The organism is Streptomyces cinerochromogenes, from assembly GCF_014648635.1.
GTDB lineage: Bacteria > Actinomycetota > Actinomycetes > Streptomycetales > Streptomycetaceae > Streptomyces > Streptomyces cinerochromogenes.
In genome coordinates, this window is sequence record NZ_BMRM01000006.1 from 1 (window position 1) to 110931 (window position 110931).

The window sequence follows — 110931 nt, forward strand, 5'->3', positions numbered from 1 at the left end:
CTTGTCCTCAGACGCTCGCGTTCACTGTGTTGGTTCTGAAACCACGACCATGTCGCCCGGTGGGGCGTTCCGGTTGTTTGTTTCATAGTGTTTCGGTGGTCATAGCGTGAGGGAAACGCCCGGTTACATTCCGAACCCGGAAGCTAAGCCTCACAGCGCCGATGGTACTGCAGGGGGGACCCTGTGGGAGAGTAGGACGCCGCCGAACAATTTTTGGGAAAACCCCCGCATCGGGTCGATGCGGGGGTTTTCTGCGTTCAGGAGCCGTACAGGTCGATTAGGGTCTTCGGCATGCGCTACGACCTCGTCATCTTCGACAACGACGGTGTCCTCGTGGACAGCGAGCCCATATCCAACCGGCTGCTGGCCGCGTATCTCACCGAGTTGGGCCACCCCACCACGTACGAGGAATCCATCCGCGACTACATGGGGTCGGCGATGCACCGCATCCATGAGCTGATCCTGGAGCGGACGGGACAGCGGCTGCCGGCGGACTTCGACGAGGTCTTCCACCGGCGGGTGTTCGCCGCGTTCGAGCGGGAGTTGCAGCCCGTCGCCGGGGTGACCGGCGTCCTGGAGAAGCTGGCCGTGGACGGGGTGCCGTACTGCGTGGCCTCCTCCGGGAGCCACGCGCGGATACGGGTGGGGCACCGGACGACCGGGCTCGACCGGTGGTTCACCGAGGACCGCGTTTTCAGCTCCGAGGACGTGGGACGGGGCAAGCCGGCACCGGACCTGTTCCTGTACGCCGCCGAGCGGATGGGGGTGGCCCCCGAGCGGTGTGCGGTCGTGGAGGACTCCCCGCTGGGCGTACAGGCCGCCGTGGCGGCCGGGATGGACGTGTACGGGTTCACCGCCATGACCCCGGCGGCGCGGCTCGCCGGTGCCGGGCACCTCTTCGCGGACATGGGCGCCCTGGCCGACCTGCTGGTATGACCCCGCTCCCGGTCCCGCGCTGACATTTGTCATGCGGAGCTGCGGACGATCGTTTCTACTGCCCGACCCCCTCCGGCGGCGAAGCTGGGGGCATGACGAAGAAGACGGGGAACCAGGGCCGTAAGCCGAGCGTGCTGGACAACTTCAAGCCGCTGCTCATCGATGTGGCGGTGCCGCTCGGCTCGTACTACCTCCTCAAGGAGGCCTTCGGGATGAGCACCTTCGCGGCGCTCGCCTGGAGCAGCGTCGTACCCGCGGTGCGGACCGTGTGGAGCCTGGTCAAGGAGCGGAGGACCAACGGGCTGGCGGGTCTCATCCTCGTCGTGAACGTCGTCTCGCTGCTGCTGGGCTTCCTCTCCGGCGACCCGCGGCTGATGCTCGCCAAGGACAGCGGGGTCAGCAGCACGGTCGCCATCGGGATCCTGGTCTCCGTCTGGCTCGGCAAGCCGATGATGACCGCGGGCATGAAGCCCTTCCTCGTGAAGGGCGACGCCGACAAGGAGGCCGCCTGGCAGCGGCTGGCGTCCGGGGCGGCCGCCGGGTCCGCGGCCTTCCGGTCCAAGGAGCGGGCGTTCTCCGTGGTGTGGGGACTGGCTCTGCTGGCCGAGTGCGTCGCGCGCGTCGTCGGCGCCTACACCGTGCCCGTGGACACCATGGTGTGGCTGGGCACCGTCTTCCTGATCGCCGCGATGGCCATCGCGTTCGTGGTCAGCGGTGGCCTCGCCGTCGAGCCGATGGAGCGGATGCTCGCCGCCGAGACGGAGGCCGGCCGGACGCAGCGGCCCACGCCGGCCGTCGCCGCCTGACCACCGTGCGGAAACGGCTGAAGCTGAGGGAAATTCATCTTTGGCCGGATCTACCCACAGGTAGCCAGGGGCCCTACGCTCGCCGCCATGACTGATGTGCTGCGGCGCGGCAGGGCCTCTCTGGCGTTCGGATTCTTCGCCCAGGGCGTCGCCTTCGCCCTGCTGGTGACGCGCATCCCGGCCGTCCAGGACCGGTACGGCGTCTCCGACGCGCTGCTCCCGGCCTTCCTGGCCGCCGTGCCGGTCCTCGCCGGCATCGGCAGCGTGACGACCGAGCAGCTGGTGAAGCGGGTCCGGCCCAGCCGGCTGCTGCGCTGGTCCCAGCCGGTGGTGCTGCTGGCCCTGCTCGGCGTCGGGGCGGGCGGGCAGGGCCAGGTGGCCGGCCTGGCGGTGGCGCTCGGCGTCTTCGGCCTGGCGGTGGGGGCGCTGGACGCGTCCATGAACATGCTCGGCGTCAGCCTCCAGCGGTCGTACGGGCGCAGCATCATGCTCAGCTTCCACGCCGCCTACAGCCTGGGAGGGATCCTCGGGGCCTCGCTCGCCTGGGCCGGGGCGCACTGGCACCTCGCACTGTGGGTGTCGTACCTGCCGGTGGTGGCCGTGCTGCTGCCGGCGGCGCTGGTGGGGAGCCGGTGGTACGTCGACGGGGATCCGGCGCCGGGGCGGGATGCCCACACCGACGGCGGAGCCGGCGTCGGCGGGGGTGTCGCCGGGGGTGTCGTCTTCAGGCTGCTGCTGCCGCTGTGCCTGGTGATGACCTTCGCGTACATCGGGGACTCGACCGTCTCCAACTGGAGCGCGAAGTACCTGAAGGACGTGCTGGGCGGCTCCGAGCAGCTGGCGACCGTGCCGTACAACGTGTACATGGTGACCACGCTGGCGGGCCGGGCGCTCGGGGACTTCGGGGTACGGCGGTTCGGAGCGGTGGCGGTCGTGCGGCTCGGATCGCTGGTCGCGGCCGGCGGGTTCGCGGTGGTGGCCGTGGCGCCCGGCGCCTGGGTCGGGATGCTCGGGTTCACCCTGCTGGGGCTGGGGCTGTGTGTGGTGGTGCCGCAGACCTTCGCGGCGGCGGGCAGGTTGTTCCCCGGGGCTTCGGACGCCGCGGTCGCGCGGCTGAACATCTTCAACTACGTGGGGTTCCTGATCGGTTCGCCGTTGGTGGGGGCGCTCGGGGACGCCTGGAGCTACCGGGGGGCCATGCTGGTGCCGATGGTGTTGGTGCTGGTGACCATGGGCTACGCCAGGTCGTTCGCCCCTCAACCGGACCGATACGGTGGCGGGCATGAGCGGCCGCGCACAGCTGATGTGGGACGAGGCAGTAACGGGCTATGACTTCGGTCCGAGCCATCCGATGGACCCGGTCCGGCTGGACCTGACCCGCCGGCTGGTCGGTGCCTTCGGGCTCGACCGGGAGGTGCAGGTCGTCGCGGCCAAACCGGCCGGCGAGTCGACGCTCCGGCTGGTCCACCGGGAGGACTACATCGACGCCGTGAAGGCCGCGTCGGCGGATCCGGCGGGCGCGGACGGGTCGTACGGGCTCGGTACGCTCGACGATCCCGCGTTCGCCGGGATGCACGAGGTGTCCGCGCTGATCGCCGGGCAGTCGGTGGGCGCGGCCGAGGCGGTGTGGCGGGGGGACGCCGAACACGCCGTGAACTTCGCGGGCGGGCTGCACCACGCCATGCCGGGCGGGGCGTCGGGGTTCTGCATCTACAACGACGCCTCCCTGGCGATCGCACGGCTGCTGGAGCTGGGCGCCGAACGGGTCGCCTACGTCGACGTCGACGTCCACCACGGGGACGGGGTGCAGGCCGCGTTCTGGGAGGACCCGCGGGTGCTGACCATCTCGCTGCACGAGCATCCCCGGACGTTGTTCCCGCAGACCGGGTGGCCGCAGGAGACCGGGGCGGGCGCGGGGGAGGGGGCCGCGGTCAACCTGGCGCTGCCGGCCGGTACCGGGGACGCGGGCTGGGTACGGGCCTTCCACGCGGTGGTCCCGGAGCTGCTCGCCGAGTTCCGGCCGCAGGTCCTGGTGACCCAGCACGGGGCCGACACGCACTTCGAGGACCCGCTCGCCCATCTGGCCGTCTCGCTGGACGCGCAGCGGGCGGTGCAGGTGGCCTGCCACGAGCTGGCGCACGCGTACGCGGGGGGCCGGTGGGTCGCGCTGGGCGGGGGCGGATACGCGGTGGTGGACGTCGTACCGCGGTCGTGGACGCATCTGGTGGGGATCGCGGCGGGGAAGCCGGTGGCTCCGGAGACGGTGATCCCCGAGAGCTGGCGCCGGGAAGTGTTCGCGCGCACCCGCCAGTTGGGGCCGCAGCGGATGACGGACGGGCGGTGGCCGGTGGCGTACGAGGAGTGGGAGGCGGGGTACGACCCCGCTGACCGCGTGGACCAGGCCGTGCTGGCGACGCGACGGGCCGTGTTCCCGCTGCGGGGGCTGCTGCCGTAGCGCCACCCCGGCCGCGCCGCCGCAGCGCCGCCGCAGCGGGCCCGCCGCCGCTGTGGGTGCCGCGCCGCCGCCGTGGGTGCGCGGGGGGCGTGGTCGGCACGGTCGGCATTAGGCCAACCGTGCGGCGTTCCCGCCGTTCCCGCCCCGCCCGCGCCCCCGCTGGGTCACCATCGCATCCGTGTGGTCCCCCGCCCGTCTCCGTGCGCATCTGGTGGCCGCTCGGCTGGCCGGGGTGGTGGCGACCTCGCGGGAGGAGAGCCTGCGGAGCTATCGGCTGTTCGCGGCGCGGGACCCGCGCGTGCTGATCGGGATCGATCCCGAAGGCCCCTGGGCGTTCCGGGACCTGATCGGGCTGATGGCGCGGAAGTGCGGGGTGTCGGACGACCCCCGGTACACGACCGGACCGGACGTGATCGATCCGGAGCGGACGCTCGCCGCGCTGGACGCCTTCGCCGGGCGGATCCGGGAGGTGGCCCGGCGCGGTGGGCCGGTGCTGCTGGGCACCGGGCACCCGCACCGGCTGCTGGGGTTCTACGCCGGTCTCGCGGACGCCTTGTCGGCGGCGGGATGTGAGGTCCTCACCCCAGCGCAGGGTCGCTGTGTCGACATATTGACCCGGTTCGGTCTACGTCCCCACCGCCTCGACTACGTACGAGGGGTTGGGCTGGTGCGGGAACCGGCGAGCGAGCGCCCCGGTTGTGAGCCCGGTGCCCACACCCACTCGCCCCTCCCGGTTCGGGTCGCGCTCGACGCCGCGGCGGCGGCCGGCGGGCCCCTGCCCGAGCTGGTCGTCGGCGACCACGGATGGGTCTGCGGTGCTGGTCAGCTGGGGTTCGAGGCCATCGGGCTGGCCGACACCGACGATCCCGCGCTGTTCGTGGGGGAGGCCGAGGGACGGGTGTCCGTCGTCGTTCCGGTTGATGACGCAGTGCGGTCTGCTCACTACCGGCCGCTGGCCCGCTACGTACTCAATCGAGCGTGTCTGTCACAGTAGGCCGCCGATGGGTGCACCTCTTCCCCACTCGCATCACCCGCCCCTAGTCTGGGGAGTGAGCACGCAACGACGAAGAGTCACCGGAAGGGGAAGCCGGTGGCCGTCGAGTGCGGAAGGTTCAGGTGTGTCATGGCTGCAGCTGGCGAGAGGCCTCTGAACGAGGTTCAGTTCCTTACCGTGGCGGAGGTCGCCTCGGTGATGCGAGTGTCGAAGATGACCGTGTACCGCCTGGTGCACAGCGGTCATCTGCCCGCGATCCGGGTGGGACGTTCGTTCCGCGTCCCGGAGCAAGCGGTACACGAGTACCTCCGCGACAGCTATGTGGGGGTGGAGACGGCCTGACGACGGCCCCCGGGTGACCCGGGGGTGCCCCCTCGATTACGACCTCGGCGCTCGGTTGGGTAGGCTAGCCCCTCGTAGGTCGTGTGGGCCCATGGCGCCCAAACAACCGAGACATGAGAAGTGAGCGAGGGTAGTCGTGGGCTCTGTTATCAAGAAGCGGCGTAAGCGGATGGCCAAGAAGAAGCACCGCAAGCTGCTCAAGCGCACGCGCGTTCAGCGTCGTAACAAGAAGTAACTCCGTCCCCGCGTCAGCGGGGGTGCACCGGAGTAGACGACGCGCCGCAGGCGTACAGCTGTGGCCCCCCACCAGCACTGGTGGGGGGCCACAGGCGCGTTCCGGCGCGGGCCGGCAGCCCCGGCATATACCGATGGGGGAAATTCCGTCACCGCCCGCACCGCGGGTCATCACAGGGCAACATCGACCGGCTAGGTTGGCCGCACACGGGGAACGCGGGATACCGGCTACGCGGAAGGAAGGCGCTGATCTTGGGAAGGGTCGTGCTCGTCACCGGAGTGGCCCGGCAGCTGGGCGGCCGGTTCGTACGGCGGATCCAGCGGGACCCGGAGGTCGACCGTGTCATCGCGGTGGACGCCGTACCGCCGGCGCACCATCTGGGCGGGGCCGACTTCATCCAGGCCGACATCCGGCAGCCGACCATCGCCCGCGTACTCGCCGAGACCGGCGCCGACACGGTCGTGCACATGGACGTGACCGGTACGGCCCTGGGCGGGGGCAGCCGGGCCACGGTCAAGGAGACCAACGTCATCGGCACCATGCAACTGCTCGGCGCCTGCCAGAAGTCGCCGGCCGTGCGGCGGCTGGTGGTGAAGTCCAGTACGAACGTCTACGGCTCCGCCCCGCGCGATCCGGCCGTGTTCACCGAGACCACCCCGCCGAAGTCGCTGCCCAGCGGCGGCTTCGCGAAGGACGCCGTCGAGGTGGAGGGGTACGTGCGCGGGTTCGCCCGGCGGCGGCCGGACGTCGCCGTGTGCGTGCTGCGGTTCGCCAACATCCTCGGCCCCACCGCGGACACCCCGCTCGCCTCGTACTTCGCGCTGCCCGTCCTGCCGACCGTGTTCGGCTACGACCCCAGGCTGCAGTTCGTGCACGAGGACGACGTGATCGAGGTGCTGCGCATCGCCTCCCACGAACCGCGCCGGGGCACCCTCAACAGCGGCACCTTCAACATCGCCGGCGACGGTGTGCTGCCGCTCTCGCAGTGCTCGCGGAGGCTCGGGCGGCCCACCGTGCCGCTGCTGCTGCCCGCGGTCACCTGGGCCGGCTCCCTGGTGCGTACGCTCGGTATGACGGACTTCTCGCCGGAGCAGATCCGGCTGCTCACCCACGGGCGGGTGGTGGACACCGTCCAGATGCGCGAGACGCTGGGCTTCACGCCCCGCTACACGACGGCCGAGACCTTCGCGGACTTCGCGCGCGGCCAGGGTCCCGGGCTGCTGCCGCCGGAGACCCTGGCGGCGGCCGTGGACCGGCTCGCCGCGCTGACCGCGAGGGCGGGCGGCCACCCCCAGAAGCACAGCGCCAACTGAGGAGAGCGGCAACGATGGCGGACGCCAAGGTCATTCCGTTCGACGACGACCGGTCCCGCGGGAGCGCCGCACAGCGCCCGGCGCGGCGCCGGATGGGGAGCAGGCGCGGCGAGGGCAATACCGTCCAGCCCCTGCCGGACCGGGCGCGGGCACGGGAGGACGGTCCTGTGAGCCGCGAGGAGCAGCCGCCGGAGCCTGCGGAGGGCGGCGGCGGGGACGGCGGCCTGGAGCGGCGGGTGGCGGCTGGGCTGGCCTTCCTGCGGCGCCGGCTCACCGGGGACTACGAGGTCGACGACTTCGGTTACGACGAGGAGCTGACCGACCAGGTCCTGATGTCGCTGCTGCGGCCGGTGTACGAGAAGTACTTCCGGGTCGACGTGAAGGGCATCGAGAACATCCCGGCCGAGGGCGGGGCGCTGATCGTCGCCAACCACTCCGGCACGCTGCCGCTGGACGGCCTGATGATGCAGGTGGCGGTGCACGACCGGCACCCGGCCGGCCGGCACCTGCGGCTGCTCGCCGCCGACCTCGTCTTCGTGCTGCCGGTGGTGAACGAGCTGGCCCGCAAGCTGGGGCACACGCTCGCCTGCGCGGAGGACGCGGAACGGCTGCTGGGCCAGGGTGAGCTGGTCGGGGTGATGCCGGAGGGGTTCAAGGGCATCGGGAAACCTTTCGGCGAGCGGTACAAGCTCCAGCGGTTCGGCCGGGGCGGTTTCGTCTCCACGGCCCTGCGGCAGGGGGCGCCGATCATTCCGTGCTCGATCGTCGGGGCGGAGGAGATCTACCCGATGATCGGCAACGCCAAGACGCTGGCGCGGCTGCTGGGCTTCCCGTACTTCCCGCTGACGCCGACGTTTCCGTGGCTGGGGCCGCTGGGTGCGATCCCGCTGCCCACCAAGTGGACGATCCAGTTCGGCGAGCCGATCCCGACGGACGGGTATCCGCCGGAGGCCGCGGAGGATCCGATGCTGATGTTCAACCTGACCGACCAGGTGCGGGAGCAGATCCAGCACACGCTGTACAAGCTGCTGGTGCAGCGGCGGTCGGTGTTCTTCTGAGGCCCCGTCCCCGTCTCTGTCCTCGTCTCTGTCCTCGTCCTCCCGGGCGTGTCCGTGTACGGCATCGGGGGCGCCCCTGCTCGGATAGGGGCGCCCCCGATGCCGTGACCGCGGTCCGCTAGTCCGCGTCCTCGCTGTCGATGCCCAGGCCCGGGAGCAGGTCGGGGATGAGCGGCGGGATGGTGACGTCCGGCTGGCCCGTGGGGGACTTGCCGGCGGACGGGAGGCTGCCCTCGGGCCCGGTCTTCGGCGGGTCGAGCAGGCCGCCCGTGTCGCCGCCGATGAGGCCCGCGCCGCTGCTGCCGGTGGCCGAGCCGCTCGGGGAGCCGGTGCCGGTGTGCTTGCCGGCGGGCGGGGTGCTGCCGGCGGAGGCGGGCGGGTGCGAGCGGTTGCTGCCGGAGGTGCCGGTGGACGCGGGGCCGGAGCCGCCCTGACGGCTGCCTCCGCCGGTCTGGGCCGGGGACGACGGGAGCAGGGACTGCAGCGGGGCGACCTCTTCGTCTATGGCGTCGAAGACCGAGGACACCTGCTGTTTCACATCGCCCAGTTGCACGGGCAGCCTGTCGCTGAGCGTGCTCCACGCCTCGCGGTGGGAGCGGGAGAACGCGGACAGCGCCTGGATGGGACCGAGGGAGTCCGGGTCGGCCTCGTAGGCCGCGTGGAGCAGGCGGTGGCCCTCGGTGACATCGTGCCGCATCCCGGACAGGGTGCGGCGGATCTCGCCGATGGACTCGTGGTCCAGGTGGCCGCCCCGGCCGCGCTCCAGCAGCCGGCGGGCCTCGCTGAGCCGGGTGGAGGCCTGGTCGAGGTAGGTCTGGCCGCGCTGGTCGTCGCCGTCGGTCAGGTAGTTGAGCTTGAAGTCCTCGATGCCGCGCTTCAGGCCGTACAGCGAGTCTCCGGGAAGGGCGTCGGAGCTGGCGGCGGCGACCCCGCCGAAGGCCCCGGCGGCCACGCCCACGCTGAGTCCGCCGGCCGCGAGGCCCTTGGTCAGTCTTGTGCGCGGGCGGAGTTTGCCCAGCGGGCTCGCCCGGTGCGCGCCCTTGGCCCGGTGCGAGCGCTGTTCCGGTACCGACGCGTCCCCCGCCCCCGTGCCTTCCTGGAGCATGGCCTCCATCGCGGCCACCAGCTGGGCCCGTTGGACGACCTTGACCTCCGGGTCGAGCTGCGGCTTGGGCAGTGCGCCGAGACCCGCCGCGAGGGCCAGCAGCTCGCCCTGCTCGGAGCGTTCCTCGGGGGTCGGCGGCGATCCCGCCGGGCTGTCGGACTGCTCGGCCGCCGTGTCCTGGTCGGACTGCTCCTCCAGGGCCTGGGCGAAGGCGTTCGCCCGCCGGTGCGCCGATACGTTCGCGATCACTGGCGGCACCTCCTCTCGTCATGACGGTCGACTCCCCAGGGGGTCCTGAGGGTTGCACGTCCATGACCGCTTCCCCACGAACGAGCGATCGGGGCCGGCCAGGACGTGACCACAGGGAGCCTGTATCCCGCACAACGACTGGCGCGGCACTTGGGTTACGGACGGCGGACGACCGGATCGGAAAGGCAACCGACTTTCACCGTAAGTGAGTTGGCGGTCGCCTTCGGTCACCCGGTTCAGCGGGCGTCGTCCGGCAGCAGCCGGGCGAGCGTGCGTACGGCGCGGTACTGGAGGGTCTTGATGGCGCCCTCGTTCTTGCCCATGACCCGGGCGGTCTCGGCGACCGAGAGGCCCTGGAGGAAGCGGAGCGTCACGCACTCCTGCTGCTGCGGGTTGAGCCGCCGTACGGCGTCGAGCAGGGCGGCGTTCGACAGGGACTCCAGGACGGAGTCCTCCGGGGAGCGCTCGACCTCGTTGGCGTCGAGCATCTCGCCGGTGGTGACCTCCAGCCGGAAGCGGCTGGACTTGAAGTGGTCGGCGACCAGGTTCCGGGCGATGGTGACCAGCCAGGCGCCGAAGTCGCGGCCCTGCCAGGTGAAGGTGCCGATCCTTCTGAGGGCGCGCAGAAAGGTCTCGCTGGTGAGGTCCTCGGCGGTCGCGCGGCCGCCGACGCGGTAGTAGATGTACCGGTAGACGGTGTCGCTGTACTGGTCGTAGAGGCGCCCGAAGGCCTCGGCCTCGCCGGCCTGGGCGCGTTCGACGAGGTCCATCATCCGGGCGCTGTCGCTGTCGGCGGCCGGCCGCCGGGCGGTGGCCGCGCCGGTGGCACGCCCTCGTCTGCCGACGGCGGCGCTGCCGTCGGCCAGTGCGTAGCACGGGCCCGCGGGCGCGGCGGCGGCGAAGGCGGGGACGGCGTACGCGGTGGGGACGAAGCCGCGCAGCGTCTCTTTGACCGTTGCGACCGTTGCGCGCAGCGTAGCCAGGCCCGAGGCGTCAACCCCGACGTGTGGGTACACGGGACTCCCAGAGGCAGAGCTTCCATCACGTGCAGTGCGGGACCGTTCACCCGTCGTGGCGACGGAGGGGTACCGGTTTGCGTCTGAGGAGAATAACGCTTCGTGCAGGCACTGCTACACCGAGTTGCTCAAATCACCGGATGCGTCGCTTCTATGGTCGTTTGATGGCAGGTCAAGTTCCGTAACGTGATCGCTTGTTGACCGGAAAACGGCGTGTTTCGGTGAAGTGCGGGGCGTGTTGAACGTGGTGATGTACACGAGCGCGTTCAAAGCGCGCGAGCGTGGCGGGGCGAGCGCCCCGGAGGAGTGGGCGAGCGCCCGCGGGGATGAGCAGGGCCCGCGGGCATGAGAGAGGGTCCCGCAGGTATGAGAGGGGCCCGCAGGGGCGGGCGGGGGCCGCGGTGATGGGCGGAGCCCCGCGGTAAGGGAGCGGATCCCGAAGGCGGGGGAGCGGGTCACGAAGGGATGGGCCGGGGTCCCCGAAAGGGTTCCGGGAGGGTCAGCGCCGGCGGCGGCTGAGGGCGATCGCCGCCGCCGTGCCGCCGGCCACCGCGCCGACGCCCGCCGCCGCGGGGATGCCGACCTTCGCCGCCTTGCGGCCGGTGCGGTAGTCCCGCAGGCGCCAGTCCTTCTCGCGGGCGTGCCTGCGGAGCTTGGCGTCGGGGTTGATGGCGTAGGGGTGGCCGACCAGGGACAGCATGGGGATGTCGTTGTGGCTGTCGCTGTAGGCGGCGCAGCGGGAGAGGTCCAGGCCCTCCGCCGCGGCGAGGGCGCGGACCGCCTCCGCCTTCGCCGGGCCGTGCAGCGGCTCGCCCACCAGTTTGCCGGTGTACACGCCGTCGACGGACTCGGCGACCGTGCCGAGCGCGCCGGTCAGGCCGAGGCGGCGGGCGATCACCTGGGCGATCTCGACCGGGGCCGCGGTGACCAGCCACACCTTCTGGCCGGCGTCCAGGTGGGCCTGCGCGAGGGCGCGGGTGCCGGGCCAGATCCGGTCGGCCATGTACTCGTCGTAGATCTCCTCGCCGATGGACTCCAGCTCGGCGACCCGGTGGCCCTTGACGATCGACAGGGCCGAGTCGCGGGCGTCCTGCATGTGTTCCGGGTCCTCGACCCCGGCCAGCCGGAACCACGCCTGCTGCCAGGCGAATCGGGCCAGGTCACGGGTCTCGAAGAACTTCCGCTTGTACAGTCCCCGGCCGAAGTGGAACAGCGCGGCGCCCTGCATGACGGTGTTGTCCAGGTCGAAGAAGGCGGCCGCCTTGTCGTCGCCGAGCACGGGGAACTCCGGTTCCTCCTGCTTCGCCGGCGGAGCCTCCTGCGAGGACTTGCGGGCAGCCTCCGCCGAGGCCTCGCCTGCCAACACGCTCCGCGCCGTGGCGGAGCGCCTACGGGGAGTGAGCCATCCGAGAGCGGCCATGACGTGAGCATAGCCAGTCTGTTCGGTGGTTCCGGCGTCGCGAGGTTGGCGCGGTGTGAACTCTGTGCGTCCCGGTCGTGAAAGAAGCGATCCGGAATCCGATCCGGAACGGGCGCGGAGGGGGCGAGAATGGCCGGTATGAGTCCCCTCTTCCGACGCAGGGCCGAGCCGCGCGCGCGGCTGGTCACGCTCATCCGCAAGCCCGGCTGCCATCTCTGCGACGACGCGCAGGTGGTGATCGAGAAGGTGTGCGGCGACCTCGGCGTGCCGTGGGAGCCGAAGGACATCACCGAGGACCGGGAACTCCACGACCGCTACTGGGAGCAGATCCCCGTCGTCCTCGTCGACGGTGAACAGCACACCTTCTGGCGCGTGAACGAGGAGCGGCTGCGTCGTGCACTGACCGACTAGTCCAAACCGGCCGGAAAGTCGCTTAGGATCAACGGCGGTTTGGTCTCGGGGGCGGGATTCGTGAGGAGTGTGTGCGGTTTTGCCCCCAGTAATGAAGGAACGCCTGTGCGTATGCGCCGGTTCCCGTCGAGGGCGTGAAACCCGCGTGACCCCGGTCACTTCTGCCGGGCAAATCGGACACCATCTTTGTGCACGCGTTCACAAAGACATAGCCTGCTGTCGACGGGGCGGTCTGGGGACGTATGACCGCCTGCAGCCCCGCTCTACCCGCAGGAGCACCGTGGCAACTGGCCGAACACACCGACCGGCGACCCGTAGCCGAGGGATTCCCGAGGCCACCGTCGCCCGGCTTCCGCTGTACCTCCGAGCCCTGACCGCGCTGTCGGAACGCTCGGTACCCACGGTCTCCTCCGAGGAGCTGGCCGCGGCGGCGGGGGTCAACTCCGCGAAGCTGCGCAAGGACTTCTCGTACCTGGGCTCCTACGGAACGCGCGGTGTCGGCTACGACGTGGAGTATCTCGTCTACCAGATCTCCCGCGAACTCGGCCTGACCCAGGACTGGCCGGTTGTGATCGTCGGTATCGGCAACCTCGGCGCCGCGCTCGCCAACTACGGCGGCTTCGCCTCCCGTGGCTTCCGGGTCGCCGCGCTCATCGACGCCGACCCGGCGATGGCCGGCAAGCCGGTCGCGGGCATCCCGGTGCAGCACACCGACGACCTCGAGAAGATCATCAAGGACAACGGGGTCTCCATCGGCGTCATCGCCACCCCCGCCGGCGCGGCCCAGCAGGTCTGCGACCGGCTCGTGGCCGCCGGCGTGACCTCCATCCTGAACTTCGCGCCGACCGTGCTGTCCGTCCCGGACGGCGTCGACGTGCGCAAGGTCGACCTCTCGATCGAACTCCAGATCCTCGCCTTCCACGAGCAGCGGAAGGCCGGCGAGGAGACCGCCGCGGGCGACGGCGCGCTGCCCGCCGCCGCTCCCCGGGGTGCGGCCGCCGCCGACTCCTCCGCCGACCAGGGACCCGACGGGGACGTCCCCGCCGTGATGCCGGCATGAGCCTCCTCGTCGTAGGCCTCAGTCACCGCAGCGCCCCGGTCAGCGTGCTGGAGCGGGCCGCGCTGAGCGCGGACGCCCAGACCAAGCTGCTCCAGGACACGGTCGCCGCCGAGCCCGCCGCCGAGGCCGCGGTGCTCGCCACCTGCAACCGCATCGAGCTGTACGCCGACGTCGACAAGTTCCACGCCGGTGTCGCCGAGCTGTCCACGCTCCTCGCCCAGCACAGCGGCGTCGGCCTCGAGGAACTGACCCCGTACCTCTACGTCCACTACGAGGACCGGGCCGTCCACCACCTGTTCTCGGTGGCCTGCGGCCTGGACTCGATGGTCGTCGGCGAGGGGCAGATCCTCGGCCAGATCAAGGACTCCCTGGCCCGCACCCAGGAGCTGCACACCGCCGGCAAGCTGCTGAACGACCTGTTCCAGCAGGCCCTCAGGGTCGGCAAGCGCGCCCACTCCGAGACCGGCATCGACCGCGCCGGGCAGTCCCTGGTCACCTTCGGCCTGGAGCAGCTGGCCGCGGGCGGCGACGTGCGCGAGTGGGCTCTGGGCCGCACGGCGCTGGTCATCGGCGCCGGGTCGATGTCGTCCCTGGCCGCCGCGACGCTCGCGCGCGCCGGGGTCGCCGAGGTCGTCGTCGCCAACCGGACCTTCGAGCGCGCCGAGCGGCTCGCGCAGATCCTCACCGAGTCCGACGAGAACACGGTGACCGCCCGCGCGGTGCCCATGGACGCGGTGGCCGCCGAGCTGACACGTGCCGACGTCGTCGTCTCCTGTACCGGGGCGACGGGGCTGGTGCTCACGGCGGAGGCGGTCGCGCAGGCGGTCGAGGGCCGCACCGGCGCCCCCGCCGCCGAGATCGCCGGCACCGCTCGTACGTCCGCCCAGGCCAAGGCGCCGCTGACGCCCGCCGCCGACGACAACTGCCCGCTGGACCTCGCCGCCGCACAGCCCGGCTTCTCCCTCATGGGCGAGGCCGCCGTGGCCGGCATGGACGCGGCCACCCTGGAGCAGCACGCGGCCTGGGTGGCGGGAGGCACGGTCGACCGCCGGGACCGCCGTACCCCCGAGGCGGACGCCGAGCTGATCACCGCGCTCGCCGCGACCGCCGCCACCGTCGGCCGGATCCCCGAGCGGCGCAGGCCGGAGCCGGTCGCCGAGCGTCCGGCCCCCTCCGTCTTCCTCCTCGACCTGGCCATGCCCCGCGACATCGACGCGGCCGTGCACCGGCTGGCCGGGGTCCGCCTGGTCGACATCGAGTCGCTGGCGGAGGCCTCCGCCGACGCTCCGATGGCGGCCGACGTGGACCAGGTCCGGCGTATCGTCTCCGACGAGGTCGCGGCCTTCGGCGCGGCACAGCGGGCGGCGCACATCACGCCCACCGTGGTCGCGCTGCGCTCCATGGCCGCCGACGTCGTCGCCGGCGAGATCGCCCGCCTCGACGGACGCCTGCCCGACCTGGACGAACGCCAGCGCGGCGAGATCCGCCAGGCCGTGCACCGGGTCGTCGACAAGCTGCTGCACGCGCCGACCGTACGGGTCAAGCAGCTCGCGGCCGAGCCCGGCGGCGCCGGGTACGCGGACGCGCTGCGCACCTTGTTCGACCTCGACTCCGAGACGGTGGCCGCCGTCTCCCGGGCCGGGGACAGCACAGACAAGAAGGACCGACCGGCATGAGTGAGAAGGCTTTGAGACTGGGGACCAGGCGCAGCAAGCTCGCCATGGCCCAGTCCGGGCAGGTGGCCGAGGCCGTCCGCCAAGTGACCGGGCGCCCCGTCGAGCTGGTCGAGATCACCACCTACGGCGACGTCTCCCGGGAGGCGCTCGCGCAGATCGGCGGCACCGGCGTGTTCGTCACGGCGCTGCGCGACGCGCTGCTGAAGGGCGAGGTCGACTTCGCGGTTCATTCGCTCAAGGACCTCCCGACCGCGCAGCCGGAGGAACTGGTCCTGGCCGCCGTACCGGTGCGCGAGGACCCGCGGGACGTGATCGTCGCGCGCGACGCGCTGAAGCTCACCGACCTGCCGCGCGGCGCGCGCATCGGCACGGGCTCCCCGCGCCGCATGGCGCAGCTGAACGCGTACGCCCGCGCCCACGGCCTGGACATCGAGACGGTCCCGATCCGCGGCAACGTCGACACCCGCATCCGGTACGTCCACGACGGCGAACTGGACGCGGTCGTGCTGGCCGCCGCCGGCCTCAACCGGATCGGCCGGATCGACGAGGTGACCGACTTCCTGTCGGTCGACACGGTTCTGCCCGCCCCCGGCCAGGGGGCACTGGCGATCGAGTGCGCCGCGGACAACGCGGACCTCGTCGCCGCGCTCGGCGAGCTGGACGACCCGTTCACGCGGGCCGCCGTCACCGCCGAGCGGTCACTGCTCGCCGCCCTGGAGGCCGGTTGCAGCGCACCTGTGGGCGCGCTGGCCGACCTTCTGGCCGACGGGCAGACTGTCAAGGAAATGCGCCTGCGCGGCGTCGTCGGCACGACCGACGGCACCCGCATGGTGCAGCTGTCCACCACCGGTCCCGTGCCCCAGACGCACGACCGGGCGACGGCACTCGGCCGCGAACTCGCCACCGAGATGCTTGCCCAGGGCGCGGCCGGTCTGATGGGGGAGCGAGCACATTGAGCCCCACCGCCCTTCCTGCCGCCGGTCCTGAACACGGGCACGTCACCTTCCTCGGTGCCGGACCCGGAGATCCGGGACTGCTGACTCTCCGCGCCGTGGAGGCGCTGTCGAACGCGGACGTCCTGGTCGCCGAGCACGAGGTGCTCGACGTGATCCGGACGCACGCGCGGCAGGGCGTCTCCGTGGTGCATACGGACGCGGACTCCTCTGCGGTGTCCCCGCCGGGCACGGGCACGCCCCAGCTGACGGTCGTTGACGGCACGTCAACACCCGCCGCTGTCCCCGCTGCTGCCCGGGATGCCGCTCATCTTGTCATGGAGGCTGCGCGGGGCGGCAGGCGGGTCGTCCGTGCCGTGTCCGGGGACCCGGGACTTGATACGTGCGCGGCCGAGGAAATGCTCGCCTGCGCCGCCGCCGGGGTGCCCTTCGAGGTCGTCCCCGGTGTCGCGGCCGCGGTCGGCGTGCCCGCGTACGCCGGTGTGCCGCTGCGCGGCGCCGAGGGCGCGGACGTCCGGTTCGTGGACGCCCGCACCGCCTCGGACCGCTGCTGGACGGAGGTCGGTGCCTCGGACGGCACGGTCGTCGTCTCCACCACCCTGGACTCGGTGGCGGCCGCGGCCGGTGAGCTGGTCTCGGCGGGCCGCAAGCCCGACACCCCCCTCACGGTGACGATCGCCGGGACGACGACGCGCCAGCGCACCTGGACGGCGACCCTCGGCACGATCGCGCAGACCCTCAAGCAGGCGAAGGTCCTGCCGTCCCCCGACGGCGGCCGGCCGGTGATAGCCGTGGTCGGCGAGCGCAGCGCCGCCGACCGGCGCGACCAGCTGTCGTGGTTCGAGTCCAAGCCGCTGTTCGGCTGGAAGGTCCTCGTGCCGCGCACGAAGGAGCAGGCGGCCTCGCTCTCCGACCAGCTGCGTTCCTACGGCGCCGTCCCGCACGAGGTCCCGACGATCGCGGTGGAGCCCCCGCGCACCCCGCAGCAGATGGAACGCGCGGTCAAGGGCCTGGTGACGGGCCGCTACGAGTGGATCGCGTTCACCTCGGTCAACGCGGTGAAGGCCGTCCGCGAGAAGTTCGAGGAGTACGGCCTGGACGCCCGTGCCTTCGCGGGCATCAAGGTCGCCGCGGTGGGCGAGCAGACGGCCAAGGCGCTGATCGCCTTCGGCGTGAAGCCGGACCTGGTGCCGAGCGGCGAGCAGTCGGCGGCCGGCCTCCTGGAGGACTGGCCCCCCTACGACCCGGTCTTCGACCCGATCGACCGTGTCTTCCTGCCCCGCGCCGACATCGCCACGGAGACCCTGGTGGCGGGCCTGATCGAGCTGGGCTGGGAGGTGGACGACGTCACGGCCTACCGCACCGTACGCGCCTCGCCGCCCCCGGCGGAGACCCGCGAGGCGATCAAGGGCGGCGGCTTCGACGCGGTCCTCTTCACGTCCTCGTCCACGGTCCGCAACCTGGTCGGCATCGCGGGCAAGCCGCACAACGTGACGGTCATCGCGTGCATCGGCCCGGCGACGGCGAAGACGGCCGAGGAACACGGCCTGCGCGTCGACGTCATGGCTCCGGAGCCGTCCGTGCACAAGCTGGCCGAGGCCCTCGCCGACTTCGGCATGAAGCGCCGCGCCGCCGCCCTGGAGGCGGGCGACCCGGTGACGCGGCCGAGCGAGCGGCGGCCGGGGGCCCGGCGGCGGCGGACCACGACGTGAGGGTGCGGCCGTAAGGCCCACGAGAGACGGGGCGCTCCTTGGGGGCGCCCCGTCTCTCCGCGTCGACACGGCGTCGGCAAAGGCGCGGTCCGGGCGGGCGTAGCGTAGAGGGCATGTCGAAGTACGGATCCTTTCCCGGTACGCGTCCTCGACGGCTGCGCACCACCCCCGTCATGCGCCGCATGGTCGCCGAGACCCGGCTGCACCCCGCCGACTTCATCCTTCCGGCGTTCGTCCGGGAGGGCGTCAGTGAGCCGGTGCCGATCGGGGCGATGCCCGGGGTCGTGCAGCACACCCGGGACAGCCTGAAGAAGGCCGCGCTGGAGGCCGTGGAGGCCGGGGTCTCCGGGATCATGCTGTTCGGCGTCCCGGAGGACGGGAAGAAGGACGCCCAGGGCACGGCCGGCACCGACCCGGACGGGATCCTCCAGGTCGCCCTGCGGGACGTCCGCGCCGAGGTCGGCGACGACCTGCTCGTCATGTCCGACCTGTGCCTGGACGAGTTCACCGACCACGGGCACTGCGGTGTGCTGGACGCCGAGGGCCGCGTCGACAACGACGCCACCCTGGAGCGGTACGCCGAGATGGCGCAGGTGCAGGCCGACGCCGGCGCCCACGTCGTCGGCCCGAGCGGCATGATGGACGGCCAGATCGGCGTCATCCGCGACGCGCTCGACCAGATCGGCCGCGAGGACGTCGCGATCCTCGCCTACACCGTCAAGTACTCCTCCGCCTTCTTCGGCCCCTTCCGCGAGGCCGTCGCCTCCTCCCTCAAGGGCGACCGCAAGACGTACCAGCAGGATCCCGCCAACTGGCGCGAGTCCCTGCGGGAGCTGGAGCTGGACCTCGCCGAGGGTGCCGACATGGTCATGGTCAAGCCGGCCGGCCCCTACCTCGACATCCTCGCCCGGGTCGCGGACGCGGTGGACGTGCCCGTGGCCGCCTACCAGATCTCCGGCGAGTACGCGATGGTCGAGGCCGCCGCCGAGAAGGGCTGGATCGACCGGGACCAGGCGATCCTCGAGACCCTCACCGGCATCAAGCGGGCCGGGGCGCGGAACATCCTCACCTACTGGGCCACCGAGGCGGCCCGGAAGCTCCGCTAGCCGGTTCACCAGTTGCTGATGGCGTCCAGGTCCTGCTGCCAGTACGTCACCTTCAGCGCGCTGTCGTAGTAGACGCCCTTGGCGGGCAGGGCCGGCGTCGCGGACGGGCCGCCGCTGCTGTTCGGGGTGTAGCCCTGGAAGGCCAGCGTCAGCTTGTGGGCGGTCATCCCGCCGGTACCGCTGCCGTCGGCGGCCGACAGCAGCACGCCCGCGTACCCCGACTCGCCGGGCGCCAGGCTGACCACGGCCTGCGGCTGGGTCTCCTCGTCCGCCTGCGGCGCCCACTGCATCTGGTCGAAGCGGAGCACCGGGTAGTACGGCAGGTCGCACGTCTTGCCGCCCGTGTTCTTCACCGTGATCAGCATGTGGTTCAGGGGACGGTTGAGCGGCTGGGCGGTGACGGTGGTGTTGGTGCCGTTGCACAGCACGACCGAGTTCCCGGTCCGGGTGCTCCCGCCGCCGGGGGCGGGGGCGGTGCTCGGGCGGGCACCGGACGTGTGGGTGCGGGCCACGGGCGTGCCGTTCGCGGTACGACCGCCGGTGCCCTCGGTGCTGCCCCCGGCGCTGTCCTTCGGCGTCTTCGACGCGGGCGTGTCCGCCGTCGCCGTCGGCCGGGAGGCACCCTCGTCCTCGGTCCCCGTCCCGCCGCCGCACGCGGTGAGCGCGAGGGCGGCGACGGCGGTGCCGGTGGCGGCGAACAGACGGATATGGCGCATACGCATGGCAAGTCCTCTTTCGGGCTGGGCCGGTGGTCGTGCTTGGATGACCACAGCCTGTGGGCCCGTCCGTCCCGGCCGCCAGCACCCGTCGGCCATCCGGGACGCTGGAACGCGCACACCGGCTCTGACCTGCGGGGATGATCCCTGCCTGGAACGCCGGGCTGGGACGAGGGGATGACCAGGGGATGGGGGAAACGGTGTCGGACGGTATGTCTGGGAGCGCTTTCGCCGAGCTGCTGCGGGAGCTGAAGAACCGCTCCGGGCACAGCTACGGCACGCTCGCCAAGCGGCTCCACATGAGCACGTCGACGCTCCACCGGTACTGCAACGGAGACGCCGTACCGGCGGACTACGCGCCCGTGGAACGGCTCGCCCGACTGTGCCGGGCCACCCCGGAGGAGCTTGTCGAACTGCACCGGCGGTGGGTGCTGGCGGATGCGGGGCGGGGGCGCAAGGAGCCACGGGCGGTACCGCAGGCGCAGACACAGACACCGGCGCAGACACCGGCGCAGGCGCAGGAGCCGTCGGCAGCCGTAGAGGCAGAGGCAGCGGCAGAGGCGGCGGCAGAGCAGGGGGCCGCCGGGGTGGAGGAGGCGGTGCGGGAGCCGGTGGCCGAGCCCGATCCGGCTCCGGTGGCGGTGCCCGTCCGTCCACGGCGCCGGCGCCGGCTCGTCCTCCTCTCCGCCCTCACCGTCACCGCGCTGCTCGCCGGCGTCGCGGTCGCCCTCAACCTGCCCGCGGACGACGGGAAACAGGACGGCAAGGGCGCCACGGCCGCCGTGAAGTCCGCCGCCCGGGCCGGTGCCCCGCCCACGCCGACGACCGGGAGCCCCACGCCGCGCCGGTCCGCCACCCGCTCGGCGTCCCCCTCTCCCTCCCCTTCCTCCTCCGGCCAGGGTCCCGCCACCCGCACCGGCACACCGGAGAGCAGGCCGGACACGGCCGCGACCGGGGGTGGCGCCACGGCGGCGGCACCGCCCCTCACGGTCACCACCCACCCCTTCAGCTGGCAGAGCCCCTGCTCCCAGCACTACCTGATCGACCGGCCGCCCGCCGCCGTCTACCCGCCCCCGCTGGAGCAGGACGCGCCCGCCTGGGTCGATGTGCACCAGGCGGTGTCGGCCGGCGAGCAGTACGTCACCTTCACCGTGCAGGGCACCGGCAGCCGGACCGTCGTGCTGGAGAAGCTGTCCGTGCGGATGGCGGGCAGGCGGACCCCGCTCGCCTGGAACGACTACGCCATGGGCTACCCCGGCGTCGGCTGCGGTGGCGGCGTGCCGACCCGGTCCTTCACGGTCGCCCTGGACGCGATGCGCCCCGCGCCCGTACCGGAGGCGGGAAGCCGCAACTTCCCGTTCAAGGTGAGCCAGTCGGACCCGGAGGTCTTCCACGTCACGGCCGACGCGTCCGCGTACGACGTCAGCTGGTACCTGGAACTCTCCTGGTCCAGCGGGGACCGGCACGGCACGCTGGTGGTCGACGACGGCGGCCGCCCGTTCCGCACCAGCGGCAGCAACGGACGGCCCGCGTACGCCTTCCCGCTCGGCGGCCAGAAGTGGCAACCGGCGTCGGAGGCGGAGTGACGCCTCCGGGTCAGTCCCACCAGAAGGACCAGCTCGGGGCTCCGACCAGTTCCCCGGCGTACTCCCGCAACGTCGTGGTGCCGTCCGTCGGGCAGAACGCGAAGTGCTCCGCCGCCACCGCCTCGGCCTGTGCCGTGCTGGTCGGCGGAGCCGCGACCGACACGACGAGCGTGTCGTAGCCGAGCGCCGTGACCCGTATGCCGAAGCGGTCCTCCCAGGAGCGCAGGACCGCGCAGAGCCGGGCCACGTCGCTGTCGTAGTTCAGCGGCCCCGGCCACCCGATCACCGCCGGTATGTCGGCGGACCTGCGGGCCGGAACCAGCGCGAGACGCGGCTCCTTCGGCCAGGGCCGCGTGCCGTCCGTCAGCACGTCCGCCACCCGGGCGGCCCGGCTGTCCGGATCGGCGGCGAGCGAGCAGGCGCCGGCGAGCCCCGGCCAGACGCTCCCGAACGGCTCCAAGCCCTCCTCTTCCTCCCCGGTCTCCTCCTCCCAGTACTCCGCGAGGACCTCCTCGGCGTCGTGATCCCCCGGGTACGACATGAGCCCCGGGCACAGCTCCCACTCCTCCGGCCCGGCCATGGCCCCGCCCGCGTCCACGAGCACCGGCAGCAACCCGGCACGTCTGGCCGGAGCGCCGAGCGCCTTCCACGTGCCGGGCGCGGCGGGCTTGTCCGCCCGCCACAGCAGGGGTTCGTGCCAACGCCCCTCGTCCGTCTCGTCTACCAGCCTGCCGGGCGGCAGTTGCAGCCCCAGGGAACGCCCACTGGGGTCGGTGGCCAGCCTGGGCAGCGGGTTGGGAAGAGTCGCCATACCCGTGACTGTAGGGCCGGCCACTGACAACGCCCTTGACCTGCCGGTTCGTTGCCGGCGACGGGCCTCGGCCGCCCGCTCGCGGCTCAGACCAGCGTCGTGATGCAGAACGGGTGCCCCGCCGGGTCCAGCAGCACCCGCCACCGGTCCGGCTGCGGCTGGGTGTCCGGCCTGGTCGCGCCCAGGGTGAGCAGATGGGCCTCGGCCTCGTCCAGGTCGTCCACACCCACCTCGATGTGGGCCTGCTTCTCCCGGGCGGGATCCGGCCAGGTGGGGCGGCGGTAGTCGGCGAGGCGGTTGAAGCCCAGGCCCGCCGTGCCGTCCTTGCCGGCGAGGAAGACGAAGTCGTCGGAGGAGTAGGCGACGGACAGGCCGAACATCTCGCCGTAGAACGTGGACAGTTCGGCCGGGTCGGCGCAGTCGAAGGTGACGGCGGCGTAGCGGAACGCGGGTGTGGCGGACGTGGTCTGCGAAGTGGTCTGCGTGGTCATGGAAGGACCGTAGAGGCCGATGCGGACACCTTCCGTCCTGGTTGTGCCGCCCGTGTGGAAAACTCTCCCCGTGCTCAGCGCCTCCGCCCGTCTGCTGCGCCTGCTCTCGCTGCTCGCCGCCCGCCCCTCCTGGACCTGCGCCGAACTCGCCGACCGGATGGCCGTCACCGACCGCACCGTGCGACGGGACATCGCCAGGCTGCGGGAACTCGGCTACACCGTCGACTCCGAGGCCGGCCCCTGGGGCGGTTACCGCCTCCGGCCCGGCGCACGCGTGCCCCCGCTGATCCTGGACGACGAGGAGGCCCTCGCCGTGGCCGTCGGCCTGCGCGGCGCCGCGCTCGACGGAGCCCTCGGCGGGGACCAGGCCGCGCTGTCGGCCCTGCTCAAGCTGCGCCAGGTGCTGCCACCCCGGATCGCCGAGCGGCTCGGCGAGTGGGACGACGCCCTGGTACGGCTGCCCTGGCCCGACGAGCCGCGGCTGCGGCCCGGCATGCTGCTGGAACTGGCCGCCGCCTGCCGGCGCGCCGAGCGCGCCCGGCTGTCGTACCGCGACGGGCAGGACCGGCACACGGTCCGGGACGTCGATCCCTACCGGCTCGTCCACACCGGACGGCGCTGGTACTTCGTCGCCCGGGATCCGGCACGCGGGTGGCGGACCTTCCGCGCCGACCGCGTCGAGCGGCTCCGGCCCACCGGGCACCCGGTGGAGATCACCGACCCGCCCGACCCCGCCGAGCTCGTCTCCCGCAACACCGCGGCCGGGCCCTACCCGCTGTCCGCCACCGTCCGGCTCCCGCTGCCCCTGGCGGACGCGCTGCGCGTCGTACCCGCCACCGTCGGCACCCACCGCCCCGACGGCCCGGACGCGACGATCGTGGACATCGGCGGACCCGACCCCGAGGGGCTCGCCCGGTACCTGCTGGGCCTCGCCACCCCGCTGCGCGTCCTCGCCCCGGACTCCGTACGGCAGGCCCTGGTCCGCCGTACCCGCGCACTCCTCGCCGCCCACACCGACGACGACGGCCCGCCCCCGGGATGAGGGCGGGCCGTCGGTGCCGTGCTGTGGCGCCCGGTCAGAGCTTCTCGGGCGTCCGGATGCCCAGCAGGGCCATGCCCTGGTGCAGGGTGCGGGCCGTGATGTCGCACAGGAAGAGCCGGTTCTCGACCTGAGCCGGGGTCTCGGCCTTCAGGACCGGGCACTTGTCGTAGAACGACGTGTACAGCGACGCCAGCTGGTACAGGTACGCCGCCAGCTTGTGCGGGGCGTACTCCGTGGCCGCCTCCCGGACCGTCTCCGCGAAGGAGTCCAGGTGGAGGCCGAGGGCGCGCTCGGCGTCGGCCAGGTCCAGCTCCGGGTGGGCCGCCGGACGGACCTCGCCCGCCTTGCGGAGGATCGACTGGATACGGGCGTAGGCGTACTGGAGGTAGACGGACGTGTCGCCGTTCAGCGAGACCATCTGGTCCAGGTCGAACTTGTAGTCCCGGTTCGCCGACGTCGACAGGTCCGCGTATTTCACCGCGCCGATGCCCACCTGGGCACCCCGCTCGGCGATCTCCTCCTCGGACAGGTCCTGCGCCTTCTCCCGGACCACGGCCGAGGCACGGTCGATCGCCTCGTCCAGCAGGTCGACCAGGCGGACCGTCTCGCCCTCACGCGTCTTGAACGGCTTGCCGTCCTTGCCGAGGACCGTGCCGAAGGCCAGCTGCACCGCCGTCACGTCGTCGTTCAGCCAGCCGGCCCGGCGGGCGGTCTCGAAGACCATCCGGAAGTGCAGGGCCTGCCGGGCGTCCACCACGTACAGCAGGGTGTTCGCCTTCAGGTTGAAGACGCGGTCGCGGATCGCGGACAGGTCGGTGGCCGCGTAGCCGTAGCCGCCGTCCGACTTCTGCACGATCAGCGGGACCGGGTTGCCGTCCGGTCCCTTGATGTCCTCGAAGAAGACGCACAGGGCGCCTTCGGAGCGGACCGCGACGCCCGACTCCTCCAGGAGGCGGCAGGTCTCCGCCAGCATGTCGTTGTAACCGGACTCGCCGACGATGTCCGCGTCCCGGATCTCCATGTCCAGCTTCTCGAAGACGGAGAAGAAGTAGATCTTCGACTCGTCCACGAACTTCTGCCACATCGCGAGCGTGTGCTCGTCCCCCGCCTGGAGGTCGACCACCCGGCGGCGCGCCCGCGTCTTGAACTCCTCGTCGGCGTCGAAGAGCTTCCGCGCGGCCTTGTAGAGGCGGTCGAGGTTCGACATCGCCTCCTCGCCGCTCACCTCGGACTCCTTGTGGTCCAGCTCGTGCGGGTGCTCGTCCAGGTACTGGATCAGCATGCCGAACTGGGTGCCCCAGTCGCCGATGTGGTGACGCCGGACCACGTTCTCGCCGGTGAACTCCAGCAGCTGGACGACGGAGTCACCGATCACCGCGGACCGCAGGTGCCCGACGTGCATCTCCTTCGCCACGTTCGGCTGGGCGTAGTCGATCACCGTCGTGCCCGGCTGCTCGGCGTACGGCACGCCGAGGCGGCCCGCCTCGTCCGCGTACCGCGCGGCCAGGTTCCCGGTGATCGCCCGGTCCGCGATCGTGATGTTGAGGAAGCCGGGGCCGGAGACCTCGACGTCCTTGATCACGTCACCCGTCACCACCCGGGAGACGACCTGCGTCGCCAGCTCCCGGGGGTTCGCCTTCGCCTTCTTGGCCAGGGCCAGGATGCCGTTGGCCTGGAAGTCGGCCCGGTCGCTTCGTCGCAGCAGCGGGTCCGCGCCGGCGGCCTCCGGCAGGGTGGCCGAGAGAGCGGACGCGAGGTGCTGCTGGACGCTGTCGCTGAGGGACGTGACCGAGGCCATAGGAATGGGTGCCGTTCTCCTCGTGGGGATGGATAGACCCACCCAGTATCCCATGGGGGGTAAAGCCGTTTTCCCGGGCGCGATCCGGTCTGTGAGAATGGGGTGTCACCCCGTTCAGAAAGAAGGACGTGCCGATCGTGGCTCAGAGCACCGAGACCACCGACTGGGTCTCCCGTTTCGCGGATGAGGTCATCGAGGAGTCGGAGCGCCGGGCCCCGGGCAAACCGGTCGTCGTCGCGTCCGGACTCTCACCCTCCGGCCCGATCCACCTCGGGAACCTCCGCGAGGTCATGACCCCGCACCTCGTCGCCGACGAGATCCGCCGCCGCGGCCACCAGGTCCGGCACCTGATCTCCTGGGACGACTACGACCGCTACCGCAAGGTCCCGGCCGGCGTCGCCGGCATCGACGAGTCGTGGGCCGAGCACATCGGCAAGCCGCTGACCTCCGTCCCGGCGCCGCGTGGCTCCTCGCACCCGAACTGGGCCGAGCACTTCAAGGCCGCGATGATCGAGTCGCTCGCCCAGCTGGGCGTCGAGTTCGACGGGATCAGCCAGACCGAGCAGTACACCTCCGGCGTCTACCGCGAGCAGATCCTGCACGCCATGAAGCACCGGAACGACATCGACGCGATCCTCGCCCAGTACCGCACCAAGAAGGCCCCGAAGAAGCAGCAGCAGAAGCCCCTGGACGAGGCCGAGCTGGAGGCCGAGGAGGGCTCCGGCGCCGCGTCCGAGGACGACGGCAGCTCCGGCGCCGCCGGGTACTTCCCGTACAAGCCGTACTGCGGCAACTGCGGCAAGGACCTGACCACGGTCACCTCCTACGACGACGACACCACCGAGCTGGCGTACACCTGCAACGAGTGCGCCTTCGCGGAGACCGTCCGGCTCAGCGAGTTCAACCGCGGCAAGCTGGTCTGGAAGGTCGACTGGCCGATGCGCTGGGCCTACGAGGGCGTGATCTTCGAGCCGAGCGGCGTCGACCACTCCTCGCCCGGCTCCTCCTTCCAGGTCGGCGGCCAGATCGTCGGCATCTTCGGCGGCAAGCAGCCCATCGGGCCCATGTACGCGTTCGTCGGCATCTCCGGCATGGCCAAGATGTCCTCCTCCCGCGGTGGCGTCCCGACCCCGGCCGACGCGCTGAAGATCATGGAGCCCCAGCTGCTGCGCTGGCTCTACGCCCGCCGCAAGCCCAACCAGTCCTTCAAGATCGCCTTCGACCAGGAGATCCAGCGGCTCTACGACGAGTGGGACAAGCTCGCCGCCAAGGTCGCCGACGGCTCCGCGCTGCCCGGTGACGTGGCCGCCTACACCCGCGCCGTCGGCACCGCCGCCGGGGAGCTGCCGAAGACGCCGCGCCCGCTGCCCTACCGCACCCTCGCCTCCGTCGCCGACATCACCGCCGGACACGAGGACCAGGCCCTGCGGATCCTCTCCGAGCTGGACCCCGAGCAGCCGCTCGGCTCCCTCGACGAGGCACGGCCGCGCTACGACCGCGCCGAGGCCTGGATCAACACCCACGTCCCCGCCGACCAGCGGACCATCGTGCGCGACGAACCCGACGTCGAGCTGCTGAAGTCCCTCGACGAGGCGTCCCAGCAGTCCGTGCGGCTGCTGCTCGACGGGCTCGCCGACCACTGGTCCCTCGACGGCCTCACCCACCTCGTGTACGGCGTGCCCAAGGTGCAGGCCGGGTTCCCCGCCGACGCCACGCCCAAGGAACTGCCGGCCGAGATCAAGACGGCCCAGCGCACGTTCTTCGCCCTGCTCTACCACCTGCTGGTCGGGCGGGACACCGGGCCCCGGCTGCCCACGCTGCTGCTCGCCGTCGGGCAGGAGCGGGTGCGGAAGCTGCTCGGCGAGTAGACGGCAACGGAAAAAGGGGCCCTCCGCCGCGGCGGAGGGCCCCTTCTTCATCCCGTCACGTCCTTCACGCCGTCACGCGATGTGGTCTTCCTGCAGTTCCGCCGTGTGACGGTTGGTGAAGCGGTTGACCATCCGTTCCGCTTCCCCCTTCGGGAGCCCCACCCCGAAGGTCGCCTCCACGTCGTCCCTGAACTGCCCGGCGGTCGGGTAGCTGCCGTCGATCGACTTCCGGAAGACCAGGTAGAAGTCCTCCTCCGTCGGCTCCACCACCGGACCGCCGCCGCCCTCGCCCAGTTCACGGGTGCGGTTCGGGCCCACCGGGATGGGGAAGCTGCCGGTCTCCTCCGGGGAGGGCTGCTGGAACTGCTCCGGGGGCTGCTCCTCGTACCACTCCTCGTACTGCTCCTCCGGGGCGTACTGGGGTTCCTGGAGCATCGGGTCGTACGTCGGGTCGTAACCGCCGTGGTACTCGATCTCCCGCTGAGCCTGGAACCAGGGGCTCTGCTCGTCCACCGGGGGGACTTCGGCGTCCTGCCCGGCGGGAGGTGCCGCCTTCTGCGGGACGGGTGCCGCCCCGGCGGCACGACCGCCCGCGACCGAGGCGGGTGCCGCCGCCGCTGCCAGCTGCGGCTGCCGCGGGGCCGGGGGCAGGAGGGTCGGCTCTATGCCCGCCGCCGCGAGCCCCGCCGAGGCCGTTTCCGCCAGCGGGACGCCGTACCTCGCCAGCCTCAGCGGCATCAGGGACTCCACCGGAGCCTTCCTGCGCCACGCCCGCCCGAAGCGGGAGCGCAACCGCGCCTGGTAGACGAGACGTTCCTGCTCCAGCTTGATCACCTGGTCGTAGGAACGCAGCTCCCACAGCTTCATCCGGCGCCACAGCAGGAACGTGGGCACGGGGGAGAGGAGCCAACGGGTGAGGCGGACCCCCTCCATGTGCTTGTCGGCCGTGATGTCGGCGATGCGGCCGATCGCGTGGCGGGCCGCCTCGACCGCCACGACGAAGAGCACCGGGATCACCGCGTGCATCCCCACACCCAGCGGGTCCGGCCAGGCGGCCGCACCGTTGAAGGCGATCGTCGCCGCCGTCAGCAGCCACGCCGTCTGGCGGAGCAGCGGAAAGGGGATACGGATCCAGGTCAGCAGCAGATCCAGGGCGAGCAACACACAGATGCCCGCGTCGATGCCCACCGGGAACACATAGGAGAAGTTCCCGAAGCCCTTCTTGATGGCCAGTTCACGGACGGCCGCGTACGAACCGGCGAAGCCGATGCCGGCGATGATCAGCGCGCCGGTCACGACCACGCCGATGAGCACGCGGTGCATCCGAGTCAGCTGCAGTGGCGCGGCCACTCGCACTCCCCTCCCTTGCGTGATGTTGCGCGCAACAGAGTGGCACACGTGTGCGGCGAACGTGGTGCCGGTCGGCCGCTACGGCCGCCCGGTCAGCTCTCCTTCGCGGCCGACCTGGACGGAGACGCACCGGCGGAGGCCGACTTCGACGGCGACGACGAGGGCGACCCGGAGGCCGACTTCGACGGCTTCGACGGCTTCGAGGACGGCGAAGTCGCCTGACCCCCCGCGCCGTTGGCCGACGACACCGCCGCCACCGCCTCCTTGAGCGCCTTCTCCGCCGCCTTCGTCAGATCGTCGGCGTCGGGGGTCTTCTCGCCCGCGAGACCGGCACCGTTGTAGTCGAGCGTCACGACGACGTTCTCCACCCGGGCGACGACCGTCTGCTGCTTGAAGAGGCCTTCCTTCTTCTTCAGGTCGTACCGCACCGCCGACGCCTCCGCGCCCGTGCCGGACAGCGGCACCACCTTGCTGTTCTTCGCGCCGTCCACCGACTGCGCGTCCTTCACCTGCTGCCCGTAGTACGCGTGCGCCTGGTCGTCGGCGGAGCCGCGCGTGGCGTCCGAGTCGAAGCGCAGCAGGGAGACGTTCAGCCAGCGGAACTGAGAGCCCTTCACACCGTTGTTGTCCAGGCTGTTCCAGGCGCAGGAGGCACGCGCCGACGGATCGTCCGAGCTGCCCTTCCTACCCGACCCGGCACCCTTCGGGACCAGGTCGGACAGGGTGCCCTTCGACAGCACCGCGCACGCGTCGGGAAGCTTCTGGTACGCCGCGGCCCGCACGGTCGGGGACGCGCTGGCCGACGGCTGCGTGCTGCCGCCGCTGCCCGCCGACGGGCTGCTCTCCGCACCGGACTTGGCCTTGGAGTCGCCGGAGTCCGAGGAGCAGGCGGCGGTGATCAGGACCGCGGGGACGGCCGCCGCGCAGACAAGAGCGCGGCGAAGGCGCTTGGCTCCCCCGGCTCCCATGGCTCGCCGGGCACGGTCGTCTCGCTGGGCTGCTCGCTGCATGGTTCCTTCACTCATGACGCTCGGTGTTCGTGCGGGTTCCTGCGGGGGCCACGGTACGCGGTGAAGCAGCTGTGCGGTTTCCGTTCGCGCGCTTCGCGGGCCGGGGCGGGCGGGGCCGGCGAGGACGTCACCCGCCCAGCGCGTCGTCCAGCCGGGACGCCAGATCACGGGCCCTGTCCTGCATTTCCTTGCTGTCGGGCACAGCTCCCGTGGCCATCGGCTGCTCCTCGTACTGGATGGTGACGACGACGTTGGACGTGCGGAACACCACAGTCACCGTCCGCTGTTCGGCCGTCGAACCCGACGAGTTCAGCTGGTCGTCCAGATACGCCTCGTCACCGAGGTCGGTCAGCGCGCGGGGCTGGAGATCGGCGGGCGGGACACCGGGGGAGGCGGCGGACGAGCCCGCGGACCCCGTGGCCGCCGACGGGTCCGAGGACGGCTTCGTCGTGGCGGACGGGGAGCCGGAACCCTCCTTGCCGGCGGAGGCGGCGGAGTCCTCCGAGGACGCGGACGAGCTGGGCGTGGCCGACGGCGGCGCCGAGGAACTGCTGGGCGCGGGGAGGTCCGCGGCCGTCTCCTTCTCCTGGAACAGCTGCTGCGCCTCGTCGTCGTCGCTGACCGCGTTGTCGTACGACACCACGCGCTCGAAGTCGACGGACAGCCGGTCCGTGGCGTCGGTCGACTCGACCTTCCAGCGGCAGCCGACCTTGCGGTCGGTGTCGTAGGTGAGGGCGGCCTCGCCCTGGTAGGCCCTGTCCCGCTGGACCGGGTCGGTGATCTGCTGGATGCCCGGCAGCAGCCCGTCCAGGGTGTCGTGGCCGACCGCGCCGCAGGGCTCCGGGAGCGTGCTGTACTTCCCCGGCTGGGCGGCGACCGTCGCCGTCCCGGCGTCGCCCGGGTTGGCGTTGTCCGTCGGACCGTCGTCCCCGGAACCGCTCGTGCAGCCGGCCAGCAGCGCCGCGAGGAGGGCGGCGGTGCCGGTTACGTACGCCTTCCGCTGCACGGTCGGGCTCCTCTCGACGATCTGCTCGCTGGTGTGCTCACTGGTGTGTGCTCGCTCGGTGCTCCAGTGTCCCCGCTGGTTAATCGCTTGCCGCAGCGGGGCGCCCCCTGGAGACAATGTGTATCGCACGCACTGCCGTGGACGCCGGTCCTCTGTCCCTTTCATCGACCTTGGCGCCGCTTTTGCGTTATGCCGCTTCCAATCCTTTTGTTGCCGCTTCCGGGGGAATGAGGAACATATGTCGTACGTGGAGATGCCGGGCGCCAAGGTCCCGATCCGGATGTGGACGGACCCGGCGACGGTCGAGGACGTGGCCCTGCGCCAGCTCCAGAACGTGGCGACCCTCCCGTGGATCAAGGGCCTGGCCGTGATGCCGGACGTGCACTACGGCAAGGGCGCCACGGTCGGCTCGGTCATCGCCATGCAGGGCGCGGTGTGCCCGGCCGCGGTGGGCGTGGACATCGGCTGCGGGATGTCGGCGGTGAAGACGTCCCTGACGGCGAACGATCTTCCCGGGGACCTGTCGCGGCTGCGGTCGAAGATCGAGCAGGCGATTCCGGTGGGGCGGGGCATGCACGAGGAGCCCGTGGAGCCGGGTGGCTTCCACGGGCTGGCGACGGCCGGGTGGGAGGACTTCTGGGGGCGGTTCGACGGGGTTGCGGAGGTGGTGAAGTTCCGGCGCGACCGGGCCGTTTCGCAAATGGGAACCCTTGGCCAGGGGAATCATTTTGTGGAGCTTTGCATAGATACGTCCGGCTCGGTGTGGCTCATGCTCCACTCCGGCTCGCGGAACATCGGCAAGGAACTCGCCGAGCACCACATAGGCGTGGCCCAGAAGCTCCCGCACAACCAGGGCCTGGTCGACCGTGACCTCGCGGTCTTCGTCTCGGACACCCCGCAGATGGCCGCCTACCGTAACGACCTGTTCTGGGCGCAGGAGTACGCCAAGTACAACCGCACGCTGATGATGGCGCTCTTCAAAGACGTGATCCGCAAGGAGTTCAAGAAGGCGAGGCCGACCTTCGAGCCGGAGATCTCCTGCCACCACAACTACGTGGCGGAGGAGCGGTACGCGGGCATGGACCTGCTCGTCACCCGCAAGGGCGCGATCCGGGCCGGCTCCGGCGAGTACGGCATCATCCCGGGCTCGATGGGCACCGGCTCGTACATCGTGAAGGGCCTCGGCAACGAGCTGGCCTTCAACTCGGCCTCGCACGGCGCGGGTCGGCGGATGAGCCGCAACGCGGCCAAGCGGCGCTTCTCCACCAAGGACCTGGAGGACCAGACCCGGGGTGTGGAGTGCCGCAAGGACTCCGGCGTCGTGGACGAGATCCCGGGCGCCTACAAGTCGATCGACCAGGTCATCGACCAGCAGCGGGACCTGGTGGAGGTCGTGGCGAAGCTGAAGCAGGTCGTGTGCGTCAAGGGCTGACGTAAGAGGCCCCGGCTGGAGCCGGGGGCCTCTTTTCGTCCGGGTCACTCGTCCTTCGGCCCGAGCGAGTCCAGCCACCGCAGCAGCCGGTAGCCCTCGCGGTTCATGATGTCCGGGTCGCGGAGGGCGTTGGTCAGGAGGGACATGCCCTGGTAGGCGGAGACCAGGGTGAGGGCCAGGTCGTCGGGGGCGGGCAGGCCCAGTTCGCGGAACTGGGCGGCCGTCCAGTCCAGCAGGCGGCGGATGACCGCGCCGGCCTCCGCGTCGAGGGTGCCGTCCGCGCGCTTGTCGAGTTCGACGGCCAGGGTGCCGGTGGGGCAGCCGTGGCGGGCGGCCGTCTCGCGCTGGGACACCCAGGCCTCGACGAGGGCCTTGAGGCGGTCGCGCGGGTCCGGCAGCCGGTCCAGGGCGCGGGTGAGTTCGTCGAGGTGGGCCTGGTGTTCCGCGAGGGCGGCCTGGACGAGTTCGTCCTTCGTCTTGAAGTAGTAGTAGACGTTTCCGACCGGGACGTCGGCCTCGCGGGCGATGTCGGCGAGCGTGGTGCGTTCGACGCCCTGCTCGTGCAGGACCCGGGCCGCAGCCGCCGTGAGCCGTCGGCGCTTCTGTGACGCCCGTGCCCGCCGATCCACTGAGTTTGTCACCTGACTGACTATAGACAGGCGGGGGCGAGCGCGTGTTAGCGTCCTCCAAGTTAGTTAGACAGCTAACTCGCTAACGGGTCACTCAGGGGGCTTTGATGATCGTCGTGACGGGTGCCACCGGGAACATCGGACGGGTGCTGGTGGAGCTGCTCGCCGGGGCCGGTGAGGAGGTCGTCGCCGTGTCGCGGGGGAACGGGGCGGCGGGCGGGGGCCCGGCCGGGGTGCGGTGGGTCCGGGGCGGGGCCGGGGACGCCGGGAGCCTGCGGCCCGCACTCGACGGTGCCCATGCGCTGTTCCTCGTGCTGGGGGGCGAGCTGAACTTCCGGGGCGAGGCGCCCGACCGGCTGGTGAAGGCGGTCGGGGACGCCGGGGTCGAGCGGATCGTGCTCGTGTCCTCGCAGGTCGCCGGCACCCGGCCCGACGCGTCCTCGCACGACCGGCTGCGGGAGTTCGAGAGCGCCGTGCGGGCGTCCGGGCGGGAGTTCACCGTTCTGCGGCCGGCGGGGTTCGCGTCCAACGCGTTCGCCTGGGCCGGGTCCGTCCGTGCCCGGCGTACCGTCCACGCGCCCTTCGGCGAGGTCGCGCTGCCCGTGGTCGACCCCGCGGACATCGCCGCCGTGGCCGCCGCCGCGCTGCGCGAGGACGGGCACGCGGGCCGGGTGTACGAGCTGACCGGGCCCGAGTTGATCAGTCCGCGGCGGCAGACCGAGGTCATCTCGGCGGCCCTCGGTGAGGAGGTGGAGTTCGTGGAGCTGTCCCGCGCGGAGGCGCACGCGGGGATGGCGCGGTTCATGCCGGAGCGGGTGGTCACCGGCACGCTGGACGTGCTCGGCGCCCCGCTGCCCGCCGAGCAGCGGATCGGCCCCGATGTGGAGGCGGTGCTGCACCGGCCGGCGGCGCCGTTCTCGGCGTGGGTCGAGCGGCATCTGCCGGCGTTCGCCTAGCCGCTACTTCGCGTGCCGTACCGCGTAGATCATGACGAAGGCGATGAAGTGGATGCCGAAGAGGAAGTAGGCCAGGAAGTACCAGACCTGGCGTTCGTTCTTCGTCTCCTGGGCCAGGCGCCGCTTCTCGAACGTGTCCGCGGTCGAGGGGTCCTCGGCCGCGGGGCCCTCTGTCAGGGGGTTCTCGTCCGTCACAGTTCCCGGTGGACCTTCGTGTTGGACGCCTGGGCGCGCGGGCGCAGGACGAGGAGGTCGACGTTGACGTGGCTGGGGCGGGTCACCGCCCAGGTGATGGTCTCGGCGACGTCGTCCGCGGTGAGGGGCTCGGCGACGCCCTGGTAGACCTTCTCCGCCTTCTCCTGGTCGCCGCCGAAGCGGGTGAGGGCGAACTCCTCCGTCTTGACCATGCCGGGCGCGATCTCGATCACGCGGACGGGCCGGCCGACGATCTCCAGGCGGAGGGTCTCGGCGAGGACGTGGGCGCCGTGCTTGGCGGCGACGTATCCACCGCCGCCCTCGTAGGTGCCGTGGCCGGCGGTGGAGGAGACGACCACGACGACGCCGTCCCCGCTCGCGACCAGCTTCGGCAGCAGGGCCTGGGTCAGGTTCAGGGTGCCGATGACGTTGGTCTCGTACATCGTGCGCCAGTCGGCGGGGTCGCCGGTGGCGACCGGGTCGGCGCCGAGGGCGCCGCCCGCGTTGTTGACGAGGACGCCGATCGTCTGGAAGGCGGTGGCGAACTCGTCGACGGCGGCGCGGTCGGTGACGTCCAGCTGGTAGGCGACGGCCGAGTGGCCGGCCTGGGTGATCTCCTCGGCGAGGGCCTCGATGCGGTCCTTGCGGCGGGCGGTGAGGACGACGCGGTAGCCGGCCGCGGCGAGCTGCCGGGCCGTGGCGGCACCGATGCCGCTGCTCGCGCCGGTGACGACGGCGATGCGGGAGGCGGCGGACGGGGCGGCGGTGGCCATGGCTGCTCCTGGGGCTGCGTCGGGGTGGTGTGCGACCGGATCGCCGTCCAGCGTAAGTGACCCTCAGCCGCCGTTTCGCGGCGCCCACATGATGACGGCCATCCCGGCGAGGCAGACCAGCGCGCCGGTGATGTCCCAGCGGTCGGGGCGGTAGCCGTCGGCGATCACGCCCCACAGCAGGGAGCCGGCCACGAAGATCCCGCCGTAGGCGGCGAGGATGCGGCCGAAGTGGGCGTCCGGCTGGAAGGTGGCGACGAAGCCGTACGCGCCGAGGGCGAGGACGCCGCCGGTGATCCACAGCCAGCCCCGGTGCTCCCGGACGCCCTGCCAGACCAGCCAGGCGCCGCCGATCTCGAAGAGGGCGGCGACGACGAACAGGGCGGCGGAGCGGAGGACCGGCATGGGCCCAGCTTGGCAGGCGGGCGCGGTGTCACCTGTTGGAGGGCGCCTGGGGGGCGGCTCGCGTGGCATACATCGCTACGGCAGTCGTACCCGCGGCGGTGCGGCGCGTGAGCGAGGAGTGGTGAGGGGCGTGCGGATGCGGGCGTGGGTGTTGTCCGGGGTGTGTGCCGGTGCCGTGCTGGTGCCGGGGGTCGCGGCGGCCGCTCCGGCGCCGGTGGCCGATCTCGCCTTCCACGGGAGCGTGGTGCTGGAGGGGGACCGGGCGGAGGTGCTGCTGACCCCGCGCAACAACGGGCCGGACGTGGTCGCGGACGCGACGGTCCGGCTGCGCTGGTCGGTGGCGCTGGCCGACGAGCAGGAGCTGCCCGCCCGGTGCGCGCGGGAGGACGAGCGGACGGTGGTGTGCGGGACGGGCGCGCTGGCCGTGGACGCGGCGGGGGAGCGGTTGCGGGTGCCGGTACGGCTGCGGGAGCGGCCCGCCGAGCTGACGCTGGAGATCGACACGGCGTGGAGCGCGGGGGCGACGGACGGGGACCGGACGAACGACCGGATGGCGGTGCTGGTGCTGGCGACCGGGGACGCGTACGCCTTCTGACTCCCCTTGATCCCTTCGGGCTGCCCCGGCCCGCGCTAGGCGGGGTTCTCCGCGTCGTAGCGCTCGCGGGCGGTGCGGACCTCGTCGAAGTGGGTCTCGGCCCAGTCCTTCACAGCGGTGAGCAGGGCGGCGAGGCTGGCGCCGAGCGGGGTGAGGGCGTAGTCGACGCGGACCGGGACGGACGGGGTGACCGTGCGGCTGATGATGCCGTCCCGCTCCAGGGCGCGCAGGGTCTGGGTGAGCATCTTGGGGCTGACGCCGGCGATCTTGCGGCCGAGGTCGCTGTAGCGCAGGGGTCCGGGGGCCAGGGCGGAGACGACGAGGCTGACCCACTTGTCGCTGAGCCGTCCGAGGAGCTGGTTGGTGGGGCAGCCGCGAATGAAGGCGTCGTACTCGGCGCGGGCCTGTTCGCGGCGCTGGGCGGCGGTCAAGGTGGCCATGGCTCTCCTCCGGGTCGGCTACGCACTCTCGGGTAACTACTTACCGATAGATAGTAGCTCTCCTACGGTTGGTGGTGCGGCAGGAAAGGCGCCGCGGGACATCAAGTGGCTTGATTTCGAGGAGAGTTGTCATGCGTGCTGCGGTGGTGAGGGCGTTCGGCGGTCCGGACGCGGTGGAGATCGCGGAGGTGCCGGTGCCGGAGCCGGGAGCGCGGCAGGTGCGGATCAAGGTGGCCGCGGGGGCGCTGAACCCCGTGGACGCGGGGGTGCGTGCCGGTTTCTTCGGCGGGGCCGGCAAGACGCTCGGGCTCGGCTGGGACGTCGCCGGGACGGTGGACGCGGTCGGGGTGGCCGCGGCCTGGCAGGTCGGCGACCCGGTGGTGGCGCTGGTGCCGGGGGTGGCCGACCCGCTGGGGGCGCACGCCGAGTACGTCGTCGTGGCCACGGACGCGGTGGCGAAGGCGCCGGCCGCGGTGGACGCCGTGCACGCGGGCACCCTGCCGCTGAACGGGCTGACCGCGCTCCAGGCGCTGGACCTGCTGGATCTCGCGCCGGGTGCGTCCCTGCTGGTGACGGGGGCGGCGGGCGCGGTCGGCGGCTTCGCCGTGCAGCTGGCCGCGCACCGGGGGCTGGAGGTGACCGGGCACGCCCGTGCGGGCGACGAGGAGCTGGTGCGCTCGCTGGGTGCCGCGCGCTTCACGGCGGACGGCCTCGCGCCGGGGAGCGTGGACGCGGTGCTGGACGCGGCGGTGCTGGGCGAGGCCGCCCTGGAGTGGGTGCGGGACGGGGGCGCGTACGTCGGTGTGCGGCCGGGGGCGCAGCCCGGGCCGGTGCGCGGGGTGCGGACGGGGGCCGTGGAGGTGGCCGCGGACGGGGCGGGGCTGGCGGAGCTGGTCCGGCTGGTGGACGAGGGGGTGCTGACCCTGCGGGTGGCCGAGGCCTACGCCCTGGAGAAGGCGGCCGAGGCGCATGCCCGGCTGGCGGAGGGCGGGGTGCGGGGGCGGCTGGTGCTGGTGCCCTGACTCCCGGCGGGGGGCCGGAATAACCGGGGAGGGCGGACCGTTCCGGGGGTATAGTTGAACGGTCAACAACCTGGAGGGTGAGCGACCATGCAGTTCGGGATCTTCACGGTCGGCGACGTCACGCCGGACCCCACCACGGGACGGACCCCGACCGAACGCGAGCGGATCAAGGCCATGGTCGCCATCGCGTCGAAGGCGGAGGAGGTCGGCCTGGACGTCTTCGCGACCGGTGAGCACCACAACCCGCCGTTCGTGCCGTCCTCGCCGACCACGATGCTCGGCTACATAGCCGCGCGGACGGAGAACCTGATCCTCTCCACGTCCACCACCCTGATCACCACCAACGACCCGGTGAAGATCGCGGAGGACTACGCGATGCTCCAGCACCTGGCCGACGGGCGCGTGGACCTGATGATGGGCCGTGGCAACACCGGGCCGGTGTACCCGTGGTTCGGCCAGGACATCCGGGAGGGCATCAACCTCGCCATCGAGAACTACGCCCTGCTGCGCCGCCTGTGGCGCGAGGACGTCGTCGACTGGGAGGGCAAGTTCCGCACGCCGCTGCAGGGCTTCACCTCCACCCCGCGCCCGCTGGACGGCGTACCGCCGTTCGTCTGGCACGGCTCCATCCGCTCGCCCGAGATCGCCGAGCAGGCCGCGTACTACGGCGACGGCTTCTTCCACAACAACATCTTCTGGCCCGCCGACCACACCAAGCGGATGGTGGAGTTCTACCGGAAGCGGTACGCCCACTACGGGCACGGCACCCCGGAGCAGGCGATCGTCGGCCTGGGCGGCCAGGTGTTCATGCGGAGGAACTCCCAGGACGCGGTGCGGGAGTTCCGGCCGTACTTCGACAACGCGCCGGTGTACGGCCACGGGCCCTCGCTGGAGGACTTCACCGAGCAGACCCCGCTGACCGTCGGCTCCCCGCAGCAGGTCATCGAGAAGACCCTGTCCTTCCGCGAGTACGCCGGCGACTACCAGCGCCAGCTGTTCCTGATGGACCACGCGGGGCTGCCGCTGAAGACCGTGCTGGAGCAGCTCGACATGCTCGGCGAGGAGGTCGTGCCGGTGCTGCGCGAGGAGTTCGCCAAGGGGCGTCCGGCGGACGTGCCGGAGGCGCCGACCCACCAGTCCCTGCTCGCCGGCGCCGAGAAGGAGGTCGTCGCATGAAGCTCGTCGTCGTGTCCGCGGGGCTGAGCGTCCCGTCCTCCACCCGGCTGCTCGCCGACCGGCTGGCCGCCGCCGTCGGCCGGCACACGCCGGTGGACCTCGAGGTGGTCGAGCTGCGGGAACTCGCGGTGGAGATCGCGCACAACTTCACCAACGGGTTCGCGGGCAGGGGTCTCGCCGCCGCGCAGGACGCGGTGGCGGGGGCCGACGGGCTGATCGTCGTCACACCGGTGTTCAGCGCGTCGTACAGCGGGTTGTTCAAGTCCTTCTTCGACGTGCTGGACAAGGACGCGCTGGCCGGGAAACCGGTGCTGATCGGGGCGACCGGGGGCACGGGACGGCACTCGCTCGTGCTGGAGCACGCGCTGCGGCCGCTGTTCGCCTACCTCCGGGCCGTGGTCGTGCCGACGGCGGTGTACGCCGCGTCCGAGGACTGGGGCGCGGAAGGGCTGGCCGAGCGGATCGAGCGGGCGGCGGCGGAGCTGGCCGCGCTGATGCCGCTGGCTCCGCGGGGGGCGGAGGAGACCGTGGTGCCCTTCGCGGAACAGCTGGCCAGGCTCGGCGGCCCGGCGCGGTGACCGGGCGGTGACCGGGCGCCGGTGAGAAGGCGGCAGGGCGGTGGGCCGGGTTGTCCCCGTGACGGTGAGAGGCCGGTAAAAAGGGTGATCGTAGGCCCGGCGAGCCCGGCCCGGCCGCCGCCGGCCTTGGCACACTGACCTACGTGCCCCAGACTGTGCTGCTCGCCGAAGACGACCGTGCCATCCGTCATGCCCTGGAGCGTGCCCTGACGCTGGAGGGGTACCAGGTGACGGCGGTCGCCGACGGCGTGGAAGCGCTGGCGCAGGCCCACAAGAACCCGCCGGACGTCCTCGTGCTCGACGTGATGATGCCGGGCATCGACGGCCTCCAGGTCTGCCGGGTGCTGCGCGCCGAGGGCGACCGGACCCCGATCCTGATGCTCACCGCCCTCGTGGAGACCGCCGACCGCATCGCGGGCCTGGACGCCGGCGCCGACGACTACGTGGTCAAGCCGTTCGACGTCGAGGAGGTCTTCGCCCGGCTCCGCGCCCTGCTGCGCCGCACCAGCCCGGCGCCCGCCGCAGGTGCCGTACCGGAGAGCACCGGGCGGGAGGCGCAGGTGACCGACCGGCAGGTGGAGGCCGCCGGCATCCGCATGGACCTGCAGGCCCGCCGGGCCTGGCGCGGCCGGCGCGAGCTGGAACTGACCCGCACCGAGTTCGAGCTGCTGGAACTGCTGGCGCGCAACGCGGGCATCGTCCTCGACCACTCCACGATCTACGACCGGATCTGGGGGTACGACTTCGGGCCCGGCTCCAAGAACCTCGCCGTCTACGTCGGCTACCTGCGCCGCAAGCTGGACGAGCCCGGCGCCCCGCAGCTGATCCACACCGTGCGGGGCGTGGGTTACGTGCTGCGGGAGGACTAGGTGGGCCGCCGCTGGCGGCTGCCGGCCGGGCCCCGGCCGAAGCTGGTCTCCCTGCGCACCACCTTCGCGGTCTCCTTCGCGGCCGTCACCGCCGCCGTGACGATCCTCGTCGGCATCCTGTCGTACAACTCCGCCGCCCGGCTCGTCCGGGTCGACCAGCAGTCGGTGTTCACGCAGGTCGTGCAGGACGTGCGGGACGAGGTACGGCAGCACGCGATGAGCCCCGACGACTTCTCCTCCTCCCGCCCCGGGCACGACGTGGTCCGCCCCGCCCGCACCGACGTGCAGGTGCTCGGCGCGCAGGGGCAGATCATGGACCACGGCAGCCCGGTGCTGCCGGTCACCGCCGGGGACCGGGACATGGCCGTCGCCCGGACGGCGGGGCTGGTGGTCCAGCACAAGGACGTACGGGTGGAGGCGGACCTGTTCCGCATCGCCACCGTCTCGCTCGGCGACGGGCGCGGAGCCGTGCAGGTCGCGCAGGAGTTCAGCGACACCGAGGACCTGCTGCGGGCGCTCCAGCGGCGGACGCTGATCCTGATGGCGGCGGTCGTGGTGGCGGCCGGGCTGTTCGGGTGGTGGCTGGCCCGGCGGATCACCCGGCGCCTGGTGGTCCTCACCTCCGCCGCCGAGGACGTCGCCCGCACCCGGCAGCTGGGCATCCAGGTGCCGGTGGCCGGTCTGGACGAGGTGGGGCGCCTCGGCCGTGCCTTCGACCGGATGCTGGGGCGGCTCGCGCAGTCGGAGGAGGACCAGCGCAGGCTGGTGCAGGACGCCGGGCACGAACTGCGCACCCCGCTCACCTCCCTGCGGACGAACATCTCGCTGCTCCGGCGCATCGACGAACTCCCGCCCGACAGCCGGGAGGAGCTGGTCGCCGACCTCTCCCAGGAGGCGAGGGAGCTGACCGACCTGGTCAACGAGCTGGTCGATCTCGCCGCCGGGCAGTCCGACGCCGAGCCGCCCCAGCGGGTGGACCTCGCCGACCTCGCCGAGGACGTCGTCGGGCTGGCCAGGCGCCGTACCGGCCGGGACGTCGTGCTGAGCGCGAGCGGTGACACGACGACCGACGGACGGCCCGGGATGCTCCAGCGGGCCATCTCCAACCTGGTCGAGAACGCGGCCAAGTTCGACCGGGGCGGCAAGACGCCGATCGAGGTCGCCGTCACCGGACCGGCCCGGCCGGGCACGGTGCGGGTGGAGGTGCGGGACCGGGGGCCCGGGATCGCCGAGGGCGACCTCGTCCGCATCTTCGACCGCTTCTACCGTGCCGCCGACGCCCGCTCCCTGCCCGGCTCGGGCCTCGGCCTCTCCATCGTCCGCGAGGTCGCCATGGCCCACGGCGGGGCCCCGTTCGCCTACCGGCGGGAGGGCGGCGGCGCGGTCATCGGGTTCACGGTCGGGGGCGGGATCGTGCCGGGCGCCGGCCGGGGTGAGTAGGCGTACCTACCGGTGACCGGTAGGTACGCCCATCCGCGTGCCCCTCTGGCGGCCGTAGCGTCGCCGTATGCCCGAGGAGAGCGCACCCACCCCGACCACGCCCGAGACCACGCCCGAGACCGCGCCCGAGACGGCGACCGAGACGGCGACCGAGACGGCGACCGCCACCGCGACCGCCGCCGGGCCGGCCCTCTCCGGGGCCCGTGCCCTCGGCCTCGGCTGTCTCGGCTGCGGCGGGCTCGTGCTCGTCGCCGTGGTGGCCCTGATCGTCCAGCTCACCTGGAACTCCTCGACGGACTTCCCCCGGGTCGCGCCCCAGGAGATGGCGAACCGTGTCCTCGGGCACTCACAGGAGGCGTACGACGTCATGGGGTTCACGCGGACCGTGCGGCCCGGGGTCGAGAAGATCGGCGTCAGCACGGAGAACACCCTGGACGCCGGCTACTGCTACGACGGGGGGCTGCTCGGGCTGGAGGACAAGACCGTCGACGGCGCCTACCGGATGTCCCACGACTGGGCGCTGGACCACGTGCCCGCGAGCCAGGCCGTGCCCGGACTGCGCCGGCTGCACCGGCGGCTGCGGGACGAGGGCTGGGAGGTCTCGTCGTACCGCGAGGGCGGCAAGGGCAAGGACTGGTCGCTGTACGTCCAGCGGGACGGCGGGGACGAGCGGATGTCCTTCACCTGGTTCCCGGACCGGGAGTACTTCCTGGGCGTCTCCGCCGGGCCCTGCGCCTACGACCCCGGGTGGACGGACGGCGAGGACCCCTACTACCCCGACTCCGCCGCCGACTCCGTCACGCCGCCCGCTCTCGGGCCGGGGAGGCGGTGAGCGCTCCGGCCGCGCTCAGTCGGCCCGTCCGCGCCGGGCCGCCGTCAGGTGCCAGGCCAGGTTGCCCACCGCCGCACCGGCGGCCACGGCGGCCACGATCACCCCGCCGGTCGCGAGGCCGTCGCTGAACAGGTGCGGGCGCCGGTCCAGGCTGTGCAGCCCGAAGCCGCACAGCTCGTACACGCCGACGGCGGCGATGACCAGGCTGACGACCAGCACGGTCAGCGTCGGCGCGAGATCGCGCACGCAGACCTCCGTACCGGGCTCCGCTTCCGTGATGTCCTGCATGGGTCCCCCGTTGAACAGACGTGTGAACGGCCCGGTGGGCGTTGGCGATTGGGAACCTACAATACGTAGGGTCGGATAGGGTCGACGCCGTGCGGATCTACATCAGTGCGGACATGGAAGGCATCACCGGGCTCGTCGACGCCGACGACGTCCAGCCGGGCGGCCGGGACTACGAGCGGGGCCGCACCATGATGGCCGAGGACGTGAACGCCGCCGTGCGGGGCGCCTTGGCGGCCGGGGCGACCGACGTCCTCGTCAACGACGCCCACGGGCCGATGCGCAACCTGCTCCCCGAGGCGCTGCACCCGGCGGCCCGCCTGGTCCGGGGCAAGCCCAAGCAGCTCGGCATGCTGGAGGGCCTGACCGGGGAGTACGACGCCGCGCTGTGCGTCGGCTACCACTCCCGGGCCGGGGCGCCGGGCGTGCTCAGCCACAGCTTCATGGGGCACGAGATCGAGGACATGTGGCTGGACGGCCGCCCGGTCGGCGAGATCGGCCTCGCCCACGCCACGGCGGCGGCCCTCGGGGTGCCCGTGGCGGTCCTCACGGGCGACGACGCGGCGTGCGAAGAGACGGCGGAGTGGGACGCCTCGGTCGTGACCGTCCCGGTGAAGTACGCCCGTGACCGGTTCGCTGCCGAGCTGCGGCCGGCCGCGGAGGCGCGCGAGGCCATCGAGGAGGCGGTCGCCCGGGCGCTGACCCCGGCCCCGGCCCGCCCGGCGCCGTCGGCCGCGGAGGCGACCCTCACGGTGCGCTGGCAGTCCGCCTCGGTCGCCGTCACCCTGCTGGGCATCCCCGGTGTGACCGCCGAGGACGCGCGGACGGTCCGGGCGAGCGGACCGCTGCCCGCGCTGTTCCGGCAGTTCGGGGTGTGGATGCGGGTGGCGGCCTCGCTCACCCACCAGGCACCGTACTGCTGACCTCGTCGGGTCGGTCCGGGGCGGTGCGGCGGGCGTAGGCGCGGGCCGCGCGGGCGCGGTCTCCGCGGCGGGTGGGGCACCCGTGGCGGCGGCCGCAACGAGGACCGGCCGGTGCCGAGCCCGGGGTGGGCGGGCCGCCGTGGACAGGGGCTGGGCGGGCCGCCGGGGACAGGGATTGGGCGGGTCGCCGGGGAATAGGGGCTGGGTCGGCCGCCGTGGACAGGGCCTGGGCGCGCCACCGTGGACAGGGGCTGGGCCGGCCGCCGTGGACAGGGCCCGGGCCGGGCCGCCCGTCGGCCGCGCTCGACCGGCCGCCCCGAGGGTGGTCATCGCGTGATCACCCTCGGGCATCCCGTTCGCGGCGTCCGGCGGGCAGGATGGACGACGACCGCCACCCACCCGGAGGCGCACGCCCCCCTGACCCCGGAGGCGACTGCCCCACACCCCGGAGGCCCGCATGGACGCGTCCACCGAGCTGGGGGACTTCCTGAAGTCCCGCCGTGCCGCGCTACGGCCGGAGGACGTCGGCATCGCGACCGAGCCGGCCCGCCGCCGGGTCGCCGGGCTGCGCCGTGAGGAACTGGCCCTGCTCGCCGGCGTCAGCGTCACCCACTACACCCGTCTCGAACAAGGCCGCGCGGCCGGCGTCTCCGACTCCGTGCTGGACGCGATCGCCCGCGCCCTGTGTCTCACCGAGGACGAGACCGCCCGCCTCAAGGACCTCGCCCGGCCCGCCGCCCGGCGCCGCCCGGCCGCACCCCGCGCCGAACACGCGACCCCCTCGGCCCGCCGGCTGCTCGCCGCCATGACCGACGTACCGGCGCTCCTCCTGGACCGGCGCGGAGACGTCCTCGCCTGGAACCGGCTCGGCCACGCCCTGCTCGCCCCGCACCTGCCGTGGCCGGCGCCGGGCACCCCCGCCGACCGCCCCAACCTCGTCCGCATGCTGTTCCTGGACGAGCGCCACCGCGCCCTGCACGCCGACTGGAAGCAGGAAGCCCACCTCGCGGTCGCCTCCCTGCGCCTGGCCGCCGACCGGCACCCCGACGACCGAGCCCTGGCCGAGCTGATCGGACGGCTGTCCATCCAGAGCGAGGAGTTCACCGCCCTGTGGGCCCGGCGTCCGGCCCGCACCCGCACCACGGGCGGCAAGTCCCTGCGCCACCCGGCCGTGGGCACCCTGGAGCTGGGCTTCGAGAACCTGTCCGCGGGCGCCACCGGCCAGCGCCTGATCGCCTACACCGCCGAGCCCGGCTCCCCGTCCGACGCGGCCCTGCGCCTGCTGGCGGCCACGACGGCGGCCACGACGGCCTCCACCGGGCCGGGGCTGCCCGCCCTGGACGCGCAGTGAGCGGTCGCGCTCAGGTGTGCGCGCCGGCCCCGAGGACGTCGAGCATGGCCCGGGTGGCCGGGCTGGGGTTGAAGCGGCTCCACGCCAGACACTCCACGCGGTGCGGCCCGTCGGCCACCGGGACCAGCGCCAGCGCGGGGTCCCGGGCGGCCAGCGGCCGGATGAACGCCGAGGGCAGCAGCGCGACACCGAGACCGCGCGCCACCAGCCGGGTGATCAGCTCCACCACACCGGCCTCGTACGCCACGTCGCGGACCAGGCCCGCCGCCGCGAACGCCTGATCCGACTGGGCCCGGGCGGGCGTCCCGGCCACGAAGTCCACGAACGTCTCGTCGGCGATCTCGGGCAGCGTCACCCCGGCCGCCCCCGCCAGCCGGTGCCCGGCCGCCACGACCAGGACGTGTGCGTCGTGGGCGAGGACCAGGCTCTCCACCCCGGAGGGCCGCTGGTCCTCCGGCAGCCCCAGGAAGGCGATGTCCAGGTCCCCCGCCCGGATCGCCGCCACCAGCTCGTCACTGCGCCCGGACCGGAGCACCACCCGGACCTGCGGGTGCTGGGCCCGGTACCGCTGGAGCACCTCCGCCACGTCCACGGCGGCCGTGGTCACGATCACGCCGACGGCCAGCCGCCCCCGGACCACGCCGGCCGCGGCGGACGCGTCGGCCATCGCCCGGTCCGCGGCGGCCAGCGCCTCCCGCGCCCGCGCCACGAACGCCTCCCCGGCACTGGTCAGTTCGACCCGCCGGCTGGACCGCGCGAACAGCCGCACCCCCAACTCCCGCTCCAGCGCGCCGATCCGGTGACTGAGGGAGGACTGCACCACGTAACAGCGCTCGGCGGCCCGGGTGAAGTTGCGGGTCTCGGCGACGGCGACGACGTACCGCATCTGCTGGAGGTCCACGCCATCCATCGTTGTCGTTCATGGCTGCGATGACAACCATGTCTTGGACGCATGGCGGGCCGCCCACCGAGACTTCCTGGCATGCCCCCGTACACCCACCGGCCGGCCACCGTCCTGCTGACCGCCCTCGCCCCCGCCGCCTGGGGCACGACCTACGTCGTCACCAGTGAACTCCTCCCGCCCGGGCACCCGTTGTTCGCCGGCCTCATGCGCGCCCTGCCCGCCGGACTGCTCGGCCTGGCGCTCACCCGCGTCCTGCCGCGCGGGGACTGGTGGGGGAAGGCCGTCGTCCTCGGCGTGCTCAACATCGGCGGGATGCCCCTGCTGTTCGTGGCCGCCCAGCGGCTCCCCGGCGGTGTGGCCGCCACCCTCGGCGCCACCCAGCCGCTGCTGGTGGCCGCCCTGGCCGTCGCGGTGCTCCACGACCGGCCGACCGCCTGGCGCTGGGCCTGGGGCGTCCTCGGCGTGGCCGGCGTCGGACTCGTCGTCCTCGGGCCGCACGCCCGGCTGGACGCCGTAGGGGTGCTCGCCGGTCTCGGGCATACGGCGACCATGGCCGGCGGGGTCGTCCTCACCCGGCGCTGGGGCCGGCCGGCGGGGGTCGGACCGCTGACCATGGCCGGCTGGCAACTCACCGTCGGGGGACTGCTCCTGCTCCCGCCGACCCTGCTGTTCGAGGGGCTGCCCGAGCGGATCGACGCGGGTGCCGTCGGCGGCTACCTGTGGCTCGGCAGCATGGGCGGCCTGATCGCGTACACCCTCTGGTTCCGCGGCCTGGCCACCCTCCCGGTCGGCGCCTCGGCGCCCCTGGTGCTGCTCTCCCCGCTGGTCGCCACCGTCATCGGCACGGCCCGGGGCGAGTCCCTGACCCTGCCCCAGGGCTGCGGCTTCGCCCTGGCCCTGGCGGCACTGCTGGCCGCGCAACTCAACCCGCCGCGGACAACCCGGCTGCGGACAGGAGCCCCTCCCCGGACAGGAAACCCCGACCCGCCGCGGACAGGAGAACCCAACCCGCAGCGGACAGGGAGCCTCGACCCGCCCCGGACAGCCACCCCCAACCCGTCGCAGGCGAGAAGTCGCCGGCGAGAAGGAGAACGAACCCCATGAGCGCAGGCATGACGATCGCGGTCCTCGGCGCCGGCGGAACGGTCGGCAGCCGGGTCGTCGCCGAGGCCGTCGCACGCGGCCACCGGGTGCTGGCCCTGTCCCGGAAGCCGACGAGCGAGCACCCGGACGTGACACCCGTCCCGGTCGACGCGCGCGACCCGGACGCCGTGCGCGCGGCCCTCGCGGACTTCGGCGCGGACACCGTCGTGGTGAGCGTACGCACCGACCCGGTGGACGAGGACTTCCTGCTCGGCACCACCCGGACCGTCCTGGACGCGGCTGCGCGGCTGGGGGCGCGCGTCCTGGTGATAGGCGGGGCCGGTGCCCTGCGCAGCCCCGGTGCGCCCGGCCTGCTGGTCGCCGACGACCCGGCCCGCGTCCCGCCGCAGTGGCGGCCGGTCGCCGCCGCCGGGGTGGCCCAGCTCCGGACCTGCCGGGCCCACGCCCACACCGACTGGGTCTACCTCAGCCCCCCGGCCCTTCTCGAACCCGGCGTCCGCACCGCCCGCTACCGGCGCGGCACCGACACCCTGCTCACCACGGCCGACGGCCGGTCCTGGATCAGCACGGAGGACCTGGCCGTGGCCGCCCTGGACGAGTTGGAGAACCCGGGCGACGAGCGGCACATCACGGTCGTCCACGCGGGGGAGGAGTGAGGTCTTCGCCGTCTCTCCCGGGACGGCCGCCGCGATGCCGGCGGTGGCCGGGCGGAGGGCGGTGGCGCCGTCGGCGGCGGGAACGGGTGTGAGGTCCTCGTCGGCGAGGCCGCGGCGCAGCACGTCACGCAGGGCGTGATCGTCCTCGACGACCAGGGTCTTCCGGTTCACGGTCCTCCGTGGGCCTGGTCGCCGAGGCGGTCGCGTCGGTGAGCAGGGATGCGGGAAGCCAGTGGGCGGCCGCGCACAGGCACACGCCCAGCCACCCGGCGGCGAACAGCCAGCCGCCGACGACGTCCGTGAACCAGTGGACGCCCAGGTAGACCCGGGTGAGCCCGACCAGCAGGCCCCAGCCGCACACCACGATGCGCAGGGCTGTGCCGCCGCGCGGGGCGCGCAGGGTGAGGGCGACGATCAGCAGGCCGGCGGTCAGAGCGGCCGTGGTGGCGTGGCCCGAGGGGAAGGCCCAGCCGCTCGCGTGGGTGGCCCAGTCGCTTCGGAGCGGACGCGGCCGGTGAACCAGTTCCATCACCCCGTACCGCAGGAGCTGGCCCAGGCCGAGGCAGGCGAGGCCGACGGCGGCGGCGAGCAGCCGGGTCCGTGGCGTGCGCCCGGTGAGGGCGCCGGCCACCACGGTGAGCAGGTAGGGAACCAGGCCGGTGCCGGTGGCGGTGATCCCCCGGGCCAGCGCCACGGCCTCCGCCGGGCGATGGGTGACCGACCGGGTGAGGAACCTGTCGTCCAGCCAGAGCGGTGTGCCGGCCCGGCCGGAGACGACCAGTGCCAGGACGGTGAACGCCGCCCACGCGCCCAGGCCCACGCTGCCCGCCAGATCAGCGGCGTCCCTGCGGTTCATGAGGCCGACAGCAGCACGCGCAGGGGAGGGGCCGTCGCAAGGCGCCCGGCCAGTGTCGCGGACCGGGCGTGCAGCAACGACATCGATCCGAGCGCCACGACCGCACCCACGACCACTCCGGCCAGTACGTCGTGCGGGTAGTGCACGCCGACCCAGACCCGGGAGGCGGCCATCGCGACCGCGGCCAGGCAGGCGAGCGCGCCCAGCCGGCGGGAGACGAACAGCAGTGCCACGGCGGCCGCGGCGGCGATCGCCGCGTGGTTGCTGGGAAACGACCAGTCGCCGTGGGCCGGGCATGCTTCCAGGGTGCGCACCCGCAGGGTCTGGCAGGGCCGGTCCTCGCGGACGAGCGTCTTCAGTACGTCGTTCACCAGGTACGCCACGACCACGACCACCGGAACGGCCAGCGCGGTCAGCGCCTCCGGGGCCCCCGTGCGCCGGGCACGCCACCAGGCCAGGACCATGAGAAGGGCGAACAGCGCCAGGCCGTAGGCGGACCATGCCTCGATCGTCGTGTCGAGCGGGCCGGGCGAGTGCCGGGCCAGGTCCACGACGTACCGGTACGCGGAGCCGTCGATCGACGCACCGCCGGACGCGGGATTCATCCGCGTACCTCCTCGGTCCGGGCGCGCCGGCGGCCGCGGTACACCTCGGCGGCGAGCGGGATCAGCGACACGAGCACGATCAGGGCGACCAGCGGCAGCAGGTAGCGGTCCACGTTCGGGACCGAGGAGCCCAGCGCGTAGCCCGCCAGGGTCAGGCCGAGGCTCCACACCAGGCCGCCGGCGATCTGCCAGACGGTGAACACCCGGGCGGGCACGCCCAGCGCCCCCGCGAGCGGGTTGAGCACGGTGCGCACCACGGGGACGAACCTCGCCAGGACGATCGCCTTCGCGTGCCCGTAGCGCGCGAGCAGTTCCTCGGCCTTGCCGGCCCCCTCCCGCAGGCGTGCCGAGCGGCTGCGCGCGAGCAGCGTGCCGCCCGCGCGGCGCCCGATCAGGTAGCCGCACTGCGCACCGGCCAGCGCACCCAGCGCCGCCGCGGCCAGCAGAGGCCCGAGCGAGAGGCGCACGCCGTGCTGCCCGGTGCCGGTGCACAGCAGACCCGCCGTGAAGAGCAGGGAGTCGCCCGGCAGGAAGAAGCCGATCAGCAGCCCCGTCTCGGCGAACATCACCACGCCGACGCCGAGCACGCCGAACGCGGCCAGCAGCGACTGGGCGTCGAGAGGATTCACCGCGAGCTGCGACGATAGAACCACGGCTGTGGTCATCGCATGAGTCCTTTCCGTGCGGGCCACTGGACGGCGCGCCCGACCGTCTACAATTCCGTAGACGGTCTACGACACTGTAGACGATCGCGGGGTGAGGATCGTTCCCATGAGCGCGGAGAAGGACGAACGCCGGTCTGCGGGCGAGCTGGAGGCCGCGGTGATGGCGGCACTGTGGGCGGCGGGCACACCACTGACCCCGGCCCAGGTCCAGACGGAACTCGCCTCCGGTCTGGCCCGCACGACCGTGACGACGATCCTTTCGAGACTGCACGAGAAGGGCACACTGGAACGGCAGCGGCAGGGCCGCGGCTACGCCTACCGCCCCGTGCAGGACCCGCACGGCCTCACCGCCCTGCGCATGCACAGCGAACTCGACCGCGGCAGCGACCGGGAGACGGTGCTGGCCCGCTTCGTCGCCCAGCTCAACCCGGACGACGAGGGGGTCCTGCGCCGGCTGCTGAGGGAGAACCCATGAGGGTCGCCCTGCTGCTGATCCCGCTGCTCCTGCCCTGGGCGGCACCCGCGCCGGCCCGCAGGGTCCTCGACCGCTGCCCGCCCGGGGCCGCACTGTGGACCCTCACCGTCTCGGCGCTGCTGCTCGCGGCAGGCACCGTCGCGGCGCTCGGCACGCTCGCGCTGACCGGACTGCTCAGGATCCCGGCTCTCGCCGCGCTGGGCGAACTGGTGCACCCGCTGTCGACATCCTCCGCGCGCCTGGCGCTGCCGTTGGCCGCTCTGGCCGCCGGCCTGCTGGCTCTCGCCGCGTTCACCCTGATCCGCACAGTGCTGCGGCAGGCCGCCGGGCTGCGCAGCGCGCGCTCCGAGGCCGGGCGCCGCCCCCCGGCGGGCGACCTGTGCGTGGTCGACTCGCCGCGCCCCGACGCGTACGCCCTGCCCGGCCGTCCGCACCGCATCGTCGTCACCACCGCCATGCTGCGCAGCCTGGACGCGCGTGAACGGGAGGCGCTCTTCGCGCACGAGCGCGCCCACAACGCGGGTGGGCACCACTACTTCCTGGCGGCGGCCGAAGTGGCCGCGCACTGCCACCCGGCCCTGCGGCCGGTCCGCGACGCCGTCCGGATGGCCGCCGAACGCGCCGCCGACGAGGCCGCCGCGAGCGCTGTCGGCGACCGCCGCCTCACCGCGCGTGCCATCGCCCGCGCCGCCCTCGCCGCGCATGCGGCGGACGCCCCCCGCCCCGCGGTGACCCCGGCGGCCACGTCCGGCCCGGTACCGCGCCGCGTGGCCGCACTCCTGTCGCCCGCCGCGCGGCGGGCACGCGGCGCCTCGTGGGCCGTCGCGCTGCTGACCACCTGCGCGCTGCTGTCCTGCGCCACCGCCGCGACCGGTGCGATCGCCGTCCACCAGGACATCGAGATCGCCCAGGGCGACACGGCCGGCACCTGAGCGAACGCCGTCGGACGGCACGCTCCGGCCCGGCCATGCTCCGAACCGCCTGCCGCGCGGACCGGCGCCAGAAGCCCCCTCCCGGCACATGGCGAGGGCGGGGTACGAAAACCCCGCCCGCTACCCGAGAAACACCGGCTCAGGGCCAGACCAAGCAGTACGGCTGATGCCCCGCCTCATGCAGCCGATGGCTGAAGTCCTGCCATTCGTGCAGCGATTGGGAGCGGCGGGTCGCTGACCTGGGGGTTCGCACGGAAAATGGTGCTGACCTGGGATAACTCCTCTCCGTAGTTCTCACAGGTCAACACCGTTTCCCGGGCTCATGTGCCCTGGATGTGCCCTGGTGGCTTTTCACCAGAGGGCACCCTGCTCGGCTGAAGGACCGGCAGAGGGACTCGTTGCAGCCGCGCTTACTCGGGTCTTGGTGTTGATGGCGCGCGGTTCCGTCGTCACGGCGCCCGACTCACGCAGCTGCCGGACGGCCGTAATCACTTGGGCGGGCCGGTAGACGGTCTCCAAGAGCGTGTAGCGCTGGAGTTCCGGGACAGTTCGCCCCTTGGGCGCTTCGGATATGAAGTCATGCAGGATCCGTCGTAGCGGAGCCGTATCCGGTTCGAACACGAGATCCAGCATCTGCTGTTCGGTGTCCCTGGGGTCGCGGTAGCGGATGCCGTAGGAGGGGTCCACCTTCCACATGGCGTCCTTCATCTTCTCCAGTCCTCGTTCGTGCTGGGTGCCGAAGATCAGGTAGAGCTTCCTGCCGCCCTCGTCGACCATCTCGAAGTACAGCGTGTGTGTGAAACCGGCCTGGCGCAGTGTGGCTCGGTATTGCTCGCGCAGGAAGGTGAACTTGTGCGAGGAGGGCTGCCGGAATACGTCTTGCCACTCCTGGCTGCCGAAGGCTTCGTCGCCGAGTTGTCGGTGGCCGTCGTGTCTCTCGGCGAACCGGGTGAGGAAGGCAGGTTCGAAGGTGACCATGACTTCGGTGCTTCGGTAGCGACCGAGTTCATGCAGGAGCGAGTACGGGATGTCGGGCCCACCGAAGCTGTCCAGGAGAACGAAGAGGGGCTTGCCCAGCCTGCCGGTGCGCTGCAGCTTCCTCAGAAGGGCCGGGTGGAAGTCTCCCTGCTCGATGTCGACCGACAGACGTGCAGTGATGCCTTCCCTGTGCCTCGACTGAGCGAGGGCCATCTGGCGCTGCAATTCTTCTACCCGTCGGGGGTCTTCTTCCATGAGGACCAGCCGCACGCGCTTCGGGGAACGATGCAGAGCGCGGGCGAAGACCTCATAGGCGACGACGGGAGATCCGGGCTCCCCCTGCTTGTAGACGCCGGCCCCCGCGAACCCTTCCGCGTATGTGATCACGTCGTGCCGCGACAGCAGAATCGGCGCCCACGCTTCCAGATACTGCTTGAGTAAGTCGTGTTTGGCGGCCGTGTGCGGATCGCGTTCCCACACGGCATCCTTCGGTACGGCCATGACCGCTCCCCCTACTCCCGTACGGCCCCACTGGGGAGAGGGTCACACACCGTTGCCATATGTCACCAGAGCGCGTACGGGGTTCGTTGGAGATTGGTCGCTACTGCACTGCTTCCACGCGCAGCCGGGGCGGCATCTGGTCCCACGTGATGCCGGCGAGCTCACGGCCTCCGGACTTCGGTGTGCGGCCACCCCACTGCTTGAAGAAGAACGGCACGTCGGCTTCGTTGCAGGCATCGCGGATCTCGACCAGCCATTCCTCTTGCGCGGGGCGGTGCTGGGGGCCGGATTCTCCACCTGCGATCACCCAGCCGACGCCGTCCAGGCGCAAGCCTGTCAGAGGGCCGAGCAGTGGTTCACAGGACAAGAAGCGCACTGAGGCTGGCACCTGACGCAGATCGTCAATGCGACCCAGGTGATCCGCGTTCTCGACGGAGACGCCCATCCAGAGGTTGGGCGGCCAGTCGAGTCGGCCCGCCAGTCGCCGGAGTCTGCGGGCCCTCTTTGTCAGGAGTTGATAGGTGTGCTGTGGGGTGTCGGCGATTACGTGGAAGACCTGCTGTACGAAGTCCAAGGGCACCTTGGCGTGAAACAGGTCGCTCATTGAGTTGACGAAGACCATGCGGGGGGTCTTCCACTGGCGTGGGATGGCCAGCGTGTCCGGATGGAGGGTGAGGGCGAAGCCGGGACCGGATGTCCTGGGGTCACCGTCGGCTTGATACTTGGCCACCCCCATCGCCTTGAGGCGTCTGGATAACGTCAGGGCGTAGCAGTTGTCGCACCCGGGGGAGATGCGATCGCAACCAGTGGTGGGATTCCAGGTCGCCTCAGTCCACTCGATGGTGCTGCGATCGCCCATGGGTCCCCTCCCGTAGCAGTAGGGCAAGGGCCACCAGCGCTTGCCCACTCTGCGCTCCGACTGCGCTGCCTAACGAGCGACGTACCGAACTGGCACGCGATCACACCCATCCTTCACGTCGAACGCGTGTTCTGTGAAGGGGGTGCACCAGGCGGGTGTCGAGGTGATGTGGCCGATCTCGCTGGGTGTCCCCCTGTGTCCGCCGGCTCAAGACTGCTGCGCTGGCGGATCGGTTGGTCGCTGCCCGCAGTAGGTAGGTAATTTTCGACGGCGGTGGTCTATCCGGAGCCGGTCGCATCGGCGGCGCCGTTGCCCGTCGCGGATGTCACGCCTCCTGCTGGGCGTCGACCTCGGCGATCAGCGCCTCGACCCGCTTCCTGATCTCGTCGCGGATCGGGCGGACGGCCTCGACGCCCTTGCCGGCGGGGTCCTCCAGGGTCCAGTCGAGGTACTTCTTGCCGGGGAAGACCGGGCAGGCGTCGCCGCAGCCCATGGTGATGACGTAGTCGGACGCCTGGACGGCCTCGGTCGTGAGGAGCTTGGGCTGCTGGTCGGCGATGTCGATGCCGGCCTCCCGCATCGCTTCGACCGCGGCCGGGTTGACCCGGTCCGCGGGGACGGAGCCGGCGGAGCGGACCTCGATCCGGTCGCCCGCGAGGTGGGAGAGGAAGCCGGCGGCCATCTGCGAACGCCCGGCGTTGTGGATGCAGACGAACAGCACGGAGGCGAGCGGGCTGGAGGGCATCGGTTCTTCCTTCGTCAGTGGATCAGCCCAGGCTGGTATCAGCCAGGAATGATGTGAAAGTATCAGTCCATGCTGACGTCAGTCGACACTGATCTGTTGCGGGTTCTCGCGGATCCGCTCCGCCTCCAGATCGTCACCCTGCTCGCCAAGGAGACGCTCTGCACGACGCACCTGATCGAGGAGACGGGGGCCAAGCAGACCAACCTCTCCAACCATCTGAAGGTGCTGCGCGAGGCGGGGGTCGTGGAGACGGAGCCGTGCGGCCGGTTCACCTACTACCGGCTCAAGCCCGACGTCATCGCCTCGCTTGCCGGTCAGTTCGCCGACCTCGCGGAGACCGCGCGTGCCACCGCCGAGAACGACATGAAGCGGTCCTGCCCCTGATCACCCGCCTTGACGGCGACCTGCACCGAGGAGTTCCTGTTGACCGCCACCGAGGCCACCCAGCACGGCAGAACAGGGCAATCCCCCATAGCCCCCGCCGCCGAGCCGCAGCCCGCTCCGGGCGCGACCCCGCCCCGGCGTCCTCCGCTGCTCGCCAAGGCCGCCGCCGAACTCGTCGGCACGGCGGCGCTCGTCGCGATCGTGGTCGGCTCCGGCATCCAGGCCACGGAACTGACCAAGGACGTGGGGCTGCAGCTGCTCGCCAACTCCACGGCCACCGTCTTCGGGCTCGGCGTCCTGATCACCCTGTTCGGCCCGGTCTCCGGTGCGCACTTCAACCCGGCCGTCACCCTGGCCGAGTGGTGGACGGCCCGGCGCGGAGGCCCCGGCGTCACGTTGCGCGAGGCGGCGGCATACGTCCCCGCTCAGATCGCCGGTGCGATCACGGGCTCGGTCCTGGCCGACGCGATGTTCGGCGAACCGCTCGTGAAGTGGTCCACCCACGACCGATCGGCCGGCCACCTGCTGCTGGGCGAGGTCGTCGCGACCGCCGGCCTGATCCTGCTGATCTTCGGCCTGGCCCGCACCGACCGCCTCCGCTTCGCGCCCGTGGCCGTGGCTTCGTACATCGGTGCGGCGTACTGGTTCACCTCGTCCACGTCCTTCGCGAACCCGGCGGTGACCATCGGCCGCGCCTTCACCGACACCTTCGCCGGCATCGCCCCCGCGTCGGTCGCGGGGTTCATCGGCATGCAGCTCGTCGGAGTCGTGGTCGGACTCGCGCTGGTGGCGCTCGTCTTCATGTCCGGCCGGGAAGCCGCCGAATGACGCGGACAGCTCCGGTTGTGGTGATCGCCGGTGGCCAGTCCGGGCTTGCCGCCGGCTATCACCTTCGCCCGCTGGGCGTCGCGCGCCGAGGCGGACGCGATCATCTGGTGCACCGGCTTCCGGCCGGCGCTGTCCCACCTGGCACCGCTCCGGCTGGGATCGCCACGGTCACATCGCCGTCTAAGGCACGCGTGCGGTGAGCGAGCCGCGCCTGCACCTGCTCGGTTACGGCGACTGGACCGGCCCGGCCTCGGCCACGCTGATCGGGGTCGGGCGGCCGGCTCGGGAAGCCGCTCGTGAAATCGCTGCCTCGCTCGGGTAGGCGCCAAGTCGCCAAGATCAGGGAATTCGCTGCGTGCGCTCCTGGGCGGGGCATCTAATAGGGCGATGGAGCAAGCAAGACCCACTGCGGCCGGGAACGACCACCTGCCTGAGCTGACTCTCGTGGTGGAAACGGCCCTTGGTGTGTTCGTGCGGCCTGTGCCGGCAGCGCTTCCCCTCCCGGAAGGTGTCGACCAGGGGACCGGAGCGGAGATGGCGGCTCATCGAGCAGCGGCCACGTGGGCTCCCTGACTTCGTCTGCCACTCCGCAATCAAGCGTGTCTCTTCGGGGCAGCGGGAGTTGGGCGACCGGATGCTCCTGACCGGCAGCCGGGGCGCTGTCATTCAGGTCAAAAGCCGGGAGGGCGCCCACAAGGACGATGCCAGTGAGCGGAACTGGCTGCGGAACAGGGGCGCCAAAGCTGCGCGCCAGGCGAAGGGGACTGTGCGTAGCCTGCGTTCCGCCCCGGCCGATTTCGAGAACGGACGCGGCCAGACTCTCACCGTCGACGGCAACGACTACGAGTGGATCGGCGTCGTCGTGCTCGACCACGACCGCATACCCGATGACACCATCGTTGACTGCGCGCTGCCCGGCCTGCCCTGCGTGGCGCTGGTTCGACGGGACTGGGACTTCCTGTTCAATCAGCTACGTTCGACCACCGCGGTGGTCAACTACCTCTTCCGCGTGGCCGACATGGACCCGGTGGCTCTCGGGGACGAACCGGTGCGCTATTACGACCTCGCTGCAGCGGACGCCGACGCGCCTCCCGGAGAGATACGCCCTGAAGTCGCTGAACTCGGCGGGGTCCGCTTCTCCGTACCACAGCTTCCGCAGGCACCGGTGGGGTCCGATCGCGCGCACCGGGTTATGCGCATCATCCTCGAAGACATCGCCATCAGCCCGCTCGGCCAACACATGAGCGAAGCCGACCGCTTGCTCCTACTCTCCGAGGTCGACGAGCTGCCGGTAGGCGCCCGCGCCGAGTGGGGCCAGCTGCTGCTCGACATGCTGCGCGATGTGCGTCAGGTTCCCCCCGGGCACTGCAAATGGCGCTGGCGCCGCTCCATCGCTCCATCCGGCACCCGACAGCTGATCTTCGGGTGCGCCACACGCTTCGGCCCCGATATCCAGGCGGCCTTTCCGTCGTATGTCCTGCTGCGCCATCACGAGCTGCACCAGCAGACGGGCCTGGCGGATCAGACGGCGACGCTCGGTGTGTTGCTTACTCCCCGTACTGACGGGACGCGCCCATGGGACACCACCCTGCTGCGCACGCAAGGAGACAACCAGCTCACACCGGAAGAGGTGAAGCAGTATTCGGCGCTCTGGAACCCGCAGGGCACCGATGTCCCCAGCACGTGAGCGGATTGGTCAGTCGATGACCGGACTACGGCGCTCGACCAGGACAACGTCGCGCCAGTGGCCGTGGTGGCGCCCGATGCGCTCGCGGGTGCCGATGACGCGGAAGCCGGCCCGCAGGTGCAGGGCGATGCTGGGGATGTTCTCGGGGAAGATGCCGGACTGGATGGTCCAGATCCCGGCCGCCTCGGTGGAGTCGATCAGTGCCTTGAGCAAGGTGGAAGCCACGCCGCGACCGCGGGCGTCGGGCTGGACGTACACGGAGTGCTCGACGACACCGGAGTAGGCGCAGCGGTCGGAGACCGCCGTGGCGGCCACCCAGCCGAGCACGACCTCACGCTCGTCCAGGGCGACGAAGCGGTGCCTGGGCAGCTTCGCGGCGTCGAACGCCGGCCAGGTCGGGGCAGCCGTCTCGAAGGTGGCGCTGCCCTCGTCGATTCCGGCCTGGTAGATCGCCAGGACCTCGTCGGCATGCGCGGGGGCCAACGGCGCGACGGTCACGCTGGTCAGGCTGCTCACGGTGTACTCCCCGGTCGAGGTCAGGCCGCAGCCGGCGCGATGGTCAGCAGCTTGCCCATCGCGGCCAGCACGGAGGGCTCGACCCGGTAGTACACCCAGGTGCCGCGCCGCTCGGAGGTCAGCAGACCGGCCTCCTTGAGCTTCTTCAGGTGGTGGGAGACGGTCGGCTGGGAGACGCCCACGTCGGAGATGTCGCACACGCACGCCTCCCCGCCCTCGTGCGAGGCCACCGCGGAGAAGAGCCGCAGCCGCACCGGGTCGCCCAGCGCCTTGAACATCCGCGCGGCCGTCTCGGCCTCGTCCGCCGTGAAAGGGCGCTCGGTGAGCGGCGGGCAGCACGGCGCCACGGCGTCGGAGTCGGGCTCGACCAGCGGCAGCACCTTGGTATTCGACATACATCTATGTTGACACATGTCGAACCAGGCGGGCGAGGGGTCTCAGTCAACGAGCGAGAGCGGTGGGGAACGCACTTCGATAAATGTCTATGTTGACGCTTGTCGAATCAGGTGCCATGCTGGCCGCACAAGCCATCGACAAACGTCGAAGCAAAGGGGACACCGTGAACGCGCCCGCCACCCACCAGCTGCCCGTCGTCGTCATCGGCGCAGGCCCCGTCGGCCTCGCTGCCGCCGCCCACCTCGTCGAGCGCGGTCTCGAACCGCTGGTCCTTGAGGCGGGCCCCTCCGCGGGCACCGCCGTGCGCGACTGGGCGCACGTGCGGCTGTTCTCCCCGTGGGCCGAGGTCACCGACCCGGCCGCCGAGAAGCTTCTCGCCCCCACCGGCTGGGTCCGCCCCGACGGCGGCACCTACCCCACCGGCGGTGACTGGGCCGAGCAGTACCTGCAGCCGCTCGCCGACGTCCTCGGGGACAAGATCCGCTACGGCGCCACCGTGACCGGCGTCGCCCGCGCCGGCCGCGACCGCATCGTCGACGCCGACCGCGACGAGCAGCCCTTCACTGTGCACATCGAGCTGGCCGACGGCCGTGAAGAGCGGATCAGCGCGCGAGCCGTCATCGACGCCTCCGGCACCTGGTCCATCCCCAGTCCCATCGGCGCCGACGGCCTGCCCGCCCTCGGCGAGAAGGCGGCGGCCGACCGCATCTCCTACCGCGTCCCAGACCTACGGGACCCGTTGGTCCGCGCCCGGTACGCGGGCAGGCGCACCGCGGTCGTCGGCTCCGGCGCCTCCGCCTTCACCGCGCTGGCCTCCCTCGCCGACCTGGCCGAGGAGGAGCCCGGCACGCACGCGGCATGGGTCCTGCGGCGCGGCATCGGCGCGAACACCTTCGGCGGCGGCGAGGCTGATCAGCTCCCCGCCCGGGGCGCCCTGGGCCTGCGTGCCAAGGTGGCCGTCGAGGCCGGCCACGCGAGCGCGGTGACCGGCTTCCGTACACAGGCTGTGGAACGGGACGGTGACCGGCTGGTCCTGGTCGCCGAGGACGGCCGCCACCTCGACCCGGTCGACGAGGTCGTCGTGCTGACCGGCTTCCGTCCCGACCTGTCGTTCCTGTCCGAGGTCCGCCTCGGCCTCGACGAACGCCTCCAGACCCCGACCGCGCTGGCCCCGCTGATCGACCCGAACGTCCACTCCTGTGGCACCGTCTACCCGCACGGCGTCAACGAGCTCGCCCACCCCGAGCAGGACCTCTACCTGGTCGGCATGAAGTCTTACGGCCGAGCGCCCACGTTCCTCGCGCTCACCGGCTACGAGCAGGTCCGCTCCATCGCCGCCGCGCTCGCCGGCGACCGCGACGCCGCCGAGCGCGTCGAGCTGACCCTGCCGGAGACCGGCGTGTGCGGCGGCGCCGGCCTCTACGACGCCCCCGACACGGCCGCCCAGGGTGGCGAAGGCGGCGGCTGCTGCGGCGCCCCGTCCACCCTCCAGATCGACGTCGTCACGCCGGCCGCCACCTCCGGCGGCTGCTGAACTCCTCACCCATCCAAGGAGATACGCCATGTCCCGCGTACAGCTCGCCCTCCGCGTCCCCGACCTCAACGCCTCCGTCGCCTTCTACAGCAAGCTGTTCGGCACCGAACCCGCCAAGCTCCGCGACGGCTACGCCAACTTCGCCATCACCGAGCCCCCGCTCAAGCTCGTCCTCATCGAAGGCACCGCCGAAGAGGCCACCCGGCTGGACCACCTCGGCGTCGAGGTCGAATCCACCGAGTCCGTCCATGCCGCCACCACCCGCCTGAGCGAGGCCGGCCTGACCACCACCGAGGAAGCAGACACCACCTGCTGCTACGCCCTCCAGGACAAGGTCTGGGTGCACGGCCCCGGCCAGGAGCCCTGGGAGGTGTACGTCGTCAAGGCCGACGCCGACACTCTCACCAAGCAGCAGGGCAGCAGCTGCTGCACCGACCCGGGCGCCGCAGACACAAAGGAACCTGTCGCTGCGGGGGGCTGATGCTGATCAGGCCCATGACCAACCTCCACACCAGCGGGGCCGTGACCGGTACGGGGGACCGGTCACGGCCGCGCGGCGCCCTGCCGGCCCTCTGCCTCACTCGCGTGCGCTGGGCGGTGGAGCCGCGCCGTACGTCTGGATCGGCTGTTGCCGTGAGCGTTCCCTGCCGGTAGGTGAGCGGCGAGGCGTCTTAGATACTCGACGGCGCCACTGGGAGGAATTCACCCAGTGCATGATGCTGTGAACGCGATGGCATCCGGCTGCACTTGCCTCGAACGAGAGCCGCCCAGTCAGTCCCAACCGTCCAGCGACACCTGGGGCCCGTCGGCCAGATAGCGATGAAGGGCGCTGGCGGTGGTCTCCACGAACTCCTCGGGGATGGCGTCGGTGTCGACCCAGCGGACCTGGGCGTGCTTGCGAGGTTCGCGATTCTCCGGCTCGCCGGACCACTCGTGGGCGACGAAGACGACCGTGAGGAAGCCGTTGGGAGCTTCCACGCCCCAGGCGCCGTGGATGATGTGGGCGACCTTCAGCGCTTCCGGCTTGACGGTCAGACCGGTCTCTTCGTACAGCTCGCGGACTGCCGTCGCGGTGATCGGCTCGCCGGGCTCGCTCTTGCCGACGGGGAGGTCCCACATGCCCTTGGCGAATTTGGCCTGGTCGCTGCGCTGGAGGAGGACCACGCGGTTGGTGGCCTCGTCGTGGACGATGACGGCGGCGACCAGCAGAGTCATGGATTCCAGAGCGGGCTTGAGCGCCTTGGTCTGGTCGTCGGTTGTCGGCTGAGCCACGGGGGTCCCTTCGTCGGCCGGGTTGGTGGGCATGTTAGGCGAGCGCCTCCCGCGCGCGCCGGGCCAGTTCGGCGGCGCCGGGTACTTTGCGCCGCTGGTAGACCGCCAGGGTTGATCGGATGGAGGTGATGGCCTTGCGAGTGCGGTCGGAGGTCATTCCGTCCATCAGCGTGAGGGCCTCGCTCCAGGCGGCGACCGCCTCATCGGCGCGGGCCTGGGCGGCGAGGCTGTCGCCGAGGTCGGCGTAGGTGAGGGCGTGGACGCGCTTGTACTTCACGGGGTCCCAGCGGATGAGCGCGTCACGGTGCTGTTGCTCCGTTCCGACGTGATCGGCGAGGTCGGTGAGGGTGCGAGCCGTGTGGCTGGCGACGGTGCCGGCGGCCGGACCGCTGACGAGGGAGAAGCTGGGCTGGGGTCCGTCGTCGCGGAGCAGAGCGTCTTCAGCTGCCAGCAGGGCGCGCACCGCTGCGGGTTTCTCATTGAGGTCTTTCAGCGCTGCCGCTCCAGAGTGAGGACGGCCGCGGAGATTGACGACATTCGATTCGGACTGCACCGGGATCGACGGAAGATCCGCCACGACTTCAGTCGTGCGACGCCGCGCTCGACCGGCGCCCGCGCCGTGGACAGCGCCCGGTTGACGGTTTGCTGGGTTGGTGTGAGGTCGCGGTTCGGAGCGCGTCTTAGAGGTGTCGTCACCCACGGCCCGGCCCCCATGTAGGCGCGGTCGGCCAGGATGGGGATGCCCTGGCGTTCGCAGATCCGGATGATCCGGTGGGTGCGTGCCGCAGTGAGATCGTGTGCGCGGCCGGGCAGCGTCGGCGAGATCCACAGCAGACGCCCGACCGGATCGGTCACCACCTGCACGTTGACCCCGTGCCGGCGGTGCTTGTGGGAGAAGTCGGCCCGGCTGTCGCCGACCCGGTCGCACTCCGCGAGGGTGCCGTCGAGCAGGACGTAGTCCGGGTCGGCTTCGCGCAGGGCACGCAGCAGGCCGGGGGCACGGTCAGCGAGCAGGTCGATGACCGCTGTCGTGTAGGCGTGGGCGGTGCCGACCGAGATGCCGAACCCTGCGGCGAGTTGGGCAAGGGTGTCGTGCCGGCGCAGGTACGCCAGGCCGACCAGGGCACGCTGGTGCGGTGGGAGCTTGCAACGACGGTCACCCTCGCGGGTGACGATGAGCATGGTGACCCACTCGACCAGGGCGTGAGGCAGGTCGAGTGCGGCAGAATACGGAACCAACGCGGCTCCTGTGCCTGTGGGTTGAGACTTCGAACACCTCCCCCAACGGCACGGGAGCCTCGTGCGTTGCGCGCATCGATCCCGTCACTCGATCAGTGGCCCCGCTGAAAGACCTCATTGACTGCGGCGAAGGCGCGAGCGTGGGTGATGTGGAGCAGGGCCTCGGTCTGACCGTCTACGCGGCCGAGTCCACGGCTGAGGGCACCTTCGATCAGGTCGACGCAGTGGTGGGGCTGTTTGAGGCTGAGGGCCTGGTGTGCGAGGGCGCGCATCATCCAGGCAGGCGGCGTGACCATGCGGATCGGCTTCGCAGGCGAGCTGGTAGCCGACCTGGTAGTAGCGCTGGGCGGCGCCCTCCTGGCCGAGGTCGTGGTGTTTCCAGCCCGCGAGGTAGGCCAGCTCGGCGACGGCGCCGAAGGCGGCCCGGCGCAAGGCTTCTGAGGCGAAACGGGCACGCAGCATCGGAGCGGCGGTGTCGGCGAGGTAGGCGGTGACGGTGGTCAACCCGTGGCCGCCACCCAGGCGTTCGTCGGCCGCGCTGAACACGGCGGTGATCTGGCGGACCACGTCGACATCCTCCGCTCCTACCAGGGCCCTGCCGGTGCGAGCGCGGAGCATCCGGGACGCGGCCTCGTGGTCGTAGGCCAAGGGCATGGCCACGCCTGCGGTCGTGAAGGCGGCAACGGCGAGGAAGCGGCGCCGTTCCATGTCGGCACGGCCCAGGTCGGTGACCGTGACCACAGGATCAGGGTCGTCAGGGACGGCGACCTCGGGGTCGCGCAGGCCGATCTCGGTGAGGGTGACGGGGCGGCCGGCCCGGCGGGAGAGGGCCTCCGCCAGGTAACGGCCGGTCCGTCCGGTGGGCTGACGGGTGCCGTTGACCCAGTGGGAGATCGCCGACTTGTTGGTGTGGATAATCTCGCCGTTCTCCGCGGCGATCCGGCGCACGTCCTTGGCCAGCGCGTCATACGTGCAGCCGATCGCGTGGATGGCCTCGCGTAAACGGACATGGGGTTTGTTGGGTGCCGCCATGACCTCCTCCGTCCTGGGGGCTGTAAACCGCGTATACCGCTTGGCCTCGCCCACACCGTACCCACTGTGCGTGACGGCGTGTTCACTAAACATCAGTCGCCCGGCCCGGTCCGACACTGTGACCAGGCTCCCCCTTCGGCCGGGCGGCTCCCCGAAGTTCCGTACGCCCGCTCCGGGTTCGGGCATTCCTGTGCCCGCATCCGGCCGATCAGAGACGGAGACATGGTGACCACCATCGACACCACGGCCATCACGGTCGAGCTGCCCGAGACGTTCGACGAGCGCTGGAGCCGCCTGCCGGGCATCCAGGTCGACGGCCGGCGTATCACGATCGACCCGGCCGAGTACTTCTTCCGCTTCGAGTCCAACACCTGGCTCGTCGCCGACTGGGAGCTGGTCAAGTCCCAGCTCCTGGACGCGCAGGAGACCACCGAGAGCGCGGTGGAGCAGCTCGCGCTGGACTTCATCAAGGCCCATGGCGAGTCCACCTCGGACGCCGCCCGGGTGCTGTCCACCGCCTACGAGGTGTACGCCTACCTGTTCCGCGACGACCACCTCGACGGGCTCGGCCTGCCGCAGATCACCGCCGACCACCTGCGGATGCTGCGCGAGGCGGCCACGCTCATGGCACTCAACAAGGTCGAGCTCGACGGGCACATCTCCAACGTCGGCCCGTGCTGGTTCTTCCCCGCCGCCACCTCGGTCGTCTTCGACCTGGACGACGAGATGGGCGGGATGCTCGACGAGGTCTACCACGGCGGCTGGTTCAACGAGCACCGCCGCATCGAGTCCATCAAGGCCCACGCCGCCCTCGGCGGACGTCTGGTGCACGGCTGCCAGTCCGTGCCGGACCAGTCCGGCGGCGTCGTCGCGCCCTACGGTGCCTCGATGGCCAACTTCCGCGATGACCTGGCCGCCTTCAAGACCGGCTGGATCGAGCAGGTCTACGCCCAGCGCGTGACCCCTGCCGCGTAACGCCCAGCAGCAAGGCTCCGGGGCGGGCAGGTCCGCTCGCCCGCCCCGGATGCCGTCACGACCGTAATGGAGTCCCCGTGAACGACAACCTCACCACCGATCTCCTCGCCAACCTGTGCATCGTCGCGAACCAGACCGCCGCCAAGCGCGAGGAGGTGAGGGTGTGGTCGATGTCCGGCGTCGAACGCGTGACCTTCCCCGACGGCAGCACGCGGATCTTCAAGTACGCCAAGAGGCCCTTCGACAGCGAGGACCAGGCCCTACGACTGGCCGACACCCTCGGCACCCCCGTCCCGAAGGTCTACCACTCGGTCCGGATCGAGGGCTGGCTCGGCATGCTCCTGGACGACCTCGGCACCCCCATCCGAGAAGCGAATGACCTCGATGGTGCCGCCGCGGCCGTGGTTCTCCACCGCACGCGCACGGCCGGCGCGCTGCCCGTAATGCACGAGGAAGGGCTACGGGCCCTGCCCAGCCACGCCCTGGACCACCTCGACCAGCTCCGCAAGGCCGACCGGTGGCAGGACACCGGCGACATTGAGCAGGCCCTCAACCAGATCGCCCAGGCCGCCGACGCCCGCGCGCAGGGAACCACCCTGGCCCCGTTCGGCTGGGTGCACTCCGAGTTCCACCCCACCAGCCTCCACATCGGCCGACGCGGCTGGCGCCTGCTCGACTTCGCCCGCGCCTTCACCGGACCCGGACTGCTCGACCTCTCCAGCTGGCACGGCACCCTCGACGATCCCGACCCCGTCCGCCTGCGCGTCTTCCTGGAGTCCTACGTCACCGAAGGCGGCACCCCGGACGTACTCGCCGAGCGGGGCGGCCTGCCCGCCGAGAAGTGGGCGCTGGGCTGGCACCGCATGTGGGCCGTCGAGTGGTTCATGGAGCAGTCCATCCGCTGGATCAACGACCCCGCCACCGACCCCACCTACATCAAGGTCGTCCGCCGACACCTCACCGACGCCCTCCAGCTCCTGGAGGTGTAGGTGCTCGCCCAAGCCTCCCCCTGGTACGCCCACGCCCTCCAGCGCACGGCCGCCGGTCCGGCCGAACCACTCGCCCCACCCGCCCGGATGGAGTGGACTACACGGCCAGGCATCGGCCCCGGAGCCGAGATCCTCGGCCCTGACCTGCGCCGCAAGCGCGTGGTCGAACTTGGCTGCGGCCCCGGACACAACGCCGCATGCCTCGCCACCCGGCACGCGGCCCACGTCACCGGCGTCGACCTGGTCGGTCTGCAAGTCCGCAGGGCCCGCTCACATTACGGACGGCTGAACAACCTCACCTTCGTCGCCGGACACGCCCTGCACTATCTGCAGGCCGCCGACGAGCAGTTCGACGCGGTCTACTCCGTCTTCGGCGCCATCGGCCTCGTCGCCCCCGAACTCCTGCTCCCCGCCGTCGCCAACCGCCTCAAGCCCGGCTGCAGCCTGGTCTTCTCCGTCCCCCACCCACAGCGCGGCGGCCGGGTCCCCGCTGCCGACGACCGACCCCGCCGCGACTACGTCACGCTGCCGGACGGCACCCGCCTGCCCGTCGCTCGCTGGGACTTCGATGCCAGTCGCTGGGAGAAACACCTCGACCGCGCGGGCCTGTGGCTCACCTCCGTCCAGGACTTCCACGACCCCCGAAAGGGCCGCTGGCCCGCCACCCTGCTGATCACCGCACGCAAGCTCTGACACCTGCCCCGGCTTCCGCGGAGGAACCGATGCGTCCCTACCTGCTCATCGACATCGACGGCGTCCTCATACCCTTCCCCGACGCGGACGGCACCACCCCCGCCACCCATGCCCGCCACGAGGTCGTACCCACAGGCCGCAGTGCCGACGACCTGGTCACCATTTGGCTCAACCCCGCACACGGTCCCGCGCTCATGGACCTGATCCGTACCGGCCTCCTCACACCCGTCTGGTGCACCAGTTGGCGCCAGGATGCGACGACCCTGATCGGCCCCCTTCTCGGCCTCCCGCCACTACCGCACGTCGACTTGCCACGCCCCGACATCACCACCAGCCACCCCCACGGCTACCTGTGGAAGCGCGACCACGTCGACGCCTGGCTGGGCGACGCGCCCGCTGTGTGGATCGACGACGACTTCACCAGCCTCGACCACGAATGGTCAGCGGAGCGTGTCGCCCGCGGGTTGCCGACTCTCCTGATCCAGCCCAATCCCCGAGAGGGTGTCCAACCGGAGCACTTTGCGGAGGTCTCGGCATGGGCTACGGAGGTGTCCACGCTCCGGGGAAGCGAGTCCTCGCCGGGTGCAGGCCGAACTCGACGAGTCGCCCTGAAGGCCCCTCCAGGCACATGACGAGGGCGAGTCCGGAGACCCCGCCCACTACCCGAGAAACCCCAGGTCAGGGCCACACGAGGCAGTACGGCTGATGCCCCGCCTCATGCAGCCGATGGCTGAAGTCCTGCCATTCGTGCAGCAACTGGTACACATTGAACGCATCCCGCGGCCCGCCCCGGTCCGGGACCGTCGACCAGATGAACGCCGCCGCGCCCACCGCTTCCTCGCCGATGCCGCGCAGGGGGTCGACGACCGTCATGGGGAGCTTGACGACGGCGTAGTCGGGGTGCAGGACGACCAGTTCCAGCGGGGGCACCTTGTGGAGCGGGACGCCCTCGATGCCGGTGAGGACCATCGCGGCCATCGTCTCCGGCTTGATCTTGGTGAACATGCCGTTCATGCCCAGCTCGTCGCCGCCGAGTTCCTCGGGACGCATCGAGATGGGGACGCGGGCCGCGGTCGCGCCGTCCGGCGCGCCGAAGTATTTGTACGTCACCCCCACCCGACCACCATTCCTGCTCCCCGCCCGGAGGCGGTCGGCCCGGTGGTCGAGCCGGCGGTCGGTCGGCCGGTCCTGCCTGCGCTCGCGGCGCTGGCCGGGCTCGCTGTCGAGCTCCCGGTCGATCTGCCGGTCGTACCGCTCGGGCTCACTCGGTACACCCTGTGTCTGACGTGCGTCGCTCTGCCGTGTCTCGGTCGTTTCCTCCGCGTCGCGCCGGTGCCTTCCCCGCCGGGCACGTCGAGGACCCAGGTCGTCAGTCCCCTCGCCCAGTCCGCCACCGCGATGCATATCTCCACCCGACTGCTTTTCTAGGACGCGTGGCCCCCGCCGCGCAACCCGATCATCGTGTCAGTGACCTCCCCCACGGCCGCCCGCCGAAACGTGCGGTGGAACAACAGTCCACGCGGGAAATCCCCGGTACCTGACCATTACGTGCGTATGAGCTGTGTGTATCAGCTCTCAGTCTCGCAGATGAGCGATGACGCCACGCGGTTGCCGAGATACCACCCCGTTCACCGCTTCCGTCCCCGGGCCGATCGCCGCGCATGTCCCCGTGGCCGATTGCCGCGCCCGTCCACGGGGCCGTTCACCGCTTCCGTCCCCGGGGCCGATCACCGCTCCGATCCCGGCACCGATCGCGGCTCTGATCCCGGGCCGATCACCGCTCCGATCCCCAGGCCGACCGCGGTCCGCCCGGGCCGCGGCCTACCCTGAGGAGGTCACCCCGCAACCAGAGTCGGAGAAGCCGGAGAAGCCGCACGTCATGAGTGCCATGAGCGAAACGCCCTATCCCTACGACGCGCCCGCCTCACAGGCGCTCTTCGACCGCGCCTCCGTCGTCACCCCGGGCGGGGTGAACTCGCCGGTGCGCGCCTTCCGCGCCGTCGGCGGCACCCCCCGGTTCATGGTGTCGGGCAAGGGCGCCTACCTCACCGACGCCGACGGGCGCGAGTACGTCGACCTGGTCTGTTCCTGGGGGCCCATGATCCTCGGGCACTCGCACCCGGAGGTCATCGCCGCCGTACAGGAGGCCGTGGCCCGCGGTACGTCCTTCGGCACGCCCGGCGAGGGCGAGGTCGAGCTGGCCGAGGAGATCGTCGCCCGGGTCGAGCCCGTCGAGCAGGTACGGCTCGTCAGCAGCGGCACCGAGGCGACCATGTCCGCCATCCGGCTGGCCCGCGGCTTCACCCGGCGGTCCAAGGTGATCAAGTTCGCCGGCTGCTACCACGGGCACGTGGACTCGCTGCTCGCCGCGGCCGGCAGCGGTGTCGCCACCTTCGCGCTGCCCGACACCCCCGGTGTCACCGGGGCCCAGGCCGGCGACACGATCGTGCTGCCGTACAACGACCTGGAGGCCGTCCAGGAGGCCTTCCACCGGCACCCCGGTGAGATCGCCTGTGTGATCACCGAGGCGTCCCCGGGCAACATGGGCGTCGTGCCGCCGGACCCGGGGTTCAACCAGGGTCTGAAGGACACCTGCCGGAAGAACGGTGCCCTCTACATCTCCGACGAGGTCATGACCGGCTTCCGGACCAGCCGCGCCGGGTGGTACGGCGTGGACGGGGTCAAGCCGGACCTGATGACCTTCGGGAAGGTCATGGGCGGCGGGTTCCCGGCAGCGGCCTTCGGTGGTCGCGCCGACGTCATGGCGCACCTCGCGCCCGCCGGGCCCGTCTACCAGGCCGGCACCCTCTCCGGTAACCCCGTCGCCACCGCCGCCGGTCTCGCCCAGCTGCGGCTGCTCGACGACGCCGCCTACGAGAAGGTCGACGCCGTCTCGGCGCAGATCCAGAACCTGGTCACGGAGGCACTGAGCAAGGAGGGTGTCGCGCACCGGCTGCAGACGGCCTCCAACATGTTCTCCGTGTTCTTCACGGACCGGAAGGTGCGCACCTACGAGGACGCCAAGCGGCAGGAGTCGTACCGCTTCACCGCGTTCTTCCACTCGCTGCTGGCGAACGGCGTGTACCTGCCGCCGTCGTCCTTCGAGTCCTGGTTCGTGTCCACGGCCCACGACGACCGGGCCATCCAGAAGATCGCCGACGCCCTTCCGGCGGCGGCCCGGGCGGCTGCGGAGGCCACGGCGGAATGAGCACCCCCTCCACCAACCCCACCCCCTCCCCCCAGAAGGAGAACGGCGACATCACCGTCGTTCATCTGATGCGGCACGGCGAGGTCGCCAACCCGGACGGAGTCCTGTACGGGCGGCTGCCCGGCTACCACCTCTCCGAGCTGGGCCGGCAGATGGCCGAGCGGGTCGCCGAGCACCTCGCCTCCCGGGACGTCACCTACGTGTGCGCCTCGCCGCTGGAGCGGGCGCAGGAGACCGCCACCCCGATCGCCAAGGCGCACGGGCTGGATCTGGACACGGACGAGCGGCTGATCGAGGCCGAGAACGTCTTCCAGGGCAAGACCTTCGGGGTCGGCGACGGCGCACTCCAGCGGCCGGGGAACTGGAAGCACCTCGTCAACCCGTTCCGGCCGTCCTGGGGCGAGCCGTACGTGGACCAGGTCGTGCGGATGATGGGCGCGCTGAACGCGGCCAAGGACCAGGCGCGCGGGCACGAGGCGGTGCTGGTGAGCCATCAGCTGCCGATCTGGATCGTGCGCTCGTACGTCGAGCGGCGGCGGCTGTGGCACGACCCGCGCAAGCGGCAGTGCACGCTCGCCTCCCTGACCACGTTCACCTACCAGGGGGACCGGATCGTGTCGGTCGGGTACAGCGAGCCCGCCATCGACCTGGTCCCGGCCCATCTGCGGGCGGGCGCCAAGCCGCAGAAGGGCAAGGGAACCGCGCAGGGGAAGGCGTTCGGGGCCTGAGCGCCAACCCCCCTGTTCCCAGAGTGCACTGACCGTCCGTTTGACTTGACTTAGGGTGCATTTGTCGGGAACCTTGCGAAAAACATAAGAATTACTGGAACCTCCCCGATCTTCACGCCCTCTTGCTGGGTGACCACCAGCAGGCGTGACGAATCGGGGTTTTCCATGCGCACCTTCTCCCGGACCCTCTCCCGGCGGGGAGCCCTCGGCCTGGGCGCGGCCGCGGCCGCCGCGCCGCTCGCCGGCTGCGGGAGCCTCACGTCCTCGGACGGCGGCAAGCACCCGAACGGTTCCGGCCAGGGCCGGCCCGGCCACGACGGCGGGAAGGACGCGCGTCCGGCGCGGCCCATCGGTGACGGGTCGACCTCCTTCACGGGCGGCCAGCCGCACCAGCCGGCCAAGCCCGAGCCGCTGGAGCCGGGGCAGACCCCGCCGCAGTTCGTGATCTTCTCCTGGGACGGTGCCGGCGAGGTCGGCAACGGTCTCTTCCCGCGCTTCCTGGACCTGGCCAAGGAGCACGGCGCGAGCATGACCTTCTTCCTCTCGGGGCTGTACCTGCTGCCCGAGGCGAAGAAGCGGATGTACGAGCCCCCGAACAACCCGCGCGGCGCCTCCGACATCGGCTACCTCACCGACGACCACATCAAGGCCACCCTGAAGAACGTGCGCCGGGCCTGGCTGGAGGGGCACGAGATCGGCACCCACTTCAACGGGCACTTCTGCGCCGGCACGGGCACGGTCGCGAACTGGACCCCGCAGCAGTGGGCGAGCGAGATCGAGCAGGCCAAGTCGTTCGTGAAGCAGTGGCGGACCAACACGGGCTGGACCGACCTGCCGTCGCTGCCGTTCGACTACGACAAGGAACTGGTCGGCGGCCGTACGCCCTGTCTGCTGGGCCAGAACAACCTGCTGCCCACCGCCCGCAAGCTGGGCTGGCGCTACGACGCCTCCTCGCCGGGCGGCCGTCAGGTGTGGCCGGAGAAGAAGCTGGGGATCTGGGACCTCCCGTTGCAGCAGATACCTTTCCCCGGACGTTCCTTCGAGGTCCTGTCCATGGACTACAACATGCTCGCCAACCAGTCCCTGAACTCGACCAAGGCGCCCTCCTACAACTACCCGGGCTGGCGTAAGCAGTCCGCACAGGCGTACATCCAGGGCTTCCAGCGGGCATACGAGACAAACCGGGCACCGTTCTTCGTCGGCAACCACTTCGAGCAGTGGAACGGCGGCATCTACATGGACTCCGTCGAGGAGGCCTTCAAGCACATCGCGCGCGAGAAGGAGAAGGGTGCCGACGTCCGGCTGGTTTCCTTCCGGCAGTTCGTGGACTGGATGGACGTCCAGAAGCCCGAGGTGCTCGCCAAGCTGCGCACGCTCGGCGTCGGGCAGCAGCCGGCGGGCGGCTGGAAGGAGTTCCTGCGCGAGGGCAGGGGTGCCGCGTCCAACGCGGCGTAATGTCCTGAATGTCCCGTGTAAATACGCCCTGAAATGCGGTTTTCCGCCCGGCAGGGGGGCGCGCGAAATCCCCGGAACAGGCATGCGAAACTTTTCACATGAGTACCCGTAGCCGCGCCGTCCTGCTCAGCGCTGTGGCCGCCGTCGCGGCCCTGACCCTTTCCGCGTGCGGTAAGGGCGGCATCTCCGGTGGGGGTGGCGACACCAACTTCGTCACCGGCAACAACGGCATCGACACCGTCCCGGCCGGCAAGCGCGCCACGGCCCCGGACCTGTCCGGCAAGACCATCGACGGCAAGACCCTGGACGTCGCCGACTACCAGGGCAAGGTCGTCGTCATCAACGTCTGGGGCTCCTGGTGCGGACCGTGCCGGAGTGAGGCGGAGTACTTCGCCAAGGTCTCCAAGGAGTACGAGAACAAGGGCGTCCAGTTCGTCGGCATCAACACCCGCGACAACAGCACCACCCCCGCGGTCGCCTTCGAGAAGGAGCACGGGGTCCGGTACCCGAGCCTGTACGACCCCACGGGCAAGCTGATGCTCCGCTTCAAGAAGGGCACCCTCAACCCGCAGCTCATCCCCTCGACCCTCATCATCGACCGGCACGGGAAGGTCGCCGCACGCGCCCTGGAGGCGCTCGACGACACCACCCTGCTGAAGATGATCAAGCCGGTGCTCGCGGAGAAGTGACGTGAGCGCACTCCTCACGCTCGCGGCGGAGACGGGCAAGAACCAGACAGTGCTGCACGGCGCGCTGCTGGCCGCCCTGCCGATCGCCCTGTTCGGCGGCCTCGTGTCGTTCTTCTCGCCCTGCGTGCTGCCCCTGGTCCCCGGCTACCTCTCCTACGTCACCGGCGTCGCCGGCACCGACCTGGCCGAGGCCCGGCGGGGCCGGATGGTCGCCGGCGCCTCCCTGTTCGTCCTGGGGTTCAGCGCCGTGTTCGTCTCCGGCGGGGCGCTGTTCGGCTCCTTCGGCTGGACCCTCCAGGCGCACAAGGACGTCCTGTCCGAGGTGCTCGGCGTCCTCATGATCCTGCTGGGCGTCTTCTTCATGGGGCTGATGCCCTGGTTCACCCAGCGCGAGTTCCGCTTCCACAAGCGGCCCGCCACCGGACTGGTGGGCGCACCGGTCCTCGGCGCCCTGTTCGGGATCGGCTGGACACCCTGCATCGGCCCGACCCTCGCGGCCGTGAACGCCCTCGCGATCGAGCAGTCCAGCGCCGGGCGCGGCGCCATGCTGATGATCGCCTACTGTCTGGGCCTCGGCGTGCCCTTCGTGCTCGCCGCCGTGGCCTTCCGCAAGGCGCTCGGCGCCTTCGGCTGGATCAAGCGCCACTATGTCTGGGTGATGCGCGTCGGCGGCACGATGATGATCGGCACCGGTCTGCTGCTGCTGACCGGCGCCTGGGACGGCCTGGTGCAGCAGATGCAGACCTGGTCCAACGGCTTCAGTGTGGGGATCTGATCGATGAGCAAGACCGACACCGACACGAGCCGGGACCGGGAAGACCTCGGGGCGGCGGGCTCCCAGCTCTCCACCGCGCCGCAGGAGGAGACCTCCGCCCCGCCCGCCCTCGGCGTCATCGGCTGGGCCCGCTGGTTCTGGCGGCAGCTGACCTCCATGCGGGTCGCGCTGCTGCTGCTCCTGCTGCTCTCGCTCGGCGCGATCCCCGGCTCGCTGATCCCGCAGACCGGCGCCGACGCCACCAAGGTCGAGGACTTCCGCGCCGCCCACAAGACGCTCGCGCCGGTCTACGACAAGCTCGGCCTGTTCCACGTCTACAGCTCGGTGTGGTTCTCCGCGATCTACATCCTGCTGTTCGTCTCCCTCATCGGCTGCATCATCCCGCGCACCTGGCAGTTCGTCGGCCAGCTGCGCGGCCGCCCGCCGGCCGCCCCCAAGCGGCTGACCCGGCTGCCCGCCTACACCACCTGGCGCACCGAGGCCGACCCGGAGCGGGTCCGCGAGGCCGCGCTCGCGCTGCTGAAGAAGCGCCGCTTCCGCGCCCATGTCGCCGGTGACGCCGTCGCCGCCGAGAAGGGCTACCTGCGCGAGGTGGGCAACCTGGTCTTCCACATCGCGCTGATCGTGCTGCTGGTCGCCTTCGCCTCGGGCCAGCTGTACAAGTCGGACGGCAACGTGCTGATGGTGGAGGGCGACGGCTTCGCCAACACGCTGCCGATGTACGACGACTTCAAGTCCGGCAGCCTGTTCGAGACCGACGACCTGGTGCCGTTCAGCTTCGACCTGAAGGACTTCAAGGGCACCTACGAGGCCAGCGGCCCCAACAAGGGCACTCCGCGCACCTACGAGGCGAGGATCCGCTACAGCGTCGGCGCGTACGGCAAGGAGAAGTCGACCACCGTCAAGGTCAACGAGCCGCTGGAGATCAACGACTCCAAGGTCTACCTCGTCAGCCACGGCTACGCGCCCGTCGTCACCGTCCGGGACGGCAAGGGCACGGTCGTCTTCCACGCCCCCGTCCCCCTGCTGCCGCTCGACGGCAACGTCTCCTCGCAGGGCGTCGTCAAGGTCATGGACGGCTACCGCGACGCCAAGGGCAAGAAGGAGCAGCTCGGCTTCCAGTCGTTCTTCGTGCCCACCTTCGACGCACGCAGCGGCACGATGCTCTCCCAGTTCCCGGCGCTGCTGAACCCGCTGCTCGCGGTGAACGCCTACCACGGCGACCTGGGCGTGGACTCGGGCATCCCGCAGAGCGTGTACCAGATGGACAAGAAGCACATGACGGCGTTCAAGGACGCCAAGGGCCGGCTGCTGAAGAAGCTGCTGAAGCCGGGCGACACGCTGACGCTGCCGAACGGCGCCGGGTCCATCACCTTCGACAAGGACATCAAGGAATGGGCCGGCTTCGAGATCGTCCAGGAGCCGGGCGGCGGCTGGGCGCTCGGCGGTGCCGCCGCCGCGATCCTCGGGCTGGCCGGGTCCCTGTTCATCCAGCGCCGCCGGGTGTGGGTGCGCGCGGTGACCGGCCCCGACGGCGTGACGGTGGTCGAGATGGCCGGGCTCGGCCGCAGCGAGTCCGCGAAGGTGCCCGAGGAGCTGGGCGACCTCGCCGGAATCCTCTACGACCAGGCGCCGGGGGCCCCCGGCCCCGACGACGCCTCCGAATCCCCAGTCGTACCTGCCGAAGGGGCTGAGAAGTGACCCTCGCCGCCGCAACCAACGAACACCTCGCGAGCATCAGCAACACGCTGATCTACTCGTCGATGGCCGTCTACACCCTGGCCTTCTTCGCCTACATCGCCGAGTGGCTGTTCGGCAGCCGCAGCAAGGTGGCCCGTACGGCCGCCGCGCTCACCGCCGCCGCAGCCGGCGAGCGGAAGCCGGCCGCGCCCGCCGTCACCGTGCAGCGCGCGGGCGGCACCGCCGTGCTGGAGCGGCCCCAGGTCGTGGTCCGCTCGGCGTCCGGCGCCCGCGACGTGCCGGACGGGCCCGGCGCGCACGGCGGCGACGAGCAGGGCGACCTCTACGGCCGGATCGCCATCTCCCTCACCGCGCTCGCCTTCCTGGTGGAGCTGGGCGGTGTCGTCGCCCGCGCGGCCTCCGTGGAGCGGGCGCCGTGGGGCAACATGTACGAGTTCAACATCACCTTCTCCACGGTCGCCGTCGGCGTGTACCTCGCGCTGCTGGCCCTGAAGAAGAACGTGCGCTGGCTCGGTCTGTTCCTCATCACGACGGTCCTGCTCGACCTCGGTCTCGCGGTCACCGTCCTGTACACGGCCAGCGACCAGCTGGTGCCCGCCCTGCACTCGTACTGGCTGTACATCCACGTCTCCACCGCGATCTTCTGCGGTGCGGTGTTCTACGTCGGCGCGGTCGCCACCATCCTGTACCTGTTCAAGGACTCGTACGAGAACAAGCTCCAGACCGGCGGCAAGCCCGGCACGTTCGCCTCCTCGGTGCTGGAGCGGCTGCCCGCCTCCGCGTCCCTGGACAAGTTCGCCTACCGCGTCAACGCGGCCGTCTTCCCGCTGTGGACGTTCACGATCATCGCGGGCGCGATCTGGGCGGGCGACGCCTGGGGCCGGTACTGGAACTGGGACCCGAAGGAGACCTGGTCCTTCATCACCTGGATCGCCTACGCCTGCTACCTGCACGCCCGCGCCACGGCCGGCTGGAAGGGCCGCAAGGCCGCCTACCTGGCGCTGCTCGCCTTCGGCTGCTGGCTGTTCAACTACTACGGCGTGAACATCTTCGTCAGCGGCAAGCACTCGTACGCGGGCGTGTGAGTCCCCGGTCCCACACACTGGGGGTATGAGCGGTTCCATCGAACAGGGCACCAGCCAGACCCACGGGAACACGCACATCCTCCACTTCCTGGTGCGGCTCCCGAGGCCCATGGAAGAGGTCTGGCCGGCGGTGACCACCCCCGACGGGCTCGCGGGGTGGTTCACCGCCGTCGACGTTCTCGAACCCCGGCTGGACGGTCTGGTCACCCTGCGTGACCTGGGGACCGGGCGGGTGACGGCGTGGGACGTGGACCGCGTCGCGGAGTACACCGTGGAGGGCGGCGGCCGGGTCCGGTTCCACCTGGAGCGGCACGGCGAGGGGGCGAGCGCGCTGCGGCTGACCCACGAGTTCCAGGGCGAGGGGGAGACCGAGCAGCGCTGGCGGGACCGCCTCGAACGGCTGATCGAGGTCCTGGCGCCCTCGGAAGCCGCCCCCGGGGAGGATGCGGAACCCCTCCCCGGACAGCTCACCTAGGACGGCGGCAGGCACTCCTTCCCCGGCGGTTTCCCCTCCGGCCAGGCGATCCGCACGAAGTGCGAACCGCCCTGCGGGGTCAGCTCCACCACCGGCACCGCCTTGTCGTACGGGTTGCCGTGCACGTCCAGGCAGATCCAGCCGCTCGCCCCGTCCACCCGCAGCGAGCCCTTCACCTGCGGCCACTGCAGGCCGACGTCCCCGAGCGCCGGGACGGACCCGCCGGAGGGCACCGCCTCGCGGATGCCGTGCACCGCGAGCCGCAGCGCGTCGTAGCCGATGATCAGCTGCCCGTCGTCCAGGGCGGCCGTACCGATCGGACCCACCGGCTCCCGGTCCGCGTCCGCCAGCAGCCGCCGCAGCGCGGTGAAGTCGGCCGCCGAGCCGCCCGTCCGCTCCGTCGCCCTCAGCCAGGTGTCCGGGTGGGCGAGGGAGGTGTAGCGGACGGACAGGTTGTGCCGGAGCGCTCCCCGGTCCAGGTCCTTCTCGTGGGTCAGGTACGACGCCTCGTCCCCGGTCAGCACCGTGAACCTCCGGTCCTGGCAGCCCCGCCCGCCCAGGGCGTTGATGAACTGGCGCAGCTGGGTGTGCCGGCCCGCGAACAGGATCGTGTCCGTCCCCCGGGAGGTGTCGCACACCAGGTGCGTGATCTGCCGGAAGGTGTTCGCGGTCGTACCCTCCTCGGTGCGGTCGCCGGGCGGCGTGAACGGCTGCGGCTCGTACGGCGAACCCTTGATCAGCGCCGCGAACGACTGCTGCAGGGTGCGCGTGTACGGGTCGCCGGGCTTGTCGTACACCAGCAGCGCCCGGCCCGCGCTCACCTTGGCGAAGGAGGCCAGCGCGCGGGCCTCGTCGGTGTTGGTCGGCGCCACCCGGGCGAGCCCCGGGAAGGGGTCCTTGCCCTGCTGCCCGTTGGCGAGGTCGTCGGCGGTGATGCTGGAGCCGACCACCGGGATCCGGTGCCGGGTCAGCTCCCCGACGGCCAGCTTGGCGGCGTTGGTGCTCTGCCCGACACCGGCGACCGCGCGCAGCCGGTCCCCGCTCGTCGTCATCGCCGTCAGCTGCTCGACCGTCCGCCTCCAGTACGCGCCGGTCGCCCCCGGGTTGGCGAGCACCAGCCGGATCTGCGGGCGCTCCCCGTTGGAGCCGTGGTTGGCCTGGTACTGGGCCAGGTAGGCGCCCTGGAGCTGGTGACGGATGTCGTTCAGGCTGGTCGGGGACGTGGAGGTGTACGGCAGCAGCACCGCCACCGTCACATAGCTCCCCGGTTTCAGCCGGTCGTTCTCCCGGCCGATCGCCCCGACCACGTCCCGCAGCCGGGGCTGCCCGAAGTCGTACGGCCCCGTCGCCACCCCCACGCACTCGTCGCTGCCCTCCGGCCGGGCCACCCCCGGCCCGCAGGACCGGTCCTCGTGCAGCAGGACCCGGACCGCGAACACCAGGCCCGCCACCAGCGCCGCCGCCACCAGCAGGGCCGTGTAGCGGCGCAGCGGGATCTCCCACACGCCCTCGCGTACCCACGTGCCGACACCCCTGCGCGCCATCACGCCTCCCCCCTGTCGTCGTCCGGCCCGCCGTCCCCGCCGTCGCCGCCGTCCCCGTCCCCCAGGTCCTCCATCGGGCGCCCGGCCAGCGCCGCCGCCGGCCAGTCCCGGGAGGCCCGCCACAGCAGCGCGTTGCCCGCCGGCCGCAGGTTGGACAGCTGCTCCAGCTCGAAACGGAGCCGGTCGCACACCTGCGGGTCGGGCAGCACCAGCGGGTCCGCCAGCAGCCACACCGCGTGCAGCAGCCGGCGTATCCGCAGGTGCAGCACGGCGTCCGCACCCGGGGGCACCGCGTGCCCGGCGTCCGTGCGGCCGAGCGCGATGGCGGTCCGCCGGTCGCCGCGGCCGGTGAAGTCGCGGCCCTCGGCGTCGTGCGCGTGGAAGTACGGCGCGGACGCGATGAACCGCAGGCCGCGCAGCCAGGCCCGGGGCTCCGCGGTCGGGAAGGTGTCGCGGAGGTGGGCGACCGCGCCCCCGGTGTCCCCGAGGGCGAGTTCGTGGTGCAACCGGTACGGCGCGTGCCCCTCGTCGGGGTAGTGGGCGATGAGCGTCTCGTGCGCGGTGCGCCAGGACGCGTGGTCGGCGTCCCGCAGGTGCAGCCGGAGCAGCAGCAGGGTCCGCACGAACGGGTCGCCGACGAACCGGCCCGGCACGTCGGGCAGCCCCTCCTCGGCGAGCAGCGTCTGCAGCTCCCGGACGCTCGCCGGGCCGAAGGTGTCCGGCAGCAGCGCCGCCGCCAGCGCGCACGCCGAAGCGTGGTCGTGGGCGGCGGCCAGCACGGTCAGCGCGTCCAGGTGCTCGGCCGGCACCAGCCGGGCCAGCAGCGCCTCGTAGGCGGGCACGGCCGGCAGGTCCTCGGCGGGCCGCAGGCCCGACGTGAGCAGGTCGGCCGGCGCGGACGCCCCGGCCGCGGCCTGCGCGGCCGACTCGGCGAGCAGCACGATGCCCAGCGGGTTCCCGCCGGTCAGCCGGTGCGCGGCGGCCGGCAGGTGCGGCGGGACCGCGATGTCCCCGCAGACCGCGCCGACGATGTGCAGCGCGTCGTCCGCGCTCAGCGGCGGCAGCGCGAGCAGCAGCGCCCGGGAGGAGGGCGTCGCCTCCGGCACCCAGTCGCAGCGCCGGGCCACCTCCGGCAGCGCCCGCCGCACCGCGCCCGGCAGCTCCGCACGGCCCTCACCGCGCCGGGCCGCGACGAACGCCACCCGGTCCGCGACGCCCTCGGTGCGGTCCCGCAGCACGGCCGCGACCAGCCCCGGACCCGGCGCCGCCTGCGCGTTGTCCAGCAGCACCAGCGGCCGCCCCAGCCGCTGCATCCGCGGCAGCACCCCCGCGTACGCCTCCGTCAGGTCGGCCAGCAGCGCCCGCACCAGATACCGCTCGGCGTGCTCACGGGAGCTGCCGCCGTCCCGGAAATGCTGGGAGAGCAGGATCAGCCCGCGCTGGGCGTTGCCGCCCGCGTTCGGGTACGTCCGGTACCACACCGACGCCTTCTGGTGCCGGCGGTGCGTGAACCCCTCGGCGACGGCCTCCAGGGTCGCCTCGATGGCGCCCGACACCAGCGGACCGGTGCCGGTGGCCGCGGCGACCACCTTGGCCGCCACCTTCCCGGCCCAGCGCCCGGCCAGGGAGCCGATCCAGGAGCCGCTCTCGTTCAGCAGCAGGATCCGCTCGACCTCCCGGCGGATCCGCTCCGAGTCGGCGTCGCCCCAGCCGCCGGCGGCCACCGCGACCAGCCCCGACATCAGCCGCGGGAAGGTGATCCGCCCCGCGCCCGTCACCGGAGCGGCGAGCTGCTCGGCGAGCACCAGCAGCGCCTGTCCGAGCGGCGACCAGGAGGCGGCGGGCCGGTCCGGGGGCGGTGCCCGGAACTGCTCCTCCGCGCAGTCGACCAGCGCGACGGGCGTGTGCCCCCGGTAGGCGTCCCGCAGCTCCGCGAGAACCGCGCTCTTGCCCAGCCCGCGCGCCCCCGTGAGCACCACGAACGGCGGTTCGTCCGGATGCTCGTACGGATGTGCGCGGTGCTGGTGCGGGCGCAGGCCCACGAGCCGTGGCGCGAGGCCGGCCGGATCGACGTCGAACAGCGCTCCGCGCCCGTGCAACCGTCTGTGCACCGCATCTCCCCCTCAACGGCAGTGTAGGAAGGGGGAGTTGCTTCAGGCCAGGGTTGGAGGCGACCGTCGTGGTGACCGTTCGGTCACGAAACCGCAGGGGATCACGAAACGGCCGGGAGGCTCCCGTCGGCCACCGAGGCGATCCGGTCCCGCAGCCGCTCCACGTACAGCCGCATGGTCTTCGCCGCGACGTCCGTGTCCGGGTACCTGCTCGCCAGCCACAGCCCCTCCGGCAGCCGGTTCACCCACACGCACACCTGGTCCCCGTACGACACCCGCATCAGCCCGTACGCCTTCCACTGCGCCCACCGCCCGGCGCCCGGGATGGCGCGGGCGTCGACGTACGACACGATCGAGTACAGGTCCGGGGAGGTCGGCCGGAAGTCCGCGCCGAGCAGCCGCAGCACCCGGGCCAGCGGCATCCGGGCCAGCGACCGGTTCGCCTGCAGCTCGGCACGGACCGCCCGCAGCGCCTCCGGGAAGCCGCGGGTGCGGCCCACCGGCACCTCGATCGGGGCGCCGCCCACGTACCAGCCCACCGAGTCGCTCCACCGCGACTTCACCCGGGTGTGGAACGGCACCACCGTCCGGTACACCGGCCGCCCGCCGAGTTCGTGCACGATCAGCGCGGTCGCGGCCAGCATCCCGACCAGGCTGCCGCCGTAGGGCCGGCAGTACGCCTCGAACGCCGCCGCCGCGTCCGCGTCCGCCAGCGGCTCGCACATCATCTGCTGCCGGGGCAGCGGACCGCCCGGAGTGAGGCCCAGGTCGACCGGGAAGCCCGGCAGGGTCCCGTCGCAGCGGCGGATGAACTCCCGCCAGCGGTCCACGACCGCGTGCCGGCCGTCGATGCCGTCCGCGCCGGCCCGCTCCATCTCGCAGAAGTCGACGTAACTCGCGGGCGGCACACCGTGGTCCGGCTCGCTCCCGGCCAGGCCCGCCGCGTACAGCTCGTGGATCTCGGCGGCGATCCGCTGGAGGGAGTAGGCGTCGACGTTGCTGTGGTCGAACGCCATGTACAGGCTCGCGCCGTCGTCGCGTACGACCGCCGTGTAGATGAGGTTGGGCCAGCGCAGCGCGTCCGCGACCGTGTCGAAGCGGTGCTGGAGGTGCCGGGCGAGACCGTCCGCGTCGGGGAAGTGGCCGGCCTCCTCCCGGCGCAGGGACACGTCGGCCGCGTCGAGGGTGAACCGGCGCAGCTCGTCGCCGGCCCAGCGGAAGCCGCTGCGCAGCGTCTCGTGCCGCAGGGTCCAGGTGTGCAGGGCCCGCTCCAGCACGTCGAGGTCGACCGGGCCGGGCAGGTCGAAGGCGGTACCGAGCCAGGTCGGCACGAACAGCCCGTCCTCCCGGACGCACCGTGCCGTCCTGATGTGCGACTCCTGGATGTAGGCGGGCGGCCGGGAGTCGTCCGGGAGCGCCGTCGCCGCCGCGACGGTCGCCGGACTCAGCGTCCACTCGACGAGCCGTCCCGGCCGGACCTCGCAGCGCTGGATGTCAGTGATTCGCACGCGTCTCCCATCGCAGAAGGGGGCCCCTGGATGCGGGCCCCCCTCCAAGGCAATGCCGTGGGACGCGGCCGGGACATGCCCGTCCGGTTCATTTCAACGGAACGGGTGGCAGGCCGAACGCGGAAGTGATTAACCGTCGGTGACCACGGGGGAGTGCGCGCCAGAGGTTCACCCGACGGTGATCGAGTCGAGTTTCGCGCGCAGGTACGTGTGCGAGTCGACGGGCGGGTACGCCACCCGCCCCACCGGCGCCGGCAGCGACTCCACCAGCGTGCCCGGCGTGCACTCCCCGAAGTACACCAGGGAGATCAGCTCCTCGCCGGGCGCGTCCAGGGGCGGAGGCAGCACCCGGTGCCTGCCCGACCGCCACCGGTCCCCGGTCCAACGGGCCAGCAGGTCACCGATGTTGACGGTGAGGGCGGCCGGATCGTACGGCGCGTCCCGCCAGCCCTCCTCGTCCGTGTGGACCTGCAGCCCGCCCCGCCCGGCCTGCCGGTCCAGGACGGTGACCGTCCCGAAGTCGGTGTGCGGGCCGATCCGGAACTGCCCCGGCTGCGGCTCCCCGACGACCTCCGTGCCCGGATACCAGTTGATGTTGAAGCCGTACGTCGGACGGTCCATGTGCCGGGCGAAGAAGTCGGCGCCCAGGCCCAGCGCGCACGCCAGCAGGGACAGCAGCTCCTTCTCCAGCGCGGCCATCCGGCCCAGGTACTCCTCGCACAGCCCGCGCAGCGCGGGCACCTCCGCCGGCCACACGTTCGGCGCGTACCACTCGGCGTTGACGACCGGGTCCTCGAACGGCTCGGCGGTGGCGAAGGTGAGCGACTCCTTCAGGTCCGGCGGGGTCTCGGTGCCCTCCGCGTACCCGTTGGCCTCGGTGCCCGGACCCAGCCAGCCGCGCCCGCCGACCCTCGCCGCGTACCGCTGCTTGACCTCGGCGGGCAGCAGGAAGAACTCCCGGGCCGCGGCCCGGATCCCGGCCCGCAGCCCGGGATCCACCCCATGTCCGGTGACCAGCAGGAACCCGGCGGCCTGGAGGGCCTGGTCGACGTCACGGGCCAGCGCGGCACGCGTCATCGCGTCCCCCACGGTCCAGCGCCGCAGATCGATGGTGGGAATCACACGGCCCATGCTTCCACCCCTCGCCGCCCGCCGCCGCGGTTCCTGGGGAGCGACCCGGTGACGGGGCCGGGGTGGCGGGTGGTCGATACTGGGACACATGGCTTACGACGATCTTCGCTCCCTGCTGCGGGCGCTGGAGCGCGAGGGAGACCTCAAGCGCATCAAGGCCGAGGTCGACCCGTATCTCGAAGTCGGGGAGATCGTCGACCGGGTGCAGAAGTCCGGCGGCCCGGCGCTGCTCTTCGAGAACGTGCGCGGCTCGGACATGCCCCTCGCCATGAACGTGTACGGCACCGACCGCCGCCTGCTGAAGGCGCTCGGCCTGAAGTCGTACGGCGAGATCTCCGAGAAGATCGGCGGTCTGCTGCGGCCCGAGCTGCCGCACGGCTTCGTCGGCGTGCGGGAGGCCTTCGGCAAGCTGGGCGCGATGACCCACGTCCCGCCGAGGAAGGTGAAGTCCGACAACGCGCCGGTCCAGGAGGTCGTCCTGCACGGCGACGACGTCGACCTCGACCGGCTCCCCGCGCTGTTCACCTGGCCGAAGGACGGCGGCTCCTTCTTCAACCTGGGCCTGACCCACACCAAGGACCCCGAGACCGGCATCCGCAACCTCGGCCTGTACCGCCTCCAGCGCCACGACCGGCGCACGATCGGCATGCACTGGCAGATCCACAAGGACAGCCGCAACCACTACCAGGTCGCGGCCCGGCGCGGCGAGCGCCTGCCCGTGGCGATCGCCTTCGGCTGCCCGCCCGCCGTGACCTACGCCTCGACGGCGCCGCTGCCGGGCGACATCGACGAGTACCTGTTCGCCGGCTTCGTCTCCGGCAAGCGGATCGAGATGGTCGACTGCAAGACGGTCCCGCTCCAGGTCCCGGCGCAGGCCGAGGTCGTCCTGGAGGGCTGGCTGGAACCGGGCGAGATGCTGCCCGAGGGCCCCTTCGGCGACCACACCGGCTTCTACACCCCGCAGGAACCCTTCCCCGCGCTGAGGATCGACTGCGTGACGATGCGCAAGCGGCCGCTGCTCCAGTCGATCGTCGTAGGCCGCCCGCCCACGGAGGACGGCCCGCTGGGCCGCGCCACGGAACGCTTCTTCCTCCCGCTCCTCAAGATCATCGTCCCGGACATCGTGGACTACCACCTGCCCGAGTCCGGCGGCTTCCACAACTGCGCGATCGTCTCGATCGACAAGAAGTACCCGAAGCACGCGCAGAAGGTCATGCACGCGATCTGGGGGGCGCACATGATGTCCCTCACCAAGCTGATCGTCGTCGTCGACGCCGACTGCGACGTCCACGACCTGCACGAGGTGTCCTGGCGGGCCCTCGGCAACACCGACTACGCCCGGGACCTCACAGTCGTGGAAGGCCCCGTCGACCACCTGGACCACGCCTCCTACCAGCAGTTCTGGGGCGGCAAGGCGGGCATCGACGCGACCCGGAAGTGGCCCGAGGAGGGCTACACCCGCGACGGCGGCTGGCCGGACATGGTGGAGTCCGACCCGGAGACGGCCGCCCTGGTGGACCGCCGCTGGAAGGAGTACGGACTGTGACGACGGCTGCTCTTCCCCAGCCCGGCCGCACCAAGGCCTTCCTCCGCCTGGTGATGATCGAGCACTCGGTCTTCGCGCTGCCCTTCGCCTACATCGCCTCCCTCACGGCGATGTACGAGTGGGACCGGAACATCCACTGGGGCCGGCTGCTCCTGGTCACGGTGTGCATGGTCGGCCTGCGCACCTTCGCCATGGCGGTCAACCGGATCATCGACCGCGAGATCGACGCCCGGAACCCGCGCACGGCCCAGCGCGAGCTGGTGACCGGCGCGATGTCGGTGCGGCACGCCTGGACGGGTGCCCTGATCGCCCTGGTGGTGTTCCTCGGCGCGGCGGCCCTGCTGAACCCGCTCTGCCTGGCCCTGGCCCCGGTCGCGGTGATCCCGATGGTGGTCTACCCCTACGGGAAACGCTTCACCAACTTCCCGCAGGCCATCCTCGGCCTCGCCCAGTCCATGGGCCCGATCGGCGGCTGGCTGGCGATCAGCGGCGAGTGGTCCTGGACGGCGGTGATCCTGGGCCTGGCCGTCGGCGTCTGGATCGGCGGCTTCGACCTGATCTACGCCTGCCAGGACGTGGAGACCGACCGCGAGATCGGCGTGATGTCGGTCCCGGCCCGCTTCGGCGTGCCGGCCGCGATCTGGGGCGCGCGGGTGTGCCACACCATCACGACGGCCCTGTTCGTCTGGTACGCCCTGGCCACCCACGCCGGAGCGTTCTTCTGGCTGGGCCTGCTGATCGTCGCCGGCGCGTTCCTCTACGAGCACACCATCGTCCGCCCGCACGACCTGTCCCGGGTGAACAGGGCGTTCTTCAGCGTCAACGGGTTCATCGGCATTGCCCTGTTCGTGTGCGCGCTGCTGGATCTCGTCGTCCGGGGTCTGACCGTCTGAGGGGGTCGGCCCCACCCGGCCTGAGCACGCTCGGGCGCGCCGGTACGCTCAAGGTGTGAACGCAGGAGAAACGCAGCGCGTGCCTTGGATCGTGGGGGTGTCCGGAGCTTCCGGAACGCCGTACGCGGCTGCGGTGCTGCGAGCGCTGCTGGAGGCCGGCGAAGCGGTGGACCTCGTGGTCAGCCGGGCCTCCCGGCTGACGCTGCTGGACGAGACGGGCATCGCGTTCCGGGACGCCCACTGGCAGGACGACCTGCGGGAATGGCTCGCCCGGGGCGCCGACGGCAAGCCCGGCACCTTCGACACGGACATCAGCGGGGTCCGGTACTGGAACGCGGGCGACCTCGCCGCCGGCCCGTCCTCGGGCTCGTACCCGGCGAAGGGGATGCTCATCGTGCCCGCCTCCACCGCCTGTGTCGCCGGCGTGGCCCTCGGCCTGTCGAAGGACCTGCTCCAGCGCACGGCGAGCGTCACACTGAAGGAGCGCCGGACGCTGGTCGTGGCCGTACGGGAGACCCCGCTGAACGGGCAGACGCTGCGCCACCTCGTCGCCCTGGACGACGCCGGCGCCACGGTCGTCCCGGCCTCGCCCGCCTTCTACGCGGGCGCCACCCACATCCAGGACCTCGTGGACTTCGTGGCCGGCCGGGTGCTGGACGCGGCCGGTGTCGCACACGGCCTGTACCGGCGCTGGCGGGGCGAGCTGGGCGGCGGCTCGGCGGCCGGCCGGCCGGGCAAGTAGCAGTACGTACGTACCTCATCACTTCAGGAACTTTCACCGGAAGGCTTCGATCGCATGGACGCGGTGGACAGGCAGCTCATCCAGGCCCTGAGGGAGAACGGCCGGGCCTCGTACGCGGAGCTGGGGCGCCTTGTCGGCCTGTCGGGCCCCAGCGTCACCGACCGCATCAACCGGCTGGAGGCGGCCGGTGTCATCACCGGCTACCGCGCCACGGTGGACGCGGCCTCCCTCGGCCTCGGTGTCACCGCTCTGATCGGCATCTCGCTCTCCGACGCCGCCGACCACGAGGACGTCGCCCAGCGGCTGCGGGACCTGCCGGAGATCGAGGACTGCTGGTTCATCGCCGGCGACGACTCGTACATGCTCAAGGTCCGGGCGACGGACGTGGACGGCCTGGAGCGGATCATCCGCCGGCTCAGCGGGACGAAGGGCGTCTCCCGCACCCGTACCACGATCGTGCTCTCCACGAAGTGGGAGAACCGGGTCGGGGAACTGCCCGAGGAGGTCTAGGCGCGCTGCGCCGTTGGGGGCGCCACCCGCCGCGAGAGCGGGGGAGTACCGTTGGCCGGAGTTGTCGGAGAAAGGTGTTGGCATGGACGTCGGGCTCAAGCGCGAGCTGGAGGAGAAGGTCCGCTCCGGTGAGCGGCTGACCCGCGAGGACGGCATCGCGCTGTACGAGTCGGACGACCTGGCCTGGCTGGGCGGGCTCGCCCACGAGGTGCGCACCCGCAAGAACGGTGACGTCGTCCACTTCAACGTCAACCGGCACCTCAACATGACCAACGTGTGCACGGCCTCCTGCGCCTACTGCTCGTTCCAGCGCAAGCCGGGCGAGAAGGACGCGTACACGATGCGCATCGAGGAGGCCGTCAAGCTCGCCAAGGCGATGGAGTCGGAGAACCTCACCGAGCTGCACATCGTCAACGGCCTGCACCCGAACCTGCCCTGGCGGTACTACCCCCGCTCCCTGCGGGAGCTGAAGGCGGCCCTCCCGGACGTCTCGCTGAAGGCGTTCACCGCCACGGAGATCCACCACTTCGAGACGATCAGCGGCCTGTCGGCGTCCGAGATCCTGGACGAGCTGATCGACGCGGGCCTGGAGTCCCTCACCGGCGGCGGCGCGGAGATCTTCGACTGGGAGGTCCGGCAGCACATCGTGGACCACCGCACCCACTGGGAGGACTGGTCCCGCATCCACCGCCTGGCGCACGAGAAGGGTCTGAAGACCCCGTGCACCATGCTGTACGGCCACATCGAGGAGCCGAGGCACCGCGTCGACCACGTCCTCCGGCTCCGTGAGCTGCAGGACGAGACGAACGGCTTCCAGGTCTTCATCCCGCTGCGCTACCAGCACGACTTCGTGGACATGAAGGACGGCAAGATCCGCAACCGCCTTCAGGCCCGCACCCAGATGGCCACGGGCGCGGAGGCCCTGAAGACCTTCGCGGTGTCGCGGCTGCTGTTCGACAACGTCCCGCACGTCAAGGTCTTCTGGGTCATGCACGGCGTCCAGACCGCCCAGCTGGCCCTCCAGCACGGCGCGGACGACATGGACGGCTCGGTCGTCGAGTACAAGATCACCCACGACGCGGACAACTACGGCACGCCGAACAAGCTGACCCGCGAGGACCTCCTGGAACTGATCCGCGACGCGGGCTTCCGCCCGGTGGAACGGAACACGCGCTACGAGATCATCCGCGAGTACGACGGCCCGGACCCCGCGCGCCGGGAGTCGCCGCAGCCGATGCGCGTCTGACTCTTCCGCCCACCCACGGCGGGTACTCGGGCCGCATGCCGACCACCCGAGCCCCCGAGGACGCCTACACGGCGGCGCCCTTCGTCCCCAAGGGCGCCGACCTGGAAGCCCTCCGCCGAGCCGCCGGAGACTGCCGTGGCTGCCCGCTCCACCGGGCCGCCACCCAGACGGTCTTCGGCGCCGGAAGCACCGAGGCCCGCGTCATGCTGGTGGGGGAGCAGCCCGGTGACCAGGAGGACCGCCGGGGCAGGCCCTTCGTCGGCCCGGCGGGCAAGCTGCTCGACCGGGCGCTCGAAGAGGCCGGTATCGACCCCGCCGATGCCTATGTGACCAACGCGGTCAAGCACTTCAAGTTCACCCGGTCCGAGCCCCGCAAGCGCCGCATCCACAAGGCGCCGAGCCTCAGGGAGATGACGGCCTGCGGCCCCTGGCTGGCGGCCGAACTGGCGCTGGTGGAGCCGGAGCTGATCGTGGTGCTCGGCGCCACGGCCGGGAAGGCGCTGCTGGGGTCGTCGTTCCGGGTGGGCGAGGTGCGCGGGACCGTGCTGGAGCGGGAGATCCACGGCCGGCCGGCCGGAGCGGCTGGTGCCCACCGTGCACCCGTCCTCCGTGCTGCGCGCGCAGGACGACAAGGAGCGCAGGGCGGCGTACGAGGGCCTGGTGGCCGATCTGAAGGTGGCCGCGCACGCCCTCGGGTAGGGGACACACACCCCCCTGCGGTAATAGATACACTCCATCCGTGCCTCTTACCTTCACCCTGGATCCCGCCCTCACCCCCGCCCTCCGCGACGGCATCCTCGGCCTGTGGACGGACGTCTCCAACGCGGGCGGCGCCGTCGGCTTCGTCGCCCCGGTGACCCGTGAGGAGATACGCCCGGAGCTGGTCCGGCACTTCGTGCAGATGGCCGAGGGGCGCACCCGGCTGCTCGTCGGCCACGACGAGGCCGGCGAGGTCGCCGCGGCCGCCTTCCTCACCCGCAACGCGCACCGGCTGATGCCGCACTGGGTGTGGCTGTACACGGTGATGGTCCACCCCCGGCACCAGGGCAAGGGCTACGGCCGCGACCTGCTGGCCGCCGCCGCGGACGCGGCCCGCGCGATGGAGGGCGTGGAGGCGATACGGCTGACCTGCCGGGGCGGACACGGGCTGGAGCGGTTCTACGCCTCCTGCGGCTACAAGGAGGTCGGCCGCGTCCCGGACGCCATCCGGGTCGCGCCCGGCGACGACCGCGACGAGGTCGTCATGCTGCTGCCCCTCGGCTGACACCGGCCCCCAGTCCCCACCCCCCTGCGTGATCGCCCGCCGTCCGTGCTTCACTGGACGATGACCCCTTTTGGAATCTGACGACTGGATTGAGATGCTCCGCTACACGCTGATGCGCCTCGGTATCTTCGCGGGCTGCCTCGTGGTCGTCTGGGGTGCCGTCTACTCGGGCATCTTCCCGCGCGGCTTCGGCAACTCCAACGGCCTGTGGGTCCTGCTGCTCTCCCTGGTGCTCTCGGCGCCGATCAGCTGGGTGGTGCTGCGCAAGGAGCGGGACCGGGCCTCGGTGCAGATCGTGAACAAGGTGGACCGGGTGAAGGCCAACCTGGAGGCCAACCGCAGCCAGGAGGACGTGGCCGACGACCGGTCGCGCACGCAGGACGGGGCCGCCGCGTCCAGCTAGTCCGGGCCCCGGCCCCACTAGTCTTGCCGTCATGGGTGCGGTCAGGACCAAACGGATGCCGAGGGCGGTGCGGGAGCAGCAGATGCTCGACGCCGCCGTACGGATCTTCGGGCAGCGCGGGTACATGGCCGCCTCGATGGACGAGATCGCCGAACTCGCGGGCGTGTCCAAGCCGTTGGTCTACCTGTACCTGAACTCGAAGGAAGACCTCTTCACCGCCTGCATCCGCCGCGAGGCCGCCGCGCTCACGGCGGCCGTGCGCGCGGCGGTCCGGCCGGGGCTGACCGCCGACCGGCAACTCTGGGACGGGCTGCGGGCGTTCTTCGCGCACACCGCCGACCATCCCGACGGCTGGTCGGTGCTGCACCTCCAGGCCCGCACGCACGGCGAGCCCTTCGTCGCCGAGGTCGCCGCGATGCGCGCGGAGATCGTCGCGTTCGTGACCCGGCTGGTCGCGGTGGCGGCCCGGGAGGCGCACCGCGACCCCGACCTCCCCGAGCACGAGGTGGCCGGCCTCGCCGAGGCCCTGGTCGGCGCGGCGGAGTCCCTGGCGGCCTGGGCGAACGCCACACCCGGGACCACGGCCCGCCAGGCGGCGACCACGCTGATGAACTTCGCGTGGGCGGGACTGGGCAGCCTGATGCGGGGCCAGGTCTGGACACCGCCGGCCGAGCCGGCCTAGAGGCGCGGGGCCGCGCCTGACGTGCGGCTCCACCGCGTGACGCGAACACCCCCCACGCACCCGCACTCCGCCACGGCGTTCATGTCCCCCGCACCCGGCCCCCCGCCACGGCGCTCACTTCCCCCGCACCTCCCCGGTCAGGTGCACCCGCCCGTCCTCGCCCCGCAGCTCGAACCGCCCGCTCCCGTCGGCCCCGTACACCACGGTCCCCGGCAGCAGCACCGGCGCCCGGAAGCGCACCCGCACCTCGGCCGCGTCGGGAGTGCCGTGGGCGGCCAGGCAGCGGGCGACCGTCCACATGCCGTGGGCGATGGCCCGGGGGAAGCCGAAGAGGCGGGCGGTGAGCGGGGACAGGTGGATCGGGTTGCGGTCGCCGGACGCGGCACCGTACCGCCGCCCCACGTCGTCGCCGAGGTTCCACTCGGCCACGACGGGCAGCCGGGCACCGGTGTCCCCGCGCGGCTCGGGTGCCGTCACCGTGCCGGTGCGGTGCCGCGCCAGATAGGTGCTCCGGGACGTCCACACCGGCTCCCCGCGTGAGCACAGTGCGGTCGCCACCGTCGCCTCGGTGCCCCGCCGGTGCGGTGCGAGCCCTTCCACCCGGACCTCCACGTCGTACTCCCCGTCCGCGGCCGGCGCGGCGCCCCGCTCGATCTCGATCGACGTGTGGACGAGTCCGAGCAGCGGCAGCGGAAAGTCCCGGCCGCTCATCAGCCGCATGGCCAGCGGGAAGCCGAGGACGTGCGGGTAGGTGACCGGGAGTTCGGGCGCGCCGGTCGCGAAGCCGCACACCCGCTCGTAGGCGGCCAGCTTCGCCAGGTCGACGCGCACGCCGGGAAGGACGAGCCGGGTGCGCGGGAAGCCGGCACCGGGGGCCGGACGCTTGAAGGGGGAGCGCAGGGCGCCCCGGGCGAGCAGGGGCGCCAGCGCGGGCGCGGCGTCCAGGGTGACGGTGTCCGTCGGGCTGCCGAGGTGACGGTCGGCCATGCGCAACTCCCGCGCGACGTGGGTTCCGGAGGGCTGACAAGTGCTTACTCCGGAGTAAGGTTACCGGAGGTAAGCCGCGACCCGCACGGCCCGCACGCAAAGTTGAACACCCGTCACATACGCCCCGAGGCTGCACATCCCCGGCCCCGGACCCTCCCCGAACCCGCACAACCCCCTCACAGCGGAGCCGTACGATCACCTGCCTAACCAGCGGTAACCCCTCGCCGGGCTCACCGCGGGTGCACGCACGCCAGAGGAGCCGCCCGTGACCACGCCGTACCCCACCCCGCCCGCCTCCTCCGGCACCCCGGTCTCCGCCACCGACTACGACGGCCGCCCGGTCCTCGTCGAGCCCGGGATACGCCGGCTCGACGGCGCGGTGCGCGAGGTGTCCGTCCCCCCGTTCGCACCCCCGGTCACCCACGGCTCCCTCGCCGACCTGCCCTACGACAACGCGGAGGCGGACCCCGACAAGGTCGTCCTCAGCCGCAGGCTCTCCGACGGCGGCTGGAAGGACGTGACGGCGGCCCGGTTCGCCGCCGAGGTGGAGGCGGTCGCCAGGGGCCTGATCGCGGAGGGTCTGATGCCCGGGGACCGCATCGCGGTCATGGCCCGCACGACCTACGACTGGACGCTGCTCGACTTCGCCGCCTGGGCCGCCGGCCTGGTCACCGTCCCCGTCTACCCCACCTCCTCCGTCTTCCAGACCCGCTGGATCCTGCACGACTCCGGCGCGGTCGCCCTCGTCACCGAGACCGCCGCCCAGGCCGCCGCCCTCGGCCCCGAACTCGCCCACCTCCCCGACCTGCGGCACGTGTGGGTGATGGAGAAGGACCACGTGGCCCGGCTGGCGGAGGCGGGCGCACCGGTACCGGACGGGGAGGTCGGCGTACGCCGGGGCATGCTGGGCCCCGACACGCTCGCCACCCTCATCTACACCTCAGGCACCACCGGCCGCCCCAAGGGCTGCGCCCTCTCGCACGGCAACTTCTTCGCCGAGGTCGACAACGCGATCGAACTCCTCCACCCCGTCTTCAAGGCCAAGGACGACGACCTCTCGGTCCTCCTCTTCCTCCCCATGTCCCACGTCTTCGGCCGCATGGTCGCCATCGCCTGCGTCCGCGCCCGGGTCCGCCTCGGCCACGCCCCCAGCCTGGCCCCGGCCGACCTCCTCCCGGACCTGGCCGCCTTCAGACCGACCTGCCTGCTGACCATCCCCTACATGCTGGAGAAGATCTACAACTCCGCGCGGGCCAAGGCGGAGTCGGGCGGCCGGGTGGGCGCCTTCGACCGGGCGGCGGACATCGCCCGGCGCTACGGCGAGGCACTGGAGGCCCGCCAGACCGGCACCGGGAACGGCCCGAGCCGCGCCCTGAAGACCCAGCGCACCTTCTACGACCCCCTCGTCTACCGCCGCATCCGCTCCGCGATGGGAGGCCGCGTCCGCCACGTCATCTGCGGCGGCTCCCCGCTCGGCCGCAGCCTCGCCGCGTTCTACGCCGGTGCCGGCATCGAGATCTTCGAGGGCTACGGCCTCACGGAGACCACCGGCGCCTCGACGGTCACCCCGCCCCTGAAACCCCGTCTCGGCACGGTCGGCTGGCCGCTGCCCGGCACGAGGGTCCGCATCGCGGCGGACGGCGAGATCCTCCTCTCCGGCGACCACGTCCTGCGCGGCTACTGGGACCCCCGGGCCGGAGGCGTGGTCCCCGCGACCCGGGACGGCTGGCTCCCGACGGGCGACCTGGGAGAGCTGGACGACGACGGCTACCTCACCATCACCGGCCGCAAGAAGGAACTGCTCATCACGGCGGGCGGCAAGTCGGTGGCCCCGGCCCCCCTGGAGAACTGGCTGCGCCAGCACCCCCTGATCAGCCAGGTGATGCTGGTCGGCGACGGCCGCCCCTTCGTGGCGGCCCTGATCACCCTCGACCCCCAGGGCACCACGCACTGGCGCCAGATGATCGGCAAGCACCCGGTACCGCCAGAACTCCTGGTGGGCGACGAGGAGTTGCACGCCGTCCTCCAGCGGGCCGTGGACGAGGCGAACCGCATGGTCTCCCGCCCCGAGTCCATCCGCCGCTTCGCCGTCCTGCCGGTGGACTTCACGGAGGCAGCCGGCCACCTGACCCCGTCCATGAAACTCCGCCGCGACCAGATCCTGCGGGACTTCGCGGCGGAGGTGGAGGGGCTGTACGAGCGCTGAGCCGAGGAAGCCGGAAGGCTCCACGGTCACTTGGCGGCGCCGTGAGGCTCGGCATCCGCACCTCGCCGGCCTCCGCCGAGCGCCAACTCCACCCACACCGTCTTGCCGACGTCCCGCTCCGTGACGCCCCACAGCTTCGCCAGCACCTGCACGACCACGAGACCCCGGCCGTTCTCGTCCTCCGACCGCCCGTCCAGGAAGCGGAGGGCACGGTCACCCCGGGCGTCGCTGACCTCGATACGCAAGGTGCCCTTCTCCGGCAGCAGCCGCAGCCGCAGCTCGAAGTCCCGCCCGGGCACGCGACCGTGGGTGACGGCGTTGGCCGCGAGTTCGGCCACAACGAGCTGGGCGGTGTGGCTGAGGTCGCCGTCGTACGGATACCCCCAGGTCGCCAGGGCGGTACCGGTGAGCCGACGGGCCAGACGGGCACCACGGGGGGTGGCGCTGAGCCGTTGGACGAGTTCGGTTGTGGGGGTGGAGATTTCTACGTTCACATCACCGAGCGTGGCCGGTTCTCCCTACCCTGACCAGGGGAGACCCGGCGACTGTGCGTAGTCGTACGGGTGCGGATCGTGGGTGTACGGGTTAGTCGGAGGTTCGTGTGACGGAGGAGCGGAGGCCGGAGACTCCGGCGGAGGAGAACGGGGCGGCAGCGGTCTTCGTCGTCATCGGCAAGCAGCTGAAGCTGCTGCGGGAGAGGGCGGGGCTGAGCCAGCGGGAGTTCGCGGAGCTGATGGGGTACGGCCCGGATCTCATCTCGGCCATCGAGCGAGGGGTACGGACGCCGAGGCCGGAGTTCCTGCGCCGGGCCGATGAGATCCTCCAGGCGAACGGCCTGTTCACGGCGGTCATCCCTCAGGTGGAGGAGGCGATGTCCAGGGCGCGGACGCGGCATCCTGAGTGGTATCGCAGCTATGCCGAGTTGGAAGCGGTATCCGTTGAGCTGCACTTCTACGCCAATCAGGGCGTGCCAGGTCTGTTGCAGACCGAGGACTATGCGCGGGCTGTGTTCTCCCGTCGCCGCCCCCTGCTGGATGAGGACGCCATCGAGAAGCGGGTTGCCGACCGATTGGCCCGTCAGCAGGTTCTGGAGCAGTGGCCACTACCGATGTGCAGCTACGTCCTGGAAGAGGTGGTGCTGCACCGGCCCATCGGCGGTACGAAGGTGCACAAGGAGCAGCTCCGACGGTTGCTGCGGATCGGCAGCATGCGCAACGTGGAGATTCAGGTGATGCCCTCGAAGATGGCGGAACACCCCAACATGGACGGCCCGTTCAACCTGCTGACGCCCAACAAGCGAGCCCAGGTGGCTTACGTGGAGGTCCAGGGATACCCACGGCTGATCGCTGACCCGGAGGAAGTCCGCAAGATCGCGGACCGCTATGGGATCATGCGCGCCATGGCACTCAACCCGACGGAGTCACTGGCCATGATCGAGGAGCTGGTGGGAGAACGATGAACACCAAGGAACTCGCCTGGTTCAAGTCCAGCTATAGCGGCGGTGAGGGAGGCGAGTGCCTGGAACTCGCTTACAACTGGCGCAAGTCCAGCCATAGCAGTGGCGGCGGCGGCGAATGCCTCGAAGTTGCCACCCACCCCACCGCCATCCACATCCGAGACTCCAAGCAACCCACCACCGCCCACCTCACCCTCACCCCCGAAGCCTGGTCAGCCTTCCTTCTGGGCGAGAAGGAACGCCTGCGGGGCTGATTCCCCCAGCGCCTCCTCGCGCTCGCGCACCGTGCTGGACCGCAGGGCGAACCCGGCTCCGGACAGCAGCTCGGCCATCTGCTCGGGGCGGCGCCGGAGGAAGTCGAGGGTGACCGGCAGACCGAACGGACGCTCCAGTCGAAGCGGCGCGTCGCCCACCTGGAAGGCGAGCAGGAGCCGCCCGCCGGGAGCCAGGACGCGGTGGAACTCGGCGAAGAGGGCGAGGAGTTCGTCCACAGGTGTGTGGATGCTGGAGTACCAGGACACGACCCCGGCCAGGGAACCGTCGGCCAGGGGAAGGTCCCGCATGGAGCCCTGCTCGAACCGCAGGCCGGGGAAGTCGCGGCGGGCGACGGCGATCATCGACTCGGAGAGGTCCAGGCCGAAGACGGACAGCCCCAGGCCGGCCAGGTGCGCGGTGACCGCGCCCGGCCCGCAGCCGAGGTCGGCGACCTGGCCGCCGGGGCCGACCTGTTCGGCGTACGCGGCGAGGAGGGCCCGCTCCAGGGGCCGTTCGGCGAGGGGGTCGCGGAAGTGCGCGGCGTAGTCCTCGGCGATCGTGTCGTAGAAGGCGCGGGTGTCGGTCATGGAGGGACCGTAGCGGGAGGGACTGACACCGCCCTTTAGGCTGCTGCCCTTGGCCAAAGCATCACCGTGGGGGGTATCGGCCGATGGACCAGGCGACGGACGTCTTCCAGCCGCTTCAGGCGGAAGACCCTCCGGTGGTGGGGGGTTACCGGCTCGCGGCCCGGCTGGGCGCGGGCGGCATGGGCCGGGTGTATCTGGCGCACACGCAGGGCGGCCGGCCGGTCGCGCTGAAGGTCGTACGGCCGGAACTGGCGGACGATCCGGACTTCCGGCGGCGGTTCCGGCGGGAGATCACGGCGGCCCGGCGGGTGAAGGGGGCCTACACCGCCGAGCTGATCGACGCCGACGCGGACGGCACACCGCCCTGGCTGGCGACGCTGTACGTGCCCGGGCCGTCGCTCGCGGAGGCCGTGGCGCGGCGGGGGCCGCTCCCGGTGGCGGCCGTGCTGTGGCTGATGGCGGGGGTGGCGGAGGCGCTCCAGGCGATCCACGCCGAGGGGATCGTGCACCGGGACCTGAAGCCGTCGAACGTGCTGCTGGCCGCCGACGGGCCCCGGGTGATCGACTTCGGTATCGCGCTGGCCGCCGACGGGACGTCGTACACGGCCACCGGGGGGACCATCGGCACGCCGTCGTTCATGGCGCCGGAGCAGGCCGCCGGGAACGAGGTGACGGCGGCGACGGACGTCTTCGCGCTCGGGCAGACGGCGGCGTTCGCCGCGCTCGGCCGGCCGTTGTACGGCGACGGCCCCGCCGTGAACGTGCTGTACCGGATCGTGCACTCCGAACCCGACCTGGAGCTGCTGCCCGAGCCGCTGCGGCCGCTGCTCGCCCGGTGCCTGGCCGCCGATCCGGCGGAGCGGGCCACCGCGGCGGAGGTGGTGGAGTGGTGCCGGCAGCGGCTGGGCGCGGACGCCGACGGGGGCGGGGGACCGGCCGTGTGGCGGGAGATCGCCGGGCCGGAGGCCGCGGTTCCGGCACCGGTCCCGGAGCCGACCCCGGCCTACCCGCAGCCGCTCGTCGGCTACCCGCAGCCCCCGGCCGGCTGGCCGCAGCCGACGCCCGAGGAGCGCAGGGCCCGCAGACGGCGGGCCGCGCTGATCTCGGTCGCCGGTGTGGCGGGCGGGGCGCTGCTGGTGGCGCTGCTGGCGTGGACGGTCATGGATGCCAGGGAGCGTGCCGGGGGACGGGAGACGGCGGGCGCGGGTGCCAAGCCGTCCGCCACGGCACCGTCGGGGCGGTCCTCCTCGCCGGCGGCGTCCGCGGCGGGTTCGTCGTCGGACGACTCCTCGGGTTCGTCGTCGGGTTCGTCGTCGGACGGCTCCGGTCCGTCCGGGGACGAGGAGTCCGGGTCGGCCTCGCCCCGGGACCCGAAGCCGGAGGGGTACCCCCAGGTGTGGCTGGACGCGAAGAACTCGCTGAGCCTCAAGGACAAGGACCCCCAACGCAAGGACCGCAAGGGGGACATCCGGTTCGACTGCCAGGACCCGAGCTGTGAGCTGAAGAGCGACAGCGTCTCGTTCGTCCAGATCATGGGCGGACACGGCACCACCCTGGACATGTGCCGTCTCATGCTCGGGAACGGCAAGTACCACCGCTGGGGGCTGGCCGCCGCGGCGGCCGGTAGCGAGATCTGCATGAAGGACGACGAGGGCAACATCGGGCTGTACGTGATCCAGACGAAGTCCACCGCGTTGCCCGACATCGCCTTCCTCACGGGCGACCTGACCGTCTGGCGCCACGCCGCCTAGTAACGCCCGGCCGAGGCGCCCTGCGGGCAGCCGAGGAGGCAGATCCAGAGCTGGAACAGCTGTCCCCGGTGACGTACCTCCCCCAGCACCCGCCCGCTCGCTCCCAGGGGGCGGGCGCACAGGGCGCACTCCATGGCCATCTGCTGGCGGGGCCGGAGCCGGGCGACGTCGGGGAGGGACGGGGACGCCGTGTCAGGACTCTTCATTCATCACCCCCCGGTGTCCGTCCTGCGCTGCCGTCCTTCGTCTTCGCCTCGTCGGCGGACGCCTCGGCCGGCTGCACCCGGTGCCGGGGCGTGGTCCGCCGGGGCGGCCGGGTGAAGGTGATCTGCCGCACCACCTGCTGGAAACAGGCCAGTGACGCGAAACTCGGCAGAGCGGCGGCCGCGGTGTCGACGATATTTTTCGGCGCCTGCGCGATACATAAGATCATGGCAATCGCCGAAAAAATCAGAAGTACCGACCAGGAATGGAAGGCCCGGCGTTGGTGCAGGGCCGCCCGGAGAATGGAGAGCGACGCCACCAGCCATGGGCCGAAAACCAGCAGGGGCCACCAGGAGACCACGTCGCCCGGCATGCGGGACGCGGCCACGAAACGCAGCGGATCGTAGGAGATCAGACCGCCGAAGATGCTTACGGCGGAGGCGATGACGGCGACCAGCGCGGCGATGAGATGACTGGCGACGCGCGTGGTGTTCGGGCGTTGCCGGACCTTGCGGTGGCCTCGCGGGGGAGTCTTCACCGGGGGCAGCTCCGCGGTGATCTCCACCAGGGCGTCACGATGGGGATTCATCCCCTGACCTGCGAGGTCGTCCTCCTTGCGGGCGGCCGGGATCCTCGGCTGCCGCTCGATGGAGTCCCGCAGCATGAAGGCGAGCTCCTCGGCGGGGTCCCAGGCCGAGTCCGGGGGGACCAGGGGCGGGTAGAAGGCTTCCGTGGGCCCCGTGTACTCAGGATGCATGGGCCCAGCGTTTCGAGACGTGTTTTTCCAGTGAACTCATCACATCCATGAATTCCTGGAGGATTTCCTCCGTCACTTCAAGAGTGACGGAGAGGCCCCCCTTCATCAGGACTCCTTTGCTGGGGCCCGTTCTGCTCGGTGCGGGCAGGTAGGTGTGGGAGCCTAGCCGCACGGGCCGCCGAGGAAGTTCCTTCGTCATGCTGCGAATAACGCCGCCATTCGATGATGGATGCGCGGCGAACGGGTGAAGGGATTAGCCGGACAAGCACTATGTGCGGGAAAATCCGCCGAGCAATCTGTCCTGCAAGCAGATCAACGGATCTCTGCTCAGGACAGCCCCGCCAGCCGCAGCAGTGCCGTCGTCGCCGCCGCGCCCAGCACCACCACGACGAACGACGCCCGGCGCCAGGCCAGGACGGCGCCGGCCAGGACCCCGGCGGGGCGGGCCCAGCCGGCGAAGCCGCCGGACTCGGTCAGGGCGCCCGTGGCCAGCAGGGCGACCAGGAGGACGACCGCGCCGGCGGAGGCCAGTTCCTGGACGCGCGGCGGGATCGTGACCCGGCCGTGCAGGACCGGGCCGACCAGCCGGAAGGCGTACGTGCCGACGGCCAGGGCGAGGATCACGGCGACGGTGGCGTTCACGCGGCGGCTCCCCGGGGCGTCGTCGGGCGGCGGTGGAGGAAGAGGCCCGCGAGGGCGAGCAGGACCGGGACGCCGGCCGGGACGGCGGGGGTGACCGCCAGCGCCAGGGCGGCGCCGAGCAGCGCGCACCGCCGTACCGCCGCGTCGGCGCGGAGGGTGGGCAGGACCAGGGCGACCAGGACCGCGGGGAACGCGGCGTCCAGGCCGTAGCGGGCGGTGTCGCCCAGCGCGCTGCCCGCCGCCGCACCGGCGAGGACGCCCACGTTCCACACGGCGAACAGGCCGAGGCCGGATATCCAGAACGCCCGGCGCTGCCGTACCGGGTCGGACTGGGCCAGGGCGAAGGCGACCGTCTCGTCCGTGACCAGGTGGGCGCCGAGGAGGCGGGCCGCCGGGGCGGTGCCGATGATGTCGGCGACGGCCAGGCTGAAGGCCGCCGTCCGGGTGTTGAGCAGGAGTCCGGTGGCCGCGGCGGCGACCGGACCGCCCCCGGCGAGCAGGACGCCCACCGCGCTGAACTGGGCCGATCCCGCGTACACGACCAGGGACATCAGGACCGGCACCCACATCGGCAGGCCGCCCGCGACGGAGACGGCACCGAAGGAGATGCCCACGACACCGCTGGCCAGCCAGACCAGCGAGCTGTCCCGGAGGAGGGAGCGGTCGGCGGCGGACCCGGGCGTTGTTCGGTGTGACGAACGCATGTTCACTACGATGGACAGTGACCCGCCTGTCCGTCAAGGCGAACGATCGTACCGATGGAGCGAACGCACATGTCCGAGGTGCCCGCCCGGCTGCCCCTGGAGTGGATCGCCGCGTCGCTGAAGCGCGAGCGCGGCCGTGCCGGTCTGTCCCTGTCCGAGCTGGCCAAGCGCGCCGGAATCGCCAAGTCCACGCTGTCCCAGCTGGAGGCGGCGGGCGGGAACCCGAGCATGGAGACCATCTGGGCGCTCGCGGTGGCGCTCGGTGTGCCGTTCAGCGCGCTGGTCGAGCCGCCCTCGCCGGCGGTCCAGGTGATCCGGGCGGGGCGGGGGCCCACGGTCCACTCCGACCAGTCCAGCTATCTGGCCTCGCTGCTGTCCGCCTGCCCGCCCGGCGCCCGCCGGGACCTGTATGTCGTGTGGCTGGAGCCCGGCACCGTACGGGATTCCGAACCCCATATTCCGGGCACCGTCGAGCACATCGTGGTGAGCGAGGGCGCGGTTCGGGCGGGGCCGGACGGGGAGGCCGTGGAACTGGGGCCCGGGGATTACATGTCGTACCGGGGTGACGTATCTCACTCGTACGAGGCGCTTGCGGCCGGGACCAAGTTTGTGCTGGTCATGCAGCACATGTGAGCGTTCGTGAACGGAAAATGAACGGGAAAAGGCAGGAGCCCCGTCGCCGGACGGCGCGGGGCTCCTTGGGTACTGCGCTAGGCTGCGATCAGCTGTCCCGAGTCGATCAGACCGGGGTGACGTTCTCCGCCTGCGGGCCCTTCGGACCCTGGGTCACGTCGAAGCTCACCTGCTGGTTCTCTTCGAGGGAACGGAAACCCGTGGCGTTGATCGCGGAGTAGTGAACGAAGACGTCGGGGCCGCCGCCCTCCTGGGCAATGAAGCCAAAGCCCTTTTCGGCGTTGAACCACTTAACGGTTCCGGTAGCCATAAGCCCTCCTTGGGCTCACAAAGGGTTGCCCTGCTCCAGAACCTGCAAGTGTGAAACGGTGCTGCACAACTGCATACTTCTGAAAACGACGAGAGCCTGCGGTTACATGCTCCGCAGGCTCTGTACTGCAAGGGAAACCAAACTGCAACTTGCGGCAAGCCTAGCATCCGGGCAGCCGAAAGCAATAGAGGTCAAGATCACGTCACCCGGATGTTTGAACGTCCGCTAGGCCGTTTGAGGACGGGGTCGGTCCCAGCACCGTACCCCACGGGGTCTAGTCTCGCGATGTGGACATTTCTCGCACCCGGCCGCGTGTCGGCCACATCCAGTTCCTGAACTGCCTGCCCCTGTACTGGGGGCTCGCGAGAACCGGCACGCTCCTCGACCTCGAGCTGACCAAGGACACCCCGGAGAGGCTCAGCGAGCAGATCGTGCGCGGGGACCTGGACATCGGCCCCGTCACCCTGGTCGAGTTCCTGCGCAACGCGGACGACCTCGTCGCTTTCCCCGACATCGCCGTCGGCTGCGACGGCCCGGTGATGTCCTGCGTGATCGTCTCCCAGGTCCCGCTGGACCGGCTGGACGGCGCCCGGGTCGCCCTCGGCTCGACCTCCCGCACCTCGGTCCGGCTCGCCCAGCTCCTGCTCGCCGACCGGTACGGCGTGAAGCCCGACTACTACACCTGCCCGCCCGACCTCAGCCTGATGATGCAGGAGGCCGAGGCCGCCGTCCTCATCGGTGACGCCGCCCTGCGCGCCAACCTCCTCGACGCCCCCCGCTACGGCCTCCAGGTGCACGACCTCGGCGCCCTGTGGAAGGAGTGGACCGGCCTGCCGTTCGTCTTCGCGGTGTGGGCGGCCCGCCGCGACTACGCCGAACGCGAGCCGTTCATCACCCGCAAGGTCCACGAGGCCTTCCTCGAATCCCGCAACCTCTCCCTCGAAGAGGTGCACAAGGTCGCCGAACAGGCCGCTCGCTGGGAGGCGTTCGACGAGGCCACCCTGGAGCGGTACTTCACCACCCTCGACTTCCGCTTCGGCGCCCCGCAGCTGGCGGCCGTCGCCGAGTTCGCCCGCCGGGTCGGGCCGACCACCGGCTTCCCGGCCGATGTGAAGGTCGAACTGCTCCAGCCGTAACCCGTCGCGCCCCCTGCCCCCACCCGTCACTACTGTGGCCGCGTCGACGCACGCGCCGGGCACACACCGGTAACAGACGGGGAAGGACGGGGAACTCCCGCCATGGAGATACTTCAGCCGGACGATCCGCGGGAGTTGGGCGGCTACCGGATGCTGCGCAGACTCGGAGCCGGCGGCATGGGCCGGGTGTACCTGGCCCGTTCGCCCGGCGGCCGGACCGTGGCCGTCAAGGTCGTACGACCCGACCTCGCCGCGGATTCCGGTTTCCGTGAGCGGTTCCGGCACGAGGCCGAGATCGCCCAGGCGGTCTCCGGCCAGTACACCGCCGCGGTGGTGGACGCCGACCCCGAGGCGCCGCTGCCCTGGCTCGCCACCTCCTACGTCCTCGGCCCGGACCTGACCGACGTCGTCGCCGCGCACGGGCCGCTGCCCGAGCACACCGTGCGCGCGCTCGGCGCCGGGCTCGCCGCCGCGCTCCAGGAGATCCACGCGGCCGGGCTCATCCACCGCGACCTCAAGCCGTCCAACGTCCTGCTCGCCGCCGACGGGCCCCGGGTCATCGACTTCGGCATCGCGCGCGCCGTGGACGGCACCCGGTTGACCGAGACCGGGGTCGTGGTCGGCTCGCCCGGCTACATGCCCCCGGAACAGGCGATGGGCAAGGACGTGGGCCCCGCGGGCGACGTCTTCTCCCTCGGCGCGGTCCTCGCCTTCGCCGCCACCGGGCGCAGCGCGTTCGGCGACGGGGCCGCCTCGCACGCCGCGCTGCTCTACCAGGTCGTGCACGGCGAGCCCGACCTGGAAGGCGTACCGCGCTCCCTGCTCGGCCTGGTCCGCGCCTGCCTCCAGAAGGACCCGGCCGGCCGCCCCGCCCCCGCGGAGATCACCGCCGCGCTCGCCCCGCAGGGCGTCGACGGCGTCCTGCGCGACTGGCTCCCGTCCGCCGTCGCCTCCACGATCGCCACGCACGCGGCGGGAATCCTGGACCTGGAGGCACCGGACCAGCAGCCGGGGGCGGCGGGAACGTCGGGAACGGCGGGAACGGCGGGAACGGCGGGAACGGCGGGAACGTTCGGGGCCCAGGGAGCCGGGGGGTTCGGTCCGGCGCCGGTCGGCGGTCCGGGGGTGCCCGGCGGTGCTCCGGGGGTGCCGGCCGGTGGTCCCGCGCCGGGGTACGGGTATCCGCCCGCGCCGGGCGCCGGGTACGGCACGCCTCCCGGGGGAACCGCCCCGCCGGCGCCCGCCCCTGGCATGCCGTCAGCGGGAAACCCCTACTCCACCCCAGGCCCCACCCCCGCGCCCCTCCCCGGCACCGTGCAGCTCGGCGGGCCCGAGGCGCCCGCCCGGCCCGGCCGGCGTCGCGCCCTGTCCCTCGCCCTCGGCGGGGCCGCCGCCGTCGCCGCCGTCGGCGGGGGCACCGCCTGGTGGCTGAGCAGGGACACGGGTGCCGACATATCGGCCGACGGCGGCAAGGCGGGTGCCGCGGGCGAGCCCGCCGCCGAGCACTTCACCACCCCGCCCGCCGGAGTGGCCCCGCAGCCGCTGTGGCACCGGGCGCTCACCGAGGACGGCACCACCACCGACGTACCCCTGCTCGTCCACGACGGCCTGCTGCTGATCAGCGGCGACCCGCTGGCGGCGTACGACGTCAAGACCGGCAGGCCCCGCTGGTCCAAGTCCGACCTGGTCGTACCCGGCTCCCAACTGCTCTACAGGGACGGGCGGATGTACCTGCCCGACGCCGAGTACGACGGCGCCCTCATCGCCCGCGACGCGGCGACCGGCGCGGAGGTGTGGCGGGCCCGGCTCGGCAAGCACATCGACATCGAGGACACCATCGCCCTCGACGACGAGCACGTGTACGTCGCGGCGAGCGACTTCAGCGAGTCCAAGAGCGCCACCGACTTCCGCACGGCCGTCGCCGCCATCAGCATCGCCACCCGCAGGACGGTGTGGATCCAGAAGCGGGACTGGGGCACCGACGACTACGACGTCGAGGGCTCCGTCTCCGGCGCGTACCTGGTGTACGCCGACTCGAAGTACAACCTGACCGTCCGCTCCACCGCGACCGGCGCCCAGCTGTGGACGAAGAAGCTCGGCGACGACTGGAGCTGGCGGCCCACCGTCTCCGACGGCCTGGTCCTCCTGCCGGGGGAGCGGCTCACCGCCGTCGACGTGAAGACCGGCGCGACCCGCTGGACCCTGTCCCCGGCGGGCCGCCGGGGCTTCTACAACCCCACCGTCATCGACGGCGTCCTCTACGCCGGCGACCACGACCGCGGCATCTGGGCCGTGGACGTGCGCACCGGCAAGAAGATCTGGCTCTGCGAGGAGAACGACCGGGGCGCGCCGGAGGTCTTCGTGAAGTACGGCAAGACGCTGTACTGCGGCGCCCAGGCCGTCGGCGGCGGCGTCGTCGCCCTGGACGCGCGGACCGGCCGCAAGCGGTGGAGCTGGACCGACAACAAGGGCACCGGCGACCAGTGGCAGATCGCCCTGTCCGGCAACCGGCTGCTGATGGCCAACGGCGCGGACGCCTACGCGATGCCGGCCGTCTGAACCGGGTAGGACACCCGGAGATGTGAGGGGGGTGGGGCACGTGGGCGGGGTGACCACGGGGGTGCTCGTGCTGGTCGCCGCGGTGTGGGGGGTGTCGGCGGGCGCGCTGCTGCCCCGCGCCGCGTACCGCTTCGCCGTGCCGTCCGGCCGGCCCTGGCGCGACCGTTGCCCGGACGGCCGCCATCCGGTCCGGGGGTGGCTGGGCGCGGCACGGTGCGGGGAGTGCGCGGGGCGTGCGGATGGGGCGCCCTCACCGTCGTACGCCCCCTCCGCGCTTCCGCTCGCCGTCGCCACGGCTCTCGTCTGCGCCGCCCTCGCCGCCGCCACCGGCACCCGGCCCGAGCTGGCGGTCTGGTTGCTGCTCGCGCCGGTCGGCGTGCTGCTCGCCGCCGTCGACCTCCGGGTGCGGCGGCTGCCCGACCCCCTGACCCTCCCGCTCGCCGCCACCGCCCTCGCCCTGCTGGGCCTGGCCGCCCTGCTCCCCGAACACGCCGGCCACTGGCGTACCGCCCTCTACGGCGCCCTCGCGCTCGGCGCCGGCTACTACCTGCTGTACCTCATCAACCCGGGCGGCATGGGCTTCGGCGACGTGAAGCTGGCGGTGGGGGCGGGTGCCGTCCTCGGCTGGTACGGCTGGCCCACCGTGCTGCTCGGCAGCTTCGCCGGATTCCTGCTCGGCGCGCTGTACGGCGGCGTGCTCGTACTGGCCCGGCGGGCGGACCGGAAGACGGCCGTACCGTTCGGCCCGTTCCTCCTCGCCGGGGTCCTCACCGGACTGCTGATCGGTGCGTACGCGGCCTGACGTCTTTCGCCCGAAACGGCTGGCGTAGGCTGGTTCGGTCCGCCCACACCCCTTGACGAAAGGGACCCCCTGGTGACAGAGAAGGCCGACCTCCAGTCTGTCCTCGACCGAGCCGCAGCGGGCGGACGGATCACGCCCGAGGAGGCGCTCGTCCTCTACCGCGACGCGCCCCTGCACGCCCTGGGCGCCGCCGCCGACGCCGTACGCCGCCGCAAGTACGCGGGCATCGAGCACATCGCCACGTACATCATCGAGCGGAACATCAACTACACGAACGTGTGTGTCACGGCGTGCAAGTTCTGTGCCTTCTACGCGGCCCCCAAGGACACGGAGAAGGGCTGGACCCGCGACCTCGACGACATCCTGCGCCGCTGCGCGGAGACCGTCGAACTGGGCGGCACCCAGATCATGTTCCAGGGCGGCCACCACCCGGACTACGGCGTCGAGTACTACGAGAAGCACTTCAAGGCCATCAAGGACGCCTTCCCGCAGCTCGTCATCCACTCCCTCGGCGCGTCCGAGGTCGAGCACATGGCCCGCATCTCCGGTGTGTCGGTCGAGGAGGCCATCACCCGTATCCACGAGGCCGGCCTGGACTCCTTCGCGGGCGCCGGCGCCGAGTTGCTGCCCGAGCGGCCGCGCAAGGCCATCGCCCCGCTGAAGGAGAGCGGCGAGCGCTGGCTGGAGATCATGGAGACCGCGCACCGGCTGGGCGTCGAGTCGACGTCGACGATGCTGATGGGCACGGGCGAGACGAACGCCGAGCGGATCGAACACCTCCGCATGATCCGGGACGTCCAGGACCGTACGGGCGGCTTCCGCGCCTTCATCCCGTACACCTACCAGCCCGAGAACAACCACCTGAAGGGCCGCACCCAGGCGACCCTCTTCGAGTACCTCCGCATGATCGCCATCGCCCGCCTCTTCCTGGACAACGTCCAGCACATCCAGGGCTCCTGGCTCACCACCGGCAAGGAGGTCGGCCAGCTCTCCCTGCACTACGGCGCGGACGACCTCGGCTCGATCATGCTGGAGGAGAACGTGGTCTCCTCGGCCGGTGCCAGGCACCGCTCCAACCGCCTGGAGATCATCGACCTGATCCGCAAGGCGGGCCGCGTCCCGGCGCAGCGCGCCACGACCTACGAGCACCTCGTCGTCCACGACGACCCGGCGAACGACCCCGTCGACGACCGCGTGGTCTCGCACATCTCCTCCACGGCCATCGAGGGCGGCACCGCCCACCCCGAGCTGAAGCTGCTCGCGTCCAACTAGGCGCGCCGTGCTGACGCTTCACGCCGACTCCAGGGGCCACGCCCACCTCGTCAACGGTGAGTGGATCGAGGCCGTCGGGCCCCTGGAGGACCTGTCCGCCGCGCACCCGCACGCGCGCGTGCGCGTCTGGCCCGGCATCCTCACCCCCGGGCTCGTCAACCTCCACGGCAACGAGCTGCTGGAGGAGACGTACCACCCCGACCCGAGGGAGGCCGACACCCTCGGCACCGAGCCGCTGACCGGCGACGCGCTGGCCGCGCTCGCCCTGGACGACGCCCGCTGGGGTGCGAGCGCCCGGCGCGGGGTGCAGCGCATGCTCGCCCACGGCACGGTCGCGGCGGCCTGCGAGCCCCTGCGCAACCGCGCGGTACGGGACGCGGTCCACCGCACGGGCCTCGCCGTCCGGGGCCGCCTGGGCCGCCCCGCCGGCACCCCCTCCCTCGACCCCCTGGCCGACGGCCTCCTCCCGGAGTTCGCCCCCGCCCGCGAGCCCGGCTCGGCGGCCTGCTTCGCCGTGTTCGACGTGACCGACGAGGGGGAGCTGACGGAGCGGGGTGCGGGGACGTGCGTGGCCACGGTGGTGGGGGGCCGGCTGGTGTTCCGGCGGCGGTGAGCGCCCTTTTCGGGACCACATCGCATGTGCGGCTGGGCGGAGGACCTCGCGGCACGCAGGAAGCCGACGCTCCTGCCGTGAGAGGGGGCTGCAAGAATGACCGGGTGACCCGCGCTTCCCTGAACAAGCAGCCGCACGAAGTCGCCTCGATGTTCGACGACGTCGCGGAACGGTACGACCTGACGAACGACCTCCTCTCGCTCGGCCAGGACCGGCGCTGGCGCAAGGAGGTCGCGAAGGCGGTCGACGCGCGCCCCGCGCAGAAGGTCCTGGACCTCGCCGCCGGCACGGCCACATCCTCGCTGCCCTTCGCGCGGACCGGCGCGTACGTCGTCCCCTGCGACTTCTCCCTCGGGATGCTCCAGGTCGGCAAGAAGAGGCACACCTGGCTGCCGTTCACCGCGGGCGACGCGACGAGGCTGCCCTTCAAGGACGACACCTTCGACGCGGTGACGATCTCCTTCGGGCTGCGCAACGTGCAGGACACGGACGCGGCGCTGCGCGAGATGTACCGGGTCACCCGGCCCGGCGGGCGCGTGGTGATCTGCGAGTTCTCCCACCCGACATGGGCGCCGTTCCGCACCGTGTACACCGAGTACCTGATGCGGGCGCTGCCGCCGGTCGCGCGCGCGGTGTCCTCCAACCCGGACGCCTACGTCTACCTCGCCGAGTCCATCCGGGCCTGGCCCGACCAGGCCGCCCTCGCCGAACGGCTGCGCAAGGCGGGCTGGTCGAAGGTGGCCTGGCGCAACCTCACCGGCGGCGTGGTCGCGCTGCACCGGGGCTTCAAGCAGAGCTGACGACGGCGTACGGGTCACCGCCCGGCTCGCCCAGTTCGCGTCTCATCCCGCCGGAGGGCGGCCGCGGGACGCGCGGTTCCCGCACGCCTCCGCCGCCCTCGCCCTCCCCGAAGTCGAACCACACGTACACCATCGAGTCCCGCGGCACCTCGGCGCCGGGCTGCGGGTACTGGCGTACGACGTGGTCGACGACGGCGAGGTGGAAGTCCGGGCGGTCCGGCGCGTGGAGGGACAGACCCCGCGCCCGGGCCGTTTCGCGCGCGTCCACGGCCATCAGACCGACCAGACGCGGGACGCGCACTTCGGGTGTTTTGGGTGGTATGAGCACAGATGTCACCCCCAGCGATACAGGCAGGGTAACTCCCGCCCGGGCCGCCCGGAAGGCAACGGTGTCTTTCCGTAAGAGGCGACTACTGTGCGTAGTTGTCGGTGTGGGGGTCGGCGAGGGTGTCCGCGGGGGTGGCGGCGGCGGTGAGGGGGGCGGCGGGATGGTCGGTGAGGGTGAGTCGGAAGCAGAGCACCGGCTCGTCGAGCGTGGGGTGGGTGTAGGTCTCCGCCTGCTCCATGCCGAGGCGCCGGGCCACCGCCACGGACCGCTCGTTGCCCGCCCGGACCACCGCCACCACGCCCGGCACGCCCGCCGCACGCACCCGTGTGAGCGTCTCCCGGGCCGCCGCGGTGGCATACCCCTTGCCCCAGTACGCCCGACCGAGCCGCCAGCCGATCTCCGTCTCGCCGACCGGGCCCCAGTCCCGCGGCCAGGGCTGCGCCCCGGTGAAGCCGATGACCTCACCCGACTCGTCCAGCAGTGTCCACAGGCAGAAACCGTGCTCCGCGTCGTGCCGCCGCTGGCGCGCGGTGAGTTCCTCGTAGACCGACAGCTCCGCCGGTCTGCCGCCGTGGAACTCCATGACCTCCGGATCGGCGAAGACCCGGTGCCAGGCGACCGCGTCCTCGTGCGTGGGAACGCGCAGCCGTACCGTGGGGAGAGGTCGGTTCACAGGGCAGCCCTTCAGCCGGTTGATCAATTCTGCTGAATAGACTGCCCATGTCCAGTGCCGGTCGGCACACAGATTTCAACCCTTGGGGAGATCCCGCCGTGACCGTCGTGACCGAGCCCCTCTCCGAGAACACCGCCGACGTGATCGTCGTGGGCGCGGGGCCGGCCGGCTCCACGACCGCGTACCACCTCGCCAAGGCCGGTCTCGACGTGCTGCTCCTGGAGAAGACCGAGTTCCCCCGCGAGAAGGTCTGCGGTGACGGCCTCACCCCGCGCGCGGTGAAGCAACTCGTCGCCATGGGCATCGACATCTCCGAGGAGGCCGGCTGGCTGCGCAACAAGGGCCTGCGCATCATCGGCGGCGGCGTCCGCCTCCAGCTCGACTGGCCGGAACTCGCCTCCTACCCGAACTACGGCCTGGTCCGTAAGCGCGACGACTTCGACGAGCAGCTCGCCCGCAACGCCCAGAAGGCCGGCGCCCGCCTGTTCGAGCGCTGCAACGTCAGTGGCCCGGTCGTCGACGACCGCACCGGCCGCATCACCGGCGTCACCGCCAAGCTCGGCGAGGAGAAGCGCGAAGTCACCTTCCACGCCCCGCTCGTCGTCGCCGCCGACGGCAACTCCACCCGCCTCTCCCTGGCGATGGGCCTGCACCGCCGCGAGGACCGCCCCATGGGCGTCGCGGTCCGCACCTACTTCGAGAGCCCCCGCCACGACGACGACTACCTGGAGTCCTGGCTGGAACTGTGGGACCGCCGAGGCGCCCAGGACCGCCTCCTCCCCGGCTACGGCTGGATCTTCGGCATGGGCGACGGCACGTCGAACGTGGGCCTCGGAGTGCTGAACACCTCCGCCTCCTTCAAGGAGCTGGACTGGCGCGAGGTCCTCAAGGCCTGGTGCGCCTCCATGCCGGAGGACTGGGGCTACACCCCCGAGAACATGACCGGCCCCATCCGCGGCGCCGCCCTGCCCATGGCCTTCAACCGCCAGCCGCACTACACGCGCGGCCTGCTGCTCGTCGGTGATGCCGGCGGCCTGGTGAACCCCTTCAACGGCGAGGGCATCGCCTACGCCATGGAGTCCGGCCAGATCGCCGCCGACGTCATCGTGCAGGCCCACGCGCGCGCGACGCCCGCCCAGCGCGAGATCGCCCTCCAGCGCTACCCGCGCGTCCTCAAGGACACCTACGGCGGCTACTACACCCTCGGCCGCGCCTTCGTGAAGCTCATCGGCAACCCGAAGGTCATGCAGATCGCCGCCCAGCGCGGTCTGACCCACCCGATGCTGATGAAGTTCACCCTCAAACTCCTCGCGAACCTCACCGACCCCACGGGCGGCGACGCGATGGACCGCATCATCAACGGCCTGAGCAAGGTGGCGCCGAAGGCGTGACTAGGCGCTGAGAGCCGCGGCGTTGGCGGTCCGGCGGGCGTACACCTCGTCCCGCCGGTCCGCCATCTGCCGCAAGGCGTCCTTTTTCTCCCGCTTCGGGAGCCGGTCGAGATAGATCTGCCCGGCGGTGTGGTCGGTCTCGTGGGCGAGGCAGCGGGCGAAGTAGCCGGTGCCCTCGATGACGACCGGGCGGCCGTCCCTGTCCTGACCGCGGACGATGGCCCGGTCCGGCCGAGGTACGGCCAGCACGGCCCCCGGTACCGACAGGCAGCCCTCGCCCTCGTCCAGCAGCCGTCGTCCCTTCGTGGGCGTTTCCAGCACGGGATTGACGATGTGTCCGACATGCCGGACTCCGTCGTCGTCGGGGCAGTCGTACACGAAAAGGCGCAGATCGACCCCTACCTGATTCGCCGCCAGCCCCGCGCCCTCGGCGACGTACATGGTGCGGAACATGTCGTCGATGAGCGCGGCGAGGTCGGGTCCGAACTCCGTGACGTCCCGGCACGGCCTGTGCAGCACCTCCTCACCGACCTCGGTGATGCGGCGCACCGCACCCCGCCCGGCCTCGGGGGCGTACCGCGGGTAGTGGCCGACGGGGCTTCCCTGTACGAACACGCGTGGCATCGCGTGGACTCCTTCGCTCGTGACCGGACCACCGGACGGTGGCCCGAGCCGAGCATGCCAGGGAGGCCGACGGACGCGCGGGGGAAGTCGTGAGGCTCGGTCAGGGAAGCCGGCGGACGCGTCGGGGAGGCCGCGGGGCGTGTCGGGGTACGCGCAAGGGCCGCTGCCCCCGAGCGGCTGCGGCCCTGTGCGCGTGAGAGGCGCGGAGTGTGCTCAGAGCACCCGTACGGCGCCGGTGGGCGGGTCGTACGACAGCGGGCGCTCCACGACGCCGGTGGAGGGGTTCTGGGCGCCCACGAACATGCCGTCGCCGACGTACACCGCGACGTGGTACGCGCTGCCCGCGCTGCCCCAGTACAGGATGTCGCCCGGCTGAAGGTTGCTCAGCGAGACCTGGGTGCCGGCGGTCGACTGGTCCTGGGAGACGCGCGGCAGGCTGATGCCGACCTGCTTGAAGGCGGTCTGCACCAGGCCGGAGCAGTCGTAGGCGGACGGGCCGGTGGCACCGGAGACGTACGCCTTGCCGACCTGGGCCTTGACGAAGCTGATGACGGCCGCGGCCGAGCCGGTGGCCGTGGACGTGCTGGTGGAGGTGGAGGTGGAGGTGCCGGCCTCGGTGCCCGCCGTGGTGGAGAGCGTGGTCCGCTCCGCGGTGCGGGAGGCACGGGCGGCCTCCTTGCGGGCGGCCTCCTCGGCCCTCTTCTTGGCCTGGGCCGCCTTCTTCTTGGCCTCGGCGAGGTCCGCCTTCGCCTGCTTCGCGGCCTTGGCGGCAGCCGCGTCACGCTCGGCCTGCAGCTGGTAGTTCGCGGCGGCCTGCTCGGTCGCGTCCGCGGTCTGGGCAGCCTGAGCGGCCAGGTCGGCCGTCAGGGTGGGCAGTTCGAGGGTCTGCGTCACCGGCTCGGCAGCGTTCGCCGAGCCGGACGCACCGGCGACTGCCAGGGTGCCGAGGACGCCACCGGCGACACCGGCCCGCACGGCGAGGGTCGACGCGCTGCGGCGGGGCTTCCGGTGGCTGCGTATGTGAGCGGTGTGGGACATGGGAACAACCGGTACCAGGGGCTCCTTCATATCTTCAAGAAACGTGTCCTGCGCCACAGTTGCTCAATCGAGACCCGAAATCCCCCGCGCGTCACTCTTTATTGACGCCGTAACGGACATTGCGGACGCCCGTGATCAAGCCCTTGATCACGGTCTTTGATCATTACGTCCGAATTGCCCGCCGCCTACCACTGCTTGCGGTCGTTGGCCAAGCCCGGTTCTCAGAGGTCTCTCATCAATGTGGCGGAGGTCACGGAAC

At 71.8% G+C, this 110931-nt stretch carries 113 protein-coding genes, 1 rRNA gene and 6 pseudogenes; 73 read left to right on the forward strand and 47 right to left on the reverse strand.

Going from position 1 to position 110931, the window contains the following annotated elements:
- Positions 1 to 91: 91 nt before the first annotated feature.
- The 10 genes from rrf to IEZ20_RS13115 all read left to right on the forward strand — a co-directional run bounded on the left by rrf (position 92) and on the right by IEZ20_RS13115 (position 8139).
- Positions 92 to 208: ribosomal RNA gene (gene rrf, locus IEZ20_RS13070) — 5S ribosomal RNA — on the forward strand.
- 83 nt (positions 209 to 291) lie between these two features.
- The gene (locus IEZ20_RS13075) at positions 292 to 936 is read left to right on the forward strand and encodes an HAD family hydrolase (RefSeq protein WP_189297842.1); all 645 of its coding nucleotides are present in this window, start codon (positions 292 to 294) and stop codon (positions 934 to 936) included.
- Positions 937 to 1028: 92 nt separating this feature from the next.
- A complete protein-coding gene (locus IEZ20_RS13080; RefSeq protein ID WP_189297844.1) occupies positions 1029 to 1742 on the forward strand; it encodes a VC0807 family protein in 714 nt (237 codons plus the stop codon).
- 87 nt (positions 1743 to 1829) lie between these two features.
- Positions 1830 to 3074 carry an MFS transporter gene (locus tag IEZ20_RS13085; RefSeq protein ID WP_189297846.1) on the forward strand — a complete coding sequence of 415 codons (1245 nt, stop codon included), beginning with the start codon at positions 1830 to 1832 and terminating at the stop codon, positions 3072 to 3074.
- Complete coding sequence (locus IEZ20_RS13090; RefSeq protein ID WP_189297848.1) at positions 3025 to 4197, forward strand: acetoin utilization protein AcuC; 1173 nt, start codon at positions 3025 to 3027, stop codon at positions 4195 to 4197. Before IEZ20_RS13085 ends, IEZ20_RS13090 begins: the two co-directional genes overlap by 50 nt.
- A gap of 178 nt (positions 4198 to 4375) precedes the next feature.
- A complete protein-coding gene (locus tag IEZ20_RS13095) occupies positions 4376 to 5191 on the forward strand; it encodes a phosphatase (protein WP_189297850.1) in 816 nt (271 codons plus the stop codon).
- Between the two features lie 129 nt (positions 5192 to 5320).
- Positions 5321 to 5533, forward strand: a complete 213-nt coding sequence (locus IEZ20_RS13100; protein ID WP_121791081.1) for a helix-turn-helix domain-containing protein — start codon at positions 5321 to 5323, stop codon at positions 5531 to 5533.
- A gap of 136 nt (positions 5534 to 5669) precedes the next feature.
- Complete coding sequence (locus IEZ20_RS13105) at positions 5670 to 5768, forward strand: 30S ribosomal protein bS22 (protein ID WP_003948845.1); 99 nt, start codon at positions 5670 to 5672, stop codon at positions 5766 to 5768.
- Positions 5769 to 6019: 251 nt separating this feature from the next.
- The gene (locus IEZ20_RS13110) at positions 6020 to 7081 is read left to right on the forward strand and encodes an NAD-dependent epimerase/dehydratase family protein (RefSeq protein WP_189297852.1); all 1062 of its coding nucleotides are present in this window, start codon (positions 6020 to 6022) and stop codon (positions 7079 to 7081) included.
- A gap of 14 nt (positions 7082 to 7095) precedes the next feature.
- A complete protein-coding gene (locus IEZ20_RS13115; RefSeq protein WP_189297854.1) occupies positions 7096 to 8139 on the forward strand; it encodes a lysophospholipid acyltransferase family protein in 1044 nt (347 codons plus the stop codon).
- 118 nt (positions 8140 to 8257) lie between these two features.
- Here IEZ20_RS13115 and IEZ20_RS13120 read toward each other — a convergent pair whose 3' ends face one another.
- The 3 genes from IEZ20_RS13120 to IEZ20_RS13130 form a co-directional block, all read right to left on the reverse strand.
- The gene (locus tag IEZ20_RS13120; RefSeq protein ID WP_189297856.1) at positions 8258 to 9493 is read right to left on the reverse strand and encodes a DUF5667 domain-containing protein; all 1236 of its coding nucleotides are present in this window, start codon (positions 9491 to 9493) and stop codon (positions 8258 to 8260) included.
- 236 nt (positions 9494 to 9729) lie between these two features.
- A complete protein-coding gene (locus IEZ20_RS13125) occupies positions 9730 to 10509 on the reverse strand; it encodes an ECF subfamily RNA polymerase sigma factor, BldN family (protein ID WP_189297858.1) in 780 nt (259 codons plus the stop codon).
- 499 nt (positions 10510 to 11008) lie between these two features.
- Positions 11009 to 11929, reverse strand: coding sequence for an HAD family hydrolase (locus tag IEZ20_RS13130; protein WP_189297860.1), 921 nt, complete (start codon positions 11927 to 11929; stop codon positions 11009 to 11011).
- A gap of 129 nt (positions 11930 to 12058) precedes the next feature.
- Here IEZ20_RS13130 and IEZ20_RS13135 point away from each other — a divergent pair, with 129 nt between their 5' ends.
- From IEZ20_RS13135 to hemB, 6 genes are all read left to right on the forward strand, one after another.
- Positions 12059 to 12340: a glutaredoxin family protein gene (locus IEZ20_RS13135; RefSeq protein ID WP_189297862.1), complete on the forward strand. Its 282-nt coding sequence runs from the start codon at positions 12059 to 12061 to the stop codon at positions 12338 to 12340.
- Positions 12341 to 12620: 280 nt separating this feature from the next.
- Positions 12621 to 13400 carry a redox-sensing transcriptional repressor Rex gene (locus IEZ20_RS13140; RefSeq protein ID WP_189297864.1) on the forward strand — a complete coding sequence of 260 codons (780 nt, stop codon included), beginning with the start codon at positions 12621 to 12623 and terminating at the stop codon, positions 13398 to 13400.
- Positions 13397 to 15076, forward strand: a complete 1680-nt coding sequence (locus IEZ20_RS13145) for a glutamyl-tRNA reductase (protein ID WP_189297866.1) — start codon at positions 13397 to 13399, stop codon at positions 15074 to 15076. The genes IEZ20_RS13140 and IEZ20_RS13145 overlap by 4 nt, the downstream gene beginning before the upstream one ends.
- The gene (gene hemC, locus IEZ20_RS13150; RefSeq protein WP_189297868.1) at positions 15073 to 16032 is read left to right on the forward strand and encodes a hydroxymethylbilane synthase; all 960 of its coding nucleotides are present in this window, start codon (positions 15073 to 15075) and stop codon (positions 16030 to 16032) included. The genes IEZ20_RS13145 and hemC overlap by 4 nt, the downstream gene beginning before the upstream one ends.
- A complete protein-coding gene (locus IEZ20_RS13155) occupies positions 16029 to 17741 on the forward strand; it encodes a bifunctional uroporphyrinogen-III C-methyltransferase/uroporphyrinogen-III synthase (protein ID WP_189297870.1) in 1713 nt (570 codons plus the stop codon). The genes hemC and IEZ20_RS13155 overlap by 4 nt, the downstream gene beginning before the upstream one ends.
- Before the next feature lie 113 nt (positions 17742 to 17854).
- The gene (gene hemB / locus IEZ20_RS13160) at positions 17855 to 18847 is read left to right on the forward strand and encodes a porphobilinogen synthase (protein ID WP_030745562.1); all 993 of its coding nucleotides are present in this window, start codon (positions 17855 to 17857) and stop codon (positions 18845 to 18847) included.
- Between the two features lie 5 nt (positions 18848 to 18852).
- Here hemB and IEZ20_RS13165 read toward each other — a convergent pair whose 3' ends face one another.
- A complete protein-coding gene (locus tag IEZ20_RS13165; RefSeq protein WP_189298509.1) occupies positions 18853 to 19563 on the reverse strand; it encodes a DUF4232 domain-containing protein in 711 nt (236 codons plus the stop codon).
- Between the two features lie 212 nt (positions 19564 to 19775).
- Here IEZ20_RS13165 and IEZ20_RS13170 point away from each other — a divergent pair, with 212 nt between their 5' ends.
- Complete coding sequence (locus IEZ20_RS13170) at positions 19776 to 21149, forward strand: helix-turn-helix domain-containing protein (protein WP_189297872.1); 1374 nt, start codon at positions 19776 to 19778, stop codon at positions 21147 to 21149.
- A 10-nt stretch (positions 21150 to 21159) separates the two neighbouring features.
- Here IEZ20_RS13170 and IEZ20_RS13175 read toward each other — a convergent pair whose 3' ends face one another.
- Complete coding sequence (locus tag IEZ20_RS13175) at positions 21160 to 21960, reverse strand: DUF4253 domain-containing protein (protein WP_189297875.1); 801 nt, start codon at positions 21958 to 21960, stop codon at positions 21160 to 21162.
- Between the two features lie 86 nt (positions 21961 to 22046).
- On the reverse strand, positions 22047 to 22451 hold the full coding sequence (locus tag IEZ20_RS13180; protein ID WP_189297877.1) for a VOC family protein: 405 nt from the start codon (positions 22449 to 22451) through the stop codon (positions 22047 to 22049).
- 70 nt (positions 22452 to 22521) lie between these two features.
- On the opposite strand from IEZ20_RS13180, the gene IEZ20_RS13185 reads away from it, so the two are divergent.
- Positions 22522 to 23493, forward strand: coding sequence for a helix-turn-helix transcriptional regulator (locus IEZ20_RS13185; RefSeq protein WP_189297879.1), 972 nt, complete (start codon positions 22522 to 22524; stop codon positions 23491 to 23493).
- Between the two features lie 34 nt (positions 23494 to 23527).
- Here the strand turns inward: IEZ20_RS13185 and argS are convergent, their stop codons facing one another.
- Positions 23528 to 25291, reverse strand: a complete 1764-nt coding sequence (gene argS / locus IEZ20_RS13190; RefSeq protein WP_189297881.1) for an arginine--tRNA ligase — start codon at positions 25289 to 25291, stop codon at positions 23528 to 23530.
- Positions 25292 to 25419: 128 nt separating this feature from the next.
- On the opposite strand from argS, the gene lysS reads away from it, so the two are divergent.
- Positions 25420 to 27159: a lysine--tRNA ligase gene (gene lysS, locus IEZ20_RS13195; protein WP_189297883.1), complete on the forward strand. Its 1740-nt coding sequence runs from the start codon at positions 25420 to 25422 to the stop codon at positions 27157 to 27159.
- 72 nt (positions 27160 to 27231) lie between these two features.
- Here the strand turns inward: lysS and IEZ20_RS13200 are convergent, their stop codons facing one another.
- The 3 genes from IEZ20_RS13200 to IEZ20_RS13210 form a co-directional block, all read right to left on the reverse strand.
- Positions 27232 to 28482, reverse strand: coding sequence for a DUF2637 domain-containing protein (locus IEZ20_RS13200; protein ID WP_189298511.1), 1251 nt, complete (start codon positions 28480 to 28482; stop codon positions 27232 to 27234).
- A gap of 119 nt (positions 28483 to 28601) precedes the next feature.
- Positions 28602 to 29519, reverse strand: a complete 918-nt coding sequence (locus IEZ20_RS13205) for a DUF3558 domain-containing protein (protein ID WP_189297884.1) — start codon at positions 29517 to 29519, stop codon at positions 28602 to 28604.
- A 127-nt stretch (positions 29520 to 29646) separates the two neighbouring features.
- Complete coding sequence (locus IEZ20_RS13210; RefSeq protein ID WP_189297886.1) at positions 29647 to 30525, reverse strand: DUF3558 domain-containing protein; 879 nt, start codon at positions 30523 to 30525, stop codon at positions 29647 to 29649.
- A 238-nt stretch (positions 30526 to 30763) separates the two neighbouring features.
- On the opposite strand from IEZ20_RS13210, the gene IEZ20_RS13215 reads away from it, so the two are divergent.
- Entirely contained in the window at positions 30764 to 31957 is a 1194-nt protein-coding gene (locus IEZ20_RS13215) for an RtcB family protein (RefSeq protein WP_189297888.1), read from the forward strand.
- Positions 31958 to 32001: 44 nt separating this feature from the next.
- Here the strand turns inward: IEZ20_RS13215 and IEZ20_RS13220 are convergent, their stop codons facing one another.
- A complete protein-coding gene (locus tag IEZ20_RS13220; RefSeq protein ID WP_189297890.1) occupies positions 32002 to 32598 on the reverse strand; it encodes a TetR/AcrR family transcriptional regulator in 597 nt (198 codons plus the stop codon).
- A gap of 95 nt (positions 32599 to 32693) precedes the next feature.
- Here IEZ20_RS13220 and IEZ20_RS13225 point away from each other — a divergent pair, with 95 nt between their 5' ends.
- A complete protein-coding gene (locus IEZ20_RS13225) occupies positions 32694 to 33542 on the forward strand; it encodes an SDR family oxidoreductase (RefSeq protein WP_189297892.1) in 849 nt (282 codons plus the stop codon).
- Between the two features lie 3 nt (positions 33543 to 33545).
- On the opposite strand, the gene IEZ20_RS13230 is transcribed toward IEZ20_RS13225, so the two are convergent.
- From IEZ20_RS13230 to IEZ20_RS13240, 3 genes are all read right to left on the reverse strand, one after another.
- Complete coding sequence (locus tag IEZ20_RS13230) at positions 33546 to 33737, reverse strand: hypothetical protein (RefSeq protein ID WP_189298571.1); 192 nt, start codon at positions 33735 to 33737, stop codon at positions 33546 to 33548.
- Positions 33734 to 34510 carry an SDR family NAD(P)-dependent oxidoreductase gene (locus tag IEZ20_RS13235; protein WP_189297894.1) on the reverse strand — a complete coding sequence of 259 codons (777 nt, stop codon included), beginning with the start codon at positions 34508 to 34510 and terminating at the stop codon, positions 33734 to 33736. The genes IEZ20_RS13230 and IEZ20_RS13235 overlap by 4 nt, the downstream gene beginning before the upstream one ends.
- Positions 34511 to 34573: 63 nt before the next feature.
- Entirely contained in the window at positions 34574 to 34912 is a 339-nt protein-coding gene (locus tag IEZ20_RS13240; RefSeq protein WP_189297896.1) for a YnfA family protein, read from the reverse strand.
- 136 nt (positions 34913 to 35048) lie between these two features.
- On the opposite strand from IEZ20_RS13240, the gene IEZ20_RS13245 reads away from it, so the two are divergent.
- A complete protein-coding gene (locus tag IEZ20_RS13245) occupies positions 35049 to 35507 on the forward strand; it encodes a hypothetical protein (RefSeq protein WP_189298513.1) in 459 nt (152 codons plus the stop codon).
- Positions 35508 to 35542: 35 nt separating this feature from the next.
- On the opposite strand, the gene IEZ20_RS13250 is transcribed toward IEZ20_RS13245, so the two are convergent.
- Entirely contained in the window at positions 35543 to 35947 is a 405-nt protein-coding gene (locus IEZ20_RS13250; RefSeq protein ID WP_189297898.1) for a winged helix-turn-helix transcriptional regulator, read from the reverse strand.
- A gap of 131 nt (positions 35948 to 36078) precedes the next feature.
- On the opposite strand from IEZ20_RS13250, the gene IEZ20_RS13255 reads away from it, so the two are divergent.
- The 6 genes from IEZ20_RS13255 to IEZ20_RS13280 all read left to right on the forward strand — a co-directional run bounded on the left by IEZ20_RS13255 (position 36079) and on the right by IEZ20_RS13280 (position 41864).
- Positions 36079 to 36969: an NADP-dependent oxidoreductase gene (locus tag IEZ20_RS13255; protein ID WP_189297901.1), complete on the forward strand. Its 891-nt coding sequence runs from the start codon at positions 36079 to 36081 to the stop codon at positions 36967 to 36969.
- Positions 36970 to 37056: 87 nt separating this feature from the next.
- Complete coding sequence (locus IEZ20_RS13260) at positions 37057 to 38145, forward strand: LLM class flavin-dependent oxidoreductase (protein WP_189297903.1); 1089 nt, start codon at positions 37057 to 37059, stop codon at positions 38143 to 38145.
- Positions 38142 to 38723 (forward strand): CE1759 family FMN reductase, encoded by a 582-nt coding sequence (locus tag IEZ20_RS13265; RefSeq protein WP_189297905.1) that lies wholly within the window; start codon positions 38142 to 38144, stop codon positions 38721 to 38723. The genes IEZ20_RS13260 and IEZ20_RS13265 overlap by 4 nt, the downstream gene beginning before the upstream one ends.
- Before the next feature lie 143 nt (positions 38724 to 38866).
- A complete protein-coding gene (locus IEZ20_RS13270; RefSeq protein WP_189297907.1) occupies positions 38867 to 39592 on the forward strand; it encodes a response regulator transcription factor in 726 nt (241 codons plus the stop codon).
- Positions 39593 to 41032, forward strand: a complete 1440-nt coding sequence (locus IEZ20_RS13275; RefSeq protein ID WP_189297909.1) for a sensor histidine kinase — start codon at positions 39593 to 39595, stop codon at positions 41030 to 41032.
- Positions 41033 to 41099: 67 nt separating this feature from the next.
- The gene (locus tag IEZ20_RS13280) at positions 41100 to 41864 is read left to right on the forward strand and encodes a hypothetical protein (RefSeq protein WP_229896052.1); all 765 of its coding nucleotides are present in this window, start codon (positions 41100 to 41102) and stop codon (positions 41862 to 41864) included.
- 15 nt (positions 41865 to 41879) lie between these two features.
- Here the strand turns inward: IEZ20_RS13280 and IEZ20_RS13285 are convergent, their stop codons facing one another.
- Complete coding sequence (locus tag IEZ20_RS13285) at positions 41880 to 42152, reverse strand: hypothetical protein (protein WP_189297911.1); 273 nt, start codon at positions 42150 to 42152, stop codon at positions 41880 to 41882.
- Between the two features lie 89 nt (positions 42153 to 42241).
- Between IEZ20_RS13285 and IEZ20_RS13290 the strand changes: the two genes are divergently transcribed.
- Entirely contained in the window at positions 42242 to 43072 is an 831-nt protein-coding gene (locus IEZ20_RS13290) for a M55 family metallopeptidase (protein WP_189297914.1), read from the forward strand.
- A gap of 457 nt (positions 43073 to 43529) precedes the next feature.
- On the forward strand, positions 43530 to 44423 hold the full coding sequence (locus IEZ20_RS13295; RefSeq protein WP_189297916.1) for a helix-turn-helix domain-containing protein: 894 nt from the start codon (positions 43530 to 43532) through the stop codon (positions 44421 to 44423).
- Between the two features lie 10 nt (positions 44424 to 44433).
- Here the strand turns inward: IEZ20_RS13295 and IEZ20_RS13300 are convergent, their stop codons facing one another.
- On the reverse strand, positions 44434 to 45324 hold the full coding sequence (locus IEZ20_RS13300) for a LysR family transcriptional regulator (protein ID WP_189297917.1): 891 nt from the start codon (positions 45322 to 45324) through the stop codon (positions 44434 to 44436).
- Between the two features lie 81 nt (positions 45325 to 45405).
- Between IEZ20_RS13300 and IEZ20_RS13305 the strand changes: the two genes are divergently transcribed.
- Both IEZ20_RS13305 and IEZ20_RS13310 read left to right on the forward strand, forming a co-directional pair.
- Entirely contained in the window at positions 45406 to 46431 is a 1026-nt protein-coding gene (locus IEZ20_RS13305) for an EamA family transporter (RefSeq protein WP_189297919.1), read from the forward strand.
- Positions 46428 to 47087 carry an NAD(P)-dependent oxidoreductase gene (locus tag IEZ20_RS13310; protein WP_229896053.1) on the forward strand — a complete coding sequence of 220 codons (660 nt, stop codon included), beginning with the start codon at positions 46428 to 46430 and terminating at the stop codon, positions 47085 to 47087. Before IEZ20_RS13305 ends, IEZ20_RS13310 begins: the two co-directional genes overlap by 4 nt.
- On the opposite strand, the pseudogene IEZ20_RS39655 reads toward IEZ20_RS13310, so the two are convergent.
- The 4 genes and pseudogenes from IEZ20_RS39655 to IEZ20_RS13325 all read right to left on the reverse strand — a co-directional run.
- Positions 47055 to 47258 (reverse strand): annotated as a pseudogene (locus IEZ20_RS39655) (DNA-binding response regulator); the annotation flags it as partial. The gene IEZ20_RS13310 and the pseudogene IEZ20_RS39655 sit on opposite strands and share 33 nt — an antisense overlap.
- Positions 47212 to 47943, reverse strand: coding sequence for a phosphatase PAP2 family protein (locus IEZ20_RS13315; protein ID WP_189297921.1), 732 nt, complete (start codon positions 47941 to 47943; stop codon positions 47212 to 47214). The pseudogene IEZ20_RS39655 and the gene IEZ20_RS13315, both read right to left, overlap by 47 nt.
- Positions 47940 to 48548 (reverse strand): phosphatase PAP2 family protein, encoded by a 609-nt coding sequence (locus IEZ20_RS13320; RefSeq protein ID WP_189297923.1) that lies wholly within the window; start codon positions 48546 to 48548, stop codon positions 47940 to 47942. The genes IEZ20_RS13315 and IEZ20_RS13320 overlap by 4 nt, the downstream gene beginning before the upstream one ends.
- On the reverse strand, positions 48545 to 49213 hold the full coding sequence (locus IEZ20_RS13325; RefSeq protein WP_189297925.1) for a DedA family protein: 669 nt from the start codon (positions 49211 to 49213) through the stop codon (positions 48545 to 48547). The genes IEZ20_RS13320 and IEZ20_RS13325 overlap by 4 nt, the downstream gene beginning before the upstream one ends.
- A gap of 106 nt (positions 49214 to 49319) precedes the next feature.
- On the opposite strand from IEZ20_RS13325, the gene IEZ20_RS13330 reads away from it, so the two are divergent.
- Positions 49320 to 49688: a BlaI/MecI/CopY family transcriptional regulator gene (locus IEZ20_RS13330; RefSeq protein WP_189297927.1), complete on the forward strand. Its 369-nt coding sequence runs from the start codon at positions 49320 to 49322 to the stop codon at positions 49686 to 49688.
- Positions 49685 to 50620, forward strand: a complete 936-nt coding sequence (locus IEZ20_RS13335; RefSeq protein ID WP_189297929.1) for a M48 family metalloprotease — start codon at positions 49685 to 49687, stop codon at positions 50618 to 50620. Before IEZ20_RS13330 ends, IEZ20_RS13335 begins: the two co-directional genes overlap by 4 nt.
- 351 nt (positions 50621 to 50971) lie before the next feature.
- On the opposite strand, the gene IEZ20_RS13340 is transcribed toward IEZ20_RS13335, so the two are convergent.
- From IEZ20_RS13340 to IEZ20_RS13350, 3 genes are all read right to left on the reverse strand, one after another.
- Positions 50972 to 52099, reverse strand: coding sequence for a three-Cys-motif partner protein TcmP (locus tag IEZ20_RS13340; RefSeq protein WP_189297932.1), 1128 nt, complete (start codon positions 52097 to 52099; stop codon positions 50972 to 50974).
- Between the two features lie 100 nt (positions 52100 to 52199).
- Positions 52200 to 52958, reverse strand: coding sequence for a DUF5131 family protein (locus IEZ20_RS13345; RefSeq protein ID WP_189297934.1), 759 nt, complete (start codon positions 52956 to 52958; stop codon positions 52200 to 52202).
- A gap of 325 nt (positions 52959 to 53283) precedes the next feature.
- Positions 53284 to 53703: an arsenate reductase ArsC gene (locus IEZ20_RS13350; protein ID WP_071383462.1), complete on the reverse strand. Its 420-nt coding sequence runs from the start codon at positions 53701 to 53703 to the stop codon at positions 53284 to 53286.
- A 69-nt stretch (positions 53704 to 53772) separates the two neighbouring features.
- Here IEZ20_RS13350 and IEZ20_RS13355 point away from each other — a divergent pair, with 69 nt between their 5' ends.
- The 4 genes and pseudogenes from IEZ20_RS13355 to IEZ20_RS13365 all read left to right on the forward strand — a co-directional run bounded on the left by IEZ20_RS13355 (position 53773) and on the right by IEZ20_RS13365 (position 56602).
- Positions 53773 to 54087: an ArsR/SmtB family transcription factor gene (locus IEZ20_RS13355; protein WP_071383461.1), complete on the forward strand. Its 315-nt coding sequence runs from the start codon at positions 53773 to 53775 to the stop codon at positions 54085 to 54087.
- A gap of 39 nt (positions 54088 to 54126) precedes the next feature.
- Complete coding sequence (locus IEZ20_RS13360; RefSeq protein WP_189297936.1) at positions 54127 to 54915, forward strand: aquaporin; 789 nt, start codon at positions 54127 to 54129, stop codon at positions 54913 to 54915.
- A gap of 72 nt (positions 54916 to 54987) precedes the next feature.
- Positions 54988 to 55237, forward strand: a pseudogene (locus tag IEZ20_RS39660) (pyridine nucleotide-disulfide oxidoreductase); the annotation flags it as partial.
- A 312-nt stretch (positions 55238 to 55549) separates the two neighbouring features.
- Positions 55550 to 56602, forward strand: a complete 1053-nt coding sequence (locus tag IEZ20_RS13365) for a hypothetical protein (protein WP_189297938.1) — start codon at positions 55550 to 55552, stop codon at positions 56600 to 56602.
- A 9-nt stretch (positions 56603 to 56611) separates the two neighbouring features.
- Here the strand turns inward: IEZ20_RS13365 and IEZ20_RS13370 are convergent, their stop codons facing one another.
- Both IEZ20_RS13370 and IEZ20_RS13375 read right to left on the reverse strand, forming a co-directional pair.
- Entirely contained in the window at positions 56612 to 57109 is a 498-nt protein-coding gene (locus IEZ20_RS13370; protein ID WP_107471266.1) for a GNAT family N-acetyltransferase, read from the reverse strand.
- Positions 57110 to 57138: 29 nt separating this feature from the next.
- Positions 57139 to 57513, reverse strand: coding sequence for an ArsR/SmtB family transcription factor (locus IEZ20_RS13375; RefSeq protein ID WP_071383458.1), 375 nt, complete (start codon positions 57511 to 57513; stop codon positions 57139 to 57141).
- Between the two features lie 164 nt (positions 57514 to 57677).
- Here IEZ20_RS13375 and IEZ20_RS13380 point away from each other — a divergent pair, with 164 nt between their 5' ends.
- Positions 57678 to 59048 carry an FAD-dependent oxidoreductase gene (locus tag IEZ20_RS13380; RefSeq protein ID WP_189297940.1) on the forward strand — a complete coding sequence of 457 codons (1371 nt, stop codon included), beginning with the start codon at positions 57678 to 57680 and terminating at the stop codon, positions 59046 to 59048.
- Between the two features lie 28 nt (positions 59049 to 59076).
- The gene (locus IEZ20_RS13385; protein ID WP_189297942.1) at positions 59077 to 59529 is read left to right on the forward strand and encodes an ArsI/CadI family heavy metal resistance metalloenzyme; all 453 of its coding nucleotides are present in this window, start codon (positions 59077 to 59079) and stop codon (positions 59527 to 59529) included.
- Between the two features lie 290 nt (positions 59530 to 59819).
- Here IEZ20_RS13385 and IEZ20_RS13390 read toward each other — a convergent pair whose 3' ends face one another.
- From IEZ20_RS13390 to IEZ20_RS13405, 4 genes and pseudogenes are all read right to left on the reverse strand, one after another.
- Complete coding sequence (locus IEZ20_RS13390; protein WP_189297944.1) at positions 59820 to 60353, reverse strand: NUDIX domain-containing protein; 534 nt, start codon at positions 60351 to 60353, stop codon at positions 59820 to 59822.
- 1 nt (position 60354) lies between these two features.
- Positions 60355 to 60789 (reverse strand): annotated as a pseudogene (locus IEZ20_RS13395) (NsdA family TPR-like regulatory protein); the annotation flags it as partial.
- A 20-nt stretch (positions 60790 to 60809) separates the two neighbouring features.
- Positions 60810 to 61559: a transposase family protein gene (locus tag IEZ20_RS13400; RefSeq protein WP_189297946.1), complete on the reverse strand. Its 750-nt coding sequence runs from the start codon at positions 61557 to 61559 to the stop codon at positions 60810 to 60812.
- Positions 61560 to 61672: 113 nt separating this feature from the next.
- Positions 61673 to 62591 (reverse strand): annotated as a pseudogene (locus IEZ20_RS13405) (helix-turn-helix domain-containing protein); the annotation flags it as partial.
- 225 nt (positions 62592 to 62816) lie between these two features.
- On the opposite strand from IEZ20_RS13405, the gene IEZ20_RS13410 reads away from it, so the two are divergent.
- The 4 genes from IEZ20_RS13410 to IEZ20_RS13425 all read left to right on the forward strand — a co-directional run bounded on the left by IEZ20_RS13410 (position 62817) and on the right by IEZ20_RS13425 (position 65880).
- Complete coding sequence (locus tag IEZ20_RS13410) at positions 62817 to 63566, forward strand: hypothetical protein (RefSeq protein ID WP_189298517.1); 750 nt, start codon at positions 62817 to 62819, stop codon at positions 63564 to 63566.
- Positions 63567 to 63643: 77 nt separating this feature from the next.
- Positions 63644 to 64555 (forward strand): phosphotransferase family protein, encoded by a 912-nt coding sequence (locus IEZ20_RS13415; RefSeq protein ID WP_189297948.1) that lies wholly within the window; start codon positions 63644 to 63646, stop codon positions 64553 to 64555.
- Positions 64556 to 65248 carry a class I SAM-dependent methyltransferase gene (locus IEZ20_RS13420; protein WP_189297949.1) on the forward strand — a complete coding sequence of 231 codons (693 nt, stop codon included), beginning with the start codon at positions 64556 to 64558 and terminating at the stop codon, positions 65246 to 65248. It begins immediately after the preceding gene.
- Between the two features lie 29 nt (positions 65249 to 65277).
- Complete coding sequence (locus IEZ20_RS13425; protein ID WP_189297951.1) at positions 65278 to 65880, forward strand: hypothetical protein; 603 nt, start codon at positions 65278 to 65280, stop codon at positions 65878 to 65880.
- 46 nt (positions 65881 to 65926) lie between these two features.
- Here the strand turns inward: IEZ20_RS13425 and IEZ20_RS13430 are convergent, their stop codons facing one another.
- Positions 65927 to 66364: a hypothetical protein gene (locus tag IEZ20_RS13430; RefSeq protein ID WP_003974483.1), complete on the reverse strand. Its 438-nt coding sequence runs from the start codon at positions 66362 to 66364 to the stop codon at positions 65927 to 65929.
- Between the two features lie 772 nt (positions 66365 to 67136).
- Between IEZ20_RS13430 and hemL the strand changes: the two genes are divergently transcribed.
- The 8 genes from hemL to IEZ20_RS13470 all read left to right on the forward strand — a co-directional run bounded on the left by hemL (position 67137) and on the right by IEZ20_RS13470 (position 75364).
- Positions 67137 to 68456, forward strand: coding sequence for a glutamate-1-semialdehyde 2,1-aminomutase (hemL, locus tag IEZ20_RS13435; protein WP_189297953.1), 1320 nt, complete (start codon positions 67137 to 67139; stop codon positions 68454 to 68456).
- Positions 68453 to 69184 (forward strand): histidine phosphatase family protein, encoded by a 732-nt coding sequence (locus IEZ20_RS13440; protein ID WP_189297955.1) that lies wholly within the window; start codon positions 68453 to 68455, stop codon positions 69182 to 69184. Before hemL ends, IEZ20_RS13440 begins: the two co-directional genes overlap by 4 nt.
- A 165-nt stretch (positions 69185 to 69349) precedes the next feature.
- On the forward strand, positions 69350 to 70639 hold the full coding sequence (locus IEZ20_RS13445) for a polysaccharide deacetylase family protein (protein ID WP_189297957.1): 1290 nt from the start codon (positions 69350 to 69352) through the stop codon (positions 70637 to 70639).
- 98 nt (positions 70640 to 70737) lie between these two features.
- Positions 70738 to 71328, forward strand: coding sequence for a TlpA family protein disulfide reductase (locus IEZ20_RS13450; RefSeq protein ID WP_189297959.1), 591 nt, complete (start codon positions 70738 to 70740; stop codon positions 71326 to 71328).
- Position 71329: 1 nt separating this feature from the next.
- On the forward strand, positions 71330 to 72103 hold the full coding sequence (locus IEZ20_RS13455; RefSeq protein ID WP_189297961.1) for a cytochrome c biogenesis CcdA family protein: 774 nt from the start codon (positions 71330 to 71332) through the stop codon (positions 72101 to 72103).
- A gap of 3 nt (positions 72104 to 72106) precedes the next feature.
- Positions 72107 to 73804, forward strand: a complete 1698-nt coding sequence (gene resB, locus IEZ20_RS13460) for a cytochrome c biogenesis protein ResB (protein WP_189297963.1) — start codon at positions 72107 to 72109, stop codon at positions 73802 to 73804.
- On the forward strand, positions 73801 to 74889 hold the full coding sequence (gene ccsB, locus IEZ20_RS13465) for a c-type cytochrome biogenesis protein CcsB (protein ID WP_189297965.1): 1089 nt from the start codon (positions 73801 to 73803) through the stop codon (positions 74887 to 74889). The genes resB and ccsB overlap by 4 nt, the downstream gene beginning before the upstream one ends.
- 25 nt (positions 74890 to 74914) lie before the next feature.
- Positions 74915 to 75364 carry an SRPBCC family protein gene (locus IEZ20_RS13470; protein ID WP_189297967.1) on the forward strand — a complete coding sequence of 150 codons (450 nt, stop codon included), beginning with the start codon at positions 74915 to 74917 and terminating at the stop codon, positions 75362 to 75364.
- Here the strand turns inward: IEZ20_RS13470 and IEZ20_RS13475 are convergent.
- From IEZ20_RS13475 to IEZ20_RS13490, 4 genes are all read right to left on the reverse strand, one after another.
- Positions 75361 to 76908 (reverse strand): ABC transporter substrate-binding protein, encoded by a 1548-nt coding sequence (locus IEZ20_RS13475; protein WP_189297969.1) that lies wholly within the window; start codon positions 76906 to 76908, stop codon positions 75361 to 75363. The two genes, IEZ20_RS13470 and IEZ20_RS13475, sit on opposite strands and share 4 nt — an antisense overlap.
- The gene (locus IEZ20_RS13480) at positions 76908 to 79019 is read right to left on the reverse strand and encodes a hypothetical protein (protein ID WP_189297970.1); all 2112 of its coding nucleotides are present in this window, start codon (positions 79017 to 79019) and stop codon (positions 76908 to 76910) included. Before IEZ20_RS13480 ends, IEZ20_RS13475 begins: the two co-directional genes overlap by 1 nt.
- Before the next feature lie 101 nt (positions 79020 to 79120).
- Positions 79121 to 80527, reverse strand: a complete 1407-nt coding sequence (locus IEZ20_RS13485) for a condensation domain-containing protein (protein ID WP_189297972.1) — start codon at positions 80525 to 80527, stop codon at positions 79121 to 79123.
- Positions 80528 to 80695: 168 nt separating this feature from the next.
- Complete coding sequence (locus IEZ20_RS13490; protein WP_189297974.1) at positions 80696 to 81658, reverse strand: isopenicillin N synthase family dioxygenase; 963 nt, start codon at positions 81656 to 81658, stop codon at positions 80696 to 80698.
- A gap of 88 nt (positions 81659 to 81746) precedes the next feature.
- On the opposite strand from IEZ20_RS13490, the gene IEZ20_RS13495 reads away from it, so the two are divergent.
- The 9 genes and pseudogenes from IEZ20_RS13495 (at position 81747) to IEZ20_RS13535 (ending at position 88944) form a co-directional block, all read left to right on the forward strand.
- Positions 81747 to 83204, forward strand: a complete 1458-nt coding sequence (locus IEZ20_RS13495; protein ID WP_189297976.1) for a menaquinone biosynthesis decarboxylase — start codon at positions 81747 to 81749, stop codon at positions 83202 to 83204.
- Positions 83201 to 84097 carry a menaquinone biosynthesis prenyltransferase MqnP gene (mqnP, locus tag IEZ20_RS13500; protein ID WP_189297978.1) on the forward strand — a complete coding sequence of 299 codons (897 nt, stop codon included), beginning with the start codon at positions 83201 to 83203 and terminating at the stop codon, positions 84095 to 84097. Before IEZ20_RS13495 ends, mqnP begins: the two co-directional genes overlap by 4 nt.
- Before the next feature lie 79 nt (positions 84098 to 84176).
- Positions 84177 to 84839: a UbiX family flavin prenyltransferase gene (locus IEZ20_RS13505; RefSeq protein ID WP_189297980.1), complete on the forward strand. Its 663-nt coding sequence runs from the start codon at positions 84177 to 84179 to the stop codon at positions 84837 to 84839.
- Between the two features lie 54 nt (positions 84840 to 84893).
- Complete coding sequence (locus tag IEZ20_RS13510) at positions 84894 to 85349, forward strand: Lrp/AsnC family transcriptional regulator (RefSeq protein WP_189297982.1); 456 nt, start codon at positions 84894 to 84896, stop codon at positions 85347 to 85349.
- An 82-nt stretch (positions 85350 to 85431) separates the two neighbouring features.
- A complete protein-coding gene (gene mqnE, locus IEZ20_RS13515; protein ID WP_189297984.1) occupies positions 85432 to 86595 on the forward strand; it encodes an aminofutalosine synthase MqnE in 1164 nt (387 codons plus the stop codon).
- Positions 86596 to 86630: 35 nt separating this feature from the next.
- A pseudogene (locus tag IEZ20_RS13520) lies at positions 86631 to 87294 on the forward strand (UdgX family uracil-DNA binding protein).
- Between the two features lie 40 nt (positions 87295 to 87334).
- Positions 87335 to 87859, forward strand: coding sequence for a GNAT family N-acetyltransferase (locus tag IEZ20_RS13525; RefSeq protein WP_189297986.1), 525 nt, complete (start codon positions 87335 to 87337; stop codon positions 87857 to 87859).
- Positions 87860 to 87953: 94 nt separating this feature from the next.
- Positions 87954 to 88262 (forward strand): DUF4229 domain-containing protein, encoded by a 309-nt coding sequence (locus tag IEZ20_RS13530; RefSeq protein ID WP_189298519.1) that lies wholly within the window; start codon positions 87954 to 87956, stop codon positions 88260 to 88262.
- Positions 88263 to 88293: 31 nt separating this feature from the next.
- Entirely contained in the window at positions 88294 to 88944 is a 651-nt protein-coding gene (locus tag IEZ20_RS13535) for a TetR/AcrR family transcriptional regulator (protein ID WP_189297988.1), read from the forward strand.
- Between the two features lie 114 nt (positions 88945 to 89058).
- Here the strand turns inward: IEZ20_RS13535 and IEZ20_RS13540 are convergent, their stop codons facing one another.
- On the reverse strand, positions 89059 to 89931 hold the full coding sequence (locus IEZ20_RS13540) for a MaoC/PaaZ C-terminal domain-containing protein (protein ID WP_189297990.1): 873 nt from the start codon (positions 89929 to 89931) through the stop codon (positions 89059 to 89061).
- Positions 89932 to 90196: 265 nt separating this feature from the next.
- Between IEZ20_RS13540 and IEZ20_RS13545 the strand changes: the two genes are divergently transcribed.
- The gene (locus IEZ20_RS13545; RefSeq protein ID WP_189297992.1) at positions 90197 to 92137 is read left to right on the forward strand and encodes an AMP-dependent synthetase/ligase; all 1941 of its coding nucleotides are present in this window, start codon (positions 90197 to 90199) and stop codon (positions 92135 to 92137) included.
- A gap of 26 nt (positions 92138 to 92163) precedes the next feature.
- Here the strand turns inward: IEZ20_RS13545 and IEZ20_RS13550 are convergent, their stop codons facing one another.
- Positions 92164 to 92631 (reverse strand): ATP-binding protein, encoded by a 468-nt coding sequence (locus IEZ20_RS13550; RefSeq protein ID WP_189297993.1) that lies wholly within the window; start codon positions 92629 to 92631, stop codon positions 92164 to 92166.
- 107 nt (positions 92632 to 92738) lie between these two features.
- On the opposite strand from IEZ20_RS13550, the gene IEZ20_RS13555 reads away from it, so the two are divergent.
- Positions 92739 to 93596 (forward strand): helix-turn-helix domain-containing protein, encoded by an 858-nt coding sequence (locus IEZ20_RS13555; RefSeq protein WP_189297995.1) that lies wholly within the window; start codon positions 92739 to 92741, stop codon positions 93594 to 93596.
- Positions 93593 to 93847, forward strand: coding sequence for a DUF397 domain-containing protein (locus IEZ20_RS13560; RefSeq protein WP_189297997.1), 255 nt, complete (start codon positions 93593 to 93595; stop codon positions 93845 to 93847). Before IEZ20_RS13555 ends, IEZ20_RS13560 begins: the two co-directional genes overlap by 4 nt.
- Here the strand turns inward: IEZ20_RS13560 and IEZ20_RS13565 are convergent.
- Positions 93806 to 94435: a class I SAM-dependent methyltransferase gene (locus IEZ20_RS13565; RefSeq protein WP_189297999.1), complete on the reverse strand. Its 630-nt coding sequence runs from the start codon at positions 94433 to 94435 to the stop codon at positions 93806 to 93808. The genes IEZ20_RS13560 and IEZ20_RS13565 overlap by 42 nt on opposite strands.
- 83 nt (positions 94436 to 94518) lie before the next feature.
- Between IEZ20_RS13565 and IEZ20_RS13570 the strand changes: the two genes are divergently transcribed.
- Positions 94519 to 96186, forward strand: coding sequence for a serine/threonine-protein kinase (locus tag IEZ20_RS13570; RefSeq protein ID WP_189298001.1), 1668 nt, complete (start codon positions 94519 to 94521; stop codon positions 96184 to 96186).
- Here the strand turns inward: IEZ20_RS13570 and IEZ20_RS13575 are convergent.
- From IEZ20_RS13575 to IEZ20_RS13590, 4 genes are all read right to left on the reverse strand, one after another.
- Positions 96183 to 96392 carry a hypothetical protein gene (locus tag IEZ20_RS13575; protein WP_189298003.1) on the reverse strand — a complete coding sequence of 70 codons (210 nt, stop codon included), beginning with the start codon at positions 96390 to 96392 and terminating at the stop codon, positions 96183 to 96185. The two genes, IEZ20_RS13570 and IEZ20_RS13575, sit on opposite strands and share 4 nt — an antisense overlap.
- Complete coding sequence (locus IEZ20_RS13580) at positions 96389 to 97054, reverse strand: DUF2637 domain-containing protein (protein WP_308434664.1); 666 nt, start codon at positions 97052 to 97054, stop codon at positions 96389 to 96391. Before IEZ20_RS13580 ends, IEZ20_RS13575 begins: the two co-directional genes overlap by 4 nt.
- 420 nt (positions 97055 to 97474) lie before the next feature.
- Positions 97475 to 97789 (reverse strand): AzlD domain-containing protein, encoded by a 315-nt coding sequence (locus tag IEZ20_RS13585; RefSeq protein ID WP_189298007.1) that lies wholly within the window; start codon positions 97787 to 97789, stop codon positions 97475 to 97477.
- Positions 97786 to 98493 (reverse strand): AzlC family ABC transporter permease, encoded by a 708-nt coding sequence (locus tag IEZ20_RS13590; RefSeq protein ID WP_189298009.1) that lies wholly within the window; start codon positions 98491 to 98493, stop codon positions 97786 to 97788. The genes IEZ20_RS13585 and IEZ20_RS13590 overlap by 4 nt, the downstream gene beginning before the upstream one ends.
- 69 nt (positions 98494 to 98562) lie before the next feature.
- On the opposite strand from IEZ20_RS13590, the gene IEZ20_RS13595 reads away from it, so the two are divergent.
- On the forward strand, positions 98563 to 99126 hold the full coding sequence (locus IEZ20_RS13595) for a helix-turn-helix domain-containing protein (RefSeq protein WP_189298521.1): 564 nt from the start codon (positions 98563 to 98565) through the stop codon (positions 99124 to 99126).
- A 106-nt stretch (positions 99127 to 99232) separates the two neighbouring features.
- Here IEZ20_RS13595 and IEZ20_RS13600 read toward each other — a convergent pair whose 3' ends face one another.
- Positions 99233 to 99436 (reverse strand): cold-shock protein, encoded by a 204-nt coding sequence (locus tag IEZ20_RS13600; protein WP_004984723.1) that lies wholly within the window; start codon positions 99434 to 99436, stop codon positions 99233 to 99235.
- 287 nt (positions 99437 to 99723) lie between these two features.
- Between IEZ20_RS13600 and IEZ20_RS13605 the strand changes: the two genes are divergently transcribed.
- From IEZ20_RS13605 to IEZ20_RS13630, 6 genes are all read left to right on the forward strand, one after another.
- Positions 99724 to 100572, forward strand: a complete 849-nt coding sequence (locus IEZ20_RS13605; RefSeq protein ID WP_189298011.1) for a menaquinone biosynthetic enzyme MqnA/MqnD family protein — start codon at positions 99724 to 99726, stop codon at positions 100570 to 100572.
- Between the two features lie 102 nt (positions 100573 to 100674).
- Positions 100675 to 103131 (forward strand): serine/threonine-protein kinase, encoded by a 2457-nt coding sequence (locus IEZ20_RS13610; protein WP_189298013.1) that lies wholly within the window; start codon positions 100675 to 100677, stop codon positions 103129 to 103131.
- Positions 103132 to 103180: 49 nt separating this feature from the next.
- Positions 103181 to 103933, forward strand: a complete 753-nt coding sequence (locus tag IEZ20_RS13615) for a prepilin peptidase (RefSeq protein ID WP_189298523.1) — start codon at positions 103181 to 103183, stop codon at positions 103931 to 103933.
- 72 nt (positions 103934 to 104005) lie between these two features.
- Positions 104006 to 105205 (forward strand): cyclic dehypoxanthinyl futalosine synthase, encoded by a 1200-nt coding sequence (gene mqnC / locus IEZ20_RS13620; RefSeq protein ID WP_189298015.1) that lies wholly within the window; start codon positions 104006 to 104008, stop codon positions 105203 to 105205.
- A 7-nt stretch (positions 105206 to 105212) separates the two neighbouring features.
- Positions 105213 to 105818: an imidazolonepropionase-like domain-containing protein gene (locus IEZ20_RS13625; protein WP_189298017.1), complete on the forward strand. Its 606-nt coding sequence runs from the start codon at positions 105213 to 105215 to the stop codon at positions 105816 to 105818.
- Between the two features lie 104 nt (positions 105819 to 105922).
- Positions 105923 to 106618, forward strand: coding sequence for a demethylmenaquinone methyltransferase (locus tag IEZ20_RS13630; protein WP_189298019.1), 696 nt, complete (start codon positions 105923 to 105925; stop codon positions 106616 to 106618).
- Here the strand turns inward: IEZ20_RS13630 and IEZ20_RS13635 are convergent.
- Positions 106605 to 106919 (reverse strand): PASTA domain-containing protein, encoded by a 315-nt coding sequence (locus tag IEZ20_RS13635; RefSeq protein ID WP_189298021.1) that lies wholly within the window; start codon positions 106917 to 106919, stop codon positions 106605 to 106607. The genes IEZ20_RS13630 and IEZ20_RS13635 overlap by 14 nt on opposite strands.
- 196 nt (positions 106920 to 107115) lie before the next feature.
- Positions 107116 to 107619 (reverse strand): annotated as a pseudogene (locus IEZ20_RS13640) (GNAT family N-acetyltransferase); the annotation flags it as partial.
- Between the two features lie 98 nt (positions 107620 to 107717).
- On the opposite strand from IEZ20_RS13640, the gene IEZ20_RS13645 reads away from it, so the two are divergent.
- On the forward strand, positions 107718 to 109010 hold the full coding sequence (locus IEZ20_RS13645; protein WP_189298023.1) for a geranylgeranyl reductase family protein: 1293 nt from the start codon (positions 107718 to 107720) through the stop codon (positions 109008 to 109010).
- On the opposite strand, the gene def is transcribed toward IEZ20_RS13645, so the two are convergent.
- Together def and IEZ20_RS13655 are read right to left on the reverse strand one after the other, a co-directional pair.
- Positions 109011 to 109634 (reverse strand): peptide deformylase, encoded by a 624-nt coding sequence (gene def, locus IEZ20_RS13650; RefSeq protein WP_189298025.1) that lies wholly within the window; start codon positions 109632 to 109634, stop codon positions 109011 to 109013.
- A gap of 213 nt (positions 109635 to 109847) precedes the next feature.
- Positions 109848 to 110672, reverse strand: a complete 825-nt coding sequence (locus tag IEZ20_RS13655) for a C40 family peptidase (RefSeq protein ID WP_189298027.1) — start codon at positions 110670 to 110672, stop codon at positions 109848 to 109850.
- Between the last annotated feature and the right edge of the window lie 259 nt (positions 110673 to 110931).

Bases quoted from the DNA above. Each gene is read 5' to 3' on its own strand.
- IEZ20_RS13130 (WP_189297860.1), bottom strand. From the start codon at position 11,929: ATGGCCGCTCTCGGATGGCTCACTCCCCGTAGGCGCTCCGCCACGGCG.
- IEZ20_RS13165 (WP_189298509.1), bottom strand. From the start codon at position 19,563: ATGCGCCATATCCGTCTGTTCGCCGCCACCGGCACCGCCGTCGCCGCC.
- IEZ20_RS13260 (WP_189297903.1), top strand. From the start codon at position 37,057: ATGCAGTTCGGGATCTTCACGGTCGGCGACGTCACGCCGGACCCCACC.
- IEZ20_RS13265 (WP_189297905.1), top strand. From the start codon at position 38,142: ATGAAGCTCGTCGTCGTGTCCGCGGGGCTGAGCGTCCCGTCCTCCACC.
- def (WP_189298025.1), bottom strand. From the start codon at position 109,634: ATGCCACGCGTGTTCGTACAGGGAAGCCCCGTCGGCCACTACCCGCGG.
- IEZ20_RS13175 (WP_189297875.1), bottom strand. From the start codon at position 21,960: ATGGCGACTCTTCCCAACCCGCTGCCCAGGCTGGCCACCGACCCCAGT.
- IEZ20_RS13235 (WP_189297894.1), bottom strand. From the start codon at position 34,510: ATGGCCACCGCCGCCCCGTCCGCCGCCTCCCGCATCGCCGTCGTCACC.
- IEZ20_RS13425 (WP_189297951.1), top strand. From the start codon at position 65,278: ATGCGTCCCTACCTGCTCATCGACATCGACGGCGTCCTCATACCCTTC.
- IEZ20_RS13560 (WP_189297997.1), top strand. From the start codon at position 93,593: ATGAACACCAAGGAACTCGCCTGGTTCAAGTCCAGCTATAGCGGCGGT.
- IEZ20_RS13170 (WP_189297872.1), top strand. From the start codon at position 19,776: ATGTCTGGGAGCGCTTTCGCCGAGCTGCTGCGGGAGCTGAAGAACCGC.
- hemB (WP_030745562.1), top strand. From the start codon at position 17,855: ATGTCGAAGTACGGATCCTTTCCCGGTACGCGTCCTCGACGGCTGCGC.
- IEZ20_RS13350 (WP_071383462.1), bottom strand. From the start codon at position 53,703: ATGCCCTCCAGCCCGCTCGCCTCCGTGCTGTTCGTCTGCATCCACAAC.
- hemL (WP_189297953.1), top strand. From the start codon at position 67,137: ATGAGCGAAACGCCCTATCCCTACGACGCGCCCGCCTCACAGGCGCTC.
- IEZ20_RS13595 (WP_189298521.1), top strand. From the start codon at position 98,563: ATGTCCGAGGTGCCCGCCCGGCTGCCCCTGGAGTGGATCGCCGCGTCG.
- IEZ20_RS13390 (WP_189297944.1), bottom strand. From the start codon at position 60,353: ATGCCCACCAACCCGGCCGACGAAGGGACCCCCGTGGCTCAGCCGACA.
- IEZ20_RS13490 (WP_189297974.1), bottom strand. From the start codon at position 81,658: ATGGGCCGTGTGATTCCCACCATCGATCTGCGGCGCTGGACCGTGGGG.
- IEZ20_RS13075 (WP_189297842.1), top strand. From the start codon at position 292: ATGCGCTACGACCTCGTCATCTTCGACAACGACGGTGTCCTCGTGGAC.
- IEZ20_RS13135 (WP_189297862.1), top strand. From the start codon at position 12,059: ATGGCCGGTATGAGTCCCCTCTTCCGACGCAGGGCCGAGCCGCGCGCG.
- IEZ20_RS13305 (WP_189297919.1), top strand. From the start codon at position 45,406: ATGCCCCCGTACACCCACCGGCCGGCCACCGTCCTGCTGACCGCCCTC.
- IEZ20_RS13225 (WP_189297892.1), top strand. From the start codon at position 32,694: ATGATCGTCGTGACGGGTGCCACCGGGAACATCGGACGGGTGCTGGTG.
- IEZ20_RS13530 (WP_189298519.1), top strand. From the start codon at position 87,954: ATGCTCCGCTACACGCTGATGCGCCTCGGTATCTTCGCGGGCTGCCTC.
- IEZ20_RS13565 (WP_189297999.1), bottom strand. From the start codon at position 94,435: ATGACCGACACCCGCGCCTTCTACGACACGATCGCCGAGGACTACGCC.
- IEZ20_RS13590 (WP_189298009.1), bottom strand. From the start codon at position 98,493: ATGCGTTCGTCACACCGAACAACGCCCGGGTCCGCCGCCGACCGCTCC.
- IEZ20_RS13200 (WP_189298511.1), bottom strand. From the start codon at position 28,482: ATGCACCGCGTGCTCATCGGCGTGGTCGTGACCGGCGCGCTGATCATC.
- IEZ20_RS13085 (WP_189297846.1), top strand. From the start codon at position 1,830: ATGACTGATGTGCTGCGGCGCGGCAGGGCCTCTCTGGCGTTCGGATTC.
- IEZ20_RS13575 (WP_189298003.1), bottom strand. From the start codon at position 96,392: ATGAAGAGTCCTGACACGGCGTCCCCGTCCCTCCCCGACGTCGCCCGG.
- IEZ20_RS13315 (WP_189297921.1), bottom strand. From the start codon at position 47,943: ATGAACCGCAGGGACGCCGCTGATCTGGCGGGCAGCGTGGGCCTGGGC.
- IEZ20_RS13355 (WP_071383461.1), top strand. From the start codon at position 53,773: ATGCTGACGTCAGTCGACACTGATCTGTTGCGGGTTCTCGCGGATCCG.
- IEZ20_RS13495 (WP_189297976.1), top strand. From the start codon at position 81,747: ATGGCTTACGACGATCTTCGCTCCCTGCTGCGGGCGCTGGAGCGCGAG.
- IEZ20_RS13255 (WP_189297901.1), top strand. From the start codon at position 36,079: ATGCGTGCTGCGGTGGTGAGGGCGTTCGGCGGTCCGGACGCGGTGGAG.
- IEZ20_RS13470 (WP_189297967.1), top strand. From the start codon at position 74,915: ATGAGCGGTTCCATCGAACAGGGCACCAGCCAGACCCACGGGAACACG.
- IEZ20_RS13445 (WP_189297957.1), top strand. From the start codon at position 69,350: ATGCGCACCTTCTCCCGGACCCTCTCCCGGCGGGGAGCCCTCGGCCTG.
- IEZ20_RS13335 (WP_189297929.1), top strand. From the start codon at position 49,685: ATGAGGGTCGCCCTGCTGCTGATCCCGCTGCTCCTGCCCTGGGCGGCA.
- IEZ20_RS13580 (WP_308434664.1), bottom strand. From the start codon at position 97,054: ATGCTGCGGGACTCCATCGAGCGGCAGCCGAGGATCCCGGCCGCCCGC.
- IEZ20_RS13080 (WP_189297844.1), top strand. From the start codon at position 1,029: ATGACGAAGAAGACGGGGAACCAGGGCCGTAAGCCGAGCGTGCTGGAC.
- IEZ20_RS13100 (WP_121791081.1), top strand. From the start codon at position 5,321: ATGGCTGCAGCTGGCGAGAGGCCTCTGAACGAGGTTCAGTTCCTTACC.
- IEZ20_RS13475 (WP_189297969.1), bottom strand. From the start codon at position 76,908: ATGGCGCGCAGGGGTGTCGGCACGTGGGTACGCGAGGGCGTGTGGGAG.
- IEZ20_RS13145 (WP_189297866.1), top strand. From the start codon at position 13,397: ATGAGCCTCCTCGTCGTAGGCCTCAGTCACCGCAGCGCCCCGGTCAGC.
- IEZ20_RS13180 (WP_189297877.1), bottom strand. From the start codon at position 22,451: ATGACCACGCAGACCACTTCGCAGACCACGTCCGCCACACCCGCGTTC.
- IEZ20_RS13250 (WP_189297898.1), bottom strand. From the start codon at position 35,947: ATGGCCACCTTGACCGCCGCCCAGCGCCGCGAACAGGCCCGCGCCGAG.
- hemC (WP_189297868.1), top strand. From the start codon at position 15,073: ATGAGTGAGAAGGCTTTGAGACTGGGGACCAGGCGCAGCAAGCTCGCC.
- IEZ20_RS13385 (WP_189297942.1), top strand. From the start codon at position 59,077: ATGTCCCGCGTACAGCTCGCCCTCCGCGTCCCCGACCTCAACGCCTCC.
- IEZ20_RS13325 (WP_189297925.1), bottom strand. From the start codon at position 49,213: ATGACCACAGCCGTGGTTCTATCGTCGCAGCTCGCGGTGAATCCTCTC.
- IEZ20_RS13450 (WP_189297959.1), top strand. From the start codon at position 70,738: ATGAGTACCCGTAGCCGCGCCGTCCTGCTCAGCGCTGTGGCCGCCGTC.
- IEZ20_RS13655 (WP_189298027.1), bottom strand. From the start codon at position 110,672: ATGTCCCACACCGCTCACATACGCAGCCACCGGAAGCCCCGCCGCAGC.
- argS (WP_189297881.1), bottom strand. From the start codon at position 25,291: ATGGCCTCGGTCACGTCCCTCAGCGACAGCGTCCAGCAGCACCTCGCG.
- IEZ20_RS13330 (WP_189297927.1), top strand. From the start codon at position 49,320: ATGAGCGCGGAGAAGGACGAACGCCGGTCTGCGGGCGAGCTGGAGGCC.
- IEZ20_RS13510 (WP_189297982.1), top strand. From the start codon at position 84,894: ATGGACGCGGTGGACAGGCAGCTCATCCAGGCCCTGAGGGAGAACGGC.
- IEZ20_RS13365 (WP_189297938.1), top strand. From the start codon at position 55,550: ATGCTCCTGACCGGCAGCCGGGGCGCTGTCATTCAGGTCAAAAGCCGG.
- IEZ20_RS13600 (WP_004984723.1), bottom strand. From the start codon at position 99,436: ATGGCTACCGGAACCGTTAAGTGGTTCAACGCCGAAAAGGGCTTTGGC.
- IEZ20_RS13280 (WP_229896052.1), top strand. From the start codon at position 41,100: ATGCCCGAGGAGAGCGCACCCACCCCGACCACGCCCGAGACCACGCCC.
- IEZ20_RS13205 (WP_189297884.1), bottom strand. From the start codon at position 29,519: ATGCAGCGAGCAGCCCAGCGAGACGACCGTGCCCGGCGAGCCATGGGA.
- IEZ20_RS13310 (WP_229896053.1), top strand. From the start codon at position 46,428: ATGAGCGCAGGCATGACGATCGCGGTCCTCGGCGCCGGCGGAACGGTC.
- resB (WP_189297963.1), top strand. From the start codon at position 72,107: ATGAGCAAGACCGACACCGACACGAGCCGGGACCGGGAAGACCTCGGG.
- IEZ20_RS13285 (WP_189297911.1), bottom strand. From the start codon at position 42,152: ATGCAGGACATCACGGAAGCGGAGCCCGGTACGGAGGTCTGCGTGCGC.
- IEZ20_RS13215 (WP_189297888.1), top strand. From the start codon at position 30,764: ATGTCGTACGTGGAGATGCCGGGCGCCAAGGTCCCGATCCGGATGTGG.
- IEZ20_RS13540 (WP_189297990.1), bottom strand. From the start codon at position 89,931: ATGGCCGACCGTCACCTCGGCAGCCCGACGGACACCGTCACCCTGGAC.
- mqnE (WP_189297984.1), top strand. From the start codon at position 85,432: ATGGACGTCGGGCTCAAGCGCGAGCTGGAGGAGAAGGTCCGCTCCGGT.
- IEZ20_RS13440 (WP_189297955.1), top strand. From the start codon at position 68,453: ATGAGCACCCCCTCCACCAACCCCACCCCCTCCCCCCAGAAGGAGAAC.
- IEZ20_RS13375 (WP_071383458.1), bottom strand. From the start codon at position 57,513: ATGTCGAATACCAAGGTGCTGCCGCTGGTCGAGCCCGACTCCGACGCC.
- IEZ20_RS13295 (WP_189297916.1), top strand. From the start codon at position 43,530: ATGGACGCGTCCACCGAGCTGGGGGACTTCCTGAAGTCCCGCCGTGCC.
- IEZ20_RS13320 (WP_189297923.1), bottom strand. From the start codon at position 48,548: ATGAATCCCGCGTCCGGCGGTGCGTCGATCGACGGCTCCGCGTACCGG.
- IEZ20_RS13570 (WP_189298001.1), top strand. From the start codon at position 94,519: ATGGACCAGGCGACGGACGTCTTCCAGCCGCTTCAGGCGGAAGACCCT.
- IEZ20_RS13535 (WP_189297988.1), top strand. From the start codon at position 88,294: ATGGGTGCGGTCAGGACCAAACGGATGCCGAGGGCGGTGCGGGAGCAG.
- IEZ20_RS13340 (WP_189297932.1), bottom strand. From the start codon at position 52,099: ATGGCCGTACCGAAGGATGCCGTGTGGGAACGCGATCCGCACACGGCC.
- IEZ20_RS13245 (WP_189298513.1), top strand. From the start codon at position 35,049: ATGCGGGCGTGGGTGTTGTCCGGGGTGTGTGCCGGTGCCGTGCTGGTG.
- IEZ20_RS13240 (WP_189297896.1), bottom strand. From the start codon at position 34,912: ATGCCGGTCCTCCGCTCCGCCGCCCTGTTCGTCGTCGCCGCCCTCTTC.
- IEZ20_RS13345 (WP_189297934.1), bottom strand. From the start codon at position 52,958: ATGGGCGATCGCAGCACCATCGAGTGGACTGAGGCGACCTGGAATCCC.
- IEZ20_RS13610 (WP_189298013.1), top strand. From the start codon at position 100,675: ATGGAGATACTTCAGCCGGACGATCCGCGGGAGTTGGGCGGCTACCGG.
- IEZ20_RS13090 (WP_189297848.1), top strand. From the start codon at position 3,025: ATGAGCGGCCGCGCACAGCTGATGTGGGACGAGGCAGTAACGGGCTAT.
- IEZ20_RS13115 (WP_189297854.1), top strand. From the start codon at position 7,096: ATGGCGGACGCCAAGGTCATTCCGTTCGACGACGACCGGTCCCGCGGG.